Genomic DNA, 115343 nt, shown 5'->3' with positions numbered 1-115343 from the left:
GCGCATCCAACGCGCCCCCACGGAGCCAATGAGCACGGATCATTGTAATGCAAGCCGCCCCAAAATCCGCAAGCACCCGGCAGAAGGAACCGATAGAGCGGCACGGTAGTCGCTGAACGACGAGTATCCAACCCCATCCAGCAGAAGAGGCCTGCACGAACAGGCAGGCATGCGCCACGCAGCAGGACCGAGGGACAGCGGCATGGCACCTGAGCGATTCCGCAGCAGCGAGCAGGTGCAAACTCGATGCACAGGCGAAGCGAGGACAAGCGAAGGTGCCATGCCGCTGCCCCTCGAGCCCGACCAGGTAGAAGGGAACCCCGGTCAGGCGGGCGCAATGCGGCAGGGCCGGCGGCGTGCGGACGCGGTACCCGAGCGATTCCGCAGCAGCGAGCGGGTGTAAGCCCGATGCACAGGCGAAGCGAGGACAAGCGAAGGTACCGCGCCCGCACGCCGCCGGCCCGGTCAGGTGAAAAGAAGCCGCGGCAACCAGCAGTCCCTAGCGCGGGTAAGTCGTCTTCAGGTAGTCGCCCATGGCGGCTGCGGCGCGCTTGCCGGCGCCCATGGCCAGAATCACCGTGGCAGCCCCGATGACCGCGTCTCCGCCCGCGAACACGCCCGGCTTCGTAGTGGCGCCGGTTTCGGGATCAGCGACGATCAGGTTGCGCGAAGTCACTTCCATGCCCGGCGTGGTCTGCGCAATCAGGGGGTTGGTGCGGTTGCCCACGGCCACCACCATCATATCGGCCGGGATGACGAAGGCGCTGTTGGGCACTTCCACGGGTCGACGGCGCCCTTGGTCGTCGGGCTCGCCCAACTGCATGGAGACGCATTCCACGCCGCGCACCCAGCCGTCGTCGTTGGACAGCACGCCTACCGGATTCGTGAGCAGCTGGAAGCGGATACCCTCCTCTTCAGCATGGGCGATCTCTTCGGCGCGGGCGGGCATTTCCTCGCGGCCGCGGCGATACACCACGGTGACGGCGGCGCCAAGGCGCTTGGCCGTGCGCGCGGCGTCCATGGCCACGTTGCCGCCGCCCACCACCACGCACTCCTGGCCGGAATACACCGGCGTGTCCGCCGCGGGGAACTCGTAGGCGCGCATGAGGTTCACGCGGGTGAGCAGCTCGTTGGCGGTCATCACGCCCAGCGAGCCTTCGCCGGGAATGCCCAGGTAGCTGGGAAGTCCGGCACCCGGTGCCACGAACACCGCCTGAAAGCCCATGGGACCCAAAAGCTCGTCGACGTCGTAGAGCTTGCCCACCACCGAGTTCGCTTCGAAGGAAACGCCCATGTCGGACAGCGTAGAAATCTCGGTATCCACCAAGCTCTTGGGCAGGCGGAACTCGGGGATGCCGTAGGTGAGCACCCCGCCAAGCTTGTGCAGCGCCTCGAACACGGTGACGTCGGCTCCGCGGCGGGCCAGCTCGCCGGCGCAGGTAAGCGACGCCGGGCCCGAGCCCACCATGGCTACGCGGTAGCCGGTCAAATCCCCTTCGCAGGAACCTTCGCCCGCAGTAGTTTCGACAGCGGCGATGGCAGGGCTCAGGGAATCCGGCTCGGCCATGAGCGCTTCGGCGCCTGCCTCCACCATCCCTTGGCTGTAGCCGCCCGACTGAGCCGCCACCTCGGCCGCGCCCACTTCGGGAGCCTCCTGCGCATCCAAAAGCTCGTCGGATTCCTGCTGGGCCATGGCCCAGTCGGCCACGAACCGCTCCAGCTTGCCAATAGCCACCGGCTCGCCGGCGCGGCCCCGCGTGCACACCCCTTCGCATTGGGTCTCCTGCGGGCACACGCGCCCGCACACCGCCGGCAGCGCGTTTTCGCGTTTCACCAGCCTGTACGCTTCGTCGAAACGGCCATGGGCCACCTGCTCCAGAAACTGCGGGATGGGCACGCCCACCGGGCAGCCGCCCACGCAGGGGGCCTTCGGGCACTGCAGGCACCGGGCCGCCTCCTCCATGGCCTGCTGGGCGTTGTAGCCGCGCGCCACTTCCTCGAAGCACTCGGAGCGCAGCACCGGGTCCAGCTCGGGCATGGGGGTCTTCGTCTTCTGCTTGTTCACCGTGTAGGATGTCGCCATGATCGTCTCCTAGAACCTGCGCTGCCGCTTCCGCCTATCGCTGTCGCCGACGCTACCACCGACGGCGGCCGGAGTGCCCCGAATAGCCGGGCTTGCTGTGGGCCATGGGGTTTTCCGAAGCGTCCGACCAGCCGGCGCCGTTGCGGCTGGCTTGGACCACGTGCTCCCAGGCCACCTTCTCCTGCTGGTAGGTTTCGTGGGAGGCGCGCCATGCCGCATTGGCCCGCTGGGCGGCGTAGCGGCGCCAGTCGTCGTTGACCTTGTTGCGGGGCGGCAGCACCTCCCGCGATGCAGCCTGGACGGGGGCGCCGGCCGTCGCGGACGCAGGCTCGGCCGCCGCGACCTCGGCATCGGAAGCGAAGGCGGTTTCGGCCTGCACCGTGCCTTGCTTGGGGGAGAGCTCCATCTCCACCAGGGGCTCGGCCGTAGCTGCGCACTCGCGGCCTTCGGGCAGCTCCTCGCCGTTGAGTGCCGCCACGGCCACCTGCTCGAAGCTGCGGTACATCACGCCGCGGCGCATGGCGTCGTCGAAGTCCACCTGGTGCCCGTCGAAGTCGGGGCCATCCACGCAGGCGTGCAGGTACTCGTCGCCCACCTTCACGCGGCAGCCGCCGCACATGCCCGTGCCGTCGATCATGAGAGGGTTCATGGACACCAAGGTGCGGATGCCCGGCTCGCGGGTGGTCTCGGCCACGAACTTCATCATGATGACCGGCCCCACGGCCAGCACCGCGTCGTAGTCGGCCCCTTCGGCGATGCGTTTGGCCAGCGGCTGCGTGACCAGGCCCTTGTTCCCGTTGCTCCCGTCGTCGGTGACCACGGTGCAGGTAGTGGAGCAGGCGCGCAGCTCGTCTTCCAAGATGATGAGGTCCTTCGTGCGGAAGCCCAGGATCACGTCTACCTGGGCGCCATGGTCGAACAGCCACTTGGCCTGGGGGTACGCAATGGCCGTGCCCAATCCGCCGCCGATGACGCACGCCTTGCGCACGCCTTCGAGTTCGGTGGGCTTGCCGAAGGGCCCGGAAAAGTCCAGCAGGCTCTGGCCGGCCCGCATCTTCGCCAAACGCATGGTGGTGGCCCCCACTGCCTGGAACACGATGGTCACCGTGCCGGCTTCGGGATCGGCCTCGTTCATGGTCAGCGGGATGCGTTCGCCGCGCTCGTCGATTCGCAGCATGATGAACTGACCGGGCTGTATCTTGCGCGCGATGGCAGGCGCTTCCACCACCATGCGCGTAACCTCGCCGTTGAGCGCTTCTGTCTTCAGAATGGGATACACGGGGCATCCCCTCCCTTCGTGCCACCTCTTCCAAGGGTAGTCTGGCTGCATCGGAGGGCCCGCGCTTTCCCCTCACGGATGTCGCGACGCAGGCCGACCCAAGATTTTCCCAGTATATTCCCAGGATTTGGCCGCACGACTCCAGCCGGCAACTTGTTTCTGATTGTTCATTTTCGAAGCGGCAAGCGCATACTCGCAAACGCAAGAGCGCCGGGCCGACCCGCACGCCCCGGCGTATCGCGGGGCAGCAGGGCGCTACGCATCGCAACTCGGCGCATCACGGCGCGACAGAGCGCCATTCAGGTACGACACAGGGCTGCAGAGCGCACAACGCCCCCACGCCGCAGCGCCTGCCCGGCGACACTACCCTTCCAGCTCGCGCTCCATCTGCTGGCGACGCTTGATGGCGTCGTGGAAGACCAAGGCGAAGCAGGCAAGCCCCAGGCCGAAGGCGATGGCGAAGAACACGATGCCGATGGCCAGGTCCCCCAGCCATGCGACTTCGGCAAGGCCCACGATCTGCACCTCGGCAAGAATGCGCATGCCGCACATGAGCACGGCGACAGCGGCACCGCACGCCGCAGCGCACAGGACGACGTACTCCCAGGGAATGCGATCGACCTGGGCATAGCGGGTGCGGCTGGTGAAGAACCCGGAGCGGACCTGCATCATCACCGAGACCACGCCCGCAACGAAGATGGTCAGCAGCAGCGGGAACTGGACGGGAACCACGCTCTGTCCCAAGGGGGTGAGCAGGGGGTGCTCCGTCGCAGAGGCCACTTGGTCCAACATGATGGCGTAGTACAGGCTGATAAGCGCCCCGGCAAGCAGGATGTAGGCGCTCGCCTTGGTCGACCTGCCTTCCTCGGCCTCAAGCCGCTCGTCCTTCGGCCCCATGTACTCGTTCCACTTCGAGATAAGTCCCATGATGTTCTCCTATTCCCAGAAAAGCTCGTCGAGGGTTTTACCGAGCGCTTTGCAGATTGCCAGGCAAAGCTTGAGGCTAGGGTTGTACCGACCTGCCTCGATAAGCCCGATCGTCTGCCTTGTGGCGCCCACGGCATCCGCCAGTGCTTGCTGCGAGAGGCCCACTGCCTCCCGAGCCTGGCGCATCCGCGCGTTCTTCGTTTCGCCCATCTTCCTCCTATCGGCGCCTTCGGCATCCCTTCGCCGCTTCTACAGTCCTTCAAAATGCAACATATATCTTGCATTGCAAATTATATATTGCATTACCTTCGTGTCAAGAAGCTTTTCCGCACACGTCGCAGGATGCAGAAAACAAGTTCGCCACATCGGGTTACGGCGCGAAACGCCCTCCCTTACCGAGTGATACGCTTAGCCCCGAGCATAGAGAAAGCCCGGTGGCCTGCAGCGCCCCCCTTCGGAGGAGCACCGCCACCGCACGACCTAACCAAGCAACGCAGCAAGCGAAGGAGGCTGCCATGGCAACTTGGTACGCAATCGAAAAGCAGCTGGTCCCCATCCAGGACCACGAGTCGCTGCCCCAAGGGGCGCCCGTGGCCAGCGTCATGGCCACCAAGGAGTTCTTCGGCTTCGTCGCCCCGGAGTACCACGACACCGTGCTGAGCCTGGTGAAGGTGGAAAACACCTACCTGGACGCGTTCCCGCACTGCCTTATCGGGTCGTTCGCCGTGCCCGACAAGCAAGATCTGCTGGCCGACCCCATCTGCTTCGCTTTCTACCTGGACAAGAACCACCTGTTCTTCCTGGACGACGGCACCACCTGCGCAGGCATCTTGGGACAGATCGCCTCGTTCAGCGCCATCTCCGACCAGACCACGGCGTTTTGCCTGTTCGAGTTCATGCGGCTGCTCATCAAGGGCGACCAGTCGTTCCTCGCGCGCATGGAGGACGAGATGGAGCTGGTGGAAGAGAAGATCATGGGCCAGAAGGAGCAGAGCGCAAACCAGGTCATCCTGAACTACCGGCGCAGGATCCTGAAGCTAGACACCTACTACCAACAGCTCAACGACATGGCCAGCGACCTGCTGGAAAACGAGGACGACCAGTTCACCGGCACCGACCTGCGCTACTTCGCGGAGATTCGCCAGAACACCGACCGCCTGGTCGACCGCGTGCACATGCTGCAGGAGTACAGCATGCAGCTGCGCGAGCTGTACAACACCCAACTGAACCTGCAGCAGAACAACATCATGCAGTTCTTCACCGTAGTGGCCACGCTGGGCACGCCGCTGATGCTGATCGCCGGATGGTTCGGCATGAACTTCTCGTTCATCCCCGGCGCCGACAGTCCCTACGGCTTCTTCGGCTGTATGGCGGCATCTGCGGTCATCTTCCTGCTGGAGCTGCTGTTCCTGAAGCGCAAGGGCTGGCTGTAGAGCGCGGCGGCGCGGCGCAAGGAGAATCGTGCATTTCAGGGGGGTCCTGCAGCTTTCTGTACCAAACCCCCCTGAAATGCACGCTTTCGGAGCTTCACCCTACGCGCGGCGGCGTCTTCTCCGGCTCGCCGGCGACCAGCATGTCGTTGCGGTAGCTTCGCCCTACGCGCGCGGCGGCAGCGTCTTCAGCAGGCGGCCGATTTCGGCGAAATCGCCTTCCAGCACCTCGCGCTTGCTGCGGTCGTAGATAGCCGCTGCCGGATGGTACACGGGGAACACGGTGAACTTCCCCGCCTGGTAGGCACGGCCACGCAAGCGAGTGATGCCCTGTTCGGTCTTCAGGATGAACTTCGTGGAGAAGTTGCCGAGCGTTATGATGACCTGGGGGTTTATGGTGCGCGTCTGTTCGCGCAGGAAGGGGGAGCAGGCCTGGATCTCTTCGGGGCGCGGGTCGCGGTTCCCCGGCGGGCGGCATTTCAGCACGTTGGCGATGAACACCTCGTCGCGGGAAAGGCCGGCCAGGGCCAGCAGCTCGCTCAAGTACTTGCCAGCGGCGCCCACGAACGGCTGGCCCTGCAGATCCTCGTTCTTACCCGGCGCCTCTCCCACAATGAGCACCCGCGCCTGAGGGTCGCCCGCGCCGAACACCACATTGGTGCGCCCGTCGGCAAGCGTGCACCCGCGACAGACGCTCACCTGGGCTTTCAGCTGGTCAAGGGGAATATGGGGATGCTCCACGACGGGACTCCTTTCCGGCTGCACCGCCAACTTTTCGCCAAAGTGCCGAAAGCCGAAACACGGCGAACGAGCAGCAGCGCAGGTATGCGACAGCGGTTGCGAAAACGGCTACTTGTACACGCGGGCCATGCGGCTGCAACCGAAGCCGATAGCCACCTCGTGGGTGATGGTGTCTAGGGTGCGGGCCAGATCGTCCATGGCGATGACCGACTCGCCTTCGCGGCCGACCAGGGTAACCAGGTCTCCTATCTGCGGTTCCACCCGCGTGCGCATGGCCGACGAGCGCATGTCCACCTCGAACATGCACTGGTCCATGCAGATGTTGCCCACCTGGCGGCAGCGGCGCCCCTTCAGAATGACGTCGGTGCGACCGGACAACCCCCGGCGGAAGCCGTCGGCATAGCCTATGGGGATGGTGCAGATGATCACACTGCCGGGACTGCGGTAATGCAGCCCGTAGCTGACCCCTTCGCTCATGGGCACCGCCCGCATGTCGGTAATGCACGCCTTCACGCTCATAGCCGGTCGCAGGTCGGCCAAAGCCCGCGTCTCGTCGCAGGGCTGCAGGCCGTAAAGCGCGATGCCGAAGCGCACCATGTCGAAATGGACCGCCGGATAGCGCAGCGTTGCCGCCGAGTTCGCCGCATGGACGATACCCGGGTCGAAACCAGCGTCGACCATGGCCTGGATGGCTTCCACGAAACGGCGCGCCTGAATCTGAAAGTCCAGGGTTTCGGGGCAGTCGGCCGTGGCGAAGTGGGTGAACGTGCCCACCAGGTCGAGCGCGCGGTGAAAGCTCACGTGACGCAGGAACTCCACCACCTCGTCGTGGCGCACGCCGATGCGGTTCATGCCGGTGTTCAGCGCCAAATGGTAGGGGGCGTCCACGCCGAAGCTGTCGGCGGCTTCCCCGTAGGCGATGGCGAACTGGGCATCGTAGACGCTGGGCATAAGCTTGTAGGCCAGAAGCAGCGGGATGGACTCCAGGGGAGGCTGGGAGAGCACCAGCACCGGCGCGAACACGTTGCCTTCGCGCAGCTGGATGCCCTCGTCCACCGTGGCCACCGCCAGGTAGTCGGCGCCGGCGGAAAGGGCCGTCTTCGCGCACTGCACCGCCCCGTGCCCGTAGGCGTCGGCCTTCACCACGGCGCACAGATGCGCCCCCTTAGTGAGCGCCCGGCGGGCAACCATGACGTTGTGACGGATGGCGGTGAGGTCCACCTCCACCCACGACCAGCGGCGATCGGTTTCGGGAATGGTGGCCAGCTTGGCGGGGTCGAACAGCGGGCTTCCGTCAGGGGCAAGCTCATCATCGGCGTAGGCGAAGATGCCGCGGCTGCCGTAAACCGCCTTGCAGCTCTTGGGCTGCGCGGGGGCGGGCGCGGGCGGCTGCGGCGCGCGGTCGATGTGGGATGCAGCTTCCTCACGACGATCCACGCCCGGGAAAGCGCCGCCGTCAAAGAACGACGCTTGCGCCGATCCCTCCCGGTCCTGGGAAGGCGCCGACTGCGAAGGCGCGTCCTGGGACGACCCGTCCTTCCCGCCAATGACCGACTCCCCCACGCTGGCCAGAGCCCCGCCGCTTTCAATCACCGGCAGCGATGCCAGGGGGTTGGCCCCCAGACCGCCCTTCTGGCCAGCAGGAACGGCGAATCGAGGCACGTTCGAGCCTGCGCTTGGCGCCGACGAGCCCCATGGCGACGGCGTTGCGCCCCCGCGAGCCCGAGAAACCCCGACGCCGCTGGCGTTTCGACGAATGGCATCGGCAGCCGATTGGAACCCCTGCGGTTTCTTCCGCGAGTAGCCGGTGAAGCCGTTGGGAAGATCGTTGTTCGCCATGGTGCGTCATGCCTCCGTCGTAAGTTCGAGCAGTTCATGCGCCACAGGCGCACCAGACTCTAGTATAGCGAATCAAGCCGCAAGGCGCCCTGCAACCGTCCCCGGGATTCGGAAAAATCAGCGAGGCGCCCGCCTTAGCCGCAGGCAACCTGTTGCTGCAGCAGGTCGCCGTGCCACAGGAGGGCGTTCTGCCATGAATCCCAATAACTCGCAGCGTCGCAGGAACCCCGTCGCCGCTGCCGTTCGGGGGCAGCCATCGATGTCAAGCAGTCAGCTTGATGCAGCCAAAAGTCACTCCCTTCCCATTGTCCCCGATGATAAAACATGATAAAACATGATAAAACATGATAAAACATGATAAACGGGAACAAAAAAGGGAGGGGCCACCTATGGCAAATCTGTTTCATCCCAGCTTTGGCAGCCGCCCTGAGCGCATTGTCGGCAGAGATGAAGTAGTTGCCCAGTTCCTAAAAGGGCTTGAGCGCGAGCCCGGGCACCGAGATCGGGCAACGCTTATTCTGGGACAGAGGGGTATGGGCAAAACCGCTCTTCTTCTCCAGCTTGCAGAGGAAGCCAAATCCCAAGGTTTTATCCCGGCCCGAGTGACCTCCGGCGAGGATATGCTCGAAGAAATCCTCGAATCCATCCAAATCACCGGCTCCGAGTTCGTATCCGAGAAATCGTCGCATGTGCGAGGCTTCTCAGCTGGGGTCCTTGGCTTCTCTTTCGGCCTCACCTTCTCCGAAGAGGTGCGCACCAACTATGGATTCAGAACAAAGCTCTCACTCCTATGCGACAAGCTTGCAGAGAGCGAGAAGAAAGTGCTGCTGCTCGTGGACGAGGTGCAGCCAAACACCGACGCCATGAGAACGCTCGCATCTACCTATCAGCACTTGGCCGGAGAGGGCAAAGAAATCGCCATCGTGATGGCAGGGCTACCCGGATCTCTTTCGCGCGTACTCAACGACAAAGTGTTGACGTTTCTGAATCGCGCTCGCAAGCACCAGCTCGGACCGCTTCCGTCGGGCGACATCCTGGCTTATTACGGCGACGCCCTCTCGCGCGAGAAACGCACGATCGCCTCCGAAATGCTCATGCGGGCCACTAAGGCCACAAAGGGCTTTCCCTACCTCCTTCAGCTCATCGGGTACTACATCGTGGAGCTTACTGCCGAAGGCGACGAGGTTACTCCGGATGTGCTGGAGCAGGCAATCGCGGCGGCACGACTTGAACTGATTGCAGATGTGTTCTCGCCCACGCTCAATGCGCTCTCACCACGCGATATCGAAGTCCTACGAGCTATTGCAGCCCAGAAAACGTCGCCCGCCGTTGTCGCCGAAATCAGAGCGGCGCTCGGAATGGGGAATAGCTATTTTCAGCAGTATCGAGCTCGGCTCATTGATGCCGGAGTGATAGAGGCGCCCCGAGACGGCGCGCTCAGCATCACCGTCCCCTATCTGGCGGAATACCTCAACAATGGGGATCTGAAAGCAACAGAAACGGACTAACCCGCACCGAACCGCCCGGCCTTGTCCGGAAAAGAAGCGGCCATCGCCCTGCAACCGTCCCCGGGATTCGGAAAAATCAGCGAGGCGCCCGCCTTAGCCGCAGGCAACCTGTTGCTGCAGCAGGGCTTTCGTCAGGGCCAGGAGACGCACGAAGTAGCCGTCGGGGGCCGCCTCCCGCACGCGGGCCGAGAAGAAATCGATCCACGCTAGGGGATGCTTCGTGATGAAGTCGGTCGGCTCGGGCGCCGTCTCGCCTGCGGTCTCGGCAGCTTCCGCATCGTTGACTGGCTCGGAGGCCGTACTACTTGCGGCCTCGCCCTTCCTCGCTCCCGCGCGGCGGCAGAGCTCGGAGAGATAGAGCAGCTCGATGCCCATGTGGTCCTCGTACTGACGATTCTCGTTGGAAAGCTCCAGCCCCGCGGCGCTCAGCAGCTGGCGCATCTGGAAGGTGGGTTCGCCGAAGCCCACGGTAACCCCCTCGGCTCGGTTCATGGTCTCCCACGGAGGGGCCGCCGGCTTGGGCGGCCCGACGAAGAGCTGCGTGTACTCCACCGACACATCGCGCACGCGGTCTGTCTCGGCGGCGCTGCTGCCGGCCTCGGCCCAGAGAGCCAGCTCTCGAGCCGCCGCAGCCGCCGCTTCCGAACCGAAATCCGGGAAAGCGGCCCAGAAACCCGCGTCGAGCCCGACGGATGCGGTTTGGGACATCGGCCGCAGAAGCGAGTTGCCCAGAAACGCGTAGGCGTCGGCCAAAGCTTCAAGCTCATCGGGGCGAATAGCGCTCATGGCAAGGGCCTTTCTCTTAGAAGGCGGAACGGCCGGGGCACAGTCCCGGCCGCCGACATCAGCCTGTTCGGCACGTGGGCGCGGTGGCGACTGTGCAACCCGACCGCCGCGCCGGAGGGGACAGGGAACGAGGCGGTGCTGCCGAAGACCTTCGACAGCACCGCGCCACGTTCTTACTAAGCGACCTGGGCCTCCAGGTCAAGGTCGGCTGCCGCGCTGGAGCGCGCAGGCGCGTGCTCCTTGGCCATGGCCGGCACCAGCAGCTTGGAGCCGATGGCCATGAAAGCCAGCGCACCGAGGCTCGGCACACCCAGCACGATCAGAAACTCGATCGCCGTGGGGGCGTAGGACCCGCCCATCATCCAGGCGTCCGACATGATGCCCGGCGCGCCAACGATGTTGGGGATGACGAAGGCGGTGAGCAGCAGCCATAGGCGCTTGCACAGCACGCCTGCCACCACCAGCACGCTCGCCACGGTAACGAGGGCGGTATTCTGGCGGTTCTTAGCGAACACCAGCATCAGGAAGGGCACCAGCAGCCCACCGACCACCTCGGCCCAGAAGAAGGGCGCGGTGGGTCCGCTCACCATAACGGCCAGGGTGGCAGCCCCTTCGGCTCCAGGATAGGCCATGGTGATGACCTCGCAGAAGATCAGGAAGCCGTCGATAGCGACACAGGTGGCCAGGAGCCCGGCCAGAGACGCGATGAGCTTCTTCGGCGTCTCGAACAGCTTGGCGGCGTTGAGCACGATGAGCACGATAAGCAGCAGCGCCAGGCCCGAATCCATAGCCGAGGCCACGAAGATGGGGGCCATGATGGCGGAGAACCAGCCCTCCTTGGCAATCTGCAGACCGAAGATCCACGCGGTGACGCTGTGAACCAGCACGGCCGTGGGCAGGGCGAAACGGGACAACACGGACACCGCACGCTCGGCACCCTTGTGCATGAAGTGCAGGTAGAGCACATTGATGAACAGGTACAACGTGATCACGCAGATATCCCACACCAGAGGGCTCGAAGCGTTAGGGCTTGCGAAGAGGTGCCAGATGCGCTGGATGCCGCCCAGGTCGATCAGGACGAACGCGCCCGCACAGCAGATGCACACCGTGGACAGGATGATGGCGGGCATGGCCACCTTCTTGTACTCGGTGATATGGAACACCGACGCAGAGGAGGCCACGATCAAGCCGCCCGCCGACAGGCCCACGAAGAACATGAACATGGCGATGTAGAGGCCCCAGGAGTTCGCGTTGGACATGCCGGTAACACCCAAGCCGCCCGCAAGCTGGTAGGCCCAAGCGGCGATGCCGGCCACTCCCAGCACGGCGAAGATGCCGGTCAGGAGCTTGTTCTTGGTAAGTAGTTGCATGGTAGCACGCTCCTAATCGAAGTAGTGGACTTGGGGCTTCGTGCCCTTTTCCTCAAGCAGCACGCCGGCGCGCTTCTCGCGGATGAGCTGGGAAACCGCCGACTTCGGATCGTCGAGGTCACCGAAGACGCGAGCCTTGGTGGGACAGCACTTCACGCACATGGGCTCCTGGTCGCGGTCGGTGCGCTCCTTGCACAGGGTGCACTTCTCCACCATGCCCTTGGTGCGCACAGGCACGTCCTTGTCGCCGTACTTGAAGTCGGGATCGCGCACCGGGTCTTCCCAGTTGAAGGAGCGGGCGTTGTAGGGGCACGCCGCCATGCACATGCGGCAGCCGATGCAGTTGTCGTAGTCGATCTCCACGCGCCCCTTGTCGTCCTTGTAGGTAGCGCCGGTCGGGCACACCTTCAGGCAGGCCGGGTTCTCGCAGTGCTGGCACGCAATGGGCAGGTAGGTGCGGGAGAGGTCGGGGTAGGTGCCATGGGCGTCGTCCATAACATCGCACCCCTCGGTGACCACGCGGTTCCATTGCATGCCCATGGGGACGCTGTTCTGCATCTTGCACGCATTGGCGCACGTCTGGCAGCCGATGCAGCGATCGAGGCTAATTGCCATTCCGAGTTTCGTCATCGCCAGTCACCTACGCTTTCTCGATCTCGACGAGGGTGTCGTTGTAAGGAATCTGGGGGCCATGGGTCATCTCGTAGCAACGTTCCTGACGATAGGAGTTGGTGACGTTCTGCAGGAATCCCTCGGGATAGTAGTGGTTGTATGTGGTCTCTGCCATGAACAGGGTGCCGGGCTGGATGGCATTGTTCACCAAGGCCGTACAGACGAAGGTGCCACGATCGTTGGAGATGCGAACCTCGTCGCCCGTCTCAATGCCACGAGTCTGCGCGTCGCCTGGGCTGATGTTTACCACTGGCCCGAAGTACTCCTGGAACCAGGAAGAGGCGCTGTAGTAGGCATGGATACGGAAGCGGCTCTTGCCCTGAACGAAAACCAACGGATATTGCTCGTGCAGAGGATTCTCTTCGAATGCTTCGTTGGGAGTCTCGTACACAGGAAAAGCCTGGCCGAACTTGATTTGCTTCTCGTAGTACGGCTCAAGACGACCTGTTTCCGTAGTGAATTGGCAAGAGCTGCGCATGGGCTCGTCAGAATCCAAGAAGCGAAGCACGCCCTGGTTTGCCTTGAACGCCTCAATGGTAAAGCCCTCGATGTTGCCCTTGGCCTCGGAAAGACGGTGGCGGGCATACTCCTCGTGGCTCTTGGGCAGATACTGGTCGTAACCCCACTGCGCCGCGATGAGCCGCTCCACCTCAAGGTCGGTCTTGGACTCGAACAGCGGGTCGATGCACTTCTGCCCCAAAGCCAGGTAACCCTTGCAGTTACGAAGGTCGGTGATTTCTTCATCGCATTCGAACTTGGTGCAAGCCGGCAGCACGATATCGGCGTAATCGACAGCAGAGGAATGGTAGATGTCGCAGATAGCGTAGAAGTCCAGGCTCTTTACCCAGTCGAGCATGCTGTTAGCGTCGGCCGCCTCCAAGGTGAAGGCATCGCCAAAGGTCAGCGCCACGTGGATATTGTTATCCTTGTAGGGCATGTTGTACATTTCGCACTCGGACTTCGCAGCCTTGAACTCGTCGGGGAGCTCCCATGCCCGAAGCGCCGTCGTGGAGTGAAACGCGCCGCCCGCGCCGTACCAGCCCGTGCCGCAGCCTTTCTTGCCGATGTTGCCCGTCAGCGCCGTCACGAGCACGAGGGCATGGCCCAGCACGTCGGCATTGGCGTACTTGTCCGGGCCGCCAAGGCCGAAGCAGATGAAGGCGGGACCGCGGTTGGCGTAGTCGTCAGCCAAACCCTTGATGGTCTCGGAAGGAACGCTCGTGATCTGGCTCGCCCAATCCAAAGTGTAGGGCTCGTAGGCCTTCTTCAGAACCGAAAACTCGGTGGTAAGTGTGCGACCGTCAAGCTTCCAGGAGCCCTCGATCGCAGGATCGATGCCCTCCTCGTCGTAGAGGCGTGCGGAGCTGGAAACCGCATCCCATACGTAGGGAGCCTTCTTCTGGGTAACCTCGCCGGTCTTCTCGTTGGTCACGTCGCGCATCTCACCGTAAATCTCTCCGGTGGCCTCGTCGATGAGATACGGATAGCCGGTGTGCGCCTTGATGAACTCCTCGTCACACCAGCCTTCATCCATAATCGCGCGAATCATGCCGATGATAAGCGCGGCATCGGTTCCCGGCTTTACGGAAATCCACTGGTCGGACTTCGACGCCGTCGGGCTAAATCGCGTGTCTACGGTGATAATTTTCGCCCCGGCTTCTTTGGCGTCAAAAAGGCCCCTCGACCAGACAATGCCGCTTTCCAGTATGTTGTCCCCCAAGAAGATGACCGTGGAGGCAAGCGGCCATTCGGCCAGCGAGTTGTTGCCCGGACTCCAAGACCCTACACCGGCACCGGGATTCCATCCGTTGGCTTGACCGCGGTCGAGCCCCCAATTGCCACCGGTTTCCGCATGAAGAAGTTTCGACAGGAAATCGAAACCATGGGCCGAGCTGGCCTCCGTGGATTTGCGGAAGAAGAAGGAGTTGTCTCCGTATTTCTCCTGAGACTCCTTGATGGCGTTGGCGATAGTCTCGATGGCCTCGTCCCAGCTGATGGCCTCGAACTTGCCCTCGCCACGCTCCCCAACGCGCTTGAGCGGCGTCTGGATGCGATCGGCGGCGTACACATGCTGGATCTCGTTGATGCCGCGCAGGCAGATGCGCTGATCCTCTTTGCGAACAGCATCGTTGGGCTCGATAAGCGCCAAACGTCCGTCACGCACCGTGCATTTCAGGCAGCAGTTTCCCAAGCAATGAAACTGGTGGCACAGGTACGCCACCTTCTCCTCGCCTTCCGCATGGGCTTGGGCCGGGGCCAGCCAATCCTGGGCGGTGGTCATGCCAGCCGCACCCGCAAGGCCGAGGGCGCCCGCAGCGGCGCCGGTGGCCTTCAGAAAGCCACGCCGCGACAGAGTTCCCTGCGAAACGTTCTTTTCTCCCATATCTCCTCCCGAAGACGTGCGACGGGTGGGCTTGGCGCGGCGTCTTGCGGATGTTGCAACGGATCCGACGACGCCTTCGGACTTGAGACAGTCCCCCTCTTGCCAGGCCTCCCCCGTCATGATGAGTAGTCAGAACTGGCCTGTTCCTCTGAGATGCATTATGCAAAAGTGTCGCAATACAGTCAAGGTGTATTGCGACACTTTTTGAATTTCTTTTCGGACGCTGCGGAGCAGACGAGAAGGCGGCGCGAGGCAGGCGACAGGACGCGAACCGAATCGAGAGTCGCCCGAAAGGACGCCCTTAAGCCTTCTTTGCCTCGTTCAACCCTGAAGGCCTCTCGGAGAAGCCTTCCGTATAGGCAGAAGGCACCACGATCGAGTTGTTGTCGTCGGCCATACCCTCGTGCATCAGGTGCATGCGGCGCAGGTCGTAGGCGATTTCGTCGTTGCGGTAGAAGTCGGCGGCCTCGGAGAGCATCTCAGCCACCATCTTCTCGGACTCCATGAGGGTGATGCGAGCGCTCTTGCGACGTTCGGCCTGGGCTTCCTGGGACATGACGTCCTGCAGCGCCCGGGGCAGGATGATGTTGCGCACCTCCACGCCCAGCACCGTGATGCCCCAGTCGCTCACGCGGTCCTCGATGGCCTGCTTGATCTCCTGGTCCAGCTGCTCGCGACGCATAATCACCTCGCTAGCCGCCGCGCGTCCGATGGCGTCGCGCAGGGCCGTTTGGGCCGTCAGCGTTACGGCGAAGCAGCAGTCCTCCACTTCGGTGCAGGCCTTTTCCGGGTCCCAGATCACCCAGAACAGCACGGCGTCCACGTCAAGCGGCACCACGTCGGCCGTCAGCGTTTCCTCGGCGCCGAAAGGCGTCACCTGGGTGCGCTGATCGACGCGCAGGGTGCAGTACTCCAGAACGGGGATGGTGAAGAAGATGCCCGGGCCCGCTAGACGCTGGTACTTGCCGCCGCGCAGCACCACGAAGCGCTCCCAATCCAGGGCCACATGGACAGACGACAGGACCGCACGCCCCACTACCGCGGCCACCACCAGACCCAACAGGCCGATGCTGCCCTGGACGCCCCACCATGCCGCTAGCACCACGGCGAAAAGCGCCAACCCGAACACGATCTGCAGCGCCACGGCGCCCAGCCGCGAGGAACGCCGGTCGCGATCGGAGCGGTAGGCGTCCGCCGCTACGCCGAACTCCACGTCGGCCCGGCAGCCCCCGACCCGTCCGCGTTCGCCCGCGTCGTCCATTCCGTCCCGGTACGCTGCGCTCCTTCGGGCATTACGATTGAACATGAGAAGACTCCCCCTCTTCGCCGGATTCCGCCTTCAGCCGTGCGATGACCTCGCTCACGAAGCGCGGGATATCGTCGATCCCCGCCCCTCGCTCCAAACAGCTGCGCACGTAGTCCTCGGTCATGATGTCGATCTCGGAGACGCAATCATCCCCCACCTGCTTGCCGCGCACGTAGGCTCCACTGCCGTGGCGCGTCACGATGTAGCCCTCGCGCTCGAGGGCCATGAAGGCCTTGCTCACTGTGTTGAGGCTGACGTGGTTCTCGGCGGCGAACTTCCGTACCGAGGGCAACTGCTCGTCGGGCTCGTAGTACCCCGACGATATGAGGAAGACGAAGCGATCGCGCAACTGCACCCACAAGGGTACGTTGGACGCCTTGTCGGTCTCGAACTTTGGAATCGCCTTGCCTGCCACCCTGCCCCGCTGCTCCTTATCCGATCTTGGGAAGTCCCCGCCATTATCCCACGGCCGCGCGAACGGCCCACTGCAGTTTCGGTGAAAGCCGAAAGCCGCCATCGCCGCCGTCGCCATGAGCCTGCGCCCCTTACGCCACCGGCGCCCACGAGAGCAGCGGGCCCGCCGCCTGTACCAGTGCGAAACGCAGGGCCAGCGCACCCAGAAGCGTTGCCACCGCCGCAAGCCCGTAAGCCCACCCCGGCAACGGACGGCGCCATTGCAGCAGGTCAAGCACTAGTGGCACCGTAAGACCACCCAAGCCGAACCCGCCTACGAAAAGCCCGCCCTGGGCGCCGGTCAGAAGCGGCGCCAGAGCCACAGTACCAGCAGGGCCCAAGGCGATGGCAGCCAGGTAGAGGCCTGCAGCCACGGCCTCCAGCACGATGAGCGCCACATCGAGCCGCACGGTCAGACGGCGCTTCAGGTAGCGGACCGCTTCCACGTGGCCGTTTCCCGCGACGGCAACCGCAAGCATAACCACCGCCAAACCCGACGCCAGAGCAGACGCCACGAACAGCACCGCCAACCAGGGCGTCTCGAACAAAGGCATGCCGTCAGCCTGCCCAAGGAGCAAGCCCGCGTAAGCCATGACGGCCGCCGACGCCACGATGACAACCGCCCGGCTCAAGCCGTCTATGCGCCGCCGAATCGCCCCTTGATTTTCGCGGCCCAACCGCAAGGCCACAAGCACCATCAGCGCCAAAGCCAGCACAGCCAGCGCGAAGGCGCCGAAGGTCGACAAGGTGAGGCTGGGCCGCAGGAACAACTTGAGGGCCAGATCAGGACGACCGAGGTCAAACACCAGGCACAGCATCCCGAACGCAAGGAGCACCAGCGCCGCGCCGTAGACGGAAAGCACGACGGCGCGCATAGACACCACTTGCCGACGACCGGCGAAGCGAGCTCGCCGAAACGCACCTACACGCACGAGACATTCGAAAACGGCAGCGAGAAACGCCGCCCCGGACCCGGCTCCTGCGCAAAACAGGTATGCGGCAATCAGATCGCTCATACGCGGACGGCGCCCCGCTTCCCCCAGCCGATACGCTACCAAGTGGCCGCATTATACCCCAAAAGCCCCACAGCAGAAGCGGTGTCGCAAAACACTTTTCGGGCAGGCCGGGGCGAAAAGTGCCCATATCCGTTCAAGTTGTCCAGCGAAAAACGAAGCTATGACCTGGTGATATACAGAAAGCACCAGGTCACAGCCTTGAAATTCCGTGGACAACTTGAACGGATATGGGTATCGAACAGCTCGGAGGCGAGGGCGCGCACCACCATGAAGGAGGCGAGCGCGAACAAACCGCGCAGCCGCCCCTAGTGGCCGCCGCCGCCCATCATCTTCACGGCGTGGGGCAGCGCGGCAACCACGCCGTCCCAGTTCTCGCGCGCGGCCTTCTCGCTGCCTGGCAGGTTGACAACGATATGGCGCCCGCGCTGCATGCACAGCGCGCGGGACAGCATGGCGTAGGGCGTGATGGCCAGGCTGTGGGCGCGCATGGCCTCGGCGATGCCGGGCACGTTGCGCTCGCATACGTCCTGGGTGGCGTCGGGGGTGACGTCGCGCAGGGAAAGGCCGCTTCCGCCGCAGGTGAGCACGATGTCGGCATTCAGCTCGTCGCAGGCACGCACGATGGCGTCACCGATGAGGGGCCGTTCGTCGCGCACTACCACGTGGTCCAGGCAGGTCCACCCGTTGTCGGCGATGAGCTGCTCCAGGGCAGCGCCGGCGGTGTCCTCCTTCATCGATCGCGTGTCGGAGCAGGTGATGATGGCGAAGGCGATAGGCTCGTTCATTACAGCACCACTTCCTCGGAAACATCCAGCAGCAGGCAGTCGACCATGGAGCCCTCGCTGCGTCCTTCCGTTCCTTCCGGCAGCACGATCATGCAGTTGCTGCGCTGGATGGGGCCGAACAGCCCCGAGCTCTGGTTGCCCGCCGGCGTGGCCTCGTAGGTACCATCGGCGCCCTTCTGCAGCATGCCGCGCATGAAGATGCGCCGCGGGTCGTTCTTCTTCGTGCCCTTCATCAGGCGGGCGCGCACCGTGGGATGCTCGAAGCGACTGTAGCCCTGCATCTTACGCAGCGCCGGACGCACGAGCATCTGGAAGCCCACGTAGGCCGCCGCGGGGTTGCCGGGCAAGCCGAACACAGGCACGCCTTTCACCAGGCCAAACGTTTGCGCTTTGCCCGGGCGCATGTTCACCGTGGTCATGAGCAGCTCGCCCAGCTGCTCCACCACCGGCTTGATGAAGTCGAAGTCGCCGTTAGAGGCGCCGCCGCTGGTGAGCACGAAGTCGTAGTCGTGCACGGCCAGCAAGATCTCTTCCGCCAGCGCCTCCTGGGAATCCGCAACAATGGGAAGGATGGTGGGGACGGCTCCCGCCTGGCGAGCCGCTGCGGCCAGGGCGTAGCTGTTGGAGTTGCGAATCTTGCCGGGGGTGGGCACCTGGGTGGGGGGCACCAGCTCCGAGCCGATGGAGATGACGGCGATGCGCGGGCGACGGTACACCGGCAGCTCCGTGATGCCGCATCCGGCCAAAAATCCCACGCCGGCGGCGTTCACCACTTCCCCGTCACGGACGATCACCTCGCCGGCGCGCGCCTCCTCGCCGGCGGCCCGCACGTTGCTGCCCAGCTTCGTCGGCTCGGCGAACGACACCAGGCTGCCCGGCTTGCCGTCGCCTTCCACCACGCCCACGATCTCGTACTTCACCACGGAATCGGCGGCATCGGGCAGCGGGGCGCCGGTCATGATGCGCACGCACTCGTCGTCGGCAATGGGGCCTTCGAACACCTCGCCGGCGGCCTCTTCGGCGATAACGCGCAGCACCACCGGCGACTCGACGGCGGCGCCCGCTATCTGCGAGGCACGCAGCGCGAAGCCGTCCATAGCCGAATGGGCGAAGGGCGACACGTCTATGTCGCTCGCCAGGTCCTGCGCGGCCACGCGCCCGGCAGCATCCACCACGTCGACCACTTCGTCGCCAAGGCGCTGCACGTTTGCCAATATCAGGTCGCGGGCTTCCTCGACCGAGATCATCTGAGCCATGAAACGTCCTCTCCCCTCCCCATCGGCCGCCATCAGTCGGCGGCGTCCGCATTAGCTGACCATTATAGCCATTTGCGCATAATAGGGAATGCCCCTTTGCGCGGCGCAGCTGTGCAGGCATTTCAGCCTCTGGCACCGAGCCCGCAATGAGAGCTCGCTCGCCAGCCCGCCGCTGCGGCCGCGAACCTCGCGCAACACGCGCCTGGGAAGCACGGCTCCCTAAAACACAATACCGAAGGCGCCCACCATGAGGCCCCAGAACACGCCAGTGGCGTAAAGCGCCGCGATGATCAGCGCGTTCTGCGCGGCGTGGCGGTTCGTGCGCACCAGCACCAGAAGGCCCACGCCTGCGGAAACCAGCAAGCCCGCCAACATGGGGCCGGCCCCCAGAGCGCCGTCCAGGTACAGCTCGGCGATGACCACGCTGGCGGCGCAATTCGGGATAAGGCCCACGGCCGCCGCACCGAACGTGGCGAGCACGGGGTTGTCCGAAAGCGCGTTGGCCAGCACGTCCTCGCCCACCACCTCCAGTACCGTGTTCAGCACGACGGTGATGATGAAGATGAACAGCACCACTTGCACCGTATGCACAAGGGCGCTCTTCCAGATAGGGGTGTGGGTGTGATGATGGTGGTCGTGCTTCGGCGAGCCGTCGTCGACATCCTCCAAGGCCGCGCGGTCCTCCGCAGCCAGGGAGGCCTGCTCTTGGACGGTCGCCTCCTCGTCGAACTCCGGCAGATGCTCGCCGCAGGTGTCGCAGTCCTCGCAATGGCAATGGTCTTGCTCGCACAAATCGCGGATGCGCAGCTGGCGGCTCTCGCGACGGGCAAGGCGCACCACGGCATCCACCACGAAGCCCATGACCATGCCGATCATAACCTTCACTCCCAGAACCTTCAGGATAGTGAGCGGGTCTACCTGCTCGGCCAAGAAAATAGGCAGCATCTCGTCGGATGTAGACAGATACACGGCGAAGAGCGTCCCCAGCGTGATGACACGACCGGCCCACAAGGTGGAGGCCACCGCCGAGAAGCCGCACTGAGGCACGACGCCCACCACGGCGCCCACCACCGGCCCCGCAGCGCCAGCACGCTGGATGGCCTCCATGGACTTGCCCGACGTCTTGTGCTCGAGCCATTCCATGAGCAGGTACGTCACGTACAGAAACGGGATAAGGTACAGCGTATCGGCAACGGAATGCTCGAGCACGTGCCCGGCGATATGTGCGATTTCTTCCATAGGAGCCATTGTAGCCCAAAGCCCAACAGCGCTAGCGAAAACCACAGCCGCGTAGCCCAACTGTCGCTGGAAGAACGCAAGCGGGCGGATGCAAGGAACCTGTCGCACGCAATGTCTTTCCCTGCAAGAACGCGTTCGCGGTCCGCGCACCCGCGCGCAAGATCGGCGGTCTCGCAGCAACTGTCCCCGTGCAACCGATTTGCAAGCCCACAGCACTACCATGGTTCGACGAGAGCATCAACCGGAAGGAGGCACCATGGCGAACAAACACCTCAACGAAACGGCAGTTCAGCCGTACAGCGGTCACGATGCCAAGCTCGAATTTCCCTTCACGAGCGATGCCGGGTTCAAGCGAGCCATGAAGGACGAGGAGATTTGCAAGCAGGTAATCAGCGCATTCACCGGATTAGCTGTCGAGTCGATCAAGTCGATTTCTTCCGAGTACTCACTCTCCCCCGTACTCGGCGGTCGCGGAATCCGCTTGGATGTGCTCGTCCAAGCGGACGGACGCCTCGTAAACGTCGAAATGCAACGGGCCGACCCAGGAGAAATCGCTCGTCGCATGCGCTATTACCAGGCCGTTGCCGACACCCATACGGTCGGCAAAGGGTCGCCCTACGCCAAGCTCGTCGAGCACATTATCGTTTTCGCCTGCACGTTCGACCCCCTTGGATGCGGAATTCCGCGCTATACTTTCCGCATGCAAGCCGAAGAGGCTCCCGAAGCACCTTTCGACCCGGGCTTTGCTTGGATTCTCCTGAACTCGTCGGCATGGGCAAAGGAGCAGAACTCCAGCCTCAGGCGCCTGCTTCGGTACATGGACAGCGGAACCGCCGAAGGCGAGCTGTGCCGCCGCATCGATGCAGTCTTGCTCGACGCGCACGAGGACGGCCTGTGGAAAGAAGGTGTACGCGAGATGATGACTGTCGAACAGAGAATAGACTGGGCCGAACACGTTGGCGAAAAGCGAGGCCTCGAAAAGGGGATGGCCGAAGCAGCCGCAATGTATCGCTGGCTCTCCGAAGGAGGGCGCACGGACGAGCTCATGCGCAGCTTCTCCGATCCGGAATTACAGCAGCGGCTTCTCGACGAGTTCAACGCAGTCAAGCAGAAGGGCTAGCACTTACCTCGTCGGTGAGCTTTACAAGCGGCGACCCGACACCGCAAATCCGTGTCCTCATCTGACGCCAGCCGTCGAAAGCGGTTGCCCGTCTACGAAATAACTGTAGATATCGTCCCGGACGGAATGTTCAAGATGCAACCGGAAATTGACGATGGGCAGTTCTTTTCCTTTGTCATCGAAAATCGTCTGTTGCGACCAAGCGACAGGGGCAGCTTTCCCCATGTAGTAGAAATCGCTTCCTTCTCCGTCGCTCTTCTTGATGAAGAGGTGAATGTCGGTGCCCTCTTCCTGCGAGCGAATAATCCTCTGAACCTCGGGAGAATCAAGAGTCAATCGACTGCGAGTCATCCAGCTAAACGTATCCTGATCAATAAACGCATCTTCATACTGCGTGCTGCTCGAAATATCGTCCTCTTTGTTGTACGTCACGAAAATGGGACAGGTTCCGTGCTTAACGCGATACCCGTACATGGTGGAACTGTTGTCCTGAGGCCAGTTCAGCAGCCGGCATGCATCTTTGCGAGTGTACTTTTCGTAGCGCTTGAAAGGTCCTTCCCAAGGAGCATAGCGATCTGCAAACCGGCGTAGCCCGAAATCTACAACATCCTGCAGGGCCGCACGAAACGAATCGCTTTCCAGAAAAATGTCGAGGTCCGCATCACCGACGATCTGCCCTCCCTCAAACCGCACCAAAGCAAAATCGCCATAGGCCTTGCGCTCGGATTCCGCGTTCACGAAGCTCGTATTGAGCAGGCTTACGGTTGAGCTGTACGACGCATCGTCCAAGCTGATCGCATAATACTCCAGCAATCGCCCAAGACTCTCTTTGCTGACAGATCGCCCATCCAAAAGAACTTGAAGAGCTAGCAGCTCATGAGGCCGCATGCCGTTAGCGATATAACGAGAGAAGTACTCGATCACCAGCTGCTCATCTTCAGTCAGGGCACCCTCGAAGGATTTCTCGTAGCGGGCAAGAAAGCGGTAGTATGATTTTGATTTTGCCACCATGAGCAATGGGTCGATTTCGCCGTGGTCTAAAAAGTCAACCATTCTCGGAATACGCCCTAGCTTATGCCGCAATGTTCGATAGTTTTCCTGCAAGAGCTTCATGGTCACTCCTGCCGCGTCAATAGACTCGAACACGCGTTGCCGGGACACGGCATCGAAGTGAACACTTGATGCTCCGGGAATGGTGCGATCACCCTCCATTACGAACTTACGGATGCCATCCTTGTTGTAGCTGCGATCTCCGGAAAGAGCCAACGGTATCATGTAGTTGTTCGCGTAATTCCCTATGAAATCAAGCACTACCACGAATTCCTTGTCCTGCGACTTTCTCAAACCACGCCCCAATTGCTGTACGAAAACAATGGGGGATTCGGTAGGACGAAGGAGGATCACCTGGTTGACATCAGGAATATCTACGCCCTCGTTGAAGATGTCGACTGTAAGAACGTAGTCCAGCCGATCGCTGTACAGCGCATCGCCCTCATTGGCCGTCAGGCGGTCAATGGCCCGCTCGCGTGTCTGCTGGCTATCGGCGCCAGAAAGAGCAACGGTCCTGAACCCGCGCTCGTTCAGCTTGTGCGACAGTTCGCAGGCCTCTTTGTTGGTACGACAAAACATCAGCCCCTTAACTCGCACTCCGCTATAACCGAAATACCGCACCTGCTCGATGATGTGTCCCACGCGCTCATCGCATACCAAGCGGGAGAACGTTCCCACATCGTCGAGCGCCCTGTCATCAACCTCGATGTCGGTGATGCCAAAGTAGTGAAACGGGCAGAGAAGGCTCTCTTCCAATGCCTGCTTGAGACGAATCTCGTGGACAATGTTGTTGTCGAACAGCTTGTAAATATCGAATCCATCCGGCCGGTCCGGACTTGCAGTCATGCCCAGAAAAAGCCGGGGACTGAAATGGCCCATGATCTTCTGGTAACTCGACGAACCTGCTCGATGAACCTCATCGATAACGATTACATCGAACCAGTCCGGATCGAATTCGCCAAGCACCGAATCCTTCGCCATGGTCTGCATGGTGGCAAACAGATAATCGGCTTTCGTTTCTTTGGCCGTGCCTGAAAGCAATCCGTAGGCCACCGTGGACCCCATCACTCGGCGGTAGCTTTCTATCGACTGCTTGAGCACCTGTTCGCGGTGAGCAAGAAACAGCATGCGCGGCGCCTTGCAAGCACGAACGGCAAAGGCGGAAGCGTAGGTCTTACCGGTACCCGTCGCAGAAATCAGCAAGGCACGTCTTTCCCCCTCCTCCATGGAGCGAAGGAGGTTTCCGATAAACTGCACCTGCATCGAGTTCGGCTCCAGAGCAACCTGCTGGTAAGGAACGATCGTCTGCTGCGCAACAATACGCTTCTTGTCTTCATAAATTTGCCGGTACGCGTCAAGATAGTCGTCAATAGGGAGCGATTTCTGCCACAGGTTCTCGAACTCGCCTTGGATTTCCTGGAACAGCTCGCCGTTCTCCAGGGAGGTGAAATGCAGATTCCACTCGTGATTTACGGCAAGGGCACTTCCAGTCAGATTCGCGCTTCCTACGAGAACCCTGCTCGTGCCGTTTTCGTAGTGAAAAAGGTAACCTTTAGTATGGAACCCCTGATGGTGAGCTTGCCCCTCGGTTACAAACATGCGTACTTCGATATTCGACAGTTTTGCCAGACGTCGCAAAGCTCGAGGCTCGCTGAATGCCAGATAATCTGTAGTAAGAACCCGCCCGGGAATACCTTTAGCCTCCAGCTCTCTCAACGTTTGAAGCAACGGGGCCAAGCCACTCTCCGTTACGAAGGCGACACTGAAGTCGAACGATACGCAATGGTTGAGCTCGGCTTCGATGACGGCGGAAACCTTGCGTCCACGCCGATGATCGTTGGAAACGAAACGGGGCCTAAAAAGCTCTGACGAAGGATGGCTTCGATCGACAAGTGCGGTACGCGACGCCTCGGCAATCGCAGCAGCCTCGGGCCCTTTCGATCCGCTCCATCTCCCCCGCTCAACCTCTGCCGACAGAACGGTATTTCCAACGATGGCGCTCACCCCATCGCCCCGCTTGCCTCGATCGCCCGGACCACATCGACATCGGCGGGCAGCCAGTCTACGCTCCAGAGCGTTTCACGGGTAAGCCAGCGGGCATCGCTGTGCTCTAGGAGCTTCAGGGGGCCGGCCAGCGAGCACGCGAAACACTGCATGTGCAGGAAGAACTTCGGATACTCGTAGGAGACCGTGACGAGGTGTCGGCCCACTTTCACTTCGGCATCCAGTTCCTCGCGAATCTCACGTTCGAGCGCCGCCTCGGGCTGTTCGCCGGGCTCGATCTTGCCGCCGGGGAACTCCCATCCGCCTGCGTAATCGCCATAGCCGCGCTGGGTTGCGAGAACCTTGCCGTCATGAACGATGACAGCCGCAACCACTTCGATAGTCTTCATCCGGAAGCCCTCCGCACCTTTCGAGAACCTAGCCGCACGGTTGCCCGTCCGCACCGGCATTGTACTGCTTCTCAAGGAAATGTCACGATCGAGGTGTCTTCCAGGGGCCGGCCTTGCGAAGCTTTGCGAAAAATGCGAACAACGGCCATACCCGAAATACAAGGACGCCTGCTTTCTGCCGGAATTATAGGGCCTGTCGGTGGCGGCAGCTATACCGTGGACCTACCAGGATTCAAGGCTTTCCTGCGCAAGCAGCTCTGAAGCCGGCCAATTACGCGATGAGCGCTCGCCTACCGCTGGTCCTTCGGCTTGCGGCGAGCGCCTTTGCCGCGAATCTCCTGGAAGCTGATCGCCCAGATGTCCGTGATGTCGAGCTCGCGCTGGATGGCACCGCCGATCTCGGCTTTCTCCGACGGCATGTACTTCATGCACAGCTCCACCAGCGCACGGCGCACGAGCACCGGGTCCTCTACGCGCTCGATGGTGCCCTGCGCCACCACCGATGCGAAGCGGGTGGTGAAGAACGTCTCCTCGTAACAGGGCTCCACCTCGGTCGCCACCGCCACGCTCACCCGGGGATCGCGCGCGAAGTCGTCGATTTTATGGCCCGGGCGCTTCCCCGTATGGATGAGCATGCGCCCGTCGATCATCACGTAGGACAGCGGCACGCCGTAAGGGGTCCCGTCCTCGTCCACGGTGGAAACCACCGCGTATTCGCCCGACTCCAGGATTTCAAGCGCCTCTTCGGCGGAAAGCTCCCGGTTGGCCATCTGCATAGGGTAATGCTTCATCGTGAAACCACCTAACCTGTCATTCGCTCGCCGCAAATCCCATTAGTACGCAAGCGCGGGCAATACGTCACGCCCAAATCAAGCAACCGCGGCTATGGTACCCGCATGCACGCCTTCACTCAACCTTCTCCATGCGAATTCGCCCGCTCTTCCTCAACGCCGAAAAGGTCGCCCTCCTTCGGGAACGGCGCGCTGTAAGCAGCACGACTCAGCGGCTGAGCATGCAGGAACGGTCGTGCCGAAAGCGCTTTCGAAAGGCGCCTCCGCTACCAGCCGTTTCCCTGCTCGGCGGCTTCCGGAAGCTTGCACACGTCCGCCCACGAGCATGGCGCCGCCAGTCGCTCCAGCTCACCGGGCGTCAGGCGGGCGGCGGAGTTCGAGCTGCCGGCCGCCGGGTACACCGTGTCGAAGCGCCTGATGCTGCCATCCAGAAACACTTCCACGCCTTCGTTCACCGCGAAGGGACACACGCCGCCTACCCCGTGGCCTACGAGCGTTTCGGCCTCGTCCGGCGAAAGCATCTTGCCCTTCCCACCGAAGAAGTCCTTGAACTTGCGGTTGTCCACACGGGCGTCTCCCGCACACGCCACCAGTACCACGCGTTCGCCCACGCGGAAGGATAGCGTCTTCACGATCTGGGCCGGATCGCACCCCACGGCCTTCGCCGCAAGCTCTACCGTTGCCGAAGATTCGGCAAACTCGCAAATCCGCTCCTTCATACCCGCAGCAGCGAACGCAGCGCGCACTTTATCGATAGCCATCGGACCTCCTCGCGAACCAATCCATTGGCCGCCCACAATGAAACGGCTCGTAGCTTACCACGTAAAACGATTAACCCCAGGTAGCACCTGCAAAACGCATCGAAAAGGACCAGGGTACGACGTGCAATCGCCCAAATGTTTAAATTATCCTTGACTGAGGATAATTTAAGGCTATACTAAGTGTTGCAGGATGGCATTTTCTCCCCCGCCATCTTGCCATTCGAGCTGATCGATTCCTCCTCTCGCTCAGCCAACGGCACCAGGGAGGCAACCCCTCGCCTGCCCGGCCGCATGCGGATCGCACGGCGATTCGCCAGTCAGCGCGAGCCATAACCCCCTCATGGCTCGCGCTGCTTCTTTTTCCGCCCAAACCTGATGCAGCGCCCTCAGAACTCAAGGCGCACGGGTGCGTGGTTGCGCCGCTGATCCTCCGGGGGCAGCTGGGTCCACGTAGGGCCGAACAGCGTCTCCAAGAACGCTTCGGGTTGAGCCGGACCCTGAAGCATCACGCCCTCGAAGGCGATTGGGCGCGGCGGCTCCAGCACCTCGAGCGGAAATGCCGTACCCGCATAGGAGAGAGTCGCCCAGCGAGAGCCCTCGATCGCCATCGGCTCGGCTTGACCTTCAGTCTGCCCGCCAAGCTCGGACGCGGAACCGGCGGCCAAGCCGCCCCCGTCGGCTTCCACCGTGCCGCCGCGCGTTGCGCCAGCTGCAGCAGCCCGGTCGAACTTCGCGGCAATGGCCTGCGGGCTGGTCGTGCTGCGCACCAACCGGTGGGCCGCTCGGCACGCCAGCCGCTCGCATGCTCCCAGCACGCCGCCGTGGGGAACGGTGATGTGCTTTGAATGGTACAGATAGGAGAGACTCTGCTGCCGCCGGCACGCCCGTTGCTGACGCGCCGCCGCCCCCGAATCCGATGCCAGGCAGTCGTAGGGAAACACGTCCACGAACACGCCTTGGTCGAACCCGGCCTCAAGCGTCTCCCGGGTCTGGAACGCGGTACCGACCAGCATCACCTTCGCGAACATGCCCGCCATCTGCGGATGCGTGCGCGGACTCGCCACGACGAACCGCGGCCCTAAAACAGCCGGCGCCTCGGCCAGGAAGCGCTCGTAGTGGGGACGAAGCATGCCGACGTCGGCGTCGTCGTCCCAAGGGATGAAGCCGCCGTGCCGCACCGCCCCCAACGCCGTGCCGCCGTCCAGGAAATAAGGAATGCCCAGCTGGCTGCACGCTTCGTCGACGGCATGCAGAATCTCAAGCTCAGCAAGCTGCAGCCGCCGCAACGTCTTCGCCTCGTAGTCCACCAGCACCCCCTTCTGCTGCACCGGTCCGTGGCGCCCTCTGCGCGCCTCACCATCGCGGCCATTATAGCGTTCGCCTGCACAGACAGTCATCGAACAGCACCACGAGCATCAGAGACGTCGTCGTCAAGCGCATCAGGCGGATTGCCGAGCGATCCCCCTGTCACTTCACGAACTCTGCCAGCTCCAAGGTTGAGGGGTCGCAGCGTGCGATGGCGCCGTTAACGACCACCCACAAGCTCTCGGCCTGCCCTTCGGCGCTTCCCGTCCACACAGCATGGAAGGAATTATTCAACTCTCCCATGTCCAGCTGCTTCGACTCCACGGAAAGCGAGCCGTCCTCAGCCACCCTCAAACCGTAGAACCAGTACTCGCCATCGACCTGCGACCAGGACGAGAACAAGATGATTCCGCGCTCTGCGTCGAAATACATCAGCGGATCGTAAAGGGACGCCATCTCCACAATCGTCGCATCCAGAACCACCGACCCCGTCTCCCGAACGCCGCTGGGATCCGACACGTCCAGCAGCGAAAGCAACGTCCTCTCCGCATAGCCTCCGTCATCGGTGTAATCGCCCGCACGGGCGACGCCCACCGCCCTTCCAGGGCCGAACAGGCGCACATCCTGCAACGGCGATACGTCCAGGGGGTCGGAAAACGCCATATGCCCCGGGTCGCTCAGGTTCACAGCGCGCATCTGCTCCTCGCCTTCGCTGTACACCCGGTAAAGCGCCGCGTTCTCTTCGGCTCCCACGTAAATCGCATTGTTGGTGGTGCCGAAGTCTTCCAACGTCCCAACCTGATTCATCCGCTCGTCGAACACGGCAAACGTCAGTGTATCATCAAAGGCTTGGCTCCCCTCGATTGTCCGGTAGAGCTGAGCTCGCAGATTTCCTTCGTACTCGGTCATCGACTGAGCCGATACTCCACCATCCACAACCGCCTGGCTCGAGAAGCTAAAAGAGCCATCGCCATAGGCCACACGGCGCAGCACTGCGGTTTCCGGATGGTTGTAATTGTCCCAATCGTTGGGAGCCCACTGCTCCTGCAGGTCATAAATGGCCGCACTACCTACATAGTGACTGGCGTAGTTGCTGGCCAGCGCGATACGGTCGACGACCGCAGAGGGATCGTCGAGAGGAATTGCCGTGACAACCAAGTAGTCGACCATGTCTTCGAAGGCCGGGGCGCAAATATCTTCAGGAGCCACGAGCACGCCGTTCACCGCCGGCACGAACCATGCGGGGTCCGCATCGGATGGAATGACGGCTGGCTTGAACACGCTGGCCACATAAGCGTACCGGCCATCGAATCGCGCCGCCATATAGGCACCGCTCTGCTCCACCACGGCCTCTAGCTGAGGAGACGACGGGTCGTCGAAGCTGTAAGTCAGCAGGCGCGTCCGCGGAGATGCAGCCCACGGGGCTTGGGACGCATCGCTTTGAGCAGCAGCCATGGACAGCACGAAGAGCCTCCCGCCCTTGGCGTAGAGCGACACGACGCAGCAGTTCTCCTGCGCGGGAATAGCAGCTACCTGCACCGGAATCCCCGAAGAGACGTCGAGGACGCGCACGGCAACGAACTGCGGCTCGTCGGCATCCTTCTCAGCGATAAACACAAGGTCGCCGTCGGCAACCACCGTATCCGGCGCCGCCTGGTTCGCCTCGTATTCTCCCTCGCAGGCAGCGGTCGCCCACATCCAAGCGATCCCGGAACCGTCGGTTACCCCAATCTCTGGCTCTTCACGCATTTCCTCTTGGCCTGACCACAGAGCGCTGCGCAATGCATCGTAGGAGTCCACAGCGTCCTTGCGCTCACCGCGACGCGAATCATAGTCGGCCTGCACCGGAGCTTGCGATACCGAGCCTTCTTCGGCCCCAGATCCCTCCTCATCAGGTAGTCCCCCAAAGCTGGCACCGGTGGACGAGCCGCCGCCTTGCGCCCCTCCGGGCTCGCCCGCGCACCCGAAGCAACCCAGCAACGCTACGGCCAGAAGAACCGCTCCAAGCGGCGCCGACAGCTCAGATACCACCCGTGCAGGCCCGTTCCCCTTCGGCAGAAGCTTCCTCGTAGCAGACAGGTTCAACGCTCCCCTCATAGGATCATCCCCCTTCGCGACGAACAGCCGTCAACGCCATCATAGCATCGTATACGACCACAGAGCCATAACCGGCACACCTATAAGAGTCCGCAAAGGCGCAAACTGTTGCACTGAAGCAGATAATTCCCGAAAGAAAGCGCTAAAGCAGCGCTACGCAATGCGCAGGTAAAACTCCTGCAGCCAGCGGGCGGTGTCTCGGATGTCGAAGCCGGCGCCCCGAGCCGCCTGGGCGCCCAAAGCGCGGTCGATGCCGCCGAAAGCCGACCGGTACGCCGCCCGCAACAGGGCATCAGCCCAGATCCGAGGGTCGGCCTTCGGCGACAGCATCACCACGCCGGGTGCCGCGCTTACGCACGCCTCGCCCTCCAGCACCGCTTCGGCGGGCACGCCTTCGGAAAGCACGCATGGCACGCCCGCGGCCTGGGCCTCCACCGCCGCCATGGAAAGTCCCTCGCGAAACGACGGCAGCGCGAACACGTCCAGCCCGCGCAGCACCGCCGGCACATCGTCGGTCACGCCCAGGAAATGCACGCACCCGTCCAGCCCGCGCTCGCGAACCAGCTCGCGAACAGCTGCTTCCTCGGGGCCGCGGCCCACCAGCACCAGATACGCACCGGGCGCTGCTTCCTTCATCAGCGCGAACGACTCCACCAGCAGAGGATGGTTCTTCACCGAGTCGAAGCGACCCACATGGCCGACCAGCAGCGCCTCGTCCGACGTCAGCCCCATCCGTCCGAGAAGCGCCCGCTTCGCTTCTGCATGCTGCCCGTCCGTACACGCAAAAGCCTCCACGTCGATGCCGTTGCGCAGCACATGGAAGCGCTCGCCTTCCACCGCGGTTCGGCCGAAGCGATCCAGTCCCGCCTGGCGCGAGCACGCCAGGAAATAGTCAGCCTTGAAGCGTACCGGAAGCGACAGGGCGCGAAACGCCAGCTCGCCTGGGGAAAGCGGGTAGTTCTGCGCATGGCTGTGGGCCACGGCCACCCGGCAAGCCCTCTTCGCCTCGCCCAGGTAGATGGCCGCCGAGCTGCCGATGTGCCCGTGCACCACCGAGTGCTCCGGATGCTGCGCCAGAAAATCGCGGACCGCCCGGCGGTAGGCGCCCCCGTTGAGCCCCGTGAAGCGCGGCAGCTCGCGGTACACGCGCCCGCCCAAGGCCTCAATCTCGGCATCGTAATCGCACTCCCGCTGCTCATGCACGAGAAAGTCGAACTGAACCTTGTCGCGATCCGCAAAGCGGTAAGCGTTCATGATCATGGTCTCGGCGCCGCCGCGGTCCATCGCGCCAATTACCTGGAGCACGCGCATGATGACCTCCCAGCGCTTTTTCGAGAGAGCGGGCGCATTTCGGAAAGAGACCCGACCATCGCTCAATCACGACCTATCGACGAGATGCCTCGCTCGTTCGCCGGCGAAGACACCTCTGCCCTTTCGCCCGGGATGATCTGCTTGCCAGGCTCCGTCTCCGCTTCCGAGGCGTCCGGACGACCGCGCCGCCGCACGTCGCGCGCAAGAAACGCCGCGCACACCGCCACGCCCACCAGGCACGCCCCCGCCCCGGCGAAGCTCACGCCGTTCATGTCGTAGGTGCTCACCAGCGGGACTGTAAGCGCGCAGACGGCAGCCAGCGCCGCAATGTTTCCCCAGAAGTTGCCGCGGAAATCACGCAGCGCAATGAGCAGATCGCCCAGGAACCACAGAAACGCCGTGGCCACCGTGGCCAGGATCACCGGCAGCAGCAAATAGGCGTAGGGCAAAATCGACTCGCCGAACAACAGGCCTAGCACCCATGGCCCCAGCAGTACCAAAAGCGCAGTGGCCACAGCGCTCATGACCAAAATGCCTGCAACCGCTTTCGCAAGCAGACGCCTGAACGCGCCCGCCCCTTCGTCGAAGAACGCCCGTGGAAACACGTCCAGTAGCGGCACGTACAGATACTGCGCTCCCATCTGCACCACCAGGGCAATCGCCGACACCGACGCGTAGATGCCCAGGGCCGCGTCGCCCGCATCTACGGCCAGATACTGCTTCGGAATGGTGAACAGGGCGCTTGCCGCCACCGACGCCACTACGGCCGGCAGCGACGTCCGCACGAAGAACAGCGTCTCGGCGCGGCTGAAGCGAACGCTCACCGTCTCAAGGCGCCCGGTATGGGGCAGGTCGAACAGCGCTAGCACCGCCAAGGCCGCTGCGCCCATGGCCACAATGGCCGCATTCAAGCTTTGGGTCAGGCCGAACACCAGCACGAAGGCCGCAAGCGTGCCCACCCCCTGCAGCATGAACGACTTGCCGATGTAGTCCATGCGCCGATGCTGCTGATCAGCCCCGTGCAGCACGTCGATAACCAGGCCCACGCCCTTGAAGCCGTAGAAAAGCGCAATAGTGAGCAGCGCCCCCTCGGTGCAGGTAAGCAACGCATAGACCATGCAAGCAGCGAAGGCGCCCACCAGCATGACAAGACGAAATCCCAGATAATCGGCAAGTTTATGCTCGTGGTGCACATCGGATATCTGGTAGGTGTTCATCTTGTAAGTAGCGAAGGTGCCGAAGATGCCCGTCACCGACATAGCCAGAGAAAGCAGCCCCGCAGCATCGTAGCCCGAGGTCAGGCGCACCACCAGCACCGTCACCAGCCACTGGCACGCCAGATACGTGAGCGACCCCGCCGAGTTCCACAGCATGTTCGCCTTCAGGGAAAGCGGCGACGGAACGGAAGCGCACCGATTGAACTCCTGGTCACTCATACGACATCACTGCCCGCAATCACTTCCTCGATGGAGAACCCATCGCGAACGAAGGCCTTGAACACGTGGGCGGACCGCGCATCTTCCGGCGGCGGCGTGCGCCAGTCGCCGTATTGGACGGTCAAGAACTCATCTGACCTGATGGGAGCCGTGAAGACCTTGCCCTCGAACGCCACGTCGACTGCTTCGGAGAAGAGCGATTTCGAAAACAGCTTCTCGCAATTCCCCTCCGCAGTAATGTCGGCCACGAACAGCGCCTCGCCCTCCCCATCGCCACCAGCCCGACGTGCCGCCTCGTCAACCCGGCGCGACAGCTTCACCCCGTCCAGCCGATGGGCGATAGGGCAAGCCAGACGCTTCGCCACCTTCACCACCCTGCTCGACCCGATGGCCGGGTCCGCCATCTGGAAGCTCCGCGCCAATCCAATCCGTGCCGCGGAGGCGAACGCTCGCTTTGCCCGGCGTGTCAAAACCCCCGATCCACCCGTCTCCACGTCGTCAAGCGGAAACACGTCCACCCACACCCCTGTAGCAACATCCTTGCGAATAAACTGCTCGCGCACGCAGGTACGGGCGTCGATCAGCTTGGCGAAGGGAAAAAGGGTGCGCCCATCGTGATAGCTGGTCAGAAGAAATTGCTCGCCGCTGCGCCATCGATCGAAGTTCGCCAGCAGGGTTTCGTACTGATCGCGCAACATGACGAAATCCATATCATCGTCCCAAGGGATGAACCCACCATGACGAAGGGCGCCAATCAGGCTACCGTAGGCAAGGAAGCAGGTCAAGCCATGGGCACGGCACACCCGATTCAGCTCATCGGCCAGATTCAGCTCGATAGCGCGCAACGATTCAAGGTCCAGCGGCGTCATCAACCATCCTTTCCTTCGTCCTCCTCACGCAGCGCCACGTGCTGCACCAGCGTCGCCGTCTTCGCGCGCAGGCGCGACAGCTCCACCGTCAGGTAGAACTCGTGGACGAACAGGGCGCCGATCACGAACAGGAACACGAAGTTCGATGGGGAATCGATGCCGATGAGAAACGAGAAGAAAAACGGAACCTGCGGAAACACCGCGAACACCACCATGATGGCGGCGAACAGAAACCAGAACGTGGAGTCAGCGATACGCATCTGGGCCTTGCGAATCTTGACCAGCACCAGCGCCATCACCGCCAACGACGCCACAATCAGCACCACGCGCAACCAGCCGGTCATCGCAAGGCCTCCTCTTCCACAGCGCCCGCGCCCTTCGTCGACGCAGCCGAAGAGCCGGAAAGCGCCCGTCCGCCCTCGACCTCGCAGGGTCGAAGCACCTGGTCGGTCGGAACAGGCGCACAGCACACCGCAACGTCGCTCGGCGCAACCGCCGCCTTCCCGCGAAAGCGCCCGGGTTCGGAAAACGGCCGGCGGAACCACTGGACCAGCAGGATGGACAGGCCGATACGCGCCATGTAGCTGGCCGAGCGGGTGAACGTGAGGTAGCTCTCCCCCGCCACGCGGTCACGCATTTGCACCTGCACCTCGCACACCTTCGCACCGCGACGCATGAGCAGCGCGATGGTGTCGGGCTCGGGTCCCAGATCGGGCTCGGTTGCCAACAGCCGAATCATGGAGGCATCGAACAGCCGCATGCCGGACGTGGGGTCTTGCACGCGCTTGCCCGTGGTCAGCAGAATCATGGCGGAAATGAGCGCCGATCCGGCCATGCGCGCGCTCACCGGCTTCTTCACCGCGGCGAACCGCGAGCCGATGACCACGTTGGCCCGCTGCTTCTCCGCCGCATCCACCAGCGCCCCCACGTAGGCGGCCGAGTGCTGACCGTCGGCGTCGAACTGCAGCGCGTAGTCGTAGCCATGGTCGAGCGCGTACTTCATGCCGGTCTGGAAAGCGCCCGCCAGCCCCAGATTCACAGGCAAGTCGACCATATGGTAGCCCCGCTGGCGGCAGATAACCGCCGTTTCGTCGCGAGAACCGTCGTTCACAACTACGTAGTTAATATCAGGCGCATTCACACGCAGGTCCTCCACGGCCGACACGATGTTAGCCGCTTCGTTGAACGCCGGCACGATGGCAATCACTTTCGGACTCTTTTCCATAAGCCGTTATTCTACCCGATAGCTCATGGTTGCCGATGACCCGACGAAAGATACACCTCGATCCTCGCCTCCAAGGCCGCATACCGGGCAGGTTCGCGCAGAAAAGCGTCCGAACCTGCCCGGTATGCACGATGCGCATCAACGCCCCTCCCCAAAAGAGGTGCCGCGCCGGCCGGAGAATTCCCCTTACCCCACGCCCAGCACCTGCATGCCCAGCAGCGCCACGGTGAGCACGCCCACGATGCCCACGGTTGCCCACAGCAGCACTCGCGACACCGGACGCGCGCGGTAGGCGCCCATCACCCGCTTGTCCGCGGCGATGATGGCCATGAACACCAGCAGCACCGGCAGCACCAGGCCGTTCACAAACTGGGCGGTCAGCATGACGGCCATCAGGTCGACGCCGGGAATCAGCACCACGGCCGCCGACAGCACGATAACCGCCGTGAAGATGGACTTGAACGTGGGGGCCTCGCGCCACTTGAAGGACACGCCCGCCTCCCACCCGAAGGCCTCGCAGATGACGAACGCCGTGGTCAAGGGCAGTACGCACGCCGCCAGAAACGACGCCGCCACCAGTCCCACGGCGAAGAGCACCCGCGCATAAGGACCTGCGAAGGGCTCCAGGGCCAGCGCCGCATCGGCCGCTGAATCGATGGCGATGCCCTGGGGGTACAGCACGCTTCCCGTGGTCACGATGATGAACCATGCCACCAGGCACGCAGCGATGGTGCCCGAAACCACGTCGGCCTTCTGGCCCAGCATGTCATCGGTGGTCAGGCCCTTCTCCACCACGTTCGACTGGTTGAAGAACATCATCCACGGCGCGATGGTAGTGCCGATCATGGCGATGACCAGGGAGACGAAGCTTTGGTCCTGAACGATGCGGGGCACCACGGTGCTCTCGAGGGCAGCCGTCCAATCGGGCTGGGCCACCACTGCCGCCACAATGTAGGTGACGAACACCAGCGACAGAATCAGGAACACCTTCTGCACCCGCTTGTAGCTGCCGCCCACGATGAGCAGCCATACGCCCGCCGCAGCAACCGGCACCGAAACGTACTTCGACACGCCGAACATCTCCATGCCGCTGGCGATGCCGGCGAATTCGGAGAACGTGGTGCACACGTTGCCGATGAGCAGCGCCATCATGGCCAGCGCCGTCAGGCGGATGCCAAACCGTTCGCGAATAAGCGCCGCGAACCCCTTGCCGGTCACAGCCCCCATGCGCGCTGCGGTCATCTCCACCACGATCAGCAGGATGCACATGATAGGGATCACCCACAGCGTGGCAAAGCCGAACTGGGTGCCCACGGTGGAATAGGTGGAGATGCCTCCGGCGTCGTTACCCGCCATGGCCGTGACGATGCCCGGGCCCATGGCCGCAAGCACCAGCAGCAGCCTGCTCTTCTGCTTTGCGGGCGCAACCTGGGCAGACGCCTCCTGGGCCTCTTGCGCTCCCGGCACAGCGTCGGTCAGGACGCCGCCTCGCGAGAACACCCGCTTCAACGCGCCCTTCTGCTTGTCGGCGCTCCCCTGGCAGACAGATCCCTGGGACAGCTCGGCATGGGTCGCCGAACCCTGATGCCCGCAGCGCTTCGACGTCTGGCGCTCGGCGCTGCGCTTTGGCTGCACGGTTTTTCCGGACCTCATGGCCTTCGCCTTTCCGCCCGCACCGCTAGGCCGCAGCCCAGCCGCCGCCGACCGCACCGGCCAGCTGCAGCACGATCAGGGTGTACAACGCCAGCAACAGCACCACGGCCAGCACGATGCCCAGCACCTTGCCCACGCTCGCCCGCGTCTTGTCGCCGGACACGTCGTCCTCGATGGCGTCCCATGCATCGTCCACGGTGACGATGCCCAGCAGCGCGCCGTGCTCGTCCACCACGGGCATGGCGGGGATGTCGTACTTGAAGATGTCGGCCGCCACGCCCTCTTCGGTCTCGTCCGGATTCACGGTGATCACATCGTCGTGCATCACTTCGGCTACGGGGCGGTCGGGGTCGGTCAGCACCAGCGTGCGCAGCGACAGCAGCCCGATGAGCTTCTCGTACTCGTCGGTCACGTAGACGTAGTGGACCGTGGGATGGTCGTCGGGCAGATCTCGCAGCACCTCGATGGTCTCGCCCACCGTGGCATCGGATTCCACAGCCACGAACTGGGTGGTCATCATACCGCCGGCCGTGCCGTCCTTGTAGCCCAAAAGCCGCCGGATTTCGGAAGCGTCCTCGGCCCCCAACAGGCGCAACAGGGTTTCGGCCTTCTCGTAGGACAGGTCGCGCACGATGTCGGCCGCGTCGTCAGGGTCCATCGATCCCAGAAGGCCCGCCGCCCGCGCCTCATCCAAGTCCTCGATGAAGTCGGCCTGGAACTCGTCCTCCATTTCGGAAATGGCCTCGGTGGCCTGGGCGTCGTCCAGGTGCTGGAACACATTGGCGCGCTGCTGCGGATCCAGCTGCTCCAGAATGTCGGCCACGTCGGCCGGATGCAGCTCGTCCAGGCGCTTGTGCGTAACGGAAAGCTGCACCTCGGACAGGTCGCGGTCCAGCAGGTCCATGTAGTTCCACGCGATGATCTGCTCGTCAATCTTCTTGCGGAACAGCTTCGCCGCGCCCACCGCCGCCGTCTCCACCAGCGGATGCAGCCCGCGCAGAATGCCGCGGATGCCCACTTCGGCACCCAGCAGCCGCAGCTGAGTGCCCGACTGCGACAGCTTCAGGTCGTTCACGCGCACCACTTTGAGGCCCTGCGTGTCCACGATCTGGCGATTCATCAGATCGCGGGCAAGCAGAACCTCGTCAGGCTGCAGGTAGCTGAAGCGGATGTCATGGGCATCCACCCCCAGCACGATGCCGTCGTCGTCGAAGGTGTCGACGTACTTGCGCCAGGAAATCATGAACGGGACATTGCCCGGGCCTTTGAACGCCAGGCTGGTGATGCGGGGGAACACCTCGCCCGTGGAGATGGCCAGGTCGGAAATGGTGCCAAGGCGCTCGCCGCTGGAATCAACGACGGGCTCCCCGATCATCTGGGACAGGTAGAGCATAGAGTGTGCCTTTCCGTGGTTAAGCCGCCCCTTCGACGGCCCACGGAAGGCATGACGAAGGAAGGCTAGCTACTGTGAGGTTTCGATTTTCGAACCTTCAAGTGTGGTCCTTTCCTTCTGCCTACAGGTATGCCCGCGCCGCCAGCCAACCCGACCGCCAGCGCGACGCATAAAAAAACCGCACGTGCTGTTTCCAGTCGTTGCGGGTAAAGGTGCTGAAGTGGTGCGCCGTGAGGGATTCGAACCCCCGACGTACTGATTCGTAGTCAGTCCCTCTATCCAGCTGAGGTAACGGCGCACGTCGAAACAGCAGAAGCTAGTATGACGGAAGCGAAGGAGGTTGTCAACCACTTTTTTTACAAGGTAAGCGCGATCGCCTGACGAGAGGAGAAGATGATTGCATCTTTATATTTTCACGATTATTATATTCGTAATACTACAAAAACTAAGGAGCTATGCATGGCATTCGTCGGAAGGGACCAGGAGCTCTCAACGCTGAACGGGCTCTATAACTGCGGAGGCTTCCAGATGGTCGTCATATACGGACGGCGACGCGTTGGAAAAACTGCTCTTATCTCACATTTTGCCGAAGGAAAGCCGACTATTTTCTTTTCGGCTCGCGAGTCGACCTCCAAGGAGAACCTCGTTGCGCTCAGCCAGGCTATCGCGTCTCTGCAACCCGGAGGAACGCCCGTTGCCCGAGATACGCCGTCTCCCGTCTTCGCCAGTTTCGAGCAAGCGTTCGCTGCAGTGCTGAGCCTTGCCCGTAAACAGCGCATCGTATTCGTCATCGACGAATATCCTTACCTCGCTCAAAGCGATAGGTCCGTCTCGTCAATCCTGCAGCACTGCATAGATGCAGAGAAGGACAGAAGCCAACTGTTCATCGTTCTCTGCGGATCATCCATGAGCTTCATGGAGCATCAGGTACTGGGGTATACGAGCCCGCTCTACGGAAGGCGAACCGCGCAGATAAAAGTCCAGCCCTTCTCCATTATGCAAGCCGCTCAACTCTTGCAGGGAAGCTCTGCCGAGGACATCGTCACCTGGTACGGAATTACCGGCGGCATCCCCCTTTACCTCAGCCAATGGAATTCATCTATGAGTATGCAGCAAAACATCGCCCGCAACGTCTTGCGCACAGACAGCTTTCTGTATGGAGAGCCTGACGCCTTCCTTCAGCAGGAACTTCGCGAACCGTCGAAATACAATGCGATCATTCAGGCCATAGCAAATGGAGAAGGGAAGCTCTCCAACATCGCCGATGTCGCGGGTATCGAGCGAACCATGATGGCGAACTACCTCAAAGGACTCGAAGAGCTCGGTATCGTGCGCCAGGAGAAGCCAATCGTAGATGCCAATCGAAAGAAGACGCGGTACGTCTTGGCCGACAATCTCTTTCGCTTCTGGTACCGATTCGTCCTGCGTTACCTAACGCCGATAGAAGCGGGCCGGACAGAAGAAGTGGCTCAGCTTATCGTCCGGAATCATCTTCCCACTTTTACGGGCCCTGTTTTCGAAGAGGTATGCCGGCAATGGCTCGTCTATCGTCCGAATCGGGCTGAATGGCCCCTTATTCTGGGTATTGGACGCTGGTGGGGAACGGACCCCAGGATGAAGGAGCAAGCCGAATTAGACGTTGTGGCCCTCTGCGACGACGACACCATGATTTGCGGGGAATGCAAATGGCAGGCAGGCCCGGTCGGCACTGATGTTCTGCACAAACTGAGCTACCGCGCGAACATCGTTCGAGATGGCAGAAAGCAACAGCTTGTCCTCTTCTCGAAAAGCGGATTCACCGCCGAATGCCGTACGGAGGCGAAGCAGCAAGGCTGTACGCTAGTTTCCATGGACGACATGGGGCTTGCTTAGTCCCGGACGGCAGAAGGGCCCTCGGCCGAAGCCGGGGGCCCAAGGCACCGTGACGTCTTTATCGCCCTGCGGCGGAGGCTTCGAGGTTGCTACCCCAGCTGAGCCATGCCGTCGGCGATGAGCGAGTTGGCCTTCTCCAGGTAGTCCATGCACTTGGTAAGGTTCATGGCGGCCATGTTGCCGTTGGCGGCCTGGTACTTGAAGTAGACGTTGGCCAGGTTGTAGTCGTCCTGGGCGGCCTTCAGCTTGGTTTCGTCGACGCCGCCGTTGGCAACGACGTTGGCGAGAGCGTCGTGGAATGCATCGAGGTTGGCTTTCGTCTCGGCCTGGGCGGCCTCGAGCTCGGCCATCTTGCCCTGGACGAAGGCCACCATGGCGTCCGCGTCCTCGATCCCCTGGCTCTTATGGCAGGTCATGCACTTGGCCAGCGCATCGGGGTTCTCGAGAACCGTCTGGGTCATGTTGTGGTTGGTGAACTTGGCCCCATCGGCGGCCTGAGTCTGAGGCATGTGGCAGTCGATGCAGGTGAGGCCCATCTTCTGATGGTTGCTGTCCTGGAACACCTCGACCTCGGTGCAGGCGTCGGTCATGTACAGGACGGTGTTGATCGACGGGTCGAGCATGGGCACGCCCACCATGCCGGCGGTCATCTCGGTGCCCGTCAGCGGGTTCGCCTCGTAGTACTCCTTCATGGCTCGGAGCATGTCCTCGGGGTCGATGCCGTACTTATACTGATCGATGCCCTTGTAAGCGTCCTCCATGTAGGCGTTGCCGGGGAACATGGCGTGGCACTGACCGCAGATGTAATCCTCGGCAGGGAACAGCTTCGTGGCGCTCGCCGAAGTCAGCTCGCCGTAGAGGTTGCCGCCCTCCACCTTGCCGTCACCGGGATCGCCCACGTGGCAGTTGGTGCAGTTAGACCAGTAGGCGGCGTTTTCCCCGGCGTTCTTGAACAGGTACGCCTCGCCTTCGGCGGCATAGCCTTCGGCGAAGTGCTCCCTCGCATGGCAGGCGGCACAGCCGTTGGGGGCGTCCTCTCCCCCGAAGAAGTCGCTTGTGCACAGCCCGCTGAAGGACTCGTAGGTGTTGGTCATCTCGGAGTCCATGTAGGTGTTGCCCTCGTTGGGATACAGGGCAACCCACTCGGCGAGGGTCTTCATCTCGTAGGGCTTCTGGGCGTCCTGGGCCTGCGCTTCCGGTTGGCTCGCCTGCTCTTGGGGAGCGGCCGGTGCCTCGCCCTTCTCCTCGGCGGGTTGGTTCTGGCCTGCGCACCCTAGGCAGCCGATCAGCGCCACGGTGGCCACGGTGGCTCCCACCAGCACGATCTTGCGCGACAGCTTCTGCTTCATCGTCTCCTCCTCTCCTCGGTTGTTGCGATGCAGCGCTTCCACTGTAGGCAACCGCTGCTCGCTGCGGGGAGATGTTGCGCGTTCGCAATGGTTGACCGCCGCAGACGCTAAGGTTGCGCAACGGTCGGCCGCCTGCGCCCCACCTGCTCAGCCCTCGAGGCGGTCGACGAGCCGGTAGCCGTAGCGCCACACCGTCCGCAGATAGGTCGGCTCGCTGGGGTCGGGCTCGATCTTCGCCCGGATGCGCCGCACGTACACGGAGATGGCTATGGACGAATCCAGGTACTCCTCGCCCCAGATTTCCCTGATCAGATCCCGTTTGCTGAAGACCTCGCCCGGGTGGGCGGCCAGCACGGCCATGATGCGCATCTTCTTCGGCGTGAGCTCCACCCGCCGCCCGCCCACGGTCACGTCGCCAGTGTGGACGTTCACCTCCAAGTCGCCCACGCGGTAGGTCTCCGGCGCCGTGCCGCCCCGCGCGCCCTCGCCCCTGGCGAGCCGCGCCCGACGCAGTAGCGCCCCCACGCGCAGCCGCAGCTCGTCGCCGCTGAAGGGCTTCACCAGATAGTCGTCGGCCCCGATGCCGTAGCCGATGCGCTTGTCCACGATGTCGCCCTTTGCCGACAGGAACAGCACCGGGGTCTCGCAATCCCGTTCGCGGATGCGCCCGCACACCTGGAAGCCGTCCATCAGCGGCATCATGACGTCCAGAATGACCACGTCGGGGCGCATGGCGCCGAACAGCCGCAACGCCTCCTGGCCGTTCGCAGCCTGCACGCAGCGGTAGCCGTCCTTGGCCAGCATCTTCTCGATGGCGCTGCCGGAGCTGGCGTCGTCGTCGGCCACCAGCGCAAGCGGCGCCCTATCGCATTCCTTGGCCGAAACGTTTTCTTCCATCATCGAGAGCACCCCCCGTCGGCCGCACCTTCGTGGCCCTCGCAGCCGACGGCGCCCTGTTCCGCCGCGACTTCCTCGCAGCGCCCCTCTTCCTCCAACTCGTCGTCCAGCACCGGCAGCGGCAGCTCCACGATGAAGCAGCTCCCCCGCCCCACCTCGCTCTCCACCGATACCTGGCCGCCCATCAGCGATGCGAAGGTGCTCACGATGGAAAGCCCCAGGCCCGTGCCGCCTTCGCTGGTGGTTTCGGAGTGAGGAGCGCTCACGAAGCGGTCGAAGATGTGCTCGAGCTGGTCGGACGGTATGCCCGCCCCGGTGTCCTCCACGCGAATGGTGAAACGGCCGCGTTCGCAGCCCATCGCCACGGACACCGACCCTCCCGCCGGCGTGAAGCGCAGCGCGTTGTTGACCAGATTCACCACTATGCGGCGGATAACCTCCTCATCCCCCAGGAGCAGCGGCGTGTCCGAACCTACCGAGAGGGTCAACGCCACGCCCTTCTTGCGCGCGAGCGGCCCCATGGTCGCCCGCACCTGGGCCGCCAGGTCGAAGGCGTCCAGCTCACCGGAGGCCAGGGCCTTGGTGCCCGCCTCCAGCTTCGCCGTGTCCAGCACGTTGTCGATCATGTCCAGCAGCACGCGGCCGTTGGTCTCCACCTCGTCCACCAGCTCGCGACTCTCCGCGGAGTCGTCGGGCACCCGCTCCTTCCACAGCTCCGTGAAGGCCAGGATGGACGAAAGCGGCGTTTTCAGCTCGTGGGTGATGATGGTCAGGAAGTTCGACTGGTCCTCCGATTCCCGCCGCAGCTTCTCGTTCTCGTCGATGATGGGAGCAGTGACCCAGGCGCGCAGGCCCAGCACCAAGATGACGGTGACGGCGCCCATAAGCACGCAGAAGAACACGATGGCTCCCAGCATATCGTCGCGGGCTTCGGCGAAGATGGCGTCCATGGGCATGACGATGGACACGGCTCCGGCCACGTCCCCCACAGCCATGCCCTCCTTGGCGTAGCCGGTCACGTCCTTCTCGCCCGCCGGATCGCCGTGGCAGGACAGGCACCCCTCCTCGATGTCCAGCAGCGCCACGTAACGGAAGACGCTGCGGTCGTCCTGCCGCTCGAAACCGTAGCATTCCTCGACGCCTCCCTGCTCGAACCGCTCCAGGGCGCGGCTCTCGAACGCGTCGGGGACGTCATCAAGGTTGCGCGGGTCCTCGCGCACATAGCGGATGGAGTACTCGGAGTCGTCGGAGAAACTCTCGGCGATGGACTTGGCCGCCACGGCGCAGTACACGCCGGCGAAGTTGCCCTCGCCGTTTCCGCGGTTCATCAGGATCTGCACGGAATCGATGTACTCCCACGCGGCCCCGATCTCGGCACTGAGCACCCGCGCCTCCGCCAAAGCGCGGCGCTCGTTCTCAACGCCTTTCGTATGGTAGGACCAGGCCAGGTAAACGACCAGAACCGCAACGCTCACCCCGAGGGCGAGCAGGAAGAAGCGCTTGGCGAGCCGTCGTCGCTCCACGATGGGCCCCGTTTCTCGATGCTGCAACTTCCTTCATTATAGAGGAGCGCCGACGGCAAACGGCCGGCCCAACTGTTGCAAAATCGCAGCAGTCGGATCAGCCTTCAGGTCGCGCCCCGCCACCGGCCGCGGGGACTTCCGCGCGCCGTCGGCTTCGATGCTCGTAAGCGCGGTGCCTAGCACCATGGGCCGAGCACGTCCCCTTCGGTCAGGCAGCAGTAGTCGCGCTGAGATGCCAGCAGCGGGCTCGCGGCGACGATATCGTAGACCGCCGTTCCGTCCTCCCCCGCGTCCGCGACGGCGCTGCGCACGGCGGAGATGCGCCCGAAGTACAGGGTGCTCCCGTCGAACTCCAGCTGCCGCGCCAGCTCCACCTCGTACACCAGCGGGCTGTCGGCCAGCTCCGGTGCCGGCGACCCGTCGGCCGCCGTCAGGTTAAACCGTGCCGCGGCTTCGGCCTTCTGCGGTCCCGAAGCACGACCCAGGGCATCCACCAGCTTGGTCTGCTCGCGGGTCAGCGCGTTGAGCGTCAGCCATCCGGTGCGCTCGAAGTTGCGCTTCACGGCCTTGTCGCCGTCCAGGCACAGCGTGATGCCCAGCCCGCCGTCCCAGTAGAAGCCCATCCAGCTCACGAGCGTCAGGTTGGCGCTTCCGTCCGCCTCGTAGGTGCCCGCGGCGAAGAGCATCATGGGATGGGGGATGAACTGCGATTTCGCGAACCGAGTTACCTCTGTGACAGCCATCGCCGGCCCTTACAGGTTGACGACCGTCGGCTCGGCGCCGGTCATGTCTGCGATGACGGCCTGGCCGTCAGCAAGGTAGAACACCTCGAAGATGGGGTTATCGGCGGTCTGGTACTGCTCCTTGAGCATCGGGATGTTCATGCAGGCCTCCTTCACGGCGCGGTTGTCCTCGAAGGTGGCGTTGCCGCTGATGCGGATCCAGCGGAAGTCCGGCGTCGACGTGCACACCTCAACGGTGGGGTTCGCCTGCATCTCGGCGAACACGGCCTTCTTGTTGTTCGTGCCGAACCACAGCTTGCCGTCCACCTCCATGAGGAACATGAACGGGCGGCACTTCGCCTTGCCGTCCGTGCCCACGGTGGCCAGGTACTGGACGGGGCTGGCGGCCAAAAACTCGACGATCTTCTGCATGGTCTTCCCTTTCCTCGCGAGGGCGGGACGCCGCCAAACTCGACCGCGGCTGCATTCCGCGCGATTCGGCCCGTCGGCTCCGCATCCCTTCTCTTCCGCAGCCTCCTCGGCTGCGGCAATCCGCTTCCTCTCTTGCAAATTGCAGTCAGAAGCTTAGAATAAATAAGTATCCAGCAGAAAGTAGAGACTTATTTGTAATATGGTTTCAAATTGAATCTATTAAGATGAAATGAGGTTTTTGAACTATGGATTCAACCAACACAACCCTTTCGCTGCCCCGCTGCCCTGTGGAAGTGACGCTGTCTCTCATCAGCAGCCGCTGGTCGGTGCTCATCCTGCGCGAGCTGCTCCATGGAACCCGCCGCTTCGGCCAGATCCGCAAGGCGCTCGGCTCGGTGTCCACGAAGGTGCTCACCGCGAACCTGCGGGCCATGGAGGACAACGGGCTGCTGCATAGGGAAACCTTCGCCGAGGTGCCGCCCCGGGTCGAATACTCGCTCACCGCTTTGGGGCGAAGCCTTCGCCCCGTGCTCATGGCGATGGTGGAATGGGGCACGATGTACAAGATAGAGAAGGAGCATGGCGCGCCGGTGCGCTGCGAGACGGGCGAGGTTCTGCTCGTGCGAGAGCAAGGCGATAGCTTCGTCGCTCTGAGCGAATCCGGCGAGGTCGTGGCCCAAACGGACGAAGAGGGCGGCTGGAACGTGGAGCGCGACTACGCGAGCCTCGTCGGCACCGGCGACCTAGCCGCCGCGCAAAGCGCCCTCATGGCCTTCGAGGCGGCGGCCTAGGTTCGCGAAGCCTGGACCCAGGAAGGCTCTTGCCGAAAACGAGGAAGCCCCCGGCTCGAAGGCGAGCCGGGGGCTTCGGATTGCCGAAACGCAGCTGTGGCGCTAACTGCTACTTCGCGGCGGCCTGGGCCTGGGCGAGCACGGACTCCAGGGTCACGCCCTCGGCCTCGGCGTTGGCGACGGCACCGCCGCCGGCAACGTTGGTGGCGCAGCTGCAGCCCATGATGACGCGGGTGGACGCGTCGTTGCCGGCCATGTCGGCCACGGTGGCGGAGTAGGCGTTGGCAACGTCGCCGCCCACGGCGATGGCGCCGGCACAGCAGGCCGCGGCCTCCTGGGTCGTGCACTGGCACAGCGTGGCCGCCGCCTTGGCGAACACGGAGCTGATGGTGTCGTTGGGCGTGATCACGTCCTGCGCGAAGGTGAAGGAGCCCTGCACGGTGGCCTTGGTCGAAGCCTGCGCAGCGGCAGCCTGGTCGGCGGCCACCACGGCGTCGGCAGCCACAGCACCGTCAACCGGCTGCGCCATGGCGGGCACCACGGCGGCGGCGCCGGACACGGCCAGCATGGCGGCGCCGGCGAAGGCGCCTACGGTCTTACCGTTCCATTTGCTCATATCGAATCTCTCCTACTCTTCCACGACCACGATCAGCGAGACGGGGTCGTCCATCTCGAGGCCCTGATCGGTCTTCGCCTGCATCATGATGGTGTAGCTGCCCGCAGCGGAGGGGGTCCACTTCAACGTGGCGCGGCACCACTGGTAAGGATCGTAGCCGCTGATCTCGGAGGCCATGGTGTAGTCCTGCCAAGTTTCGCCCATGTCGAAGCTGAAGCTCACAGTCTCGATATCCCCGCCTTCGCGATTGAACGAATACGCCACAGCGGACAGCTCGATCGGCTCACCGAGCTTGTAGGTGGATCCCTCATTCTGGAACCACATGCCGTTCACGAACAGCATGCCAGCGCCCTTGACAAACGTATCGGACTGCTGGAAGTTCATTGATTTAATATGCTTAACCTGAATGACGCCCGCACTCCCCTTGCTGGCAACCATGATGGGACCACCCTGGTCGTCGGTCAGGTCTTTCCCGAACTGCTTCGTTACCAGGAACGAGTCCTTGGTGTAAACCTCTGCCTCCATAGGCACAGGGAAAGACATCCAGCCGTCATACGCCTGCACGGTAACAATATTGTTGCCCTCAACCACACCGCCGCACAAATCGAGAACGTAGTTCAGGGACACACCGGTCATCGGCACGTTGGCTACCAAGGAACCGCCATTGCCGTTGGTTCCGCAAGCCAGGGTCATGGTGAAGTCCGTCTGAGGCATGGCTTCGAGGTCGGCCTTGGTGAAGGATTTGGGCTCTTTCACGCCGGTGATGGTGATGGTGTTGTTCTCGTCGCAGATCGAGTCGAAGCTAAAGGTCTCGCCCTCGCCTTCGATCTTGAAGGCGTTCTCGCCTTCGCCCTTACCGGTCACCTCGGGGCCCCAGTTATTGACCACGAATACGTCATCGGGATTATCGACGACCGCCTGGTCAAAGGATATTTCCACATTGGGATTGGTCTCTGTGGCCATGCTGGTCACAAGGCCGCTCCTGAATCCACGAGCTGCAGCCCAATCGCGAACGAGAGGATTAGATCCCGCAGTAGGGTATCCGCCCAGAGCTGCTTTATTATACAGATCATCATACATCACAAGCTCAAACTCGCCGGTCTCGGGATCGGCATTGACCGCGTGACAGCTCCAGCAGTTGCCGTTGTTCTCGACAAACAACTCGTTGCTGTAGTGGCTGGCGTGAATGATATCGCCCATGTACATACCAGTCAGAGGCTCATGGGTACGATGGCATGGCTCGCAATCCTGATACGTGCCGTTTTTGTCGAAGCCGCCCGAGACAACAATGTGCTCGAAGCCATCTTGGTTGATATCCATAACCGAAAACAGGTTGGTATGGCAGGCATTGCACCCGCGGTTACCGGTGTTCAGCAGCTGCGTGTTGAAGTACGTATCGGCAAACATACCCGAGTTGTTGTCGAGAAAGTTCGGATACCCTCCCACGCTAGCCGCAACATCGACCGGAGAAACGGCCTGATTGACATTGGCCTCCTGCGCATTGGCATCCTTGGCGGCGTCCTGCTTGGCTTCCTGGGTAGCTTCTGGCGTCTTCTTTTCGTCCGAAGCTGCCGGTGCCGAAGGCGAGCATGCATAGAGCGAACCCGCCATAAGGGCGATTACCAGAGGAAGCGCAAGCATTGCCAGCTTGCACCTCCCGCCCTTCGCCTTCATAGCTTTCATAAGTTCTCCTTCCTTTGTCTTCTCCGCCTAGGACCTTTTCCTAAGCAGCCCCTCATACAGCACAGTACCCGTTCGTCTCGAAGCAGGTCATCGGCAAGCGCTAATGAACCTCTTGCTTGCTTGCGGGGAAAATTCATCAATAGTTGCTGAAGTACTCATCAATGTTTCGGAATATCATCATCGGTGCCGAGAAAATGCCCCTGAATGTAAGGAGACACCCATGGAATCGCCCTCAAGGGCCGGATGCCAGCAGAATCGGCCTGCATCGATCGCAGCATCGATTGCCCAAGCCGCACCGACTCGCTTCGTTGCACTGGCGACTCCGATCGCCCTGGCTGTCTCGCTGGCGCTGACATTGGCTGGATGTCTGGTTGGCTGCAATTCGCAACCGACCGCACAGAGCAGCGCTTCGCGTATCACCTTCGAGAACGCCCTCGGCGCCGACTACGAAACGGCCCTCGCTGCGGCAGTGGAACGGGCCGACGACGCCAAGCTGCTAGCCGTCTCCTCCGAAACGTTCTCCCAGGCCCATTTCCCCTCAAGCTGGATGTTTCTGTTCTACTCCTGGAAGCGGGCTAGCGCCTATACCGTGCACATGACCGACGGGCAGGCGACCGTGACGGACAACCCCGGCTTTTCCCTGACTCAAGAGGATTTCGGCGCCATAGCGGACCCTGCAGGCGTAGACTGGGACTGCGAACGCGCCTACAACCAGGCAATCGAACAACTAGACGACCAGGGGGAGTACCTAACCTGCCGAGCCTATCTTATGACCTACGTTCCCGAGGATGACGACCCCGAAGCCGATGCGCTCAAATGGTTTTTCGTCTTCAACGATGAGCAGGATCTGCGAAGCATCTACTTAGATCCGAATGCCGATCTTGCCCCCGCTACCACGCTCTCGGTTGACGGAAGTACTGGGAAGGTCGAGCGCGGATTCTAGAACCTACCATTCCGAGCTGAACAACATCCGGAGGCGACGCCGGAGAGGAGGGGGCATGAGGGGATCCGACAAGGGGAAGCGCGGAAAGGTACGCACAAGCACCCACGAGAACGACACGCCAGGAATTGCATCTAGCCAGGCGGCTTCCACTGCGGCCTCCCCAGCTGAGAGCAGTCTTGACCGACGCAGTGTGCTGCTTCTAGTCGCTCTAGTGGCCGTGGTGTCATCATCGTTGTTCATCCATGAGACAGGCAATAGGCTACTCACCGTGGGCACTCTTTTCGGGTTGCCCGTCCACGCCCGAGCCCTATCGTGCCTCGCCAATATCGCAGGCATCACGGTGGGCTTCGGAGTCTCGGCTCACTTCGCCACCTTTTTCACCGCCCTGCGAGTAAACCGTTGGTTCTGGATGGGATTCTTCGTCGCGCAGGAGCTTCTGACGGTCACGTTCTGCCTCACGTTCGAGCCACAGGGCCCCTGCCTGGGAACATTGGCCACGCAATTCGTTTCTGGCGCATGCGTCGCCGTGTTCCTGACCGCATGCATCGGTTTTGCACGTTACTGCACTTTCGCCCACTTCCGCATGCTCCTTGCCGCCGCAACAATACTCGTAGCGATAACCACATACGGGCTCATGAGCGCAGTGGCGGTGAGGACAACGCTAGTCGTAAGCTTATTCGTCCAGGCAACCATCATGGCGATAGGCGCTTTGTGCTACTTAGCGTTTATCCGCCCTGCGAAACCAGGTGATAGGAGGGCGGCCTCGCATCTTGTCCCGACGCCCGAGCTGCCCTGCACGTGGAGCTCAGACCAACGTCGCCCACTGTTTTACTTCCTGCTCATCCTGACATCCTATGGACTTGTGTTTGGGTGCATGCACGTTATTCCCCTGGGGCTACCCACCCTTCAATTGCCGCGGGTCATACCGAATCTAATGGGTGTCTTCATTGCTATGGGACTATTCATCATCACGGTTCCGAAGACAGAGCCTACCACCGTGCTGGTCTGGAACCGCATCTACCGCGTGTCGTTTCCCTTCGTGGTGTTGGCGGCGCTGCTCATCCCCTACACCAGCGCCAACGAGTTCGTCTCATCGCTGTCCCTGGTGGAAAGCGCGCAGTTCTTCTTCATCGCGCTGCTAATCACCGGCTGCTTCGTGGTATGCCGCACCACAGGGGTAGGTTACGCCCAGCTGTTCTCCTACGCCATGCTCGTCTACAACGGCGGGTTCCTGCTGGGAAATGCTATCGCGGCCATCCTGCACGACGTGATGCCGCTGAACGACTGGTACTTCGGCCTGATGGGCATCGCTATTTTCCTGCTGCTGACCGTGGTCACCTTCAATACCAACGGCGAGAAATACGCGAAGACCGCCTGGGGAATTCTGCCAAAGGAGACGCCCAAGGCGCTCTACGCCCGCAACCGCGAGCGACGCTGCAACGAGCTGGCCGACGCCCACGGGCTGACCGCACGGGAGCGGGAGACGCTGCTGCTTCTGGCCCAGGGCAAGCGGCCGAAGCAGATCAGCGAGATCCGCACCGTGTCCATCGCTACCGTGCGCACCCACGTGCAGGGCGTGTACAGCAAGCTGGGAGTGCACTCTGCCGACGAACTGGACCACCTGGTGCGCAGCGGAGAGTAGCCCCGGAAGCAAGCAGGCCGCCGCAGCGGAAGGCGGGCGCGAAGGCATTTGCAGGGTCGGCGATACAGCGGAAGGCGCCACGAACGCTCCCCAGGCTCGAAGGCGCCACGGAAGGCAGACGTGAACGCCCCAAAAGCGCAGCGGAAGACGAGCGCAAACCGCCTCTCGGGCACAACGGCGCGGCGGAAGGTGGGCGCAAACCGCCTCTCGGGCACAACGGCGCGGCGGAAGGTGGGCGCAAACCGCCTCTCGGGCGCAGCAGCGCGGCGGAAGGCGGGCGCGGCACCGCCCCCAAGGCCGCCGATGTAACCGACGACGGTTATGGCACGCCCCAGCCACTCCCGTGTAACCGATGACGTTTATGGCAGAAAACGATGTAACCGATGACGGTTATGTACGATTTCCTGTAACGAAAGACGTTTATGGCAGGTTTCGACTGCCATAAACGTCTTTCGTTACATCGGCGGCCGCATCGCGCACGGGACACTAACGTTGCCGCGACGCCACCGCCACCACTGCTCCCAACTGGATCAGCAGCCATGTCGTACGCGGGCTGCCGACAGCGCCACCGCTGTTGCTCCGGCCGCACTTCGCAGTCGTTTTCGACGGTATCCTGCGGTTTTGAGGGAGCGCGAGGCCGTTCGCCGCATCGAACGGCTATCATATGCCTCCGCTGAACATCAGCCGACCGAAAGAGAGCCATGAACACGCCCGACTCCATTCTGAAACCTGCCGCCATTCCCTTCTCCATCGAAATCTTCCCGCCGAAGGGGCAGCTCACGCTCGACGCTGCCCGCGGCGTGGTGACGGGCATGGCGAAGGCGCGTCCGGACTTCATCTCCGTCACCTGCTCGGCCGGGGGAAGCGGCAACGGATCGCAGACCGTGGAGGTAGCCTCGCTGATTCAAAGCGAAGTGGGTATTCCCAGCGTCGCACATCTGACCTGCGTGAATTCCAGTCGCGAAACCGTCGAGACCGCCATCGCCGCTATGAAAGCCGCCGGTATCACCACGGTGCTGGCCCTGCGTGGCGACCCCATCAAGAAGTCCGCTGCGGGGACGCCCAGCGCAAACGCAAGCGGCACCGACAGCAAGAGCACTGCAGGAACGAGCGCCTCGCACACAGGCGCAACGAATGCTGCGGCGGGCGGCACTACCGAGGCTGCCGCGCATGAGATAGGCGCAAGCAACGATGCGCCGGGGACCGGGACCGTGGCGGGTGCTCTCGGAAACGCCAGCAACTCCACGGTCGGCGCGCCCGAGTTCGCCCATGCGACCGACCTCATCCCACTGCTGAAAGACGCCGGGTTCTGCGTGGGAGCGGCGGCGTATCCGGAAGGCCACATCGATTGCCTGGACTTGCAGGCCGACATCGAGCACCTCAAGCGCAAGCAGGATGCCGGGGCCGACTTCTTCATCACGCAGCTGTTCTTCGACAACGACGACTTCTACCGGTTCCGCGAACGCGCCCGGGCTGCGGGCATCACCCGCCCCATCACCTGCGGCGTCATGCCGTTTCTGGGGAAATCCCAGATAGAGCGCATGGTGTTTCTCTGCGGAAGCTCGCTGCCCTCCCCCATCATCAAGCTGCTCGCCCGCTACGAGGACGACCCGGCGGCCCTGCGCCAAGCCGGCATCGACTACGCCTGTGCGCAGCTGGTCGACCTGGGGCGCAACCGCGTGGACGGCGTGCACGTCTACTCCATGAACCATCCCGACATCGCGCTTACCGCCGCCCAGGCGCTGGCCGACGCGGGCCTGCGGGATTAGGCGGCACAGGCGTCCCATGGGCGATGCGAACGGAAAGGCGGCGTCTCAGGCGGGCAAGCCCCTTGCGCTTCCCTGCCGCGTCGACGCCGACGAAGCGCTGAGATACTTGGGCTACCGCGGCCAAGTGCTCGACGATGACCTGTGCAAACGCTTCGACACAGCGGCGTCTCTGTGCGAACGGGAGCTCCAAGCTGCTGGTATGTTCGCCATCTTCCCGCTCAGCCACGCCGAAGAAAGGATGCGGGAGGAAGAAAGGACGCAGGCGAGAGAGAGGGCGCAGGCCGAAGAGCCGAGCACGCGCGGAAGCGGCGGCACGCAGGCGAAGACAGGCGCGACCGAGGCCGGCGGCACGCAGGCGCAAACGGAGCCGAGCAAGCCGGGGTGCGCTGATGCGGCTTCGGACCGCCGCGCGGAAGCGAGGCAGGGAGACGCTCTTGAAGGCGCGCTTCCGAGCCGAGCGGCTGTAACCGTTGAAACGCCCATCGGGCCTCTGGAGCTGCCCGGTCGCGCTATCGCCCGTCACCTGCGGGGATGCGGTGAGGTGGCGCTTATGGCGGTCACCCTGGGAGCGAAGAGCGAAATGCTGCTGCGGCGCGAGACGGCGCTTTCGGCCACCGGCGGCATGCTGGCTGACGTTTGCGCGTCGTCGGCGGTAGAGCAGGCGGCCAACGTCCTGAACGAGCACCTGCGCGCGCAGGCCAATCAGCGCGGTTTCGCCACCACCTGGCGTTTCAGCCCCGGTTACGGCGACCTGCCCCTTAGCGTGCAGCCCTGCTTCCTGAAAGCCCTGGGAGCGGACAAGGCGCTGGGCATCTCGCTCACCCCGGCGCTCATGCTGGTGCCCACCAAGACCATCACGGCCATCGTGGGCCTCTACCGCCCCGAGGACCGCCCCAGAGCCGGAGCAGGCAGCCAGGGCGAAGCCCTCAATCGTGCCAAGCCAGAGGCGGGCCATGGGAAAGAGGCCGCCGGCCGCCCAGAGGCAGACGCGTTCGGCCGAACCGAAGCCGGCGAATCCCGCGAAGCAACAGCTCCTGCAGGCGCGACCTGCCCGGGCGCCCGCCCGCGCGAAGCGAAAGGAACCGAAGATGGCATGCCCTCGTAAGCTGACCATTGCAAGCAACCGCTTGGAAAACGCACTGGCCGGCAAAGCGTTTCTGCTGATGGACGGCGGTATGGGCACGCTGGTGCAGCAAGCGGGCCTTCACCAGGTTCACCAGAACCCCGATCTGCTGAACCTCACCCACCCCGCCGACATCCAGGCCATCCAGCACCGCTACGTCGAAGCCGGGAGCGACTGCATCACCACGAACACCTTCGGGTCGAACCGCCTGAAGCTGGAAGGGACCGGCGCCACCGTGGCAGAGGTCTACGCCGCCGCAGCCGCCATCGCCAAAGCTGCAGGGGCCTCGCTGGTGGCCGGCGACATCGGGCCCACCGGCCAGCTGCTCGAGCCCATGGGCACGCTCGCCTTCGAGGAGGCCTACGACATCTTCGCCGAGCAGGCCCGCGCCGCCGAAGCCGCCGGCTGCGACCTCATCGTGGTGGAGACCATGACCGACCTGCGGGAGATCAAGGCCGCCGTGCTGGCCGCCGTCGAGAACACCAGCCTGCCGGTATTCGCCACCATGAGCTTCGGCGAAGACGGACGTACCTTCCTGGGCACCACGCCGGCCATCGCCGCTAGCACGCTGTCGGCCCTAGGCGCCCAGGTGGTGGGCCTGAACTGCTCGCTCGGCCCGAACGAGATAGCCCCGCTGGCCCGCCAGATGGCCCCCTTCTCCCGCTGCCCCCTTATGGCCCAGCCCAACGCCGGGCTGCCCCGCATGGTGGACGGCGCCACGGTGTTCGACGTTGGCCCGGAAGCGTTCGCCCAGGCCATGCTGCCTATCATCGAAGCCGGCGTCACGGTGGTGGGAGGCTGCTGCGGCACCACGCCCGACCACATCCGCACCCTGCGCCAGCTGGTGGACGGGCAATCCTCGCCCGCCGCGGCACGCCCCGGGAACGCGGCGCCGAGCTTCCCCAACCCCCGCTACTGCCCCGCCTTCACCGTCACCAGCGCCCAGGAGATGGCGAACCTGCCGGAAGGCGAGGTGCAGGTGGCCGTCATCGGCGAGCGCATCAATCCCACGGGGAAGAAGAAGCTGAAGGCGGCGCTGCAGGCGGGCGATTTCGACTACCTGGTGGGCGAGGCCGTGGCCCAGCAGCGCGCCGACGCCGATATCCTGGACGTGAACGTGGGCGTGCCGGGGCTTAACGAGGCCGCCGTGCTCACGCGTGCCGTGGAAACGCTGCAGGCCACCGTGCCGCTGCCGCTGCAGATCGACTCGTCCGACCCCGCCGCCATCGAGGCCGCATGCCGCCACTACACCGGACGCCCCATGGTGAACTCCGTCAACGGCAAACGCGCGAACCTGGAGGCGGTGCTGCCCACGGTGGCTCGCTACGGCTGCACCGTGGTGGGGCTCACCCTGGATGAGGACGGCATCCCCTCCACGGCCGAAGGGCGCCTTGCCATCGCCCGACGCATCGTGGATGCGGCCGCCTCCTACGGCATTCCGAAGGAGGACGTGGCCATAGACTGCCTGGTCATGGCCGCCGCCACGAACCAAAGCGAAGTGCGCGAGATCCTGCGGGCCGTCACCCTATGCAAGCAGGAACTGGGGGTGCGCACGGTGCTGGGGGTTTCCAACGTGAGCTTCGGGCTTCCCCAGCGGCCGCTGGTGAACTCGGTGTTTCTGGCCGCCGCGCTGGGTGCCGGGCTGGACATGCCCATCTTGAACCCGCTTTCGCCCCGTTACCGCGACACGGTGAACACCTTCCGCGTGCTGAACGGCCAGGATGGCGGCGCCCGGGCGTTCCTGGAAGCCTACGCCGGGGCAAGCGACCCCTACGACGGGCCTGCGTCTGCTGGCGAGACAGCGAGCGCCACGGCACATGCGGGCGCCGGCGCTTCCTCGGCTGCGGCTGCCGCAACCGCCGCAACCCCCGAGGCAGCCGCCCGAAGCGAGCAGTGCCCCATCGCCATCCCCAAGGCCTTCGCCGATGACGCCGACGCTGTGCGCGTGATGGTCGACCTGGTGCTTTCCGGCCGCAGCGCCCCCATGGCCGCCGCCACCGAATCGCTTCTGGAGCGCCACGACCCCATCGCCATCATCAACGACATCTTCGTCCCCGTGCTGGACGTGGTGGGGGCCCGCTACGAAAGCGGCGCCTTCTTCCTTCCCCAGCTCATGGCGTCGGCAGAAGCGGTGAAGGCCGGTTTCGACGTCATCCGAGAGCGCACCGCCGGCGAGCGCCCGACCGCTTCCGACGCCACGGCAACGACAGCCGGAGCGAACGCTGCCGCCACAGCAACGGTCGCCGGCGCAAGCGCCACCGACGAAGCAACGGCCGCACCCCATGCCATCGTTTTGGCCACCGTGGAAGGCGACATCCACGACATCGGGAAGAACATCGTGAAGATGCTGTTGGAGAACTACGGCTTCCCCATCATCGACCTGGGCAAAGACGTGGCGCCGGAAGCCGTGCTGGCCGCCGTGCAACAAACCGGCGCGCGTCTGGTAGGCCTCTCCGCGCTCATGACCACCACGGTAGGCGCCATGGAGCGCACCATCCGCCTGGTGCACGAGCGGTGCCCTGACGCGGCGGTCATGGTGGGAGGCGCCGTGGTCACCCAGGAGTTCGCCGATTCCATAGCCGCCGACTTCTACGCCAAAGACGCCTCGGAATCCGCCCGCATAGCCAGCGCCTTCTTCGCGAAGTAGCAGACGGCGAGCACCGCCAACAACCCGCCAGCCTACCGAGCCCTCCACAGGGCCTCATCCTGCATGGCCTCCAGCAACCACGGAGCCCTTCGCGCAACATCGCCCACCCAGCACAGCGATCCGCGCGCCCACTGAGCTACCGCAACAAACTCCGTTGTATTGTCGTAGACCGTCACCGTTTCGCAGTAGTCGAGCACCTTCGACAAATTCCCGATAGACGCACGGTAGCGACGGCAGACCGCATCGGCATCTATCGGATGCCCTCCAAGCTGCACCCGATGGTCTATGCGCTCGAGCGCAAGCTCGCAGGATGCAAGCCCCATGTAGTACACCACAACACGATACCCCAGTTCATAGGCTCGCTTTATGGTGCGAATGGACGTATGACCAGTCAGGGTCGTCTCCTGATTAAAGCTCCTTCGGCTGCCAAGGCAATCATCTATGCGCCGAAGCGCCTCTTTGCCCGACGCGATCTGATCGCGCACCAGCGCAGGGTCGCCCTTGGCCTCCCTCAGAATCTCATCAGGATTGACGCGAACCATGCTGCGCCCAAAGTCAGGTTGGCGCCAAAGCCCCGTTCGGAAAAACGTAGACTTCCCGGCGCCGTTGACGCCCGCAAACACAACGTACACCGGCGGCGCCATCAGTAAACCCCCTCAGCTATCAGACGAGCCTGCTTCTGCTGCAGAAAAAAGTCGGCTACGGCCATGTAAAACGATGCCTCTTCCTTCGAGGCGGCGGCGCGGATAAGATTTGCATCTGGAAGAAAGCGGAAGCATTCCCTGCAGGCCAGGTAAAGCTCGTGGGGATCGGGCATATCGCTTGCGATCGGAACGTCGCCCACGCCGGCAGGCGACCCACAATCAGCGGTCGACGACCCCACGGTTTCGGACGCAACCGCCGCCATGCCTGTCTCAGCTGCGTACGTCGTCCTATCTGACGGCCCCCGCAGAGAGGGGCGGCCGGCCTTAGGCTGCCTCGCCAGCCGATCGAGCACATCCTCTTCCCGAAGACACCAGGCCCGACCCACCTTCACCGCCGGAAGGCCGCCAGAGGCAATAAGCGCCCTGACGCGCGCAGGACTCACGGAAAGCATCGCGGCACTCTGAGCGACAGACAGCATAGACACCTCCATAAAATATTGCTATAGAGCAATATTTTACCATCGAAAGCACCACGCTCTCAAGCAGAGGACGGCCAAAATCCTCATGCCAAAAACGACCCGGCACTTCTCGAGGACAAGAGCGCCGAAGGGGGCATGATCTGCGGCCCGCCTCGCGTTCCGCAGCACCCCCCAACAACGCAAAGGACGGCCCACCCGAACAGCACGTCCGATAGCACAGGAGCTGGCTCTGCGTGCCGGCCTGGTTGTTCGACATCGAGGCGCCGCCCGCGTTCGGGAGGGTGGCGATGTAACGGACGACGGTTGTGGCAGGAAAATGCTGTAACGGAAGACGGTTATGTACGATTTCGTGTAACGGAAGACGCTTATGGCAGGTTTTCGTTGCCACAACCGTCTTCCGTTACATCGGGCGTGGCCGGGTTGCCACAACCGCCTTCCGTTACATCGGGCAGCCGCGATGCGGCGGAATCGCGGTGCTGGGGCTCGCGAAGGCCCCGGCAGCACGCAGAGCCGTCCCTTTGCGCTACTAGAGCACCTAAGGCGGCAGCGAGCTTCAGCCCGTCTCGCACCCCGTTCCCCCGCAGGAAGCGCAAACCGAGGACGTCCGCGGGGGCAGAGTGGCGGACGTCCTCGGTAGCAGGCGATAGGGCACGCTCGGTCAGCGCGCTCTGGCCAGGCAGCGACCGTCCGGAGCGCCTGGCAAACCGGACGGCCCGAATGCCTACATCAGGTAGTACACGCTAGGATCGGTGCCCTGCTCGGGAAGCAGCTGCGTGCCGCCGCGCGAGGCAATCAGCTTCGACACCTCGGATGCGGGGTCGTCCAAGTCGCCGAAGAAGCGCGCCTTGCCGACGCACGCCTGCACGCACATGGGCTCGTCGCCACGGGCCGCCAGATTCGCGCACATGGTGCACTTCTCCACGGTGTTGCCCACATGGGACGGCGCATCCCAGGCGCCCACGGCGAAGTCGACAGCGTACTTCGGCGTGGCGTCCAAATGCACGCGCACCTCGTAGGGGCATGCCGAGATGCAGGTGTCGCAGCCGATGCACGTCTCGCCGTCCACCAACACCAGGCCGGTGGCCTCGTCGACGTAGGACGCGCCGGTGGGGCACACCTCCACGCAGGCCGGGCTTGCGCACTGCTGGCAGGCGACGGGCAAATGCGCGAGCGTGCAGTTCGGGTAGGTGCCGCCGCAGGTGTCGATGGTGGTGCCGCCCTGGGTCTTCACCGTGTTCCACCATACACCCGCAGGCAGGTTGTTGGACAGCTTGCACGAGGTGGCGCAGGTTTGGCACCCCATGCATTTAGTAAGGTCGATAACCATTCCGTATCGCATGATGCCTCCTTAGGCCACTTTTTCCATCTCGCACAGGCAGTCGAACCAGTTGTCCTGCTCGAAGCGCGGCCACGAGGCGCAGCTGGACAGGTCGGAGTAGTGCCCGTCAATGAAGTTGTCGCGCTCCCAACCGTGATCGATCACCAGCACGCCCGGACGGCACCCCGGATTGATGACCGCCTTCAGCGTGACGTCGCCGCGGTCGTTGAACAGCCGCACCGTGTCGCCTTCCTTGATACCGCGAGCCTCGGCGTCCACGGGGTTGATCTTGATGTAGGGCTCGGGGTCCAGCTCAAGCAGCATGGGCGCGTTGTTGAACATGGTGTGGGTCTTGAACTTGCAGCGCTCGCTGATGAAAGTAAGCGGGTACTTCTCGAACAGCGGGTTCTCGCGCCATGCCTCCAGCGGCGGCTCCCAGAACCAGCAGGACTCCTTGCGCTGATCCCACTCGGTTACGGCGTTGGGGTCCATGGGCTGGACGTTCTCGTGGTAGAACTCGAAGCGACCCGTGACAGACAGCGGCGGCGTGTTCAGCCCCACCACCGTAGGCTCCTCCGGATACACCCACAGCGCGTGCTCCTTCTTCAGCTTCTCCCAGGTCATCCCCATAGCCTCGGCCACCGGGTTCGTCACGCAGGACTCCAGGAAGCCTTCGAGGGTCTGGGTGAAGTACTGGTCGAAGCCCATGCCCTTGCCCAGCATGGTGATGATGTCGAAGTCGCTCTTGCTCTCGAACGCCGGCTCCACGGCCTTCTCCGACAGCTTCACGTAGGGGTTCGCCGACGATCCGATATCGTCGCGTTCGAACAGGAACGCCACGGGCAGCACGTAGTCGGCGTAGGTGGCCGTTTCGGACATGAACATGTCGGACACCACCACCATCTCCATGGAGCAGATGCCCTCCACCCACTTCTTGCGGTCGGGCTCGTTGCCGATGGGGTTCACGATGTAGAAGTAGCAGGACTTCGGCGCCGATTCGATGACGCCCAGCCCGTCTTCGCTCATGAGCTGCGGGAAGTGGGGGGCATGCACCGTGGGCGCCGGAATGGCAGCCTCGCCCAAATCCGTGGTGGCGGTGCTGATGTAGCCTTGGCTGGTGGCGGCGGAGAAGTCGCTGCAACAGATACCCGCACCGTGCTTGGCCTCCATGCCGGTGATATCGGCCAGGGCAAACATGGCGTCATAGGCGGTCTGGCCGTTGGCGTAGTGGTCGGGGCCGAACCCGGTGAAGATCAGCGACAAGTCCGAGGTGTAGATCTTCGCCAGCTCCTCGATGGTGGCCACGGGCACGTCGGTGTAATCGGCGATGGTATCCAGGTCCCATTCGTACAGCCGGTCGAGCAGAATCTGGTAGGCGGTCTTCACCGCAATGCCCTCGACTTCGAAGGACCCTTCCAGCTCGGGCTCGGCAGCGGCGTCGAAAGCCACCGCAGCGTCGCCCTCGTACACCATGATGCGGTCGTCGGGGCTGCCGGCTTCTGCCTGGCCCAAGTCGGAAAGACGCAGGTACAGCCCGTCGGAATCCTTCACCAGGAAAGGCGCTACGGTCATGGTGCGCAGATGCGCTTCGTCGGCCTTTCCATCGCGAAGAGCGATCTGGGCCATGCCGCAGGCCAGAAGGCCGTCGGTACCGGGGCGGATGGGTACGAACAGGTCCGCATGGGCCGCCGACGTGGTGAAGATGGGATCTATGACGATGATCTTCGCCCCGTTGTCGCGCGCCTCGGAAACCAGATGGTAGTCCACGATCATGGACTCGGTGGGGTTCGTGCCCCAGATGAACAGATTCTTCGTGTTGGGGATGTCGCGATGCTCGTTATGGCCGGGGAGCAGGCCGCTCAAGCCACCGTGGTTCATCTGGCAGTACATGCCGGTGTTGTCGTAGGCCGGAGCGATGGTCATAGCACCCATGAGGGACTGCAGGCGACTCGTCCACGAAATGGTGGCCATGCCGCTGCCCGAACCGCTCATGAAGGCGACCGACGCCGGACCGTAGTCCGATTGCAGCTGCTTCCACTTGTCGGTGATCTCCTTCACGGCGTCGTCCCAACTGATGCGCTCCCACTTCCCCTCGCCGCGCTCGCCAGCGCGCCTCATGGGGTACTGCACGCGGTTCGGCGCGTACATGCGCTCGATGTTGGCGTAGCCCTTCAGGCACGTCTCCTGGTAGGGGCTGGGCGACCCGTCGGGTGCGGTCAGCTTGGCGCGCTCGATGTTGGCCACCTTGCCGTCGCGCACAGTCACATAGCACGGGCATCCCCAACCGGAGCAGTTGCCCATGCAACTTTGGAAGAACTTCTGCTCTTCCGGCGCCGCCACGGCCTGGGGCTGCAGCTTGCTCACATCGGCGGCCTCGTCAGCAGACCCGTCCTGCTCGGGCGCCGGCGCCTCAGTGCCGCTACAGGCGCTCAGCGATCCTGCGGCAACAGCACCGGCGGCGACAGCGGTCCCAGTCAGGAAGCTGCGGCGCGTCAAGGTGCGCCTGGAAACGCTTGCTTTTCGCATCTCTTCTCCTTCGGTCGGTTGGCAGTGCGCGGTAAACCCGGAACGCTTCCAAAAAGCTGATCCGCAACCGCATCTTCGGCGATTCACCACCAGCGCTCACCGTGCTCACGGCGAAGAACCCCCTTGGTGCAGTGCGGCGGCAGCGCATCCCTCGCGTGCGCGCCTTCCTCGCACGTGCCTGCGAAACCTTCTACAAGGATTTAGCTAAGTCCCCTTTGCGGCCAGTCTAACGTATTGTCATAAGACAATCAAGGAATATCCTATGACAATTTCCCCGCCATGGCAGCCGTTACCTTTCAGCTGCGTCTAACTTACGACCGCCCCAGCTTGGAGCCATCCCCCAGTATGTCGCCGAAGCCTTCGCTGAAGCTGCTGGGCACCACCACGGTGCCGCCGGTCTCGCGGACGCTTTCGTACAGCAGATGCATGGCCCGCAGGCGCAGGGCGTCGGCATGCTCGGCGTAGGCGTCGCCCATCTCGCCCATCATGTCGCAGATGTCCTGCTCGGCCTCGGTCAGGATGATGCGCGCCTTCTTACGTTGCTCGGCCTGGGCCTCCAGCGACATGATGTCCTGCAGCTCCTTGGGCAGCAGAATGTCGCGCACCTCCACCGACAGGATGGTCACGCCCCACGGCGCCACCTTCTCCTCCAAAGCCGCCTTCAGCTCGCGATCCAGCTGGTTGCGACGGATGGCCACCTCGGCAGCCCCTGCCCGCCCGATAGCCTCGCGCAAGGCCGTCTGAGCCGCCAGCTCCACGGCCAACGTGAAGTTGCCGACCTCCAAGCACGCAGCCTTGGCGTCCCACACATGCCAGAACAGAACGGCGTTCACGTTCAGGGGCACCAAATCAGCGGTAAGGGTCTCTTCGGCACCGAAGGTGGTGGCTCGCACGCGGGTGTCCACGCGCATGGTGTTCTGCTCCACAACGGGCCAGGTGAAGAACAGGCCCGGACCCGACACGCGGTTGAAGGCGCCGAAGCGCAGCACCACCACCCGCTCCCACTCCTGGGCGATATGGATGGCCAGCGTGGCAAAGGCGGCGGCAATCACGGCGCACAAAACTGCTGCCAACCCGACGGCATCCAACCCTGCCACCATAGACCACAAGCCAATGAACAGCACAAACGCTAACACGAACACCGCTGCGGAGAACACGCCAACCCCCACGCGCGATGCCCGCTCGCCTACGATCTCGGTAGTGGAGGGCACTACTGCCCCGCAGTGGAACGCCGCTGCGGAAGAACCCGCCACCGCCCGCTCGCCCTCGGTGCCCAACGCCGCCCGGTCGAAGGCCCGCCGCTGCTTACCCCTCTGCGCCATGGTTCGATCCCCCTCTTGCCTCTCGTTACCCGTCTCCCCCGTCGGACGCTGAAACGCCTAGGCCCCCGCCGCCTGCGCGCGGGCCTCGTCCGTCCCGAAGCGAGCAGCGCGTCCCGGCTTGATGGCGATAGTAATGATTCGCCCGCGAGAGGGCTCCGTCGCCCCATCCTCGGCATCCGGCTGCACGAGTCCTTCCGCTTGCTTGACCTGCAGAATCTTCGCCGTCATGCACTTCTGGATGTCGTCGAGGTCCATGCCCAGGTCGCGGCAGGCCGCCACGCAGTCGTCCAGGATGGCACCCACTTTCTGGGTAGCCTCCTGGTCGATGTCCGCCGCCAGGTCGCGCACGAACACGCCGCGACCGCGCGTAGACTCCAAGTAACCGTCGGACACCAGACTCAAGTAGGCCTTGTTCACGGTGTTGTAGTTGATGGAGATGTCGGAAGCCAGGCCGCGCACCGTGGGCAGCTGGTCGCCCGGCTTGAAGTACCCGCTGGTAATGAGGTAGGCCACGCGGTTGCGCAGCTGCACCCACAGCGGCACGTCGGAGGACTCGTCAACCTGAAACGGAAACATAAGCTGCTCTTTCCTTCCTTTTCCTCAGCCCAGCGCAAGGGCAAGCACCGGATGCACCGCCGCATGAACGATTGCGAACCTCAACGCTGCCCCGCCGACCAGCACGGAAGCAGATTCCACCAGCGCCACCGATGCACTTGCAAGCGCATCGCGACCCGTTCGGCACGACGGCTCGAAGCGGCCCTCCGAAGAGGCGCGCCCGCGGCGGCGCGCAGAACCCAGGACCAGCCGGGCAAGGCTAAGGCCCAGCGGCAAGGCGATGCCGCAGCCAACGAAGCCGCCCCAGAGAAGCTGCGCCTGAGGTCCTCGCGTCAGCTGCTCGACCGAAGACGCCAGCGCGGCATGGGTGCCGCTTCCCTGGGGCCAGGGGCCGGCACCGCTCTGGCCCCAAAACCCGACGGCTGCCAGGAACAAGCCCAACGCCGCAACCTCGGCTACCAGCACCGCAGCATCGGCTTGCGCCAAGCGATGGAACAGCACGGCAAAGGGCTCGCTCGACCCGCTGGCGAGCAGGGCCAAACGCGCCAGGGCTATTCCGCACGACAGGGACGACAGCACGAACAGCACCGCCAGCCAGCCGCTATTCCACAAGGGAACGGCGCGCATGGCGCTCAGCAGCAGCGCCGTGTAAACCGCGACGGCGCAGGCGACCGCAGCGAGCATCCAGGCAACAGCGCGCACCGCCCCCAAGCTTGCAAGGCGGGGCACCCCCGTCCAGAGCATCGTCTGAGCCACGGCGAGCAGCAAGCATGCCGCCAGCGCGACGGCGCCGACGGATATATAGGTGATGCGCGCGCTGACCACCAGCGGCTCAGCGTTGACCACGCCGCCGACGTCCGCCAGCAGGCACACCGCCCCCACGGCAAGAAACAGGACGCCGGCGATGCCGAGGGAGCCGATCAGGCGCTTGTAGGCCTGCGGAGCCGTCAAGCGCAGGGATCGACGGGCGCCACCCGCCGGCATGCGGGCAGCCACCAGCTCTTTCGGGCACAGCAGCGACACCACCGCGCCCACCAGGCAGGCACCTGCGCCGGCGCCTCCTAGAAACAGGTATGCGATGACCAGACTGCCGAACACGCCTCCCCCTTGGCCGACGACGAAGCCCCTGCTCGCTGTGCGCGAGCGTTGCGCCGAGACGCCTTGTCCGCCCCGATTCGCAAAATTGTCCTAGGACACAGTATAACGCACCTGCAGACGACGCGACCCAACAAGAGCCAAGCAAATGCACGGCGAAGTCCAGGCGTTCGCCCTGCCCCGGCGAAACGGCAGTCGCACCCCGCGCGCGGCAAATGAAAGGGGCGCGACTTGTTGCCGTGCCCCTGGTTACGTTGGGCTTGAAATCGCCCCGCTATCAGCGGCCGCCGAACGCTTCTGTCAGCCGCGCCCGCCGGCAGGCCTCCTTACCGCACGTGCTTGCCGCGCGGCGCCTGCTCCCTGAGGGCGTCTACCCGGCGGCGCCACAGGGCGGTCGCCAGCACCACGAAGGCCGCGAACGCCAGGCCCGCAAGCGCCGTCACGGGCAGGCTGTCACCCGTGGCCGCCGACGAGCCGCCCGGGCCGCCGCTGCCGTTACCGTCGCCGTTACCGTTGCCGTCACCGGAAGGCAGCGGTGTGGGCTTGCGGTTCGAATCGCCGTTCGGGTCGACCACGTCCACGGGGCCTTCGCTATCGGGATAGCTCACCGACGAGAAGTTCGCCGAGTCGGAGCCGTTGTCCTCCACAAAGCTCTCCCAGCCCTCTTCGGGGGCGTAGCGGTCACCCACCCCGGGAGTGGCACCCGGCGTACCATCCAGCACCGAGGGCTCGGTCTTCGACGGGTCGGTGCCGTACACAGCCGCTGTGTTGCCGATGTCGGAGCCCACAGCCTCGTCAGTGACGGTGCACTGGAACGTGAGCACCGCTTCCTGACCGCCCAACACGCGCCCCACATACACCGAGATGTCCCCGCTTTGCGCGTTGTAGACCGAGTCGTCAAGCGGCTGGGCGTCCTCGGCGCCGGGAGCCTTCAGCGCGAAGGAGCCCGCCACCGGTGCCAGGCCCTTGGGCAGCTTGTCGTACAGGGTCACGTTGTACCACGCGGTCCACGGCTCGTCGTGATTCGCGAACGTGATGGTATAGGCCACCACGTCGCCCACGTACACAGTGCCCTCGGGCGCACCCTCGTGCTCGGTCACCACCGTGGCGTCCTTGACCGTGGAGAACTTCCCGTGGTCGGGATCGGTGTGGCTCGTGCCGTCGGGCTTGGCCGGGTCGGTGGGCAGCAGGTCCTTGGGCTTGGTGGTACCGGGGTTGTCCGGATCCTCTTCCTCCCACTTGTCCTTCTCGTCCTCGCTGCCCGGGTCGAACGTGCCCGGCGTGGGGTCGGGAAGCTGGATCTCGATAGGCAGGTCGGTGGTGGGATCGAAGGTGTCGGGGTCGGTTCCCTCCGGATACACGACGGTGTCGGAAGGCTTCGTGCCCTGGCCGTAGGCCACGTTGGACGGCACCGGGGCGCCGTCGGCCACCGCATCGGCCGTGACCGTCACCTTGAACGTGACGCTGGCCTGCTTGCCGCCGTAGATGTCGCCCAGGTTGAAGCCCAGCTTGCCGCCTTCGCCGTGAAGCTCGTCTTCGGCCTTCACCGCATGCTGCTTGCCGAACTGATCGGTGATGACCGCCGAACCGGGCACGTAGGCCACGCCCTGGGGCAGCGGGTCGTACACCTGGGCCGCAAGCCACGCCGTGCCCTCCTTCAGGTTCTTGGCCACAATGGTGTACTCCAGCGTATCACCCACCAGCGCGTAGGTGTTGCCGCGGTCAGCGAACCCGGGCGTAACGTTGCGAAGCTCCTTGGTCACCACGATGTCGCTTTTCGCCGGGGTGTCCGGGTCGTCGGGGTCGTCCGGGTTGCCGGGGTCGGGAACCACCGGGTCGTTCGGCAGCACCGTCAAACCGTGGTCGTCGCGGTCGGGATCGTGGGGGTTCTTCGGGTCGTCCGGGTTGCCCGGATCGTCCGGGTTGTCGGGGTTGTCCGGGTTATCCGGGTTGTCCGGGTTATCCGGGTTGTCCGGGTTGTCGGGATTGTCGGGATTGTCGGGGTCGTCCGGGTTGTCCGGGTTGTCGGGGTCGTCGGGGGTATCGGGCACGGGCACCGTGATGATCACGTGCTTCTCCACCGGCTCGCCGTCCGGGTCGTCGGGGTTGGGCGTCAGGATAGTCACCGGGATGTCAACCGTGGTCTGGCGCTCGTCCTCGGGCTTGCCCTTGTTCTCCTCCACCACCTTGTCGATGATGCGCTTCAGCTCCTCGGCGATGTCATCGGGGGTCTCGGGGTCGTCCTTCTCGCCGAACTTGATGATACGGTCGCCCGGCACAATGGGGTTCGGCTTGGGGTCGTCGGTATAGTCGCTGTCCTCCACCGCCTGGTCGAAGGGCGAACCGGGCACCGGGTCAGTGCCGCCCACCAGTACGCCGGGACCGGGCTCCGGGTCGTCGGGCGTGCCGGGCTCGGGGTCCACCAGGCCACCGCCGAGAATCTCCTCAAGCTCGTCGGGAGTATAGGGCGGCTTGGGCTGTTCGGGCTCACGCTCGGGTGGAAGCGTGGGGTCGCATTCGGCGCTGGCCTCGTCGGTGGGCGTGCCGTCCACGTAGTCGTAACGGGTATCCCAGTCGAAGTCGCTGTCGCCGATACCGTACACGCCGCTGCCCGTGGTGGTGGAATGGAAGCTCACCGAATCAGGGTCGGTCAGGGCGCGCCAGGCAACATCGGCCTTCACCGCAGCCTCCACCGTCAGGCTCATCTGGCCCAAGCCGTAGAGCACCTCGGTGGACGTGAACTCGATGGTGGACACACCGGTGGCGGGATCGGTGGTCACCGTGTACTCGCTGGGGTCAAGCTCGCGCTCCGCTCCGTTGGGATCGGTATAGAATACGCGGCCCACTTCCAGGGTGTCGGGCAGTTGCATCTGCATCTTGCCGCGGAACAGCGCCGAGTCGGGCGTGGTGTTCGTGAGCGTGGCAGTGTAGGCCAGCACGTCGCCGGGGCGGATGGTGCCGTCGGAGCGGCTGGTGTCGTAAGCCGTCTCCTTCATGTCCAGCACCGGCTTCTTCGACAGGTCGGGGTAGATGTACAGCGTGAAGCTGCGCTCCAGCCCGTTGTAGGCACCGTTAGGAGCCACCCGAGCCTTGAGCGTCACCTTACCTGCCGAGTTCACATGAGCCCGCGCGCCAATGCCGTACTCCACCGTGCCGTCCTCGTACTCGCGGTTGGTCACCGTGGCGGGGTCGAAGGTGACGGCAGCAGGATCGGAGCTTGTGAAGGTCACGTCGCCCAGGGAGTTCGTAGTCAGGTAAACGGGGAACCAGTCAGGAGTAGACGCCCGGGAGGTCTCCGAATCGCGGAAATCGGTCACGTGGTAGAACTTGTACTCCTCACAGACCACTTCCTTCTCCGTGCCGCCCTCGACGGGCTTTTCCACCACGTAGCTGGCCTTGTACTTGTCGTCGATAGAGGGCATGTTGGACGCATCCACCGGCAGCGCCGGGTCGTAGGCCACGCGATCGTAGGAATTGGTGCCGTCAGGGTTCTCCTGGGGCTGGCCCATTTCGTTGTACAGGGTGCCCGTGGGATCAACCATGGCGATGTCCACGAAAGTCACGGGCGTGGTGGACTCGTAGTAGTTCTCGTAGCCGGAATCGGACCATCGGGGAGCCACGCCGTCGATGCCGGCCGAGGTGGCTTCCTTCGCGATCAGGCTGCCGGTCTCGTCGTCGGCGCCCTCGGCGAACAGCAACACCTTCTGCGCCACCAGGGCTCCGAAGGCCGCCGGATCAAGCTCGCCGCCTGCCGCCAGCGCACCCACCGTCGCATCGGCCGCGTCGTCTGCGGCCTGCTCCTCCGCCGCCGGCTCCTCATCCTGCGGCGCTTCCAGGCTGTAGCCTTCCACGGCCTGGTCGACATCGTCGCGGTCGATCAGGTTGTCGCGCACGGCCGACGTGTACACCGCATGCACCTCGTGCAGCGGCGCGGGGTCGTCGGGGCCAGCCTCGGCAACCTTCTTGTCGAAGGTGTTGTTCGCACGGTAGTCCGCCGAGCGGAACAGCTCGTTGATCTTCTTCTCGTTCAGGTCGAAGTAGGCCACCGCGTGCATGCGACCGTCGTCGTCGACATAGGTGACCACGTCGCTGTTGGTAGTAGCTTGCGAACCGTTATCGCCCATAACCGGCTTGCCGGTGTCATCATAGCTCAGGCGATAGTCAATCACGCCGCCCAGGCGCGCGGGAATCTGCACGCCGTCCAGGTACAGCGTGATGCGGCCTTGGGGAACCACGCACGAGGCCTTCGCCGTGTCGGTGCCGTCCTTGTAGGTGTCTCCGAAGGGCACCTTGTAGCTGGTCACGTCCACGGGAACGAACATGTGGTTCTGCAGCGCCGTGTTGAAGTCGGCCCCTTCGGGAGCCTCGTCCTGCAGCCACACGGGGCTGGTGTAGGTGTCGTCGCCCACCACGCGACCCAGCTCTTCGGGAACCTCGGTCACGGAGCGCGACGAGATGGGCGACACCGTGGCGGTACCATAGGCGCGGTGCCCCCAATAGGTCACGGCGAAGGCGCTGTCGGAAGCGTACTGCGAGGACATGACCTCTACGTTGTACATGCCCGAATCGGCCGGCATCTTCGAAGAGCTGGTGGAAGCCGCCGTGCCGTTGCCCAGCTCGTCCATCTTCTGAGCGCCGAAGGTCAGCTTGTTCGCATCGGTCAGCTTGCCGCTGGGCGGGTTGTTCACCGAGATGCCGCCCGAGCCCAGAATACCCGCGGAATCAAGGGAGACGCCGTCGTAGTACTTGGACCAGTTGGCCTCGATGAAGGCCTCGTCCAGCTCGAAGACCTCCCATTCCTTGATGGTACCGTCGGCGGAGTCGGGGTTCGCCGGCACGTTGGTGTAAGAGGTGAGCAGCTGGTCGCCCACGTAGTAGCTGAAGTTCGCGTCCACCTTGTCGCGGCCGTAGGTGCCCTCGGGCAGCCACAGGTACAGGATGCCGTTCTGCAAACGGGCCGGGGCGCCGTAGTAGGGCTCCATGGGCATGTCGTTAATCTTGAACTCCCAGGACTCGATCTTGGCGTTCATGCCCTCGGCCAGCAGCTTCTGGTACTCCGGATTGGAGGCAATGGTGCTCTCGTCGTAGGCGTCGCCCAGCTTGTCGCGCATGAGCTGCTTGACCATGGACTCAATCTTCGGGCCCACCTTCACGTTGATCATGGCCACCTTGTTGGTGCTGTCGAACAGGTAGTTGCCGTTCTCATCGGTCTTGCCGCCGTAGGCCTTGCCGTCGTTGTCATTGCCCTGGAAGCGCGTGCAGTTGATGGAGCCGCCGGTGATGATGACCTTGCCGCCATCGCCACCGATTTCCAGAAAGCCGCCGCCACCACCCCAAAGAGGATACAGAGTGCCGCCGGTGATGAGGATGGTCTTGCCGGTATTGGAGCCACCGCAACCCTGACCGAAGGCATTGGAGTGCTCGTCGCCCTGGGCCGTGGTGAAGCCGCCGTTGATGGTGATGTCGCCGGCGATGGTGGAGTTGGCGTTGCGGGAGAGCAGCGCGTCGGCCAGGGGGAAGGTGAGGTAGGACGACATGCCGCCGACGTAGGTGCATCCGCCGCCGATAGCCGCGCCGTGGAAGGACGACCGTGCGTAGATGACGCCGCCGTTGATGGTAGTCTGGGTGCTGCCGCCCGCATGGCCGCCGCCGATGCCGCAGCCGGCGCCGTTACCATTGAAGGCCGCGGCATAGGTGTTGATGGTGCCGCCGTCGAAGGTCATGACGCCGGAGTTCTCAAGCGGGCCGCCGCCGATAGAGGCCGAGCGCACGCCGCCGTACACGTTCAGCACGCCGGGATTGGAGGACTCCAAGTTCGACAGGCTGCTGAAGCGCTCGCTTTCCTTCTTCTTGGTGGAGTCGGCGGTGCGCACGGTGCCGGTGCGGTCCACGTAGGTGGTGCCGTCGGGGATGGCGCCGTCAACGGGCGTGATGTGGTTGCCCGCCGTGTCCACGTTGAGCACCGCGTCGTCGATGGTCAGGTACGACCCCTCGCCGCAGCGCAGGCCGGGGAACTGGTACTCGTTGTAGTTCTGGTTGCTGCCCGAGCTGTGAGCGATGCTGTTGTAGAGCGAGGTCAGGTTGTTCGTGGTACCGTCGGCCAGGGTGATGTGCACGCGCGTGGGATTCGCCACGTCGGAGCCCTCCACCTCTTCGGTCAGGTAGTCGTAGGCGGAGGACACGTGGCTGTTGGTGACGATTTCCATGGGGTAGCCGCCGTTGATGTTCACACCGGCGAACACCAGGTTCACGTTCAAGCCGGGCATGACGCGGATGCCGGTGCCCGTGGCCGCGTCCGTGGTGTTCTTGATGGTGTACGTGCCGCTCTTCTTGATGACCAGCATGTTGAGGGTGGCGGTAACCGGATTGGTACGGGGGATTTCGGGATTGCGGCCATTGTCGCTATACCAGTTCTCGGTGTAGCCGCGGCCGATACGCGTCCAGATGACCTCTTCGTAGCCGAAGCCGTCCGTGGAGCCGTCGGCGCTCTTGATGGACAGGCCGCCGCAGTCGGTGAAGCCGTCGCCAGCGTCGAAGGTGGCCAAGGATTTGGGCTCGATCGCCGAGTCGTCGGCGTCGTCAGCTTCGTCGGCGTTGGGATCGGAGGCGGCGTCGGGGGAATCGTCACCTTCGGAAACAGGGGTGGGAGCGTTCGCTTCGGCGCCTTCGGAGTTGGGGTCGGCGGCCGAAACGGGGCCTTCGGGGTTGCCGGCGTTATCGGGGGCAGCGTCATCCTCCGACGCAGGGTCGCCGGCGGGCTCATCCTGCGCTTCGGGTATCATGAGGTCAGAAACCGCCCCTAGCAAACCGCTTTCAGGCGACCCCCCCCCATGAGATTTTCAGCTGGATCGCCGTAGGCAACCGATCCCAGCGACGGCATCAGCCCCAGTACCAGCGCGCACGCCAGCAGGCTGTTCACTACCTTAATACGAGCAGTAGACTTCCTCATTGCAACTCCTATCCCCCACCGGTCCCTTGCGAAAACCGGCGTTTGCCTCTCAAGAGAGAAGAACCATGACCAGGCAGGATATATTCCGAACATGATCGTGCGCGCTTCTCACCCAGTCTCATAATAGCCATTCGGATGGCTTGCAGCAACGATTTCGTTTCGCCGAACCGTTACCTTAAGGAAACTGTCATGTCACCTTCACGTTCCGGCGCCGAGGCGTTGCCTGCATTCGGACGGGAAACGATGCAACCGGTGACGGTTGTGGCGCTTCGCGGGCCTCCGATGTAACGGGAGACGTTTATGGCGCGCTCCAGCTATCGCCCGTGTAACGAACGACGTTTATGGCAGAAAACACTGTAACCGATGACGGTTATGTACGATTTTCTGTAACGGAAGACGTTTATGGCAGGTTTCGATTGCCATAAACGTCTTCGGTTACATCGAGCAGCTGTGATGAGGCGCGAAGGCAGTGGGGGCTCGCAGAAGCGCCGGAGTCTGATGACGCGACAGCCGTCGGAACGTGCAGGGCGGGGGGCGGGGGGCGCGCAGAGCAGCGCCGGGCGGGACGGTGGGCTTTCCGAATACCTCTTTCGGGGTATGCCCTCTTCGGTTTCGCGGCGGTATGGTATGGGCAACACAGCAGGCAGACGGCAGGGCACGGGAAAGGATGGGCGAGGCGGTGCGAAGCGATGCTCTAGCAACCTCGCCTGAAGGGGCTTCCGCGATAGCTGCCTCGGAAACGACGCCCGAGCAAGCAAGGCGGTGCCTGCAAACGCCGCCAGGGGAATGCACGCCCCCGCACACGCACAGATGCGAGCGCAGGGGCGCGCAGTTTCTGGGGCTCCTGCGGCAGGCATAGGGGTATGCGTGCTGGCCGCGGGCGCCTCGCGGCGTATGGGACGCCCGAAGCTGCTGCTGCCTTTCCCCGCCGAAACGAAAGCCGTCACGGAAATGTGGCCGAATTCCGCAAGCAGGGGGGGGGGCAACGACAACGGGGCCGAATTACGCAAGCAGGGGGGCAACGACAACGGGGCCGAATTACGCAAACGGGGAAGCTCTGGCGGCGATGGGGTTGAATTCCGCAAGCAGGGGGGCCTCAACGGCGATGGAGTCGAATCCTGCAAACGGGGGAACTCCGGCGGCAGCTGCGACGACGGCTGGCGGCAGCCCGTCGCAGCGCGAGACAGCCAACGGCGAAGCATCGGGCGGGAAGGCGCTCGCAGCGACGGCCTGCGACGACGCACCAGAACCCGAAGCCGCCACGGCGGCGGGAGTAACGCTGTTGGAACGCGCGCTTGACACCTCCCCCGCCCTCGCGGCCGAACCGGCAGCCGACCGCTCTCGCAACGGGAATGGCGCCGCGCTCGCACCCGCTTGCGCCTGAACAGCCTCAAGCAGCACATGGAAGCGCACCGAATCGCCACACAGGGGGTTGGCCGCCTGACCGCAGGCCAGCGCCAGGTGCGGCCCAACGCATCCTTCGTAAAGGAAGCCCTTGTGCTGCGGATTTCGGTGCAGCTGCATAACGGCGTCGTTCATCGCAGTTCCTCCCAGCATTCCAGCAGCGCGCCTGCGAGCCGTTCGACGTCACCTTCGGTGGAATAGGCCCCGAAGCTCACGCGCAGGCTGGCCGGCACGCCCAGTTCCTGGTGGATGGGCATGGCGCAATGGCTTCCGGCGCGCACCGCCACGCCGCGCTCGCCCAAGGCATCCGCCAAATCGTGGGGGTGCACGCCGTCCAGGACAAACGACACCAGCGCGTCGTGGGAGCCTGGCTCCTGCGGGCCCAGGATGCGCGCCCCGCGGAGGGACGACACCAAGTCGATCACCTGGTTGCACAGCTCGCGCGTATGAACCTGCAACGCCTCGCGGTCGAGGGACGCCAGGAAGTCGCAGGCTCGGGCGAATCCCACGGCGCCGGCGATGTTGGGCGTGCCCGCCTCCAGCACGCAATCCGGCACCTGGGAGGTGGCGGCACTGTCCAGATACGACAGCTGCGGATAGTCGCGCAGAAGCGGGAACTGCCCGCGAATCGACCGCGCATCGTATGTGCCCACAAGCCGCCCCTTTCCCGCCGTGCGTTTCGCAGAATTACCTCTGGGAAAACTCTACGACCAGGAAAATGCGTTCCCCACACCGAAAAGGGGTACCTGCAAGGGGTACCGGGGCAGTACGGGGAATCGCCGAGCTACACCAGACACGCGCCCATGCCGTCGAAGGCGGTGCGCGCAATCGCGTCGTCGAAGGGGTTGCGGTACAGGAAGACGTCGTCCCAGGTGATCGCCTCGTCGGCCCGCTTCATCCAGAACGCGTCGGTAAGAGAGAGGCAGCGCGCCATGACAATGAGATCGTGGCGGATGGTCAGCCCGAGCTCCCGCATGAGCCGTTCGATGGAGATGCGACGGGCAGGCGCACGGTGAAGCAGGTGCCTTTGTCTTCCTGGCTTTCCACGGTTACGTCGCCGCCGTGGTAGAGGGCCGCGTGCTTCACGATGGCCAGGCCCAACCCCGTGCCACCGGTCTCTTTCGAGCGGCTCTTCTCCAGCCGGTAGAAGCGCTCGAACACCTTGTCGCGCTTGTCCGGCGGAATGCCCGCGCCCGTGTCGCTCACCCGCACGATCGCCACCTGCGCGTTGTCGGCGGCCCGCTCTTCGGAGGTTTCCACGATCACCAAGCCGTCTTCGCGATTGTAGCGGATGCCGTTTTCCACCAGGTTGTAGATCATCTGCTCCAGCAGCGTCTCGTTCCCGCGCACCAGGACGGGCTCAAGCTGCACCCGCAGCCGCACCCCTGCGTCCCGCGCCGGTTTCGCCAGTCGCTGGGCCACATGCTCCGCCGCCGCCGACAGGTCCACGTCGGCGGCGTCTTCGGCGTCGGGGGCGACCTCGTCTAAGCGCGAGAGCACCAGCACATCGTCGATGAGCGCCCGCATGGCCTGGGATTCGTCGTAGATGAGCTTGGCGAACCGCGGCACGTCTTCAGGCGGCACCAGGCCGTTGGCCATCAGCTCAGCGTAGCCGGAGATCACCTGCAGGGGCGTCTTCATCTCGTGGGACACGTTGGCCGTAAAGTCGCGCCGCATCTTCTCGGCCCTGGCCAGCTCTTCATTGCGCGTTCGCGAGGCACTCATCGGTCGCCCTTCCGCAGACGGTAACCCGAGCCACGTACCGTCACAATGGCCCCTTCGGCGCCGGGACGCGCCTGCGCCAACTTCTTGCGCAGCGTCTTTACGTGCATGTCCACCGTGCGCGTCTCGCCGACGAAGCTGATACCCCACACCGCTTCCAGCAACTGCTCGCGGGTGAGCACGCGGCCGCGGTTTTCCATGAGGAAGCGCAGCAGGTCGAACTCCTTGCGCGTAAGGGAAAGCTCCACGCCGCCCACCTCTGCGGTGCGCGCCAGCGGGGATAGCTCGATATCGCCCGCCTGCAGCACGTCGTCTAAGTCGGGCGCGCTTGCGGCGGTGTTGGTGGCAGCGCTTGCAGCTCCTAGCGCGCTGGCTGCACGTGCGGTACCGGCAGCGCCTGGGGCACCAGCAGCGCCGGCGGCCTTCCCCGACACGTGCGCAGGGCGTGACGCCCGTCTTACCAGGGCGTTCACCCGCGAGATGAGCTCCATCATGCCATAAGGCTTGGACAGGTAGTCGTCGGCGCCGGCGTCCAGGCCAACCACCTTGTCGAACTCGGTGCCCTTGGCCGTCAGCATCAGCACGGGGATCGCCTCCGTGGCGTCGCTTGCTCGCAGCGCTCGCAGCAGCTCCATCCCGTCGTCGCCGGGCAGCATGATGTCCAGCAGCACCGCCGCCGGCTGGGCCTTCGCGCACTCGGCCACGAAGTCGCGCTTCCGCGCTTCCGGAAGGGCGTGCACCTGAAAGCCAGCCTGGCGCAGGGCGTAGGACGTTAGGTCGCGGACGTGCTCGTCGTCCTCCACATAGTATATGAGCGGCGATTCCTCCATGGGGCTCCTTCCTTCGCGGCCTATTCTAGAGCACCTGGCGGCCCGCTCTTCCCCGTTTCACCCAACCGTTGAAACGCCGACGCCCAAGGGCACGCCAACCGCCAATGACCGCATCCTTAGGCTGCCGCACTGTCGGAAGCAGTCGCCGCGGTGGGAACAGCCGCAGCAGCCGGCGATTCCTCGGGCGCAAGGTGCGTCCGGCGAAGACGGCGGGGGCGACGCGGGTGGTCGGGCAGCAGCGCCATGACGATCTTCGCCATCACCGGCACGCAGGGCAGCCACAACGCAGTCATCGCCACGTTGAACAGGGTATGCGCGTTGGCGATCTGCCGCGCGATGACCTGCACCTCGGGGCCGGCAGGCGGGATGGCGGCCACCACGGCGGCAAAGGGACCTACCAGCCACACGAACAGCAGGCATCCCGACAGATTGAAGACGCAGTGCGAAAGGGCCACGCGCTTGGCGTCGCGCGACTGGCCGATGGCTGCCAACAGCGCCGTGACGGTGGTGCCCAGGTTGTCGCCCAGCAGGACGGGCACGGCACCCTCAAGCCCGATAAGGCTGCCGCCGTCGGCGCCCGGCACCGACGCCAGGTTCTGCAGCACGGCGATGGTAGCGCTTGAACTTTGCACCACCACAGTCATGAGCGTACCTACCAAAATACCCAGCACCGGCACGCCCGTTACCTGGGCGATCGCATCGGTAAACAGGGCATTGTCGGCCAGCGGCTTCATAACGCCCCCCATGGTGTCGATTCCTAGGAACAGCAGCCCGAAGCCGAACAGCGCCTTGCCCGCCAGCTTGCGGCGCTCGGTCTTCGCCAGGCTCATAAAGATGAAGCCCGCGAACACGATGGCCAGCACGTAATCGGACAATTTGAACGCCAGCAGCTGCGCGGTGATGGTGGTGCCGATGTTGGCGCCCATGATGATGGGGATGGCCTGGCGAAGGCTCATCAGACGCGCGCTCACGAAGCCGATGGTCATCACCGTGGTGGCGCTGGAGCTTTGCAGCACCGCCGTGGCCACCGCGCCCGCCAGCACACCCACCAGCGGGTTCTTCGTCATGGCGGCCAGGATGGAGCGCATCCGGTCGCCCGCCGCCTCCTGAAGGCTTCCGCTCATGAGGTTCATACCGTAGAGGAAAACGGCCAGGCCTCCCAGAAGGCCCATTCCTATCTGCAGAAACTCGTGCATGCAACGCCTCCTTGCGGCAGTTGTCGTCGTTGCCGCCATTCGCAGGTCGCATGGGCGGCGGCACATGGAGCCAAGGACGCGCTTCGGGCCGAAATCGTCCGCGCTTACAGCTTGCGGTCTGCGCTCGCTGGTAGCTTGCATTCGGCACTCGCTGGCAGCTTGCGGTCTGCGGGCGCCTGCGGCTCGCGTTCGGCGGGCGCCTGCGACTCGCGTTAGCCGAAGCCGCGCCTGCCCCCTTCTCGTGCTGGCGCACAGCTTACGAAGCCCATGAGCGCTCAGAGTAAGCCGCACGTAAAGGGAAAGTAAAATCTACCCGTCCCACCTCTCCGACCTCCCGCCGTCGCCTCCTTCCCTCTGCGGCCCCTCCCCCCCCCTGCGGCCCCTTCCCCGCCCTCGACCCCGGCAGCCCGCCTCGCCCCCGGTTAACCAAGGCAAACATCATACAAAATCGGCAGTTTCATTAAGATTAATTGACGAAGCTGACGATTATGCGGGCTTCCCCGGAGGCTCCGCCGCGAATCCTTGACGGAGCCGGCGGGCATGCGTGAGTCCGGCTCGCCCAGGACCAGGCGCATCTGTTCCAAAGCCTTCGCACGCTGCCGTTCCTTCCCGCGTCCCACTACCACCACAGCTTCGCCTACAGCGCGAACTGCCGCCCCGTAGTTCAGGATTTCATCGACTTCGTGCGCGAAAGGCGCGAGAGGCGCCCTGCTTGACGGCCTTCCAGCTCCGCGCTTCTGACGCCGTGCCGGCCGGAGACCGCGCAGCCGAAGGTGTTCCTTTTGCGTACTTCCATCGATAAGCCCTATGCGAAAAGGCGTGCAAAAGAGCCAGCAACCTTCCGCACTCTTGCCCGCATGGACAGCTTTGTCTAACACTTGTCCATCTTCGATCGAGCGGCGAACAAACGGGTATGCACCTCGGATATACTGCCACTATCGAAGGCTACGGGAACCGCAGTCGATAGGCCGGCACCTCCGTCATCGAGCGGCGGGTGCTTTCCCCGCGGTCGAACCGGCCGCAGAACCGAAAGGACGGACCATGCGCAGTTTCGGACTTCGTGATGTGATCGGCCCCATTATGGTGGGGCCTTCCAGCTCCCATACGGCTGGCGCGCTGCGTATCGCGCTTATGGCGCGACGGCTGCTTGCAGCCGAGCCGGTGGAGGCGACGTTCACGCTGTACGGCAGCTTCGCCCAAACCTACCGCGGCCACGGCACCGACCGCGCCCTGGTTGCAGGCATGCTGGGCCTTGCCACCGACGACCTGCGCATTCGCGACTCCTTCGCCCTAGCGGAGGCGGCCGGGCTTGGCTTCTCGTTCGTGCCCGACAGCGCCACTCACACCGACCATCCCAACACCGTGGACATAGCAGTGCGCGATGCCAGCGGAGCCGTCACCCAGGTGCGCGGCGAGTCCATCGGCGGCGGGGCGGCCCAAATCCGGTCGATCAACGGCGTGGAAGTGCTGCTCACGGGCGAATACCACTCGCTGGTGGTGAAGCAGCGCGACGTGCGCGGCGTGCTGGCCTTCATTGCGCGGTGCGTGGCCGAGATGGACGTGAACATTGCCACCACCAAGCTGTTCCGCGAGCGGAAAGGCGACGTGGCCTACACCGTCATGGAAACCGACGACCCCATCCCGCCGGCCATCGAGCAGATGCTGTCCGCAAACCCGAAGATCCTGAGCGTGCGCATCGTGCCCAGCAACCGCTTCGGCGCCACGTCCGCCCCCATGACTGACGAAGAAGCGCGCGAAGAAGGCCTCACGCCCACGGGGTTCGGCTCGGAGCTTTCCGCAGAGGAAGCCGCCAGCCTGTTCGAAACCATGGACTTCGCCACCGGCGCCCAGCTTTTGTCCTACGCGCAACGCGAGGGCATCCCGCTGTCGGACGCCGTCTGCCGCCGCGAGCGGGCGATGCTGGCCTCGCAGGACATCGCCGTGGACGACACGCGCCGCTACCTGAACGAGGCGCTGCAGGTGATGAAGGCCTCGGCCACCGATCCGTTCGCGCACCCGGTGCGGTCCATGGGCGGGCTCATTGGCGGCGAGGCGGCGAAGCTGTGGGATGCGATGGAATCGAAGAGGGCACTGGGAGACGGGCTGCTCACCAGGGCTATCGCCTATTCCCAGGCGGTGCTTGAGACCAACGCCTCCATGGGGCGCATCGTGGCGGCGCCGACGGCCGGGTCGGCAGGGGTGGTGCCGGCCGTGCTCATGGCGCTGCAGGACGTGTTCGGGCTGTCCGACGAACGCCTAACCCGCGGGCTCGCCAACGCCGGGGCTATAGGCATGCTGGTCATGCGCAACGCCACGGTGGCCGGCGCCGAGGGCGGATGCCAAGCGGAAGTGGGCGCAGCCTCGGCCATGGCGGCCAGTGCGGCCGTGGAGCTTATGGGCGGCACGCCGCAACAGTGCCTGGACGCGGCGGCTATCGCCATCGCCGGGCTGTTGGGCCTGGTGTGCGATCCGATCGGCGGCCTGGTAGAGGCCCCTTGCCAGAAGCGCAACGCCACCGGGGCGGCCAATGCGCTCACCGCGGCCCAGCTAGCTTTGGCCGGCACCGGCAGCGCGGTCGGGTTCGACGAGACCGTTGACGCCCTGTACGCCGTGGGCCGCGCCCTCCCCTTCGAGCTGCGCGAAAGCGCCCTGGGCGGCTTGGCGGCCACGCCCACCGGCTGCGCCCTGTGCGGGGGCTGCGGCGTGGGCGGCCTCAGCGTGAGCGCTTGCGATGGGGGCAGCGACAGCGAGAGCGGCGAAAACAGCAACCCCCTGGCTGTCGAGCGCATCCCCGAGGAAGTAGAGTAGGCAGGCGCCCCCTTGCCAGCTGGGCGAGCCGACGGGCGCGAGCGGTTGCGGCCGCTCGCTAGCTGCACGAGCTGAGTGGCTCGTACGGCCGCAGCTGCTCGCCGGCTGTGCGAGTCGGCTGGCGCCTGCAACGGCGGTTGCTCGCCAGCCGATTAGGCCTGCGATTGCGCTTGGGCCTGTGCGGCCTGCTCGGCAACCTGCCGGGCCGAAGGTCCCTTCGACCCGCGATGGCCCGCCGTGGCCTGGGGCACCTTCGACGCGTAGGATACCTTCGGGAGCTGACGACCTACGAACACGACGGCGCCAATCAGAACGGCAGCGGCAACAAGGGGTACGGGGAATTTCATGGTGGCTCCTTCCGGCTGATCTTACCTGAGCGCCCGCCGACCAGCCGACTCGGCAACCGCAGCCGCAACCGACCACGCGGTCGCGGCGGCGCCGGTCGGTCCGGACGTTCGGGCGAAGTAGCGCCGGTCGGGCAAAGCGAGGGATACGCGATCTGCGCCGCAGTCGTACCAGGAGAGACGAACGTTCGACCGCCGAGTTGCCGCCTTGCCCTTCCAGCAACCCCATCCTACCGAAGCCGCCCGCACCCATCCATCGATTCGGCTTACACCACCTTACGCTTTCGTTCGGTATTCCTTAAGCCTTTCGGAAGAAGCTGCATGCCTCGGTCGCCCGATGCCCCCGGCGCATGCAGGGGCCACAACTTTCCAAACGTCCCTCTCCTTGCGTTCCGATTGCGCAGGCCCCGCGTTCCCTCTTGCGTCTTTCTTGCGCGCCCTGCGCAGGGCTTCCGCCCCTTGCGCATGCCCTGTGCAAGCCCCTCCGTATCTCGCCCCCTTGCGCATGCCCCGCGCAAGTCCTTCCGCATCCCCCCTGCGCAAGTCCCCCCGCGTCCCGCCCCCCTGCGCATGCCCTGCGCAAGTCCTGCGCGCCCCCCCTTGCGCATGTCCTGCGCAAGTCCTTCCGCATCCCCCCTTGCGCATGCCCCCGACACCCGTTACACAGGCCTCCCCCAATTCCCGAAGCTGCGACGCCGATTCTTTTTTGGCTGATAATTCCGCTTTTGCATCGGCAATGGCTGAAAACTCCGGTTTTACATGGCCAGATGACTGATTTTTCCGTTTATGCATCTTCACTTCATGCAAAACCGGAGTTTTCAGCCAATTTGCAACTGTCCACCCCGACAACAGCGGCAAGAACCCTGGAAGGGCCGGGTCTGGCTCGGCGGAGTCGATGCCTCCTTGCAGCGGCCGGAATCGCTAAACCGCTCGCGACCTTTTGGGAGAAGACCCAACAACAGCGGCGGGGACCTCATCGGAGATCCCCGCCGCTTGCCTCAATGGGGTCGAAGCCCTTTCGGAAATCGCAGCCACCGGGCCACCCGCAGCCCTTTCGGCGACCGCGGCCACCGAGCCGCCCGCAGCCCTTTAAGCAGCCGGCTTAGCAGGGCCGAAGCCTTGCAACGACCGCAGCTATCAATACGCCTACAGCCCCTCGGCCGTCGCTACAGCGCTTGCACCAGGGCCGCGACGGTAGCGATGGTCACGCCGGACACGTCGGCGTTGGCTACGGCACCGCCGCCGACCGGGTTGGAAGCGCAGGCGCAGGCCATGAGCACGGACTGGGCGGCTTCGTCGGCCTGCAGGTCGGCCACGGTCGCAGTCAGCTGCGTGCCGCCGGTGATGGCGAGCGGCTGACCGGCGGCGGCTACGGCGTAGTCCGGCAAGCCGGTGCAGAGCACGGCAGCGGCCTTGGAGAACACGCCGGCAATGTCGGCGGTGGACGTCACGGCCTTCTGGGTGTAGCCGAAATCGCCCTTCACGTTGGCAATGCCGGCCTTGGCGGGAGCCGCGGCGGCATCAACCGGAGCCGCATAGGCCACGGCGTCGTCGGCGACCACCGCATTCACAGCCGGAGCGGCAACCGCAGCGCCGGCGCCCAGCAGCAGAACCGAGCTCGCCACGGATCCGAACAGTTTGGCTTGGGAAGTCTTCATGTCAATCCTCCTTTCGCGGATGCGCGCTTACGCGTTGACCTTCACGAACAAACCGATGGGATGCACCATGGTCTCGCCGTCGGTGTTGGTGGCGTTCACCTTGATCACGTAGGTGCCGGCTTCCTTCGGCGTCCACTTCACGGTGAACTGCACGCATTGGTTCGGGTCGTAGCTCTCGTCGATGTCGTAGTCCATCCAGGTCACACCGCCGTCGGTGGAGAACTGAATCTGGCCCAGCGGGGCGCGCACGTCGGTCCAGCCCCATGCGAAGCCCGGCAGCTCCACGGTCTCGCCCAGCTTCACTTCCACACCGTCGTCAACCAGCCAGCCAGCGTTGATGTAGTTCATAAGGCCCGCGTAAGCCGGTGAAGACGTGGCGTAGGTGAGGATGTTGGTAGGCTCGTCGGCATGGGAAAACTGCACTTCCTGGATGAACTTGCCCCAGGCGCCGGCCGGCATGCCCGGCAGCACCAGCAGCATGGGGGCGCCGTTCTCCTGCACCAGCGGCTCGCCGTTGAGCTCGTAGGCGATGATGGCGTCCTTCATATAGATGTCCAGCGGCAGCGCGTTGTGGGCGAACTGCCAGTTGTCGTAGCAGAGGATGTTGGCTTGGTTCATGCCTTCCAGCAGGCCGCCGCAGTCCTCCACCAGATCGGTGATGGACACGCCGGTGTACTCGAAGTTGCCCACCATGGAGCCGCCCTGGCCGTTGGTCACGCACTCGTGAGCTGCGGCGACGGTGGTCTGGGGCATCTTCTTCAGATCCTCAACGGTGTAGCTCTTCTCCTCGGCCACGCCGCGCAGGGTGAAGGTGTTGTTCTGGTCGGTGATGGCCTTCATGTCCAGCTGATCGGGCGGATAGTTGTACACCACGAACAGGTCCTTGGCGTCGGTGATGCGCTGGTCAAGCTCCACCGTCATGTCAGGTTCGGCCTCGGTGCGGGTGCCGTTGAGGTAGTCGGATCCGTGGCCGTGGTCGCGCACCCACTCGCGCGACTTCGGATTGGTGACGGCGTCCTTGTAACCGCCCAGGGTGGGCTCGTGCACCACGTCGTCGAACATCTCCAGATCCCAGCTGCCGTCGGCCTGGTAAGCCACCGCATGGCAGCTCCAGCAGTTGCCGTTGTAGGTTTCGACGAACATCTGGTTGCCGTAGTGGGCGCCGTGCAGCAGATCGCCCAGGTACGGCGAGTAGAAGCCGCCGGCCAGGCCATGGCACGTAGCGCAGTCCTTGTAGGTCATCTTCATGCCGTAGCCGATTTCCACGATGGCATGCAGGGCCGGGCGGGTGGAATCGCCCATAACATCGGCCAGGTCCTCATGGCAGGCGTTGCAGCCGCGGTTGCCCGCATTCACGAGCTCGCGGTTGGTGTAGTTGTCCTCCAGCAGGTCGCCGGCGTCTTTGTCGAAGAACGACCCCATGATCATGCCTCCGACGGCCGTCTTGTCGGCGGCATCGTCCTTGGCCTCTGGCGCCGCGGGCTCGTCCTTCTGCTCGTCGGCAGCCGGCTCGGTCGCAGCAGCCTTGATGTCAGCGTCGGCGTCGGCCGCCTTCTGCGGGGTGTTCGACGCGCAGCCGCACACGCCCAGCGCGAAGACGACCAGGGCGGCGGAAACCGCCAAAGCGAGCTTCTTTCCCTTCGATGTGGATCGCATGTCCCCTCCTTCTCTCTTCTCTCTTGCAGCTTTCGCGCGAATCGCGCCACCTAGCGCGCATCCCCTTTCTTCTCCCCGGGCACGAAACCGCGCATCCCCGATGCTAGAAGCTTGTCAAAATGCGCGGTTCGTCTTGCAGGGATGAAATCGCACCCTCGCTCCCTTTTTCGCAGAACAGAGCCGTTTCATCCTGAAAAGACGATGGGAAAAACGACCGTTCTTCCTAGAATTAAACAGTTGGCGCATCGGGGAATCGGAGGGAAGATGCACGCACTGATTTCGCGTCGAGGCTTCATGGCCGCAACAACGGCTGCCGCACTGTCCTGTGCACTTCCGGGGAGCATGAGCGGCTGCTCGCCAAGCTCCAATCGGGTGGAAGACGCGGAAGACGGCAATACCGGCGGCAATGCGACCGGAGCAGACGCCACCTCTCCCGCAGCCCAAAATCCCCGCTTCGATCCCGCAAGCTTCACCGTAGGGGACGCGCTCGGGCAGACCTACCAGCAGGCGCTGGCGAAAGCCCAGGAAACAGCGCCCGACGCCGCCCTCTTCGCCTTGCGCACCTCCCATGCCATCCGGCCGGGGGAAGCCGCAGCCTGGGACTACCTGTTCGCGTCGCAGAAGGAGCTGCGCTACTACATCGCCTTCACCGGAGACGTGATAAGCGTGTCCGAACTGGGAAAATGCACCATGAAGTTCGCCGAGTGGGAGCGCGTTCCCGCTGCGGACGCCATCAAGGTTGATGCTGCGGCAGCCTACGAAACGGCCAGCAGCGCAGCAGCCGATAGCGCCATGGGCCAGCCGGCCGAGCTCTACGCCTACCTCATACTGTACTCGGAGGAAGCGGATACCGGCGCCGAAGCCTACACCTACGTCGACGAGCCGATGAACTGGTACTTCGAGTTTTCTTTCGACAGCCCGGAAAGCGATATGCCCAGCGACCAGGCAGCCATGGCCGTCTGGTCCGTGAGCGCGGAAACGGGTGCGCTCGCCCGTGTTGTAGAATAGAAGCTCCATCGAGCATTGCGGGGAGGGGCCGTTGCTCAACCAGCTACGACAGATATTCGCTTTAGTGGTTCCCCAGGGTGCCGACCGCCGCATCCGCTACTGCGGCGTTCAGATGATTTGCCTGGTGATGGTCTGGTTCTTCATCCAGGGCAGCGGCGGGATCGCCTTCGTCGACGCAAACCAGCTTCCCAACGGCGAAGCTACCACGGAACTGCGTCTGCTCACTCTGGCGTCCCAATGCGGCGGGGGCATCATCGGGTCGCTGGTGGTGCTCTTCGGCGCTCGGCTGCACCCCGACCGCGCTCCGGCGGACCGCCCGACCGCTTCGGCGCCTTCCAAGCGCACGGCTCTGATCTGCTCCGCTCTCCTGGCGCTCTCGCTCGTCGGCTGCTTCGCCTGTAGCGCGTCCGACGCCGCCATGGCTTCCGCCGTGCTTCGCGCAATCGCATGCTCCGTGGTGACCGTCCTGTTCCTGAACGCGTGCCTTGTGCTCGTGGGATTCTCCCTGCATACCGCCTTGGCCGTGTTCCTGCTGGTGTCGCTGTGCCGCATCGTGCAGAACCTGATCATGCTTCCTTTCGAGATGGGATTCGCCTGGGCGGTGCTCTCGCTAGTCGCCGAGCTTGTCCTGGTGGGAACCTACGCCGTCACCGTCGACCTTGCCGAACGTACCGCCGCCCCGAGCCAGGAGCCCCCGTCCCCCTCACGCCAGACCGCGCTGGAGGATGCCCCCACCCCGCAACCCAAACGCTTCCTTCCATGGCAGTTCATCGTCCACGTCATGTTGTACTACTTCGTCATCGGGGTCCTGCGCCTGTGGGAGGGCAACCTGGCGGCGCCGGGGCTTCAAACCAATTGTTCGTACCTGCTGGCCAGCACCGCGGCCTTCGCACTGTTCTACGCCTCCTTCGTACGCACGGGCAACACGTCCGACTATTGGGTGCGCATCCGCCAAATCGCCTTCCCGTTGCTGGTAGCCGCCGCGGCCCTCACAGGAATACTTCCCTTTGACCTGCTGTTCCTGGCCGTGATCATGGGGCAGACGGCCTACCGTTTCTATCTGCTGGCCTCCTATGTCGAGATGTTCTCCATCTGCGCTATCACCGACGTGAACGCACGCCACGTGTTCGCTGTCACCCACATCGTCATGTACGTGGGCATGTTCGCTGGCAGCGTGCTGGGCATGAGCACCCAGACCGCCGTGATGGACCCGACCACGGTGCTGGGGATCACGCTGCTGCTGTTCCTGTGCCTGATCGCCGCATCATGCTGGTTGGGCAACGACAAGTCGGCCGGCAAGGTGTGGGGCCGGCGCATCGAGCTCACGCCGCGGGGACGCCATGACCAGCTGCTGACGAGGACCTGCCAGGCCATCGCCGACGAGTACCGCCTCACGGCAAAAGAGACGGAAATACTCGAGCACCTGGTGCGCAAGCAGACGCTCGACCAAATCGCCGACGCCCTGGTGGTGTCGAAGAACACCGTGCGCACCCACGTTCGCAACCTCTACGCCAAGATAGGCGCCCATTCCCAGTCCGACGTCTATCGGCTGTTCGACCAGGTCAAGCGCGCTTCCAAGCGCTAGACTCCCCCTATTGGTAGATGACGCCAGGCGCGCGACGCCGCTTTCGCATGCTGGATGGCATTTGAACGGTGGCGGACTGGCTGCGGTGCATCGACGGTACCGAACGAGCGCGCCCAGACCCCGGGCCGCCGCCTCGCATACGAGCGGATGCAACAAGCGGCAGCCCGGCATTCGCCCCGCCCCGGGTGCAACGAACGACGGTTATGTACGATTTCGCGTAACAGAAGACGGTTGTGGCAAGATTCGGTTGTCCCCATGTAACGGAAAACGTTTATGGCAGAAAACGCTGTAACGGAAGACGTTTATGTACGATTTCTTGTAACGGAAGACGCTTATGGCAGGATTCGGCTTGCCACAACCGTCTTCCGTTACATCGGGCGCAGCCGGCTTGCCACAACCGTCTTCCGTTACATCGGTGGCTGGGGCGCAATGACAAGCGAGATGCGGAGTCGAGGTTGAGGGTTGCTCTCGGCTAGGCCTCTTCGGCGGGTTGGGGCTCGGGGTCGTCGCTCAGCAGTGCTTGCACCTTCCGAATGGCGGCCATGTACACGTTCACGATGACCCCGGTGAACGCCGCGCATACAAGAGTGCCCTCGCGAACGCCGGCCAAGTGCCCTGTGAAGGCGAAGGCGCAGATAATGGCCAAGGCGGCGCACGTGCAGTCGAAACCCACCTTCACCGTGCCGAAACGGATGCCCGTCTTGCGCGACACCGCCTGCACCACCGCCTCGCCGCAGTTCATGACCGTGCGCGACAACACCGTCATCACGATGCCCAGGGCAAGCACCGCCATGCCCGCCACCAGCCACAGGCACGACTGCCAGTAGGTAGCCGGAGCGAGCGGGCCCAGCAGCTGCACGAACAGGTCGATGCACAGGCCGAACAGCACCGAAATGGGGATTTGCAGCAAATCGACGGCCCGAAAGTCGCGCCGCAGGATGACGATTTGCACCGCCACCAGCACGCATTGCCACACCAGCATGAACACGCCGAAGCTCACCTGGGTAAACGCCAGGCTCAACACGTTGGGGCATGCGGAAATGGGCGAATTGCCAAGGCCCGCGCGCACCACGATGTCGATGCCCAGCGCCATGACCACGATGCCCGCCAGCATAAGCAGCGTACGTCCCGCCAGACTGGCGAGGGAGGGCGCTTCGAACAGGACGGTCACGCGCTCGAGCATATCACCGAACTTGGAGGCGGCGGCAACCCGACCGGCACGCTGCTCCCCGGAGCGCTCACGCCCCATGGACTTGCCCTTGACCCGAATCTCGTTCTCGCGATTCTCCGGCCGTACCGTCATGTTCTCACCGTCCCTTCGGTCCTTGCAAATACAACCCATCTGGTATAGCACCGAAATCCTTGGCCGAAGGGGCTCTTTTCCGCTAGTGCGAGAAAACCAACGGGCAGCGAGCAAAGCGCCCTGCCGGCTGCGGGGCCAGCAGGGCGCTTGCGCAGCACGAGCGGCGTTTGCAGCGTGTCGTGGCTTCGCGTCGTTGAAGCCGGTAGCCCGACGGGCCAACGAACCCGACAAGCTGATGGGCCCATGGGCCCGGCTCGCCCGACGAATCTACAGAAGCGGCTTGCCCGCCTCCCAGGCACCACCCACCACATCGCCCACTACGCGGTATATACGGCGGGTGGAGTTGTAGACGATCGGCCTCATCTTGCCGAAATCGACGCGGCCTTCGTCGTCAAGGATTCCCTCGTCAACGCTCGTGTTCACGATTCCGCCGATAAAGCGCTTCTCGCCTCCCCGCTCTGCGTAGAACAGCAGCAGGCAGTCGTCGAAATACGGCTGCCGTCGGCCGAAGTAGTCGATAAGCACGTTGGTATCAAGCAAGACTCTCATACTTTTCACGGACAGCCTCTTCCACGAGTGTTCGATAGTCGCCGTGCAGCGCCCCTTCGGGCAGGGCGAACGTGGTCGCCTCGACGAATTCCCCCATGCGCTGCCTCATAGCGGCCGTGACCCGACGAACGCCGGCGCCGCCACCTGTGGCAGACGGGGGCGCGGGCAGCTCGCCCGTTTCGGCAACGTATTCGAACGCCCTGTTCACAAGCTCGGTCGGCGTAGACCCAAGCTCTTTGAGCGCTGCCATGCCCCGGCTTTTCAACCCCCGGTCGACCCGGGCGGTCACCATGGCATCGTCGCGCTGGCCGCGCGCCCGCCCCGCTTCCCGGACAGCCGCCCCTGCCGCAGAAGCCATGGCCGCCCCCCTCCCGCATACGCTTTTGCAGGAAATTGTAATACGGTATTATGGTATTTGCAAAACATAGGGGTATTCGAAATCGTTACCCAAGCAAAAAGGGCTCCGAGAATCCTCGAAGCCCTTCTCCTTTAGACGCGTTTGCGCACCGTGCGAAACGCCTACACGCTGGGAATATATTCGCTTATCGCATGGTCCGCCGCCCAGTAACCCGACACGCGAGCCCATAGCTGCATGGACCCCGGCGCACAAGAGACGTCGTAATAGGGGCCGAACAAGCCACCCGCATCCGACCCTCCTGCATACAGGCCTGGAATGGGCTTGAAGTCCGAGCCGATGACACGCGCGTACTCGTCAACCTTCAGGCCTCCAACGCTACCATAAAAGGCGAGCAGACATCGAAAGCCGTAGAAGGGAGGCGTGTCCATTTTGCGCAGGTACTGAGGATCCTTCAGAAAGTCGTGGTCATACCCCTCGTCGCAGTAGCTGTTATAGGTTTCCATCTGGGTCTTCAGCACTTCGGGGTCCATGCCCAGCTTCCGACCAAGCTCTTCGATGGTGTCGGCTTTGAACACTCGCGGATTGTCGCGAACCAGCGCCTTGTCGATCTCCTCCTGGAACTGGGGAACAGGTTCGCCCGGTTCGAAGTAGTTTGCCCGTCGAGTAACCACCCCTTCCGCCATGGTCTTATCCACGAACGCCTGGTCGATGACAGCGAACACGTGCTGTTGCTGTGAGCCGATATTTCCGGAAAGCGTCCAGTCCTTGATGACGCTTTCATCGCAAAAACGACGGCCTTCCTGGTTCAGAAACACCTCGTCGGCCTGGTTCGTACCGCAGATGGTCAAAGCACCCTTGTTGTAGTGGCCTGGCAGAATCCAGCTGCAATAGCTCACAGCTTCGGGATGATGCAGAAGCGCGCCAAGCGACAAGCCCATGGCAAGCCCGTCACCGCGCTGGGTCCCCATAGAACCGCGAGGAATAACGCAGTCGTACGGCACGTTGGTGTAACGCTCGAACATCTCCTTGTTGGCAGAGAAACCTCCGGTGCACAAATCGACGGCCTTGGCGTTCACCTGGACGACGTTGCCCGCACGCCCCTTGCACAGCACGCCGTTCACAGCCCCCGCGTCGTCGGTGAGCAGTTTGCAGGCACGGGCGTCGAAGAGAAACCGAACGCCCAGATCCTGAGCGAGCTTGTACATCTTCATGACGGCGGCACGGCCGCCGGACATGCCATCCTCTCCCTCGTCGTACTTGCCCCTGGCGTTGTAGGTCACGCCTTGGAAGTCGGTGGTCCAGGCTCGCACCTTCTCTCCGTCGTCGGCAAATCGCCGCGTGATAATGGTGTTGCTCGCATAGCGATGGTAACTGGCCAGCCCATCGTAGTAATGGTCGGCGACGCCCACGTTCTCGAGCGCATTGTCAGTACCCATGGCAACATTGCCGATATTTTCAACATAACGGGAATTACCGCCCACGCCGTTTTCGGTGTTAGCGTCAACCAATATAACGCTGGCGCCCAGTTCGGCTGCACGAGTCGCGGCGCATAGACCTGTCGTTCCCGACCCGCATACGACGAAGTCGCACTCGTACGTTTCCGACGGCTCGCCTAGTCCGTCGGCAATACGCCAGACGTCCTCATCCTCATTTTCACCGTCGGCGGCATAGGCACGCTGCGTTACAAGCCCGACCGAACCCGCAGATGCCGCGACTATACCGAGCGCAGTTGAACCGAGCAGAAAGTCCCGACGGGATAGTTCCTTAGCCATAATCTTCCCTTCCTTCGCCCCGTGTTTATTCGAATCCGTCCCAGCCCTCGGGCAAATCCATGTAATGGCATTGCACGCAGTTGAGGGTCGGCTGACCGTGCATCGAGTGACACTGACCGCAGTCAACATCGCCTCGATGGTTGTCGTGAACGTTGTACATACCTTCGGGGTTGTAGATGGTTTTGTCCCCGTCCAAAACTACCGCGTCCTTTATCTTCGCCCAATCGTGGCAGCCATCGTTTAGGCAGAACTCGCGCGTTCCCAGCGACTCTTCGCTAGGGCCCACCAGCTCATCGAATGAACCCACGAGCGATTGGGTTTCCTCGTCATGACAGGTGGCGCAGGTATAGCCCAGCTTCTTGTGCATCGAGATGGTGGTGCCGGGGTCTTCCGCCTGATAGCTAGCCACATAGGGGTCGGACGGATTCTCCGCCATGACGGTCTCCCAGCCACTCCCCGTCTCCGCCGCCGCATCCGGCGCGCCAGCCTCCTTCGACGAGGGACTGCATGCCGCCAAGGCGCCTGCAACGGCAAGGGTCACCGCCACAACCACAACTTTCTTCGCTTCGATAGTCATCCTCTCCTCCTTCTTGTTGCTTCCCCTCGCGACACATCGATCGCAAGCCCAACAGTCCCTGCTGCGCACCGTCGCAACGTGCGTCGACCCGTCCCGAGAAACCCATGCACAGCAGGTCGATTGTTTCACGGACGTCGTTGCCAATCACCTCCCATTTCATGGTGAAAAGCACCCCCTGGGCAAACATCACCCAACCCCATAGAACATGGTGAAATATCGTTTCTCCTGATGAATGCAGAAGACCTTCCCGGCGTAGGACTCAACTTCATCCCTCGTCTACTTTCTCGGAGACCGCGGATTCGAGTAAAATACAACCGAAGAACGCACCTGCGCTTTGCCGACAACTGGAACCTTTTCGGACTGCAGGCTCGACCTCAAGCGACAAAGCGGGGTTGCCACGGCTTCGCGCAAGCGCGATGACGGCCCGGAAACCGCGAAGCGGGGCGCAAGGAGAGACGGAAAGTTGCAGAAGCTCCAGAAAAACCAATTCGCATTGGCGCTTGTCGGGTTTACTTTCAGCTGGAATTTCTTCCCGCCTAACATGATGGCATCGTTTTTCCCGGACGCTCAGTCGTATTCGAGCGCAAACGAGTTGCTACTAGCCTTAACTGCGCTTCTGTTTCTAGCGGCTTTCCTCATTCGTCGCCCCGCTGCGCACTTCATCGACCATCACCGATTCGGAAGCTTGTGCTTGACGCTGTCGGGAATCGGCGGATATGGCCTAATGCTTACGGGTCTTGCAGAAAAAGCCCCTTCCCTCTTGCTTGCGTCGACGCTCCTCCTGTCGCTGAGCTACGTGGCTCTCATGTTGTGCTGGGCTGTAGCGCTCGCTCGGCTTGACATGCACCAGACGATGCTCCTGCTTTTCAGCTCTTCTATCGGATACGCGCTGCTTACCTTGGGCAATTTCCTGCCCATGACAGGGCAGAGGCTTATCTGCGGGCTCTCCACGGCGCTCTCTGGAGTTTGCTGGTACTGCTTGCGCGTAAACAGGTCGAAGCAGTCACCCTCCTACAGCTTCGACCTATCAGCCCTTGCCCATGCTCCCTTCGCGCTGCTGGGTTTGCTAGCCGTGCTGCTCATCGGCGGACGCATGATGACGGGACTGTTCTTCAACCTGAGCAACAACATCTCGTTCGGGGAGCTCTTTGTTCGCTGCGCATGCATCGCCGCCGTGATGTCCTTCTGCATTGCATCGCTTGCTCGAGGCGATTCCGTCGAGCAGGGCTATCGCAACGCCTGGATTCCCGCTACCGGTCTTTTCCTGCTAGGCAACATGATGGCGATAGGTCTTCAAGGCCCCGCAAGCGCCATAGGGGTGAGCATGGCCCACGGAGCCCTGAACTGCTTCGAGGTCATCTTCTACCTCGTCATGTTGCAGTTCGTAAAAAACGACAGGGTTTCGCCGGTGATGGTAATGGGACTGGGCATGATCTTGCTCAAGGTTCTTCCCATTGCCATGCAGAGAATAGTGTTCCCCCAGCTCATGATGTTGTTCGGCTTGAGCTCAACCGACGTGGTGCCTGCGGTTATACTCATGACAATGGTAATGGTGGTGTCGGTGCTAACCTTTGCGAATCACCGTGCGACCATCACCGAGCCAGGCGCGAGCTCCTCGGCCAACGAAAGCGCATCCAGCGGAAACCCGACAGCCGGTCGTTCCGATTTTGGGGAAGCTTGCAAGGCTTTGGCGGACGCGGCGGGACTCTCCGCGCGAGAGACGGAAATCATGATCCTCCTCGCGCGGGGCAACAGCCAAAAACACATTTCCGAGGTGCTGTTTCTGGCGCTCGGGACGGTGCAGTGGTATGCCAAGACCATCTACCGCAAGCTGGGCGTCCATTCCAAACAGGAGCTTATCAACTTGGTGAATGCCCAGGAGACCGCGCAGCGCACTCTCTGACAACCGCCCCCAACGCCCCAGCCCCGCGCACCCCCTACATGCGCTGGCTGCGGGCCACTTCGATCTCGGCTTCCACGCGGTCGATGAGCTCTTGCTGGGAATGCACTCCCAGCTTGCGGTAGAGGCTTCGCGCGTGGGTCTTCACCGTATCTTTGGTCACGCACAAGCTCTCGGCCACGAAGGCCATGTTGCGGCCGCGCGCCAGCAGCACGAACACGTCGCGCTCCCGAGGCGTCAGCCGGTACGTGCGCTCGATGATCTCGCAGGCGCTCTTGAACGCGCTGGCGGACCCCTGCTCGGTGGGACGCACGCCGCCCCAGTCGCGCCACAGGCCGTCGTTGCTGACCATCAGCAGGCTGGCCAGCAGCAGCATGAAGATGGCGTCGGTACAGTACTCCCCGCGCGAGAATCGCTCGAAGCCCACGAGCATGCTGGTGGCGTAGCCAAGCAGCTGCCCGGCGGTCAGCGACAGGCCGGCCCAGGCGTACAGCCGCACCCGGTCGTGGCGCTTCGTCTGCGACAGGTACGAACACAGCGCCCATGTGGTCACGATGGTGTAGTAGTAGCCGGCGATGTAGACCACCTCGCCCGCCGTGAAGTTGACCCCTGACGCATGGCTGGCAATGCCGGTGGTGCGAAACCCCGTGTCGGTGCTAAGGATGAGAAAGCCTATGGCCATCAGCGGAAACCCCACCACGTAGATGAGCTTGCGGAAGTTCAGCCGAAGCACGCCCGTGGCCACCGCCACCACCGCAGCCGCCAGCACGATGCCGAACACGCCCATAACGCCGTAGAAATCAGCAACCGTGACCTGCGGAAACATGTTTCCATTCAGGAAGCGGAGCACGCAGAAGGGATCGGTGCACTTCTCCAGCACCACGGTGCCGTACAGAAGATGCAGCAGCCCGAAGGCCATGCCCTGCACCAAAAGCGTGGCGTAGAGGCTCATCGGGTGGGCGCCGCTGCCCTTAGGAGCCGGCGCCGTGCTGGTAGCAGCATCGGCGCTCGCAGGACCGCTCCCAGCCACGCCCGCGGCTCCCGCGCCCGTCGCATCCGCCGCGCCCGCCGCAGCTCTGGCGACAGGCTCGTCGTCCAAGGCGCTTTCCTCCCACCCGGACAGTCCCCGGCCCAGCACCACACCCAGCGAAGCGAACGGCAGAAGCGACACCAACGTCACCGCCACGAAGTAGCTGGTCTGGTACAGCACCAGCGCCAACACGAAGGAGGCGACCAGGGCTGCACATGACAGCCACAGCAACCGCCGCGGCCCTTGCCGCCCCATGATGGCGCCCCACTGCACGAACATCCACGACGCCAACACGCCTGTGATTAGGGTTTCCGCCACCGCCGTTGCCGTAGTTTCCAGCCCGCAGAGCCGCGGAACGAACCCGGCGAGCGCATAAGCAACCAGCACGCCCACGGTCGAGCGCCGCTCGTAGCGCTTGCGTCGATCCGCCCCGCAGCGCACAGCCACAACAAGAATCGCCCCGAACGAAAGGGCAGCCGACGCCAGCACCAGCTCCCAGTACAGCGAGTAGCTGGGCACGCTGTTCTGCAGGGCGCTGTTCGGATTCTGCAAAGCAGCCCAGAACCAGCAGAAGAAACACCCCAGCCCCAGGACCAGGAACCAGCCCTGCGCCCCGCTGCCGAAAAGCCGCCGCGCCGTTGCGCGAGCCTTTTCCAACGTTTCCACCCCCACGCCCCTTCGCGCTACCTCCGGCCGCCGCCATTCTCTTGCCTTCGCGACTATTCTACCCGCACTGCATGTCCAGGCAAAGACAGCCATGGCAGAAGCCGAGGCAACCGCCCGACCGCGCGCCTCTGTTCGAAAGCAAGCAACCGCAAACTGCCCGCTAGACGCTTTCCGCGAACTTGTAGCCTACGCGCCACACGGTGAGCAGATACTGCGGCTTGGAAGGGTTCTCCTCTATTTTCTCGCGAATCTTGCGGATGAACACGGTTATGCTGCTCTCGTCCACATCGCTTTTCTCGCCCCAGATGTGCTCGAATATCTGTGCCCGGGTAAACACTTGGCCGGGGCTTGCGGCTAAAAGCGCAAGTATCTCGAACTCCTTCGCCGTCAGATCAACCTTCTCGCCGCGCACACGCACCTCGTACTGGTTGAACAGCACCTCCAGATCGCCCGTCGCGTAGCTTCCGCTGCGGGTGACCGCTTTCACGAACGCAAGGTCTTGCTTGTGCCGACGCAGGTGAGCCTCGATACGCAGCAGAAGCTCGTCCGAATTGAACGGCTTCACCACGTAATCGTCGCCGCCCGCCTTAAACCCGATGGACTTGTCGACGATGTCGCCTTTGGCGGACAGGAAGATAACAGGGATTCGCCGCCCTTGCTCGCGCACTTTGCAGCACACGTCGAAACCGTTCATGCCGGGCATCATGACATCAAGCAGCAGTAGATCGGGCTTCTCGGCAGCCAGCACCTTCAAGCCCTCTTCGCCTCCGTAGGCTGAGCAGAAGTCGTAGCCCGCATCCTCGACGAGACGCCTTATCAGCACATGCAGCCCGTCATCGTCGTCAACGAGCATTATCTTCATCGGATCTGCCATCACTCGTTTTCCTCCCCTGCATCGAGCCTGCACTCCACGACCGGAACGCGCACCGTGAACACGCTGCCCTCTCCCAAGGCGCTCTCAAGCGAAATGCTGCCACCATGCATCTCGGCATACTCTTTCGCAAGCGAAAGGCCCAAGCCCGTTCCGTTGTACCTCCGGGAAAGCGACGAGTCTGCCTGGACGAACCGCTCGAACACCCGCTGCTGGTCCTTCTTCGCAATGCCGATGCCCGTGTCTGCCACCCGCAGCCACACCTCGTCGCACTCCGGATGGTAGCTGATATGAAGTCGCACCGACCCGCCCGCCGGCGTGAACTTCACCGCGTTGCCGCACAGATTCTCAAGCACATGGCGAATCTTCTCGAAGTCGCCCTGAACCAGCGGTACGCCAGGGTCGATGTCGCATGCAAAATCGACCTCGTTGCGGTTCGCCAACGGCTGAACCACCGCCTGCACCAGCCCCAGGATGTCGCCCAGGTCGACCGTCTCAACGTTGAACTCGGTGCGCCCGGCATCCAGACGGCTCATCTCCAGTATGTCGTTGATCATGAACAGGAGCGCCCGGCTGTTCGCCTCTATCTCGCGGCGGGTCTGCGCCTCCTTCTCGCTCTTCGGGCTGCTTTCCCGGTTAAGCATCTCCGTGAAGGCCAGGATGGAAGTCAGAGGTGTGCGCAGCTCGTGACTCATCATGGCCAAGAACTCGCCCTTGTATCGGTTTTCGTTGCGCAGGACTTCATTAACCTCTTCCAGCTGCGCCCGCTGCTGCTCCAAAGTCTCGTTCACCTGAGCCAGCTGAGCCGTCCGGTCCTGCACTTGGGCCTCCAGGTTCTCGTACATGGCAGACAGCTCCGCAGCCATGCGGTTGAACGCCTCGGCCAGCGCGTTGATCTCGCGCGACGATTCGGTGTAGGCAAGCTTGACGTCCAGGTTGCCCGTCTGCACCTGCTCCACGGCCGCCTGAACCTTGGCCAGCGGGCGCGTGACCAGGTAAGCCAGGGCGAAGTAGACGATAGCCAGGGAAACCACCAGCATGCCGCCGAAGAAGATCACGTCCTGAACCACCGCCGAGCGCTCGTTCTCGCGGTAGATGTCAAGCGGCATGGTGATGCTGATGGCGCCTCCCACGTCCCCGATCTCCCAGCCTTCCTTGGGAAAGCCCGTCACGTCTATCTCGCCCTTCGGATTGCCGTGGCAGTCGAGGCAGTTCTGCTCGATACGCATGGGGGCCGCGTACCGGAACACCTCCTCGCCGCCCTGCTCGACGATAGCGTAATACTCGATGGCGCCGCGCTCGATGAACGCCGTGAGCGCGTCGGCTTCGAAGCTATCCGGCATGTCGACGGCGTTGCGCGGCTCGAAATTCACGAACTTCGTACTGTAGGTGGACTGCGAGGTGAACAGCTGGCCGATGCTGCGCCCTACGATTGCACAGTGAAGCCCCTGGTAGACGCCTTCCTCGGTGTAGGAAATCTGCTCGAGTCGGCTCTGGTTCGACGCCATGAACTCCCACACGGCATCCATCTGCTGTGCAAGGACCTGGCCCTTCTCGCGCATCTCGTTTTCCATCTGGGTGCGCTTGTTCGCGGAGGTCCACGCCAGGTTCGCGAACAGCGAGACAGCCACAAGCACCACGATGAGCACGACGAACTTCGTCTTCAGCTTAACGTTCCCCACACAGCCCCCTCTTCGATCCCCGCACGCCGCACCTTCCCCGCTGCCCATAATACACGAGCCGTGGCAGCTCGCTGAACTGCCACGGCATCGCGTGCTATGCGGCTGCTAACAGCACCGCTACATGAGAACGGCGGCGACGTCCTTTTCCAGAGCCGCCTTCTTCGCCTGGATGGCCACCGACGGGTTCGTCTGCGTCGCCTCGGGCAGGATGGTGATCTGGTTCACCGTGTCGGGATGGGCCGCCCTCAGCTCGTCGATGGGCCCGAACTCCAACGCCCGCATGGGGCAGGCGGCCACGCACGCCGGATCCTCGCCTTTTTCGCGCAGCGTCCAGCAGGCATCGCACTTGTGCGTCAGCTGAATGTCCTCCAGGTACTTGGGCACGCCGTAGGGGCAGGCGTTCACGCAGTACTGGCAGCCGATGCACTTCGTGTCGTCGTGCTGCACGGTGCCGTCTTCCTCGTTGATGAAGGTGGCGCCGTTCGGGCACACCGCAACGCATGCCGGGTCCTCGCAGTGGTTGCACGATCCCGAGTAATGGAACGTCGCCACGTTGGGGTATGCCCCCACTTCGTAATCCGTCACGTTGCGAAACACCACGCCCGCAGGAAGGTCGTTCTTGTCCTTGCATGCAATCTGGCACGTACGGCACCCGATGCAAGCGGTCATGTCGAAATAGAAACCTTGCCTCATTGTCTCAGTCCTTCCCCTTGCCGCTACGCCGTCTGAGCTGCGGGAATACGCATGGGAACTTCGTAGTCGGCCGCAAGCGTCTCGTTATACTTCTCGATGTTGCAAATGCAGGTGTTCCATCCCGACACGCCCTGGCCCGACTGAATCTGGCCGGTGAGGATATTGTCGGAGCCCGCACGGTCGATGCCCGTTTCCGGATCGATATCGACCCATGCGCCGTGGGGAAGGCCGATTACGCCCTCCATGAAGCGGTTCGTGGGGCACGCCTGGCGGATGCACTTCCCGTGGGGGCTGGTCAGAAGCACGGTATCGCCCTCTGCAATGCCCAGCTTCTTGGCATCGTTGGCGTTGAGGAACACCGGGTTCGGCCATGTTTCGCGCAGCCATTCCACGTTGTCGAACACGGTGTGGGAGCGGCGCAGGTAGTGGGGGTTGTACACCTGGAACGGGTAGTCGCCCTTCACGCCCGCCTCGAAGTCGCTGAAGGTGGCCTCGAAGCCCTCTTGCGGCGGGACGTAGGTGGGGATGGCCTCGATGGTGCTGTAGCCGATGGCGTTGATGGTATCGCGCAGCACGCGGGAGTAGATTTCCTGCTTGCCGCTCTCGGTCTTCATCGGGTTGGCCTCGGGGTCCTTCACGAACGCCTCGTAGGCGATGTAGCCGTACGCGTCGCCTTCCTTGCGGGGAATCTGGTACAGGCCGGTCTCGATCAGCTCGTCCATGGCGATGGCGCCTTCCTGGGGCTCGCCTTCGCAACCCCAGTCAGCGATGTTCTTGTCGGTTATGCTCACGAGCGGCTTCTTCTCTCCCGCCTCGTCGATGACGTACGCACCCACGAACTGGTTGAACAGCTGCTGCTTCGCGTCGAAGGGGAACACCTCGGCCGGATCGAGGCCCAACCGGGTGCCGATCTGGCTGGCAATCTCCTCGTCGGACTTGCATTCGTACATGGGCTCGACCACCTTGGAGTGGTAGATGAGCGCCTCGCGGTTGCCCTGTAGGAAGCCGCCCTCCTTCTCCCAGTACGACTCGATGGGCAGCACGAAGTCGGAGTACATGGCGTTGGTGGTCATGAACAGCGAATGGGTGACCACCAGATCGACCTTACGATGGGCCTCGATGCCCTTGGCCTGGCCGTCGGTCGTCTGCAGCTTGGCGTTCATGCTGTCGTGGTAGATCAGCTTGATGTCCACTTCGCGCGGCTCGCCCGGCACCTTGTTGGTGGAGCCGCCGGCGTAGGTGTACTTGCCGTCGACAATGGCGTTCCACATCTCGGTATCGTTGATGCCCTCGGTGGAGCCAAGCGGGTTCTTGATGGAGGGAAGCCCCGCCGCGCCCGCGCCCACCAGGTACGTGCCGCCGCTTATGGCGCGGGAGTGGCAGGAGAGCCCGCACATGTGCCCCGACTTGCCGAAATGGCCTCCCATAGCGCCCAGCGTCATGACGAGCTGGGGCAGCGTGTCGGCGTTGTGGGTACGAGCCGAAGCCCAAGCCATGAGGATTGCGGTCTTGTTGTCCTTGCCGGCCAGCTCGGCCAGGTAGCGAATCTTGTTGGGCTCGACGCCGCAGATACGGCTTGCCCACTCGGGCGTCTTGGGCGTTCCGTCATTGGTGCCCAGCAGGTAGTCCTTGAAGTTCCCAGCGGGGTCTTCGCCCTCGGGCATGTGATCGGCATCAAAGCCGATGGTGTGGGTGTTCAGGTAATCCCAGTCGATCAGACCCTTTTCCTCGTCCATCTCAAGCATGGCATAGGCCATACCCAAAAACAGCGTGGTGTCGGTAGAAGGACGGCAGGGAATCCATTCGGCATCGACTAGCGCATAGGAGTCGTTGTAGAAGGGGTCGACGGCGACGAACTTCGCGCCTGCTTTCTTGATCTGCAGCAGGTGGTAGGCAGGATTGCCCGCGGACGACCAGGCGGGGTTGGTGCCCACCATGATCACGATGTCACTGTTGCGCATGTCGATGCGGTCGTTGATGCCCTCGTTGGGCTGCGGCGCGATTCCCACCACGTCGGGGGTATAGGTCCATGCGCCGCGCGAGGTGGTGCCCCAATGACCGATGTAACCGCCGTACAGGCTGAGGAACTTCGACACGGCACCGCCGTCGGCGAACAGAGAGCGGTTGTCGTTTTCGGACACGATGCGTTGAATCTCGTTGGCGATGTAGTCGTAGGCCTCGTCCCAGGTGATGCGCTCCCACTCGTCAACGCCGCGCAGCTCGCCGTGGGAGTTCTCGCCGCCACCGGGCTGCCAGCTCACGCGCTTCATGGGGTACTTCAGGCGGTCTTCCGAGAAAACATGATTTCGCTGGGAGCGGCCGCGCACGCAGGCACGCTGCTGGGGGAAGTCCGGGCTGTCGGCATGGGTGTCGTCGGTCTTCTGGCGCACCACCACGCCGTCGCGGACCAGCACCTTGTTCAGGCACCGGCCGCCGCAGTTGTGCCAGCATGCGGCCGTCACCCACGTACCCGTGTTCAAATCGCGCGTAACCGTGGCAGCAGCGGCCTCGGTTTCGGGAGCGTCCGGCTCGCTCTTCTCCGGCGGGACAACCTCCTTAGGCTGGTTGTTCCCCGAGCAAGCCACCAGGCTTCCCGATGCCGCGATCACGGCCGTAGCGGCAAGCCCTCCTTTGAGAAACCCTCGGCGGGTAACATCCGGCAAGCGCCGAGCCCTCTTCGCAGAGTCAGCCATACGATCCCCCTCTTCTCTTGTCTTCCCGGCAAGCGCATTCGAACGCTTGCCTGGCATCCCTGATGCCCACATCAAGGTTAAAAGTCGACGGAAACAATACTCATTAAAGCTGCCTTGATTTTTCCTAAAGAGATGTTTCCGAATTCTTAATACGCGTGAAACTCCCGCGCCCGGCACTCCTCGAAAGTGTTGCGCTATCCTCCGCCCTGCCAGCCACGAACCGACAGCCAAGGGCAAGAGAACCGATCAGCGATAGGCGGAAAGCAGCCAATCGGCAAACCCCGCACGTCCCCTCGATCGGCTTAGCCACAAGCATCCCCCTCCTTCGCCCAGCCAACAGCCACCGCGCAGAGCTGCGACGCCGCCCGATGTAACGGATGACGGTTATGGCACGGAAACCATGTAACGAACGACGGTTATGCGCAATTTCATGTAACGGAAGACGGTTGTGGCAGGTTCAAATTGCCACAACCGTCTTCCGTTACATGAGGTTCGCCAAACGCGTCGTCCCAGTGCCGTTCGCCTCGACGGCCCCCTCGCGCACGCCAGCGTCGCCTGGCGACCGTCCTTGCGCGTTGAAGCTGCTTGGCATCCATTCTAGCGCGTTGGCATCCCACCGCATCACCTAGGTGGAATTTCAATCTACCACCAGCAGGGTGAAGTTTTCCCTTTCCGCAGGTTTTAGCCTGTTTGCACCCGAGGTTCCGCTGCGGGGGGACGTTGCCAGGCCGTGCAGCATTGCGAAAAACGCCATCGAGCCGATGCGACACCGCGACGCGCAGCACGACGGCGCTAACTGCACGGAACCGCACGCAAAGACGAGGAGGAGAACCATGAGGCTAACCCGACGCAACTTCATGAAGGCGGCCGGAGGCGCTGCGGCCTTCGCCGGCCTGGCCCTGGCCGGGTGCGCATCGCCGAAGCCGAGCGCATCCGACGCCGCCGACACCCAAACCGAAGCCGACGCCACGCCGAGCACTCCCACCAAGGAGATTCCCACCGGCTCCACGTCGCCCATCACGAAGGTACGCACCACCTGCGGAAACTGCCACAACGACTGCGGCGTCATCGTGAACGTCCAAGACGGCGTGATCATCAGCATCGAAGGCGACCCCGACCACCCCTTCAACAAGGGTGCCCTGTGCCCCAAGGGCCAGGCGTTCGTGGACACCGTCTATTCCCCCGACCGCCTGCGCAGCCCCATGAAGCGCGTAGGCGAGCGCGGGTCGGGCCAGTGGGAGGCCATCAGCTGGGAGGAAGCCTACCAGTTCATCGGCGAGGAGCTGACCAAGATCAAGGACACCCACGGCGCCCAGACGCTCCTGTACACCAACGGCGCCCCGGTGCAGAACATCGTGCGCAACGCCTTCTGCGAGTTCTACGCGCGCTACGGCACGAACAACATGGTGGGCGCGCCGAACCTGTGCTTCGTTCCGCGCCTGGTGGCCCTGAAGACCACCTACGGCTTCCGCGACGAAGAGGACTACAACAACACCGACCTCATCATCTGCTGGGCCGGCAACCCCTTCGCCTCGCTGCGCCCCGGCGCCTACATGTGCTACGAGAAACACGGCAGCGCCTCCCCCATCCTGGACGCGAAAGAGCGCGGGGTGAAGCTGATCGTCATCGATCCCATCTTCACCGAAACCGCCGCCAAAGCCGACCAGTACATCCCCATCAAACCCGGCACCGACGGCGCACTGGCCAACGCCATGGCCAACGTGGTGCTTTCCGAGGACCTGTACGACCACGAGTTCGTGGAGACCTGGTGCCACGGCTTCGACGAGTACCGCGAGTGCATGGAGCAGTACACCCCCGAATGGGCCGAGGGCATCACCGGCGTGCCGGCCGACACCATCCGCGAGCTGGCGCGACTGTACGCCACCACCGAGCGGGCCGCGCTGCACGAGGGCAACAGCCTGGCGCTGCACAGCAACTGCGTGCAGGCCGTGCGCTCCATCGGCTGCTTGCGCGCCATCTGCGGAAAGCTTGACAAGGAAGGCTGCAACTGCTGCTTCCCGAACGTGGTTGGACACCCCGTCCCCGTGGAGGCCGGCAATCCCACCGGCATCAAGACCACCGTGGTGGCCGACGCGGTGAACGTGAACACCACCCGCTATCCGCTGTTCCTCAACGGCCTGCCCGGCGCGCTGGACGCCATCGAGACCGGCGACCCCTACACCCCGCGCGGCCTCATGGGCTACCACACCAACACCATCATGGCCCAGGGCGACTACCATCGCAACCGCGACCTGCTGCGCACCCTGGACTTCATCTGCTACACCGACATCTTCATGACCGAGACCTGCGAGCAACTGGCCGACATCGTGCTGCCCGACGTCACCTGGGCCGAGCGCTACGACTACCGCACCTACCCCCATCATGACGGCGCCATCGTGGCCATGCGCCAGCCGGCCATCGAGCCGCTCTACGACTGCAAGACGCCCTACGCCATGGAATACGAGCTGGCTACCTCCATGGGCATGGCCGAGGGCTACCCCTGGACCACCGACGAGGAGTTCATCCAGTACGCCCTGGGCCCCAGCGGCGTCAGCTTCGAGGAGTACAAGAAGAATCCGGTGCAGCTGGTGGGCACCAACGAGTACAAGAAGTACGAGACCGGCGGCCTGCGAGCCGACGGCGAACCCGGCTTCGACACCGCCAACGGCAAGGTGCTGCTGGTGAACCTGCCCTTCGGCAAGAACGGCTACGATCCCCTGCCGAACTACGTGCCCGCCTTCGGCACGCCGGAAGGCTCGCCCGAGCTGGCCGAGCAGTACCCGCTCATCGGCACGAACCGCCGCACCGTGCACTACGTGCATTACAAGTACCGCAACAACCCCTACCTGCGCGAGAACCATCCCGAGCCGGAGCTGAGCCTGAACCCGGCCGATGCTGCCGAGCGCAACCTGAAGGACGGCGATGCGGTGAAGGCGGTATCGCACCGCGGCGAGGCCCGTTTCACCCTGCGCGTATCCGAGCGAGTGATGCCGGGCGTGGCCTGGGTGGACGGCGGTTGGGGCAACCCGTGGGACGAGCCGGGCAGCAACATGAACGCGCTCGTGGACAACGTCACCCGCGACCCCATCTCGCAGTCTCCGGACATCTCGTCGTTCCTGATGGACGTGGTGAAGGCCTAGCGCCCGCGCGGCTGCGAAACGAAACGCCAGTTACTCAGTTAAGGAGCTGATCGAATTGACTCGCTATGGAATGGTCATCAACCTGGACCGGTGCATCGGCTGCCGCGCCTGCTCCGTGGGCTGCGCGGTGTCGCGAGGGCTTCCCGCCGGCGACCGCTGGTCCGGCGTGAAGGAGTATGTGACCGGCACGTTCCCCAACCTGGAAGTCACCTACCTGCCCACGCTGTGCATGCAGTGCGAGAACCCCTCGTGCCTTGAGGTGTGCCCCACGGGCGCCACGACGAAGGGCGACGACGGCGTGGTGACCGTCGACGCCGCCACCTGCATCGGCTGCGGCATGTGCGACACCGCCTGCCCCTACGGCGCGCGCTCCATCGTGAACAAGGTGGAGTCGAACCACGGCGCCGACGGCCCAACCGCCCACGAGGAGCACCACTTCGTCACCCACGTGGCCAACACGGCCGAGAAGTGCACCTTCTGCGCCGACCGCCGCGAGAAGGGCGAAGAGGTGCTGTGCGTGAAGACCTGCGTGGCCGACGCGCGCACCTTCGGCGACCTGGACGACGCCTCCTCCGACGTGGCGAAGGCCCTGGCCGCCGCCGGCAGCAAAGCCCAGGTGCTGCTGGAATCGGCCGGCACCAGCCCGTCGGTGTACTACCTGTACAGCGGCAAGAACAAGCTAGACGACGCCTTCGGGGCGTAAGGCACGAAGAGCCGAGGCCACCCCGCAATCGAGTGGCGACCCCCATAGAGGCGCCCCTGTCCCCAGCGGCAGGGGCGCCTTCGTACTCTCGGCGGCACATGTCAGGGGGACGGGGTTGATGGCATGTCGCATGTCGGGGGCATGTCAAGGGCACACATGTCAGGGGGACGGGGTTGATGGCATATCGCATGTCGGGGGGACGGGGTTGATGGCATGTCGCAGGCATGTCAAGGGGACGGGGTTGATGGCATAGGGGTATGGCGGAAGGCAACATGGGAGTCGGCCTACATGCCCGCCGCGAGAACATGGCAGCGGCGATGCCGACCCCCCCCCAAGGGCGCGACGACGACTGCTCCATCGTCTATGCGCCCTGGTACATGGTGGCGTTCCTGAAGCCAGACACGATGCCGAGCTCCTTCGCGGTGCCGCCACCCTAGGGGGTGCGCGCAACAGGGGACCATTGCCCGGACTGGCGCACAGGCCGTCGGTGCGCCACGTATCAGCACCGAAACAAAACGGGCCTCCGCCAACCCTGGAAGACTACATCACGCATAATGAGAGGGTATGCAACTTCAAAACGAACCGAAGGGGCCGCCCGCCGCGGGACACCGCCCGCCAAGCCAGCGCCCCTGCTGCAAGCCGCAGCCCGCAACCCGTAGCTGCGAAGCCGGTTCGCTAATGGGGAAAGGAGCGCTCATGAACCGCGAAGAGATTGTGACCGCAGCCGAGGCCTACTGGGATACCAACCGCGACACCATCGTGTCTGACCTGGCGAAACTGGTGGAAATCCCTTCCACGGAAGATCTGGCGGCGGCAGCTCCCGGGCAGCCCTACGGCCCCGGACCCGCCAAAGCCCTAGCCCGCGCGCTTGAGATCGCCGAGGACATGGGCTTTCCCACCACGAACTGCGAAGGCCACATCGGTTTCGCTGACCTGCCGGCCAACACCGGAAGCAGCACCGCCCAGCTGGGCATTATCGGGCACATGGACGTGGTGCCCGCCGGTCCTGGCTGGACCTTCCCGCCTTTCGAGGTTACGGAGAAGGACGGCTTCCTCATGGGGCGCGGCTGCCTGGACGACAAGGGCCCGTCAATCACAGCCCTGCATGCGGTGAAGTGCCTGTCGCAGCTGGACGTAAAGCGGCCCTACGCCATCCGCTTCCTGTTCGGCGCCAACGAGGAAACCGCCATGGCCGACGTGGCCTGGTACCTGGACCATTACGACAGCCCCGCCTTCCTGTTCACGCCCGACGCCGACTTCCCCGTATGCTACGGCGAAAAGGGCGGCTTCGACGGACGCATCACCAGCGCCCCCATCGCCGACCCGGTCATCTTGGACATCAACGGCGGCGTGGTCACCAACGCAGTGCCCGGCGACGCGTGGGCCTTGGTGAAAGCCGATGCTGCCACGCTGCCGGCGGCCGAGCGCATCACCGTGGAAGACGCCAGCAACGGCACCGTTCGCATCGACGCCACCGGGGTGAACGCCCATGCGGCCTGGCCCGAGCGCGGCATCTCCGCCATCATGCTGCTGGTGGACTACCTGCTGGCCAACAACCTGTGCAACCCCGCCGAGCGCAGCTTCCTTGAGCTTGTTCAACGCCTGGTGTCCGACACCTCGGGCGCCGGAGTGGGCATCGCCTGCGCCGACGAGTACTTCGGCCCGCTCACCGTGGTGGGCGGCACCATCCGCAAAGAAGGCGATCGCCTGGTACAAACCATGGACAGCCGCTTCCCCACTTCCATCACCGGCGAGCAGATCACGTCCATCATGAGCGCCCAGGCCAGCCAGATAAGCGCCACCTTCGAGAACACCCTGCTCATGGTACCGTTTTTGGTGAAGCCCGACGACCCGGAAATCCGCGTGCTGCAAGACGCCTTCCAGTACGTCACCGGCGACACCGAGCACAAGCCCTTCACCATCGGCGGCGGTACCTACGCGCGCGAGTTCAAGAAGGGCGCGTCGTTCGGCGTGAACATGCCTTGGATTGCCAACCCCGACTGGGTGGGCGGCGAGCACGGCCCCGACGAGGGCGTATCCGTCGAGCTGCTGAGGACCTCCTTCAAGATCTACGTGCTTGCCCTAGCCGAGCTGGAAGGGCTGGACATCCAGTAACGACAGGCCGGACCGCAGCGGCAGGCCGTGCGACGACCTACGAAGACGCGCGCCCGATGTAACCGATGGCGTTTGTGGCAGAAAAACCTGTAACGGACGACGGTTATGTACGATTTCATGTAACCGAAGACGTTTATGGCAGGTTTCGATTGCCATAAACGTCTTCGGTTACATCGGGCGTAGCTGGATTGCCATAAACGTCTTCGGTTACATCGGGCGCTGGCGTTCGTAACGAAACGCGTTTGTGGGGAGGATTAGCCACAAAAGCGCATTCCGTTACGCGAAACTGCGTAGAAACGAAGGCGGTTGCAGCCCATCCGCCACAGAAGAGCAATCGGCGCCCTTCCCCCTACACCACCTTCGTTTCGTCCAGCTTGGCTAGCACCCAGTCGTTTAGGCGGATGATGGGGCGGCGCAGCACCAGGCCCAACACCAGCACGGGCACCAGAAACGCCGCCAGCAGGCCCATGCTCACCAGATAGTGGTTGCCGTAGATGCCGGCCATGGCCCCTTGTATGGCCTCCATGGAGTGAGCGAAGGGCAGCCACGGGTACACTGCCTGAAAAAACGGCGCGCTCATCTGCACGGGCATGAGACCGCCGGCGCCGCCCAGCTGCAGTACCAGCCCGATGATGGCCAGGGCCTTACCGATGTTGCCGAACGACACAGTGAGCGTGTACACGATGGCCGTGAACACCACCGACGCCAGGCAGCACGCCGCCAGATACAGCCAGAAGTGCTGGCACTCCACGCCCAGGAAGAACACGTTGCCTAAAGCCACGATAAGCGCCTGCAAAAGCCCCAGCACGCAGAACACGCCGTATCGTCCCAGGTAGAGCTCCGATTGCCGAAGCGGCCTGCCCACAACCTCCCGAACCTGGCGCTGCCGCTGCGCAGACACCTGCACCGACATCAGCGCCACCATGAAGATAGCCCCGATCCACAGGCACAGACTGGTGTAGAAGGGGCTCATGGCGCTGCCATTGTTGTCCATAGGGTACACCGGATGCGTAACAATCTGGGTGGGCGCCGACAGGAACCGCGCCACCGAGGACGGGTTGTCGCCGATGATGCGGCGCACTTCCTGCACGTCGCCGGAATCCAGGGCTGCGGCCAGGTCGTCCCGAGCGTGGGAGAGCTCGTCGGCCGTGGTGGTCAGCGTGTCGGCCGTACGACGCAGCGCTGTTTCGGCGTCGGTCAGGTTCTGGCTTAAAGAGTCGGCAGAATTCCCCAGGCTGGAGGCTGTTTCCTTAAGGGAGGCGGCTAGCGATTCCGTATCGGCTCCCACAGCTTGCAGGTTGTCGGCCAGAGAATCGAGCTCGCCCTTCAGCGTGCTCTGGTAGACTTCCTGCGAGCTGGCCAGCGAATCGCGCGCCTGGTTCAGCGAGTCCTGCACCTTCTGGCGCGCCTCGTCCACGGACCCAGAACTGGAGGCAAGAGCGCCGCTGGCCTGCCGCAAGCGCTGGTCGAGCAGCTGCAAGTCGGAAATGGCCTGGTCTACGGCGGGTAGCGCGGCGCTGTTGGGGTCGGCGGCGGACAGCTGGTCGCGCAGGGCCCGGTAGGTTTGCTCGAGCCCCTGGACGTCGCCAGCCGCCGCGGTCAGCATATCCGCCGCTACGGCCGGATCGTCGGCCATGGTGGCAAACGCGGTGTTAGTCGCTTGCTGCAGGGAATCGCAGGACGCGTTCGCGCTGCTCATAGCGCTATCGCCTGCACTCTCCGCCTCTTCGAGCGCGTTCGTGGCATCCGCAAGCCCGCCGCGAGCCTGGTCGATCAGGGGCACCACCGCGTCGGGCGCGTTCCCCGCCTGCCCGAGCACCTCCGCCGACGCCCGCACCAGCGACGCCGTGGAGGCCATAAGGTCGGCATAGGAGGCCGCCTGGTCCGCCGCCGCAACGGTCTCGTCCACGGTGCTGCCCAGCCGCGACTCCAGCGTGCGCGCGTAGTCGAGCACCCCCTCGCCGCTCATGAAGTTCGTCAAATCCGACGTCGCGCTCAAAGCAACGTCGGCTACGGTTTCGGTGAAGGTCTGGTCGATGGTCTCCTGCAGGGTGCTGGCCCCGGTGGAGGTCACCCGTTGGGCAATGGCGTTTTCCTTCTCGTTGCTGTAGTAGATGATGGCGGAATCGGTGATATGGTCGCTGAACACGGTCATCAAGTCGGCGGTGAACGACTTCGGGATGATCATGGCTGCGTAGTACTCGCCAGAGTCCACCCCGTCTGTGGCCTGCTGCTCGGTCACGAACTGCCAGTCGAAGCGGTCGTTGGCCCGCAGCGCCGAAACCACCTGCTCGCCAGCATTTATGCGCGTGGGGATAAGGTCGGACTGGTAGCCCTCGTCGTTGGAGGCCACGGCCACCTTGATGTTGCCAGTGTTCGAGTACGGGTCCCAGAAGCCCAGCGTCGTGAACCACGCGTACAGCGGCGGCACCAGCACCAGCCCCATCACCACCACGGCGGCCACGGCGTTGCGCAGCAGGTTGCGCATGTCCCCGGAGAAGATAAGCCAGATCGCCTTCATCGGCCCTCACCGCCTTTCGAGGTAGCAGAAGGGATGGAAGGGGCGGAAGGTGCAGAAGGGGCGGTGTCGTCGGAGGCGGAAAGAGCGGCTCTACTGGGAGCAGCGGGCGTGTCGCCAGACGCAGAAATGCCGGAGGATGCAACGATGCCGGAAGAGTCCGCGGAGGGGGCGGAGTTCGCGGCGGCATCGGAAAAGGCAGCGCCCTCGGAAGGAGCGGCTGCGCTAGGGACGGAAGCGGACGCGCCAGAGAGAGCGTCGCCAGGCGCAGAAGCACCCTCCGCGCCGCCTAGCTGGCTGGCTGCTTGGGCCCCCACCCTTTCGGGCGACAGGTTCGCCAAAGCAAGCTGCCTGTTCAGGCTAGTGTTCATGAACGAAAGCATAATCAGGTACACGTCCACCGCGATGATCCCAACAACCATGGCCACCAGCATCTCCACGCGCGTATCCACGTCGGCATCGACGGCCACCATCAGCGCGAAAGTGACTATCGGCTGCGCGAACAGAGCCGCCCAGCCGATGGCTGCAAGCCACTTGTAGCGCCGACGGAACCGCGTCGCCCGCCGCAGCACCGACTCGCGGAACTCGTCAACGTTCAGCAGCGCCCGCACCAGAGTGTGGGTCCTGAAGCGCGCAGCCCCAATCCCTGCGGCTGCACCGCCGTCGCCAGCCGCCGCGCCATCGCCGCCCACGTTGGCAGCCGCCGCGCCTTCGCCACTCACGCCGCCAGCCGCCGCACCCTCGCAGCCCGGCACCTCACCCCCGCCGGCCGCCACGCCCGCTTGGCCGCCTAACAACGCACCTGCGCTACCGGCCATCTCAGTTGCAAAGGCGTGCGCCGGCTCGGCGGCGAACAGGTCGGTTTTGGCCAGCTTCTCGTCGAACATCAGGTTCAGGTTGAAATCCACGCGCCCAATGCCCAGCCCAATAACCAGCCCCACCGGCACGAACACCAGCCCAAGCGTCAGCATGTCGCGCAGGTAATCCAGCCCGTAGAAACCGCCGATAGCCTCGCGCATGGCGTCGATGGAGTACGTGAAGGGCAGCAACGGATGGATGGCCTGGAAGAACGCCGGCATCATCTCGATGGGGAACATCCCCGACGAGCCCGGTATCTGCATGATCAGCAGAATCACCGCCACCGCCTTACCGATGTGGCGAAACGCAAAGGCCAGGGCGTACATGAGGTTCACGTCCACGAACACCGTCAGAAGCCCGGCGCCGATGAACGCTGCGGGGCTTTCGCACTGGATGCCGATGACCAAGTCTCCCACGCAGCAGACAAGCCCCTGCACAAGCCCTATGACCACGTAGAACAGCCACCGTCCGAAATAGGCCTGGGCGGCGGTGAACCGCGGCAGCCCCGCCGGGTCCACGCGCATCCGTACGATGGCCATCAAGATGAACCCCGCCACCCACAGCGCCAGGTTCGTGAAGAACGGCGCCACGCCGCTGCCGTAGTTGCGCACCGGGTAGACCAGCTTCGTTTCCAGCGTCACCGGAGACGCCATGAAGGCGCCCACATCGGCGGGGTCGGCCTCCAGGTATTCCGAGAGCATCCTCACCGTGGAGGACTGCTGCAGCGCCTGCAGATCCGACAGGTTCTGGTCCAGGTTCGACTCCATGGTGCCCAAGGCGTCGGAAGTGGTCGACAGCGACGAGAACGCCGAGGTCAGCATGGTCTCAAGCTCGCCGAGCACCGAGCGCGCCTGGGAAAGCGTGGGGGAAAGGCCGGCCAGGGCGCCCTGAAGCGTGCCGCACGCATCGGCCAGCTCGTCCAGGCTGCCGGTCATGGCGGGCAGCACGTTCGCTTGGAAGTCGGCCGCGGTCTGACGCACCGACTCGCTGGCGGCGCTAGCAGCCTCGTCCATGGCCTGGGCCTGCGTCTCAAGGGCGACGGCAGTGGTACCGAGCGCATCGGTTGCCTGCTGCAGCGCGCCCACCGTGGTCTGCAGGTCCGCATTCGCGCCTTTCGCCTGCTCAAGGGCTTCCGCAACCGCTGCCGCCGCCTGCGAGTCGGCGGCGATGGCCGGATCGGCGGCCTGGGCCTCCAAAGCCGCGATCAGGTTCTCGTTCGCCTGAAGAAGCCCTTGGGCCCGCTGCAGGGCCGCCTGCGCATCGTCGCAAGCGCGCTGAACCGCACCTTCAATGGAAGCCGCCTCCCGCTGGGCTTGGGCTGCCACATCACCTAAGACAAGAGCCCCTTCCGTAGCCTTGGTCGCCAAGGATGAACCGTACTCGCTCTCGGTGGCGCGCGCTTCGTCCAGCAGCGCCTTTGCCTCCGCCACCGCGTCCCCAAGCGGCCCCAGGCCTTCTTGCAGCCGGGCCAGCGTATCGTCGGCGCTGGCAGCCGATTCCTTGGTTGAATCAATGGTGACCTGCAGGTTCCCAATGGCCTCCCGCGCCTGGCCCACGGTTTCGCGCGCGTTGGCGATGCCCTCAGTCAGGTTGCTCTGGGCTGCCTCGCCCTTCCCTTCTGCCTGCTCGCCGGCCTCCTGAGTGGTGTCAACCACCCGCTCGGCCACCAGCTTCACGAAGTTCTCGTCGATGGCCTTCTGCAGCGCATCCACCCCGGCATCGGTGACCTTCGGGGCAATGGAGGACGGCTTCTCGTTCACGTAATAGTCCAGCGTGGGTCGCGTGAAGTCGCCGGTGAACACGCTGGCGAAGTCCTCGCTGAAATCCTCGGGGATGACCACGGCGGCCCAGTACTCCCCTTCGTAGACGCCGTTCACAGCCTGGTCGGCGCCCACGAATTCCCAGCCCAGCTCATGGTTTCCCTGCAGCTGCTGCACCACCTGGTCGCCCACGTCCAGCCGCCCTGCAACCGAGCTGTCGAAGCCGGCGTCGCTGTTGGCCACCGCCACCTTCATGCCCGACGTGTTGCTGTAGGGGTCCCAGTTCGCCGCGATGACGTACCACGCGTAGGCCGACGGCATCACCGCCATGCCCAGCACCACCACCAGCGCCACAGGATTGCGCAGCACGCGCTTCACATCGCGCGCGAAAATGGCGAAGATCACCGAAAGATATGCCCATGCGCGATGCAGCATTCGCCAACCCGCATCCTTTCACCTACCCGCCATCCAGCAATCTGCGCCACAGATTGAGGGTTTGGCAAATCCCAATCTCCGGCACTTCGGCTTTTCCTCCTCCGAACATTCCGCCATCTGGGGAAACGGTTCGGGACCTCTCGCCCTCGCGCCACCCAATGGCCTGCCGTTTTGCCAAACCCGCAATCTGAGCCAAAAAAGGACCAAGAAGCAGGGGCAAACGCGAACCCTGAAGCCGTAAGGAGGGTTTCACTGCGATTATCCCCCTGGTCAGCGAACGAGGTGCCGCCGGGGGCGCTTTGTCACCGCCCCGTGGCATTCGGTTACACCATCGTGGCCGAGCGCCGGCGAGGGCTTGCCAGTCGTGGCCGAACGTCGGCGCAGACGCTGCCGCCGCGGCCGGACGCCCAGGTGCGAACAGCATCGGCCTCGCCCGGCACCGGCGGGAGCCACGCCAACCTCATCCGCAGGCACCGCAAGGACTGCACCCGCAAACGCGAAACCGCCCCGGGAGTTGCTCACCGAGGCGGTTCCTATGGCGCTCGAACGATGGGTGGGGCGATACGGTCGTCCTCCGCTGTTCGGGGTCGTCGATGCATGCCCAGACCGCCGCTGCAGCAGCGGGTGCTGGCATTACGCGTAGGCCAGGCGCTTTCCTTCGGCAGTCAGCCGTTCGGAAAGGTAGGTGCGGCTGGACTGGTCGGTGGTCACGCATTCCAGAAGCGATTCCACCGTGAGGCTGGACATGAACGCGTCCATGGACTCTTCGATAAGGTCGTAGGCGCGCTTGATCTCCTCCACCATCTCGCCGCCGGTCCGCGTCTCGCGGCGGCTCCGCGTGGCCTGCTTGGCGTCTTCGTCCAAGGCGTTGATAACGTCCAGCACGCTGATCTGGTCGGCTGGGCGCGCCAGCCGGTAGCCGCCGTGCTTGCCCGGACGCGCCTCGATGATGCCGGCGTTGCGCAACAGCTGCGCCAGCTGGATAAGGTAGTCACGGGGAATGGACATATCTTCGGCAATGTCCCTTGACGAGCAGGTGGTGTCTCGCGCAGCCAGGTACAAAATGGCGCGCATACCGTAATCGGTCGATGCCTTGAATTGCACTGCTGTCTCCTATCCGGCCCTTCGCCATCGACGCCGCGCGGTATCTTCCGCGCTCCATCGCCGAGGTAGAGAAGCGCCCCTTTTTGTGATGCGAATGGTCAACTTTCGGCCATATAAGCGAAACCGGCGCCGAAACGCCGATTCCAAACGATTTTCGAGCCGAAGAAGCTGGCCGTCAGACCGTGGGTCGAGGGGCTTCGCCACCCAGGGCACCTGCGCCTTCGACCTGTATTGAAGTGTACAATGCGCATAGATTATAACAAGGTCATCGCTGCGTTTTCAGGTCAAACCGAAGTTCGTTGGTTACGTTTCGGGCATCTCATGCCTCATTCGTAACCGTACCGTTGCCATTTCGTCATTTGGCAACGGAGGCAACCCGGGGCCATCCTACGGCGCATTACGCGGACGCTGCTTTTTCCGCAAATGCCCCTTCGCAAATCCTACCTATGGCACAGGGCCAAAGACAACAGGAGCTTGCTCTGCGTTTATGGCTGTCAAGGTACCCTGCACGAGGGTGCCGCTAATACCGACACCTCAACTGTTGTCGGCGCCACCACCGCAGCGACCGCAGATCGATGCTATTTGTAGGAGTAGAAGCCCTCGCCGGCGTTGATGCCGGTTTTGCCCTCGTCGATGCGCTGCTTCAGCATGGCGGCAATGCGCGCGGCGGTGCTGCCCGGCTCTTGGGCGGCAGGGCTTGCGGCCACGATGTTGTACGCCGTGGTCAGTCCCACGATGTCCAGGATGCGGAACGGGCCCAGCGGCGCGCCGGTACCCAGCATCCACGCCTTGTCGATGGTCTCCACGTCGGCGATGTCGTTGGCCAGCAGCGCCTCGGCGGCGTTCAGGAACGGCACCAGCATGCTGTTGAGCAGATAGCCCGGCTGCTCCTTGTGCAGCTCAAGCGGAATCATGCCGATGGCCCGCGCGAACTCCACCACCGCCTTGAACGACGCGGCCGACGTCTTCGCCGTGCCCATGACCTCGGCGGTGTTGTTCTTCCAGATATTGTTGGCAAAATGCAGCGCCAGGAACCTGTCCGGACGCCCAGTGAAGTCCATCATGGCGCTGGGCAGCAGCGTGGACGAGTTCGTGCACAGAATGGCCTGCTTGGGAAGGATGCCGCTGATGGACGAGTAGAACGCCTCTTTCTCGCCGATGACTTCGGCGATGGCCTCAACCACCATGTCGGCGCCGCCGAAGGCCTGCTCCAGGTCGGTGGTCAGCACCAGGCTGTCGAAGGCCGCATCCACCTTCGCAATGAGCTCGTCCAGCTGCTCGGGCGACGTCTCAGGGGAATCCGCCAGGCCGCGGCAGTAGGCGCTCGGGTCGGTCTTCATAGCCTGAAGCGTCTGCTTGTAGATGCCGCGCAGCCTCTTCAGCTTCGGGCGCGTGCGCTCGATGGAGCCTTCGCTGCGCAGCCACATGGTAACCGAGAAGCCCTTGTAGGCGCTTTGCAGCGCAATCTGGCTGCCCAGCACACCGCCGCCGGCCACCGTAACGTTTTGAATGTCCATGGATGCCTCCTGATAAATGGGTATCATCGGCAACAAGGTCGCCGCTCGTCGCCCGCTCTCACATGCCGCCGCAAGCCGAGCGTCTTGGCGCCGGACGCCGCCAACAGCCAGAACAGGCACGCGCCATGTTACCCTGACGGCAAAGGCCCGCGATCCCCAACCCCGATCCGTCGACAAACGGATGCCTGCCAGACATTTTGAAAGTGCGGAAAGGATGCCGATGACCTGCGCAGAAAAGCAGAAGCAGGCTCTTCGCGAAGAGGCGCTTCGGCGCCGAGATGCCGTCGATGCGCTGGAGCGCCAGCAACGCGGGGAAGCAGCGTGCGAGCGGTTGTTCGCCGAAATCGCAGCTGCGGCCTGCAATGCGGGCTTGCCCTCTGTAGCCCTCTACGACTCGATGGGAAGCGAAGCGCCCACCGGCCATCTGGTAGACCTTGCCCTGCAGGCCGGATGGTCGGTCTGTCTTCCCGTGCTCCATCGGACGGACCCCGCTGCCGCCGAAGGCCCGCGCGCCATGTCCTTCGTGACGTTCGACGCCGACCGGCTGCAAATCGCGCGCAAGCTTTTCCTGGGGCACCCGCTGCGCACCGTCGATCTTGCCGCGCTCGCCGATGCCGGCATCCCCGCAGTGAGCCTCCAACGCATCGACGCCTTCGTGGTGCCGCTGGTTGCCTTCGACGCTGCCGGGCGCCGCCTGGGCTACGGAGGCGGCTACTACGACGCCGTGTTGGCACAGGTCATGAGCGAGTCGCACAGACGCGGCGGCCGGCAGCCCTTCGTAAGCGGCCTCGCCTTCGCCGAGCAGCAGGTGGACCGAGTGCCCGCGGAACCCCACGACATCCCGCTGCCTCGCATCGAAATCGCCTGAACGCAGCGGCGCCTGGCAACCGACGAGGCCGCCTGGGCTCTCGCCACCCAAAAGCCGCAAGCATCTACGACGAGCGCGACTCCCCCCAGCAGGCGGCAAGCGAGCGCCCAACAGCGTGCTCGAATACCCGCGGTGGGCGGCAAGCGAGCACCCGGCGCTCGCTCGGTGCGGCCGACAGACGGCGTCCGACGGCCGTTCGGCCCAGCAGGCAACCATTGCGCGCACGATCCAGCCAACGGCCGGCGCCCACCCTATACAGCTGGCGGCCGACACCCACCCTATACAGCCAGCGCGCGGCGCGGCGATTTCGCGCAACGAACGCAACAGACGCAGCGGACGACCGTCGAGGACGCCTTTCCGACCTGCCCATGTAACGAACGACGTTTATGGCAGAAATCGCTGTAATGAACGACGATTATGTACGATTTTCTGTAACGGAAGACGTTTATGGCAGGTTTCGATTGCCATAAACGTCTCCCGTTACATTCGCAAGCCACCAACCGCCCGGCAGAGGCAGGCGAAGCAGGCGAGGGGGGCGGCTGTCCGGCAGAGGCAGGCGAAGCAGGCAAGGGGGGTGTTCCTATAGTTTTGTCAACTGATTTCCTGGATTGATTTTCGCCAAGAAGGCAATGCTAGCGCGGGGCCC

General features: G+C 63.6%; 88 protein-coding genes and 1 tRNA gene. 19 read left to right on the top strand and 70 right to left on the bottom strand.

Features of this window, described 5'->3' with window-relative positions; all coding sequences use genetic code 11:
* Positions 1 to 499: 499 nt before the first annotated feature.
* The 4 genes from NFR41_RS01710 to NFR41_RS01695 form a co-directional block, all read right to left on the bottom strand.
* The gene (locus NFR41_RS01710; RefSeq protein ID WP_251230461.1) at positions 500 to 2083 is read right to left on the bottom strand and encodes an FAD-dependent oxidoreductase; all 1584 of its coding nucleotides are present in this window, start codon (positions 2081 to 2083) and stop codon (positions 500 to 502) included.
* A gap of 52 nt (positions 2084 to 2135) precedes the next feature.
* Complete coding sequence (locus NFR41_RS01705; RefSeq protein ID WP_251230460.1) at positions 2136 to 3362, bottom strand: sulfide/dihydroorotate dehydrogenase-like FAD/NAD-binding protein; 1227 nt, start codon at positions 3360 to 3362, stop codon at positions 2136 to 2138.
* Between the two features lie 363 nt (positions 3363 to 3725).
* Positions 3726 to 4289: a hypothetical protein gene (locus NFR41_RS01700; protein ID WP_251230459.1), complete on the bottom strand. Its 564-nt coding sequence runs from the start codon at positions 4287 to 4289 to the stop codon at positions 3726 to 3728.
* 9 nt (positions 4290 to 4298) lie between these two features.
* On the bottom strand, positions 4299 to 4499 hold the full coding sequence (locus tag NFR41_RS01695) for a helix-turn-helix transcriptional regulator (RefSeq protein WP_160213019.1): 201 nt from the start codon (positions 4497 to 4499) through the stop codon (positions 4299 to 4301).
* 305 nt (positions 4500 to 4804) lie between these two features.
* Between NFR41_RS01695 and NFR41_RS01690 the strand changes: the two genes are divergently transcribed.
* Entirely contained in the window at positions 4805 to 5722 is a 918-nt protein-coding gene (locus tag NFR41_RS01690; RefSeq protein WP_251230458.1) for a magnesium transporter CorA family protein, read from the top strand.
* 162 nt (positions 5723 to 5884) lie between these two features.
* Here NFR41_RS01690 and NFR41_RS01685 read toward each other — a convergent pair whose 3' ends face one another.
* Positions 5885 to 6460 carry a uracil-DNA glycosylase gene (locus NFR41_RS01685; RefSeq protein WP_251230457.1) on the bottom strand — a complete coding sequence of 192 codons (576 nt, stop codon included), beginning with the start codon at positions 6458 to 6460 and terminating at the stop codon, positions 5885 to 5887.
* A 108-nt stretch (positions 6461 to 6568) separates the two neighbouring features.
* Positions 6569 to 8299, bottom strand: a complete 1731-nt coding sequence (gene alr / locus NFR41_RS01680; RefSeq protein ID WP_349665463.1) for an alanine racemase — start codon at positions 8297 to 8299, stop codon at positions 6569 to 6571.
* Between the two features lie 389 nt (positions 8300 to 8688).
* Here alr and NFR41_RS01675 point away from each other — a divergent pair, with 389 nt between their 5' ends.
* The gene (locus NFR41_RS01675) at positions 8689 to 9807 is read left to right on the top strand and encodes a DUF8462 domain-containing protein (protein WP_251230456.1); all 1119 of its coding nucleotides are present in this window, start codon (positions 8689 to 8691) and stop codon (positions 9805 to 9807) included.
* A gap of 93 nt (positions 9808 to 9900) precedes the next feature.
* On the opposite strand, the gene NFR41_RS01670 is transcribed toward NFR41_RS01675, so the two are convergent.
* From NFR41_RS01670 to NFR41_RS01625, 10 genes are all read right to left on the bottom strand, one after another.
* A complete protein-coding gene (locus NFR41_RS01670; RefSeq protein ID WP_251230455.1) occupies positions 9901 to 10593 on the bottom strand; it encodes a TorD/DmsD family molecular chaperone in 693 nt (230 codons plus the stop codon).
* A 176-nt stretch (positions 10594 to 10769) separates the two neighbouring features.
* Positions 10770 to 11963, bottom strand: a complete 1194-nt coding sequence (nrfD, locus tag NFR41_RS01665) for an NrfD/PsrC family molybdoenzyme membrane anchor subunit (protein ID WP_251230454.1) — start codon at positions 11961 to 11963, stop codon at positions 10770 to 10772.
* A gap of 12 nt (positions 11964 to 11975) precedes the next feature.
* The gene (locus NFR41_RS01660) at positions 11976 to 12593 is read right to left on the bottom strand and encodes a 4Fe-4S dicluster domain-containing protein (protein WP_160213013.1); all 618 of its coding nucleotides are present in this window, start codon (positions 12591 to 12593) and stop codon (positions 11976 to 11978) included.
* A 10-nt stretch (positions 12594 to 12603) separates the two neighbouring features.
* On the bottom strand, positions 12604 to 15018 hold the full coding sequence (locus NFR41_RS01655) for a molybdopterin-dependent oxidoreductase (protein ID WP_160213012.1): 2415 nt from the start codon (positions 15016 to 15018) through the stop codon (positions 12604 to 12606).
* A 301-nt stretch (positions 15019 to 15319) separates the two neighbouring features.
* The gene (locus NFR41_RS01650) at positions 15320 to 16324 is read right to left on the bottom strand and encodes a slipin family protein (protein WP_251230453.1); all 1005 of its coding nucleotides are present in this window, start codon (positions 16322 to 16324) and stop codon (positions 15320 to 15322) included.
* Entirely contained in the window at positions 16311 to 16739 is a 429-nt protein-coding gene (locus NFR41_RS01645; protein WP_251230452.1) for a GntR family transcriptional regulator, read from the bottom strand. The genes NFR41_RS01650 and NFR41_RS01645 overlap by 14 nt, the downstream gene beginning before the upstream one ends.
* A 130-nt stretch (positions 16740 to 16869) precedes the next feature.
* The gene (gene nrfD, locus NFR41_RS01640; RefSeq protein WP_251230451.1) at positions 16870 to 17793 is read right to left on the bottom strand and encodes an NrfD/PsrC family molybdoenzyme membrane anchor subunit; all 924 of its coding nucleotides are present in this window, start codon (positions 17791 to 17793) and stop codon (positions 16870 to 16872) included.
* Positions 17794 to 18098: 305 nt separating this feature from the next.
* Positions 18099 to 18578 (bottom strand): MogA/MoaB family molybdenum cofactor biosynthesis protein, encoded by a 480-nt coding sequence (locus tag NFR41_RS01635; RefSeq protein WP_251230450.1) that lies wholly within the window; start codon positions 18576 to 18578, stop codon positions 18099 to 18101.
* A complete protein-coding gene (locus tag NFR41_RS01630; RefSeq protein WP_251230449.1) occupies positions 18578 to 19834 on the bottom strand; it encodes a molybdopterin molybdotransferase MoeA in 1257 nt (418 codons plus the stop codon). Before NFR41_RS01630 ends, NFR41_RS01635 begins: the two co-directional genes overlap by 1 nt.
* A gap of 219 nt (positions 19835 to 20053) precedes the next feature.
* On the bottom strand, positions 20054 to 21073 hold the full coding sequence (locus NFR41_RS01625; RefSeq protein ID WP_251230448.1) for a putative manganese transporter: 1020 nt from the start codon (positions 21071 to 21073) through the stop codon (positions 20054 to 20056).
* A gap of 256 nt (positions 21074 to 21329) precedes the next feature.
* Here NFR41_RS01625 and NFR41_RS01620 point away from each other — a divergent pair, with 256 nt between their 5' ends.
* Entirely contained in the window at positions 21330 to 22193 is an 864-nt protein-coding gene (locus NFR41_RS01620; RefSeq protein ID WP_251230447.1) for an Rpn family recombination-promoting nuclease/putative transposase, read from the top strand.
* A gap of 57 nt (positions 22194 to 22250) precedes the next feature.
* Here NFR41_RS01620 and NFR41_RS01615 read toward each other — a convergent pair whose 3' ends face one another.
* The 14 genes from NFR41_RS01615 to NFR41_RS01550 all read right to left on the bottom strand — a co-directional run bounded on the left by NFR41_RS01615 (position 22251) and on the right by NFR41_RS01550 (position 38775).
* On the bottom strand, positions 22251 to 25247 hold the full coding sequence (locus tag NFR41_RS01615) for a DEAD/DEAH box helicase (RefSeq protein ID WP_251230446.1): 2997 nt from the start codon (positions 25245 to 25247) through the stop codon (positions 22251 to 22253).
* A complete protein-coding gene (locus NFR41_RS01610) occupies positions 25244 to 25636 on the bottom strand; it encodes a (deoxy)nucleoside triphosphate pyrophosphohydrolase (RefSeq protein ID WP_251230445.1) in 393 nt (130 codons plus the stop codon). Before NFR41_RS01610 ends, NFR41_RS01615 begins: the two co-directional genes overlap by 4 nt.
* 290 nt (positions 25637 to 25926) lie before the next feature.
* A complete protein-coding gene (locus NFR41_RS01605; RefSeq protein WP_160213004.1) occupies positions 25927 to 26427 on the bottom strand; it encodes a pyridoxamine 5'-phosphate oxidase family protein in 501 nt (166 codons plus the stop codon).
* A gap of 266 nt (positions 26428 to 26693) precedes the next feature.
* Positions 26694 to 27188, bottom strand: coding sequence for a YbaK/EbsC family protein (locus NFR41_RS01600; protein ID WP_251230444.1), 495 nt, complete (start codon positions 27186 to 27188; stop codon positions 26694 to 26696).
* A gap of 386 nt (positions 27189 to 27574) precedes the next feature.
* Positions 27575 to 28516, bottom strand: a complete 942-nt coding sequence (locus tag NFR41_RS01595; protein ID WP_285833838.1) for a LicD family protein — start codon at positions 28514 to 28516, stop codon at positions 27575 to 27577.
* A 139-nt stretch (positions 28517 to 28655) separates the two neighbouring features.
* On the bottom strand, positions 28656 to 30590 hold the full coding sequence (locus NFR41_RS01590) for a beta-propeller domain-containing protein (protein WP_251230442.1): 1935 nt from the start codon (positions 30588 to 30590) through the stop codon (positions 28656 to 28658).
* Positions 30591 to 30743: 153 nt separating this feature from the next.
* Complete coding sequence (locus NFR41_RS01585) at positions 30744 to 31901, bottom strand: glycosyltransferase (RefSeq protein WP_251230441.1); 1158 nt, start codon at positions 31899 to 31901, stop codon at positions 30744 to 30746.
* Between the two features lie 62 nt (positions 31902 to 31963).
* Entirely contained in the window at positions 31964 to 33337 is a 1374-nt protein-coding gene (locus tag NFR41_RS01580) for a lipopolysaccharide biosynthesis protein (RefSeq protein WP_251230440.1), read from the bottom strand.
* On the bottom strand, positions 33334 to 34206 hold the full coding sequence (locus NFR41_RS01575; protein WP_251230439.1) for a LicD family protein: 873 nt from the start codon (positions 34204 to 34206) through the stop codon (positions 33334 to 33336). The genes NFR41_RS01580 and NFR41_RS01575 overlap by 4 nt, the downstream gene beginning before the upstream one ends.
* Entirely contained in the window at positions 34206 to 34550 is a 345-nt protein-coding gene (locus NFR41_RS01570) for a DUF2304 domain-containing protein (RefSeq protein WP_160212999.1), read from the bottom strand. The genes NFR41_RS01575 and NFR41_RS01570 overlap by 1 nt, the downstream gene beginning before the upstream one ends.
* Positions 34547 to 35413 (bottom strand): glycosyltransferase family 2 protein, encoded by an 867-nt coding sequence (locus NFR41_RS01565; RefSeq protein WP_251230438.1) that lies wholly within the window; start codon positions 35411 to 35413, stop codon positions 34547 to 34549. The genes NFR41_RS01570 and NFR41_RS01565 overlap by 4 nt, the downstream gene beginning before the upstream one ends.
* A 204-nt stretch (positions 35414 to 35617) precedes the next feature.
* On the bottom strand, positions 35618 to 37084 hold the full coding sequence (locus tag NFR41_RS01560; RefSeq protein WP_251230437.1) for an NRAMP family divalent metal transporter: 1467 nt from the start codon (positions 37082 to 37084) through the stop codon (positions 35618 to 35620).
* A gap of 25 nt (positions 37085 to 37109) precedes the next feature.
* Positions 37110 to 38477 carry a magnesium transporter gene (locus NFR41_RS01555; RefSeq protein WP_251230436.1) on the bottom strand — a complete coding sequence of 456 codons (1368 nt, stop codon included), beginning with the start codon at positions 38475 to 38477 and terminating at the stop codon, positions 37110 to 37112.
* 221 nt (positions 38478 to 38698) lie between these two features.
* Positions 38699 to 38775 (bottom strand) — tRNA-Arg (locus tag NFR41_RS01550).
* Positions 38776 to 38936: 161 nt separating this feature from the next.
* Here NFR41_RS01550 and NFR41_RS01545 point away from each other — a divergent pair.
* Complete coding sequence (locus tag NFR41_RS01545) at positions 38937 to 40349, top strand: ATP-binding protein (RefSeq protein ID WP_251230435.1); 1413 nt, start codon at positions 38937 to 38939, stop codon at positions 40347 to 40349.
* Between the two features lie 89 nt (positions 40350 to 40438).
* On the opposite strand, the gene NFR41_RS01540 is transcribed toward NFR41_RS01545, so the two are convergent.
* The 5 genes from NFR41_RS01540 to NFR41_RS01520 all read right to left on the bottom strand — a co-directional run bounded on the left by NFR41_RS01540 (position 40439) and on the right by NFR41_RS01520 (position 45272).
* Complete coding sequence (locus NFR41_RS01540; protein WP_251230434.1) at positions 40439 to 41698, bottom strand: ammonia-forming cytochrome c nitrite reductase subunit c552; 1260 nt, start codon at positions 41696 to 41698, stop codon at positions 40439 to 40441.
* A gap of 147 nt (positions 41699 to 41845) precedes the next feature.
* The gene (locus NFR41_RS01535) at positions 41846 to 42598 is read right to left on the bottom strand and encodes a response regulator transcription factor (protein WP_251230433.1); all 753 of its coding nucleotides are present in this window, start codon (positions 42596 to 42598) and stop codon (positions 41846 to 41848) included.
* Positions 42595 to 44118, bottom strand: a complete 1524-nt coding sequence (locus tag NFR41_RS01530; protein WP_251230432.1) for an ATP-binding protein — start codon at positions 44116 to 44118, stop codon at positions 42595 to 42597. The genes NFR41_RS01535 and NFR41_RS01530 overlap by 4 nt, the downstream gene beginning before the upstream one ends.
* Before the next feature lie 176 nt (positions 44119 to 44294).
* Positions 44295 to 44861 carry a flavin reductase family protein gene (locus NFR41_RS01525; RefSeq protein WP_251230431.1) on the bottom strand — a complete coding sequence of 189 codons (567 nt, stop codon included), beginning with the start codon at positions 44859 to 44861 and terminating at the stop codon, positions 44295 to 44297.
* 9 nt (positions 44862 to 44870) lie between these two features.
* Positions 44871 to 45272, bottom strand: a complete 402-nt coding sequence (locus tag NFR41_RS01520) for a pyridoxamine 5'-phosphate oxidase family protein (protein WP_251230430.1) — start codon at positions 45270 to 45272, stop codon at positions 44871 to 44873.
* A gap of 245 nt (positions 45273 to 45517) precedes the next feature.
* Here NFR41_RS01520 and NFR41_RS01515 point away from each other — a divergent pair, with 245 nt between their 5' ends.
* A complete protein-coding gene (locus NFR41_RS01515; protein ID WP_251230429.1) occupies positions 45518 to 46063 on the top strand; it encodes a winged helix-turn-helix transcriptional regulator in 546 nt (181 codons plus the stop codon).
* Positions 46064 to 46172: 109 nt separating this feature from the next.
* On the opposite strand, the gene NFR41_RS01510 is transcribed toward NFR41_RS01515, so the two are convergent.
* Positions 46173 to 46679 (bottom strand): molybdopterin-binding protein, encoded by a 507-nt coding sequence (locus NFR41_RS01510; RefSeq protein WP_251230428.1) that lies wholly within the window; start codon positions 46677 to 46679, stop codon positions 46173 to 46175.
* 12 nt (positions 46680 to 46691) lie between these two features.
* On the bottom strand, positions 46692 to 48362 hold the full coding sequence (locus tag NFR41_RS01505; RefSeq protein WP_251230427.1) for a molybdopterin-dependent oxidoreductase: 1671 nt from the start codon (positions 48360 to 48362) through the stop codon (positions 46692 to 46694).
* 220 nt (positions 48363 to 48582) lie between these two features.
* Here NFR41_RS01505 and NFR41_RS01500 point away from each other — a divergent pair, with 220 nt between their 5' ends.
* Positions 48583 to 49305 (top strand): hypothetical protein, encoded by a 723-nt coding sequence (locus NFR41_RS01500; RefSeq protein WP_251230426.1) that lies wholly within the window; start codon positions 48583 to 48585, stop codon positions 49303 to 49305.
* A 307-nt stretch (positions 49306 to 49612) separates the two neighbouring features.
* On the opposite strand, the gene NFR41_RS01495 is transcribed toward NFR41_RS01500, so the two are convergent.
* Positions 49613 to 49882, bottom strand: coding sequence for a hypothetical protein (locus tag NFR41_RS01495; RefSeq protein ID WP_251230425.1), 270 nt, complete (start codon positions 49880 to 49882; stop codon positions 49613 to 49615).
* Between the two features lie 375 nt (positions 49883 to 50257).
* Between NFR41_RS01495 and NFR41_RS01490 the strand changes: the two genes are divergently transcribed.
* From NFR41_RS01490 to NFR41_RS01475, 4 genes are all read left to right on the top strand, one after another.
* A complete protein-coding gene (locus NFR41_RS01490) occupies positions 50258 to 50947 on the top strand; it encodes a helix-turn-helix transcriptional regulator (protein ID WP_251230424.1) in 690 nt (229 codons plus the stop codon).
* Between the two features lie 701 nt (positions 50948 to 51648).
* A complete protein-coding gene (locus NFR41_RS01485) occupies positions 51649 to 52716 on the top strand; it encodes a methylenetetrahydrofolate reductase (RefSeq protein ID WP_251230423.1) in 1068 nt (355 codons plus the stop codon).
* 16 nt (positions 52717 to 52732) lie between these two features.
* Entirely contained in the window at positions 52733 to 53821 is a 1089-nt protein-coding gene (locus NFR41_RS01480; RefSeq protein WP_251230422.1) for a hypothetical protein, read from the top strand.
* The gene (locus NFR41_RS01475) at positions 53805 to 56486 is read left to right on the top strand and encodes a homocysteine S-methyltransferase family protein (RefSeq protein ID WP_251230421.1); all 2682 of its coding nucleotides are present in this window, start codon (positions 53805 to 53807) and stop codon (positions 56484 to 56486) included. Before NFR41_RS01480 ends, NFR41_RS01475 begins: the two co-directional genes overlap by 17 nt.
* Before the next feature lie 32 nt (positions 56487 to 56518).
* On the opposite strand, the gene NFR41_RS01470 is transcribed toward NFR41_RS01475, so the two are convergent.
* The 15 genes from NFR41_RS01470 to NFR41_RS01400 form a co-directional block, all read right to left on the bottom strand.
* On the bottom strand, positions 56519 to 57130 hold the full coding sequence (locus NFR41_RS01470; RefSeq protein WP_251230420.1) for an ATPase: 612 nt from the start codon (positions 57128 to 57130) through the stop codon (positions 56519 to 56521).
* The gene (locus tag NFR41_RS01465) at positions 57130 to 57609 is read right to left on the bottom strand and encodes a helix-turn-helix domain-containing protein (protein ID WP_251230419.1); all 480 of its coding nucleotides are present in this window, start codon (positions 57607 to 57609) and stop codon (positions 57130 to 57132) included. The genes NFR41_RS01470 and NFR41_RS01465 overlap by 1 nt, the downstream gene beginning before the upstream one ends.
* Positions 57610 to 58330: 721 nt before the next feature.
* Positions 58331 to 58948: a 4Fe-4S dicluster domain-containing protein gene (locus NFR41_RS01460; RefSeq protein ID WP_349665462.1), complete on the bottom strand. Its 618-nt coding sequence runs from the start codon at positions 58946 to 58948 to the stop codon at positions 58331 to 58333.
* A 9-nt stretch (positions 58949 to 58957) separates the two neighbouring features.
* The gene (locus NFR41_RS01455) at positions 58958 to 61453 is read right to left on the bottom strand and encodes a molybdopterin-containing oxidoreductase family protein (RefSeq protein WP_251230418.1); all 2496 of its coding nucleotides are present in this window, start codon (positions 61451 to 61453) and stop codon (positions 58958 to 58960) included.
* Between the two features lie 311 nt (positions 61454 to 61764).
* The gene (locus NFR41_RS01450; protein ID WP_251230417.1) at positions 61765 to 62775 is read right to left on the bottom strand and encodes a slipin family protein; all 1011 of its coding nucleotides are present in this window, start codon (positions 62773 to 62775) and stop codon (positions 61765 to 61767) included.
* Between the two features lie 57 nt (positions 62776 to 62832).
* On the bottom strand, positions 62833 to 63351 hold the full coding sequence (locus NFR41_RS01445; RefSeq protein WP_251230416.1) for a GntR family transcriptional regulator: 519 nt from the start codon (positions 63349 to 63351) through the stop codon (positions 62833 to 62835).
* A 24-nt stretch (positions 63352 to 63375) separates the two neighbouring features.
* On the bottom strand, positions 63376 to 64428 hold the full coding sequence (gene nrfD / locus NFR41_RS01440; RefSeq protein WP_251230415.1) for an NrfD/PsrC family molybdoenzyme membrane anchor subunit: 1053 nt from the start codon (positions 64426 to 64428) through the stop codon (positions 63376 to 63378).
* A 323-nt stretch (positions 64429 to 64751) separates the two neighbouring features.
* A complete protein-coding gene (locus NFR41_RS01435) occupies positions 64752 to 71207 on the bottom strand; it encodes a hypothetical protein (RefSeq protein WP_251230530.1) in 6456 nt (2151 codons plus the stop codon).
* A gap of 17 nt (positions 71208 to 71224) precedes the next feature.
* Positions 71225 to 71374: a hypothetical protein gene (locus NFR41_RS01430; protein WP_251230414.1), complete on the bottom strand. Its 150-nt coding sequence runs from the start codon at positions 71372 to 71374 to the stop codon at positions 71225 to 71227.
* Between the two features lie 1038 nt (positions 71375 to 72412).
* Positions 72413 to 72913 (bottom strand): iron-sulfur cluster assembly scaffold protein, encoded by a 501-nt coding sequence (locus NFR41_RS01425; protein ID WP_251230413.1) that lies wholly within the window; start codon positions 72911 to 72913, stop codon positions 72413 to 72415.
* Positions 72910 to 73431 (bottom strand): aminotransferase class V-fold PLP-dependent enzyme, encoded by a 522-nt coding sequence (locus NFR41_RS01420; protein ID WP_251230412.1) that lies wholly within the window; start codon positions 73429 to 73431, stop codon positions 72910 to 72912. Before NFR41_RS01420 ends, NFR41_RS01425 begins: the two co-directional genes overlap by 4 nt.
* Positions 73432 to 73562: 131 nt before the next feature.
* The gene (locus NFR41_RS01415) at positions 73563 to 73754 is read right to left on the bottom strand and encodes a hypothetical protein (RefSeq protein WP_251230411.1); all 192 of its coding nucleotides are present in this window, start codon (positions 73752 to 73754) and stop codon (positions 73563 to 73565) included.
* On the bottom strand, positions 73736 to 74503 hold the full coding sequence (locus NFR41_RS01410; protein WP_251230410.1) for a sensor histidine kinase: 768 nt from the start codon (positions 74501 to 74503) through the stop codon (positions 73736 to 73738). The genes NFR41_RS01415 and NFR41_RS01410 overlap by 19 nt, the downstream gene beginning before the upstream one ends.
* A complete protein-coding gene (locus NFR41_RS01405) occupies positions 74500 to 75330 on the bottom strand; it encodes a response regulator transcription factor (protein ID WP_251230409.1) in 831 nt (276 codons plus the stop codon). Before NFR41_RS01405 ends, NFR41_RS01410 begins: the two co-directional genes overlap by 4 nt.
* 116 nt (positions 75331 to 75446) lie before the next feature.
* Positions 75447 to 76526: a Na/Pi cotransporter family protein gene (locus tag NFR41_RS01400; RefSeq protein ID WP_251230408.1), complete on the bottom strand. Its 1080-nt coding sequence runs from the start codon at positions 76524 to 76526 to the stop codon at positions 75447 to 75449.
* A 1041-nt stretch (positions 76527 to 77567) separates the two neighbouring features.
* Between NFR41_RS01400 and sdaAA the strand changes: the two genes are divergently transcribed.
* Entirely contained in the window at positions 77568 to 79334 is a 1767-nt protein-coding gene (gene sdaAA, locus NFR41_RS01395; RefSeq protein WP_251230407.1) for an L-serine ammonia-lyase, iron-sulfur-dependent, subunit alpha, read from the top strand.
* A gap of 152 nt (positions 79335 to 79486) precedes the next feature.
* Here the strand turns inward: sdaAA and NFR41_RS01390 are convergent, their stop codons facing one another.
* The 3 genes from NFR41_RS01390 to NFR41_RS01380 form a co-directional block, all read right to left on the bottom strand.
* On the bottom strand, positions 79487 to 79681 hold the full coding sequence (locus NFR41_RS01390; RefSeq protein ID WP_251230406.1) for a hypothetical protein: 195 nt from the start codon (positions 79679 to 79681) through the stop codon (positions 79487 to 79489).
* 1163 nt (positions 79682 to 80844) lie between these two features.
* Positions 80845 to 81336, bottom strand: a complete 492-nt coding sequence (locus tag NFR41_RS01385) for a hypothetical protein (RefSeq protein WP_251230405.1) — start codon at positions 81334 to 81336, stop codon at positions 80845 to 80847.
* A gap of 27 nt (positions 81337 to 81363) precedes the next feature.
* The gene (locus NFR41_RS01380; RefSeq protein ID WP_251230404.1) at positions 81364 to 82992 is read right to left on the bottom strand and encodes a molybdopterin-dependent oxidoreductase; all 1629 of its coding nucleotides are present in this window, start codon (positions 82990 to 82992) and stop codon (positions 81364 to 81366) included.
* Between the two features lie 372 nt (positions 82993 to 83364).
* On the opposite strand from NFR41_RS01380, the gene NFR41_RS01375 reads away from it, so the two are divergent.
* Entirely contained in the window at positions 83365 to 84000 is a 636-nt protein-coding gene (locus tag NFR41_RS01375; RefSeq protein ID WP_251230403.1) for a hypothetical protein, read from the top strand.
* A 31-nt stretch (positions 84001 to 84031) separates the two neighbouring features.
* Positions 84032 to 85585 (top strand): response regulator transcription factor, encoded by a 1554-nt coding sequence (locus NFR41_RS01370; protein WP_251230402.1) that lies wholly within the window; start codon positions 84032 to 84034, stop codon positions 85583 to 85585.
* A 472-nt stretch (positions 85586 to 86057) separates the two neighbouring features.
* Here NFR41_RS01370 and NFR41_RS01365 read toward each other — a convergent pair whose 3' ends face one another.
* From NFR41_RS01365 to NFR41_RS01345, 5 genes are all read right to left on the bottom strand, one after another.
* On the bottom strand, positions 86058 to 86888 hold the full coding sequence (locus tag NFR41_RS01365) for a YczE/YyaS/YitT family protein (protein ID WP_251230401.1): 831 nt from the start codon (positions 86886 to 86888) through the stop codon (positions 86058 to 86060).
* A gap of 267 nt (positions 86889 to 87155) precedes the next feature.
* Positions 87156 to 87428, bottom strand: coding sequence for a hypothetical protein (locus NFR41_RS01360; protein WP_251230400.1), 273 nt, complete (start codon positions 87426 to 87428; stop codon positions 87156 to 87158).
* A complete protein-coding gene (locus tag NFR41_RS01355; RefSeq protein WP_251230399.1) occupies positions 87421 to 87795 on the bottom strand; it encodes a type II toxin-antitoxin system RelB/DinJ family antitoxin in 375 nt (124 codons plus the stop codon). The genes NFR41_RS01360 and NFR41_RS01355 overlap by 8 nt, the downstream gene beginning before the upstream one ends.
* A gap of 161 nt (positions 87796 to 87956) precedes the next feature.
* Positions 87957 to 89567, bottom strand: coding sequence for an FAD-dependent oxidoreductase (locus NFR41_RS01350; RefSeq protein WP_251230398.1), 1611 nt, complete (start codon positions 89565 to 89567; stop codon positions 87957 to 87959).
* A 25-nt stretch (positions 89568 to 89592) separates the two neighbouring features.
* The gene (locus tag NFR41_RS01345; RefSeq protein ID WP_251230397.1) at positions 89593 to 90144 is read right to left on the bottom strand and encodes a cytochrome c3 family protein; all 552 of its coding nucleotides are present in this window, start codon (positions 90142 to 90144) and stop codon (positions 89593 to 89595) included.
* Between the two features lie 463 nt (positions 90145 to 90607).
* Here NFR41_RS01345 and NFR41_RS01340 point away from each other — a divergent pair, with 463 nt between their 5' ends.
* Complete coding sequence (locus NFR41_RS01340; RefSeq protein WP_251230396.1) at positions 90608 to 92047, top strand: helix-turn-helix domain-containing protein; 1440 nt, start codon at positions 90608 to 90610, stop codon at positions 92045 to 92047.
* 34 nt (positions 92048 to 92081) lie between these two features.
* On the opposite strand, the gene NFR41_RS01335 is transcribed toward NFR41_RS01340, so the two are convergent.
* The 5 genes from NFR41_RS01335 to NFR41_RS01315 form a co-directional block, all read right to left on the bottom strand.
* Complete coding sequence (locus NFR41_RS01335; RefSeq protein WP_251230395.1) at positions 92082 to 93740, bottom strand: helix-turn-helix transcriptional regulator; 1659 nt, start codon at positions 93738 to 93740, stop codon at positions 92082 to 92084.
* Positions 93741 to 93900: 160 nt separating this feature from the next.
* Positions 93901 to 94614: a response regulator transcription factor gene (locus NFR41_RS01330; RefSeq protein WP_251230394.1), complete on the bottom strand. Its 714-nt coding sequence runs from the start codon at positions 94612 to 94614 to the stop codon at positions 93901 to 93903.
* Entirely contained in the window at positions 94614 to 96293 is a 1680-nt protein-coding gene (locus tag NFR41_RS01325) for an ATP-binding protein (RefSeq protein ID WP_251230393.1), read from the bottom strand. Before NFR41_RS01325 ends, NFR41_RS01330 begins: the two co-directional genes overlap by 1 nt.
* A 117-nt stretch (positions 96294 to 96410) precedes the next feature.
* Positions 96411 to 96986 (bottom strand): 4Fe-4S dicluster domain-containing protein, encoded by a 576-nt coding sequence (locus NFR41_RS01320; protein WP_251230392.1) that lies wholly within the window; start codon positions 96984 to 96986, stop codon positions 96411 to 96413.
* A 23-nt stretch (positions 96987 to 97009) separates the two neighbouring features.
* Positions 97010 to 99679, bottom strand: a complete 2670-nt coding sequence (locus NFR41_RS01315) for a molybdopterin-dependent oxidoreductase (RefSeq protein ID WP_251230391.1) — start codon at positions 99677 to 99679, stop codon at positions 97010 to 97012.
* A gap of 833 nt (positions 99680 to 100512) precedes the next feature.
* Between NFR41_RS01315 and NFR41_RS01310 the strand changes: the two genes are divergently transcribed.
* From NFR41_RS01310 to NFR41_RS01295, 4 genes are all read left to right on the top strand, one after another.
* Complete coding sequence (locus tag NFR41_RS01310; RefSeq protein WP_251230390.1) at positions 100513 to 102819, top strand: molybdopterin-containing oxidoreductase family protein; 2307 nt, start codon at positions 100513 to 100515, stop codon at positions 102817 to 102819.
* A 55-nt stretch (positions 102820 to 102874) separates the two neighbouring features.
* Positions 102875 to 103522, top strand: coding sequence for a 4Fe-4S dicluster domain-containing protein (locus NFR41_RS01305; RefSeq protein WP_251230389.1), 648 nt, complete (start codon positions 102875 to 102877; stop codon positions 103520 to 103522).
* Positions 103523 to 103779: 257 nt separating this feature from the next.
* On the top strand, positions 103780 to 103959 hold the full coding sequence (locus tag NFR41_RS01300) for a hypothetical protein (protein WP_251230388.1): 180 nt from the start codon (positions 103780 to 103782) through the stop codon (positions 103957 to 103959).
* Between the two features lie 259 nt (positions 103960 to 104218).
* Positions 104219 to 105637: a Sapep family Mn(2+)-dependent dipeptidase gene (locus tag NFR41_RS01295; RefSeq protein ID WP_251230387.1), complete on the top strand. Its 1419-nt coding sequence runs from the start codon at positions 104219 to 104221 to the stop codon at positions 105635 to 105637.
* A gap of 349 nt (positions 105638 to 105986) precedes the next feature.
* On the opposite strand, the gene NFR41_RS01290 is transcribed toward NFR41_RS01295, so the two are convergent.
* The 4 genes from NFR41_RS01290 to NFR41_RS01275 form a co-directional block, all read right to left on the bottom strand.
* Positions 105987 to 108158: a YhgE/Pip domain-containing protein gene (locus NFR41_RS01290; protein WP_160214359.1), complete on the bottom strand. Its 2172-nt coding sequence runs from the start codon at positions 108156 to 108158 to the stop codon at positions 105987 to 105989.
* Positions 108155 to 111208: a YhgE/Pip domain-containing protein gene (locus tag NFR41_RS01285; RefSeq protein WP_251230386.1), complete on the bottom strand. Its 3054-nt coding sequence runs from the start codon at positions 111206 to 111208 to the stop codon at positions 108155 to 108157. Before NFR41_RS01285 ends, NFR41_RS01290 begins: the two co-directional genes overlap by 4 nt.
* A gap of 633 nt (positions 111209 to 111841) precedes the next feature.
* Complete coding sequence (locus tag NFR41_RS01280) at positions 111842 to 112312, bottom strand: RrF2 family transcriptional regulator (protein ID WP_160214361.1); 471 nt, start codon at positions 112310 to 112312, stop codon at positions 111842 to 111844.
* Positions 112313 to 112890: 578 nt separating this feature from the next.
* Positions 112891 to 113829, bottom strand: a complete 939-nt coding sequence (locus NFR41_RS01275) for a 3-hydroxyacyl-CoA dehydrogenase (protein WP_251230385.1) — start codon at positions 113827 to 113829, stop codon at positions 112891 to 112893.
* A gap of 220 nt (positions 113830 to 114049) precedes the next feature.
* On the opposite strand from NFR41_RS01275, the gene NFR41_RS01270 reads away from it, so the two are divergent.
* Positions 114050 to 114697 (top strand): 5-formyltetrahydrofolate cyclo-ligase, encoded by a 648-nt coding sequence (locus tag NFR41_RS01270; protein ID WP_251230384.1) that lies wholly within the window; start codon positions 114050 to 114052, stop codon positions 114695 to 114697.
* Positions 114698 to 115343 lie beyond the last annotated feature (646 nt).

Origin of the sequence: Adlercreutzia aquisgranensis, assembly GCF_943193145.1 — a bacterium.
Classification (GTDB): Bacteria; Actinomycetota; Coriobacteriia; order Coriobacteriales; family Eggerthellaceae; genus Xiamenia; species Xiamenia aquisgranensis.
This window is presented reverse-complemented; position numbering and strand designations above follow the sequence as displayed.

Bases quoted from the DNA above. Each gene is read 5' to 3' on its own strand.
- NFR41_RS01710 (WP_251230461.1), bottom strand. From the start codon at position 2,083: ATGGCGACATCCTACACGGTGAACAAGCAGAAGACGAAGACCCCCATG.
- NFR41_RS01700 (WP_251230459.1), bottom strand. From the start codon at position 4,289: ATGGGACTTATCTCGAAGTGGAACGAGTACATGGGGCCGAAGGACGAG.
- NFR41_RS01695 (WP_160213019.1), bottom strand. From the start codon at position 4,499: ATGGGCGAAACGAAGAACGCGCGGATGCGCCAGGCTCGGGAGGCAGTG.
- NFR41_RS01690 (WP_251230458.1), top strand. From the start codon at position 4,805: ATGGCAACTTGGTACGCAATCGAAAAGCAGCTGGTCCCCATCCAGGAC.
- alr (WP_349665463.1), bottom strand. From the start codon at position 8,299: ATGGCGAACAACGATCTTCCCAACGGCTTCACCGGCTACTCGCGGAAG.
- NFR41_RS01675 (WP_251230456.1), top strand. From the start codon at position 8,689: ATGGCAAATCTGTTTCATCCCAGCTTTGGCAGCCGCCCTGAGCGCATT.
- NFR41_RS01670 (WP_251230455.1), bottom strand. From the start codon at position 10,593: ATGAGCGCTATTCGCCCCGATGAGCTTGAAGCTTTGGCCGACGCCTAC.
- nrfD (WP_251230454.1), bottom strand. From the start codon at position 11,963: ATGCAACTACTTACCAAGAACAAGCTCCTGACCGGCATCTTCGCCGTG.
- NFR41_RS01660 (WP_160213013.1), bottom strand. From the start codon at position 12,593: ATGACGAAACTCGGAATGGCAATTAGCCTCGATCGCTGCATCGGCTGC.
- NFR41_RS01655 (WP_160213012.1), bottom strand. From the start codon at position 15,018: ATGGGAGAAAAGAACGTTTCGCAGGGAACTCTGTCGCGGCGTGGCTTT.
- NFR41_RS01650 (WP_251230453.1), bottom strand. From the start codon at position 16,324: ATGTTCAATCGTAATGCCCGAAGGAGCGCAGCGTACCGGGACGGAATG.
- nrfD (WP_251230451.1), bottom strand. From the start codon at position 17,793: ATGAGCGATCTGATTGCCGCATACCTGTTTTGCGCAGGAGCCGGGTCC.
- NFR41_RS01635 (WP_251230450.1), bottom strand. From the start codon at position 18,578: ATGAACGAGCCTATCGCCTTCGCCATCATCACCTGCTCCGACACGCGA.
- NFR41_RS01630 (WP_251230449.1), bottom strand. From the start codon at position 19,834: ATGGCTCAGATGATCTCGGTCGAGGAAGCCCGCGACCTGATATTGGCA.
- NFR41_RS01625 (WP_251230448.1), bottom strand. From the start codon at position 21,073: ATGGAAGAAATCGCACATATCGCCGGGCACGTGCTCGAGCATTCCGTT.
- NFR41_RS01620 (WP_251230447.1), top strand. From the start codon at position 21,330: ATGGCGAACAAACACCTCAACGAAACGGCAGTTCAGCCGTACAGCGGT.
- NFR41_RS01610 (WP_251230445.1), bottom strand. From the start codon at position 25,636: ATGAAGACTATCGAAGTGGTTGCGGCTGTCATCGTTCATGACGGCAAG.
- NFR41_RS01605 (WP_160213004.1), bottom strand. From the start codon at position 26,427: ATGAAGCATTACCCTATGCAGATGGCCAACCGGGAGCTTTCCGCCGAA.
- NFR41_RS01600 (WP_251230444.1), bottom strand. From the start codon at position 27,188: ATGGCTATCGATAAAGTGCGCGCTGCGTTCGCTGCTGCGGGTATGAAG.
- NFR41_RS01590 (WP_251230442.1), bottom strand. From the start codon at position 30,590: ATGAGGGGAGCGTTGAACCTGTCTGCTACGAGGAAGCTTCTGCCGAAG.
- NFR41_RS01585 (WP_251230441.1), bottom strand. From the start codon at position 31,901: ATGCGCGTGCTCCAGGTAATTGGCGCGATGGACCGCGGCGGCGCCGAG.
- NFR41_RS01580 (WP_251230440.1), bottom strand. From the start codon at position 33,337: ATGAGTGACCAGGAGTTCAATCGGTGCGCTTCCGTTCCGTCGCCGCTT.
- NFR41_RS01575 (WP_251230439.1), bottom strand. From the start codon at position 34,206: ATGACGCCGCTGGACCTTGAATCGTTGCGCGCTATCGAGCTGAATCTG.
- NFR41_RS01570 (WP_160212999.1), bottom strand. From the start codon at position 34,550: ATGACCGGCTGGTTGCGCGTGGTGCTGATTGTGGCGTCGTTGGCGGTG.
- NFR41_RS01560 (WP_251230437.1), bottom strand. From the start codon at position 37,084: ATGAGGTCCGGAAAAACCGTGCAGCCAAAGCGCAGCGCCGAGCGCCAG.
- NFR41_RS01555 (WP_251230436.1), bottom strand. From the start codon at position 38,477: ATGCTCTACCTGTCCCAGATGATCGGGGAGCCCGTCGTTGATTCCAGC.
- NFR41_RS01545 (WP_251230435.1), top strand. From the start codon at position 38,937: ATGGCATTCGTCGGAAGGGACCAGGAGCTCTCAACGCTGAACGGGCTC.
- NFR41_RS01540 (WP_251230434.1), bottom strand. From the start codon at position 41,698: ATGAAGCAGAAGCTGTCGCGCAAGATCGTGCTGGTGGGAGCCACCGTG.
- NFR41_RS01535 (WP_251230433.1), bottom strand. From the start codon at position 42,598: ATGATGGAAGAAAACGTTTCGGCCAAGGAATGCGATAGGGCGCCGCTT.
- NFR41_RS01525 (WP_251230431.1), bottom strand. From the start codon at position 44,861: ATGGCTGTCACAGAGGTAACTCGGTTCGCGAAATCGCAGTTCATCCCC.
- NFR41_RS01520 (WP_251230430.1), bottom strand. From the start codon at position 45,272: ATGCAGAAGATCGTCGAGTTTTTGGCCGCCAGCCCCGTCCAGTACCTG.
- NFR41_RS01515 (WP_251230429.1), top strand. From the start codon at position 45,518: ATGGATTCAACCAACACAACCCTTTCGCTGCCCCGCTGCCCTGTGGAA.
- NFR41_RS01510 (WP_251230428.1), bottom strand. From the start codon at position 46,679: ATGAGCAAATGGAACGGTAAGACCGTAGGCGCCTTCGCCGGCGCCGCC.
- NFR41_RS01505 (WP_251230427.1), bottom strand. From the start codon at position 48,362: ATGAAAGCTATGAAGGCGAAGGGCGGGAGGTGCAAGCTGGCAATGCTT.
- NFR41_RS01500 (WP_251230426.1), top strand. From the start codon at position 48,583: ATGGAATCGCCCTCAAGGGCCGGATGCCAGCAGAATCGGCCTGCATCG.
- NFR41_RS01490 (WP_251230424.1), top strand. From the start codon at position 50,258: ATGGGACTATTCATCATCACGGTTCCGAAGACAGAGCCTACCACCGTG.
- NFR41_RS01485 (WP_251230423.1), top strand. From the start codon at position 51,649: ATGAACACGCCCGACTCCATTCTGAAACCTGCCGCCATTCCCTTCTCC.
- NFR41_RS01480 (WP_251230422.1), top strand. From the start codon at position 52,733: ATGGGCGATGCGAACGGAAAGGCGGCGTCTCAGGCGGGCAAGCCCCTT.
- NFR41_RS01475 (WP_251230421.1), top strand. From the start codon at position 53,805: ATGGCATGCCCTCGTAAGCTGACCATTGCAAGCAACCGCTTGGAAAAC.
- NFR41_RS01470 (WP_251230420.1), bottom strand. From the start codon at position 57,130: ATGGCGCCGCCGGTGTACGTTGTGTTTGCGGGCGTCAACGGCGCCGGG.
- NFR41_RS01465 (WP_251230419.1), bottom strand. From the start codon at position 57,609: ATGCTGTCTGTCGCTCAGAGTGCCGCGATGCTTTCCGTGAGTCCTGCG.
- NFR41_RS01460 (WP_349665462.1), bottom strand. From the start codon at position 58,948: ATGCGATACGGAATGGTTATCGACCTTACTAAATGCATGGGGTGCCAA.
- NFR41_RS01455 (WP_251230418.1), bottom strand. From the start codon at position 61,453: ATGCGAAAAGCAAGCGTTTCCAGGCGCACCTTGACGCGCCGCAGCTTC.
- NFR41_RS01450 (WP_251230417.1), bottom strand. From the start codon at position 62,775: ATGGCGCAGAGGGGTAAGCAGCGGCGGGCCTTCGACCGGGCGGCGTTG.
- NFR41_RS01445 (WP_251230416.1), bottom strand. From the start codon at position 63,351: ATGTTTCCGTTTCAGGTTGACGAGTCCTCCGACGTGCCGCTGTGGGTG.
- NFR41_RS01435 (WP_251230530.1), bottom strand. From the start codon at position 71,207: ATGATACCCGAAGCGCAGGATGAGCCCGCCGGCGACCCTGCGTCGGAG.
- NFR41_RS01430 (WP_251230414.1), bottom strand. From the start codon at position 71,374: ATGAGGAAGTCTACTGCTCGTATTAAGGTAGTGAACAGCCTGCTGGCG.
- NFR41_RS01425 (WP_251230413.1), bottom strand. From the start codon at position 72,913: ATGAACGACGCCGTTATGCAGCTGCACCGAAATCCGCAGCACAAGGGC.
- NFR41_RS01415 (WP_251230411.1), bottom strand. From the start codon at position 73,754: ATGCGGGAGCTCGGGCTGACCATCCGCCACGATCTCATTGTCATGGCG.
- NFR41_RS01410 (WP_251230410.1), bottom strand. From the start codon at position 74,503: ATGAGTGCCTCGCGAACGCGCAATGAAGAGCTGGCCAGGGCCGAGAAG.
- NFR41_RS01405 (WP_251230409.1), bottom strand. From the start codon at position 75,330: ATGGAGGAATCGCCGCTCATATACTATGTGGAGGACGACGAGCACGTC.
- NFR41_RS01400 (WP_251230408.1), bottom strand. From the start codon at position 76,526: ATGCACGAGTTTCTGCAGATAGGAATGGGCCTTCTGGGAGGCCTGGCC.
- sdaAA (WP_251230407.1), top strand. From the start codon at position 77,568: ATGCGCAGTTTCGGACTTCGTGATGTGATCGGCCCCATTATGGTGGGG.
- NFR41_RS01390 (WP_251230406.1), bottom strand. From the start codon at position 79,681: ATGAAATTCCCCGTACCCCTTGTTGCCGCTGCCGTTCTGATTGGCGCC.
- NFR41_RS01385 (WP_251230405.1), bottom strand. From the start codon at position 81,336: ATGAAGACTTCCCAAGCCAAACTGTTCGGATCCGTGGCGAGCTCGGTT.
- NFR41_RS01380 (WP_251230404.1), bottom strand. From the start codon at position 82,992: ATGCGATCCACATCGAAGGGAAAGAAGCTCGCTTTGGCGGTTTCCGCC.
- NFR41_RS01365 (WP_251230401.1), bottom strand. From the start codon at position 86,888: ATGACGGTACGGCCGGAGAATCGCGAGAACGAGATTCGGGTCAAGGGC.
- NFR41_RS01355 (WP_251230399.1), bottom strand. From the start codon at position 87,795: ATGGCTTCTGCGGCAGGGGCGGCTGTCCGGGAAGCGGGGCGGGCGCGC.
- NFR41_RS01350 (WP_251230398.1), bottom strand. From the start codon at position 89,567: ATGGCTAAGGAACTATCCCGTCGGGACTTTCTGCTCGGTTCAACTGCG.
- NFR41_RS01345 (WP_251230397.1), bottom strand. From the start codon at position 90,144: ATGACTATCGAAGCGAAGAAAGTTGTGGTTGTGGCGGTGACCCTTGCC.
- NFR41_RS01330 (WP_251230394.1), bottom strand. From the start codon at position 94,614: ATGGCAGATCCGATGAAGATAATGCTCGTTGACGACGATGACGGGCTG.
- NFR41_RS01320 (WP_251230392.1), bottom strand. From the start codon at position 96,986: ATGAGGCAAGGTTTCTATTTCGACATGACCGCTTGCATCGGGTGCCGT.
- NFR41_RS01315 (WP_251230391.1), bottom strand. From the start codon at position 99,679: ATGGCTGACTCTGCGAAGAGGGCTCGGCGCTTGCCGGATGTTACCCGC.
- NFR41_RS01310 (WP_251230390.1), top strand. From the start codon at position 100,513: ATGAGGCTAACCCGACGCAACTTCATGAAGGCGGCCGGAGGCGCTGCG.
- NFR41_RS01300 (WP_251230388.1), top strand. From the start codon at position 103,780: ATGGCGGAAGGCAACATGGGAGTCGGCCTACATGCCCGCCGCGAGAAC.
- NFR41_RS01295 (WP_251230387.1), top strand. From the start codon at position 104,219: ATGAACCGCGAAGAGATTGTGACCGCAGCCGAGGCCTACTGGGATACC.
- NFR41_RS01290 (WP_160214359.1), bottom strand. From the start codon at position 108,158: ATGAAGGCGATCTGGCTTATCTTCTCCGGGGACATGCGCAACCTGCTG.
- NFR41_RS01285 (WP_251230386.1), bottom strand. From the start codon at position 111,208: ATGCTGCATCGCGCATGGGCATATCTTTCGGTGATCTTCGCCATTTTC.
- NFR41_RS01275 (WP_251230385.1), bottom strand. From the start codon at position 113,829: ATGGACATTCAAAACGTTACGGTGGCCGGCGGCGGTGTGCTGGGCAGC.
- NFR41_RS01270 (WP_251230384.1), top strand. From the start codon at position 114,050: ATGACCTGCGCAGAAAAGCAGAAGCAGGCTCTTCGCGAAGAGGCGCTT.